Raw genomic sequence first — 88,008 nt, 5'->3', positions numbered from 1 at the left:
CTCCGGCTATGCCGGAGGATATTTATTTGCCTGTCTCTCTGTACGCCGCCATCCGGCAATAAACTCAGCGCTTGCACCGCAAAATTAAAGTGTCGGGAAACCCCGACATAGGTGGGAGTAGGCTGTCGCCAAAAAGAGACGTTTAACTATTTGATTTAAAATGGTTTTGTTTTTATGTGCTACAGGTGTTGCTGATTGGCGACAGGAAGTGCAAAAAAACGGCAGAACCATTTTTAACGTGAATAACGATATTTTTCATATCTATCATTGTGTTAACAAAGTGTTTTGAATATTGGCACAGATACTGCATAATATTAACCAGTGGCTCATTCACCTTCTTATGTCAGCCCCTTCGGGAAGCGCTACATAAACTTCGAATGACGCACAACAAGGTGCCTGCCGTCCAACATCTGATATTAGCATGGCTCATATCAACCTCCGGGCGAAACGTCGAGTTAGGCACCGCCTTATTTCACAACAAAGCCGGGTTAATCCCGGCTTTGTTGTATCTGGCGTTCCCCTCAGTTAGCATCAAGTTATTCCTGTCCAATGAGAGTAACGCCTTGAAGCGCTGGTCAGTTTTCCCCCGATCTTTACGTCAATTGGTTATGTTGGCATTCTTGCTGATTCTGCTGCCGTTGTTAGTTCTGGCCTGGCAGGCGTGGCAAAGCCTGAATGCTTTGAGCGCGCAGGCGGCGCTGACGAACCGCACCACGCTGATTGACGCCAGACGCAGTGAGGCGATGACCAACGCAGCGCTGGAGATGGAGCGTAGCTACCGGCAGTATTGTGTGCTTGATGATTCAACGTTGGCAAAGGTCTACCAGAGTCAGCGTAAACGCTATAGCGACATGCTGGATGCGCATGCGGGCGTGTTGCCGGATACCAAGCTTTATCAGGCATTACGTCAGGATCTCAACGACCTCGCGCAATTACAGTGCAATAACAGCGGTCCAGATAGCGTAGCGGCAGCCCGGCTGGAAGCGTTCGCCAATGCCAATACCGAGATGGTACAAGCAACGCGCACCGTGGTCTTTTCTCGTGGCCAGCAGCTACAGCAGGAAATTGCCGAACGTGGGCAGTTCTTTGGCTGGCAGGCGCTGGTGCTGTTTCTCGTCAGTCTGGCGATGGTACTGCTGTTCACTCGCATGATTATCGGCCCGGTGAAAGGCATAGAAAGGATGATCAATCGGCTGGGGGAAGGGCGTTCACTGGGCGACAGCGTATTATTTACCGGGCCGCGTGAGCTGAGGTCTGTCGGTCAGCGCATTATCTGGTTGAGCGAACGTCTTTCCTGGCTTGAGTCGCAACGGCATCAGTTTTTACGTCATCTTTCCCATGAGCTGAAAACGCCGCTGGCGAGTATGCGCGAAGGGACGGAGTTGCTGGCCGATCAGGTTGTGGGACCGCTAACGCCGGAGCAAAAAGAGGTGGTCGGTATTCTGGATGACAGCAGCCGTAACCTGCAAAAACTGATTGAGCAGCTTCTTGATTACAACCGTAAGCTGGCGGATGACGAGGTTGAGCTTGAGAGTGTGGAAATCGCGCCGCTGGTTGAAAGCGTTGTTTCTGCACATAGTCTGCCCGCTCGCGGCAAAATGATACATACTGAGGTAGCGCTTGAGGCGAACACCTGCCTGGCAGAACCGATGCTGTTGATGAGCGTGCTGGACAATCTTTATTCCAATGCGGTGCACTATGGCGCTGAATCCGGTAACATTTGGATCCGCAGCAGTTTGCATGGCTCAACGGTATACATCGATATAACGAATACCGGTACACCGATTCCAGAAGCAGAACAGACCATGATCTTCGAGCCTTTTTTCCAGGGTAGCCATCAGCGAAAAGGGGCGGTAAAAGGAAGCGGGTTGGGGCTGAGCATTGCCAGAGATTGCATCCGCCGTATGCGAGGCAAACTGTATCTGGTTGATGACTATGCGCAAAGCGTTTGCTTTCGCATAGAATTGCCGCTATCTGCTGCAAAAAATCACTAAAATAAACCTAAGTCTGGTGAGTATGCCACACGTTGTTGTCCGAATGCTTAAACGACATTTTTTCCGTCGAGTCATGCTTATGAGCCTGCCGTGTCTGGCGCTGGCCGGGTGCGTGCCGAATGCGGTGAATCATGTTACCGGCGATCCCTCGCAGGAGAAAATCCCGCCTTACCAACTGGCGGACTATCTTGCAACCGAGTGTACGGATATCTGGTCACTGGCGGGCCAGCCCACAGAGACTAATCCACTGTACTGGCTGCGGGCCATGGATTGCGCCAATCGCCTGATGCCGGTGCAGGCGCGCAGTGAAGCCAGTATGATGATGCCAGATACCTGGCAGGGGGCTTTCAGACGCGGGATTCTGCTGGATAACGCTAACATTACGCCACCTGAAAGGCGGGAAGCTGTTTCGCGCCTTGAGGCATTAAGTCCACAAATTCCGCCGCAAGTCAGACCCCTGTATCAGGTCTGGCTCAGCAGCCAAACGCTACAATTACAGCTTGCCGAAGAGCGTATGCGCTACAGCAAACTCCAGCAAACATCGGACAGCGATCTGGATACTCTGCGTCAACAGCAGCAGCATTTGCAGTCCCAGCTCGATCTCACAACCCGTAAGCTGGAAAATCTGACCGATATAGAACGTCAGCTTTCCACGCGCAAACCTGCCGGCAGCTACAATCCTGACGCGCCGCACGGAAATGATAAACTCACCACGCCTGATAACGAGGATGGCACTGCGCCATCTGCCGATGAGGTCACACCATGATAAGCCGTAAGCCCGCACATCTGCTGCTGGTGGATGACGATCCGGGCCTGTTGAAATTGCTCGGTATGCGACTGATCAGCGAAGGCTACAGCGTCGTAACCGCAGAAAGTGGGCAGGAAGGGTTACGGGTGCTGAACCGCGAAAAAGTGGATCTGGTTATCAGTGACCTGCGCATGGATGAAATGGACGGCATGCAGCTGTTTACTGAAATCCAGAAAGTGCAGCCTGGAATGCCGGTTATTATCCTCACTGCTCACGGTTCCATCCCTGACGCCGTTGCCGCGACGCAGCAAGGGGTGTTCAGTTTTCTCACCAAGCCAGTTGATAAAGACGCGTTATACCAGGCGATTGATGGCGCATTGGAACAGTCTGCGCCAGCCACGGATGACAGCTGGCGTGAGTCCATCGTCACCCGCAGTCCGCTGATGCTGCGTTTGTTAGAACAGGCGCGGATGGTCGCGCAATCAGATGTTAGCGTATTGATTAACGGTCAGAGCGGAACCGGGAAAGAGGTGTTTGCCCAGGCGATTCATAATGCCAGCCCGCGTAGTCACAAGCCTTTTATTGCCATTAACTGTGGCGCGTTACCGGAACAACTGCTGGAGTCCGAACTGTTTGGCCATGCGCGCGGTGCCTTTACCGGGGCGGTAAGCAATCGTGAGGGCCTGTTTCAGGCGGCGGAAGGCGGGACGCTGTTTCTTGATGAGATTGGCGATATGCCCGCGCCGTTACAGGTCAAATTGCTGCGCGTTTTACAGGAGCGCAAGGTCAGGCCGCTGGGCAGTAACCGCGATATCGACATTGATGTGCGCATTATATCCGCTACCCACCGCGACCTGCCGAAAGCGATGGCGCGGGGCGAGTTTCGCGAAGATTTGTATTATCGCCTCAACGTGGTAAGCCTGAAGATCCCGGCGCTGGCCGAGCGTACGGAAGATATTCCGTTGCTGGCAAACCATCTGCTGCGTCAGTCTGCAGAACGGCATAAGCCGTTTGTGCGCGCCTTTTCTACCGACGCCATGAAGCGCTTGATGACCGCCAGTTGGCCGGGCAACGTGCGTCAGTTGGTCAACGTGATCGAGCAGTGCGTGGCCTTGACCTCTTCGCCGGTGATCAGCGATGCGCTGGTGGAGCAGGCCCTGGAAGGGGAGAACACCGCGCTGCCGACGTTTGTTGAAGCGCGCAATCAGTTTGAACTCAACTACCTGCGCAAGCTGCTGCAAATCACAAAAGGCAATGTGACCCACGCGGCGCGAATGGCGGGGCGCAACCGCACCGAATTCTACAAGTTGCTCTCTCGCCATGAGCTGGATGCAAACGATTTCAAAGAATAAATCTGCGGATTATGTTAGTTTTATTCGATCAAAAGACAGGCGACCTTTTCAAGGAATAGCATGAAAAAGATTGATGCGATTATTAAACCTTTCAAGCTGGACGACGTCCGTGAAGCGCTGGCTGAAGTCGGCATTACCGGTATGACAGTGACAGAAGTGAAAGGGTTTGGCCGCCAGAAAGGCCATACCGAGTTGTACCGTGGTGCGGAATACATGGTGGATTTTCTGCCGAAGGTAAAAATTGAAATTGTGGTTCCCGACGACATCGTCGATACCTGCGTTGACACCATTATTCGTACCGCGCAGACCGGTAAAATCGGTGACGGTAAGATTTTTGTTTTCGACGTGGCGCGCGTTATTCGTATTCGTACCGGTGAAGAAGACGACGCGGCAATCTAAGCCGCGTCATGCTTGCCGGATGGGCGGTGTCACCTTATCCGACCTACAACATCCCGTAGGCCGGATAAGCGCAGCGCCATGCGGCATGACGTAATTACAATACTTTATGCGGGCCAAAGCATTCGTAATGAATGTTCTCGTTTTTCACGCCCAGACCGACCAGTTGCTTCGCGGCGAACTGCATAAAGCCGACCGGGCCGCACAGATAAAACTGCATTGCCGGATCGCTGATGGTCCCTTCCAGTTTGTTCAGATCCATCAGACCAATACTATCAAACGCACCTTTCGCGCGATCGGCTTCGGTTGGCTCACGATACCAGGTATGTGCGCTAAAGCGTGGTAGCGTTTCGCCAAGTGCTTTTACTTCATCGGCGAAAGCATGTACATCGCCATTTTCCGCCGCGTGGAACCAGTTTACCTGCGCCATATGATTGGCCTTCGCCAGCGTATCCAGCATCGCCAGCATCGGGGTCTGACCCACGCCTGCGGAAATCAGCGACACCGGCGTATCGGTCGCGACGTCCATAAAGAAATCGCCTGCAGGCGCGGCCAGGTGAACCACATCGCCGACATTGGCGTGGTTATGCAGCCAGGTTGAAACCTGACCACCATCCTCGCGCTTCACGGCAATACGGTAGCCTTTGCCATCGGGTTTACGGGTCAGTGAGTACTGACGAATTTCCTGATGCGGGAAACCTTCTGGTTTCAGCCAGACGCCCAGGTATTGACCCGGATGGTATTCAGCCACTGCGCCGCCGTCGACGGGTTCAAACTCAAAGCTGGTAATCGCGCGGCTTTGCGGCGTTTTCGCCACGATACGGAAAGGACGCGTACCTTCCCAACCGCCGGTTTTGCTGGCGTTTTCGCTGTAGATTTGCGCTTCACGGTTAATAAACACGCCCGCCAGCACGCCGTATGCTTTGCCCCACGCATCCAGCACTTCCTGGCCCGGGCTGAACATTTCGTCCAGCGTGGCCAGCAGGTGACTTCCTACGATGTTGTACTGCTCTGGTTTAATCTGGAAGCTGGTATGTTTCTGCGCGATTTTCTCAACGGCTGGCAACAGCGCTGCCAGGTTGTCGATGTTGCTGGCATACGCGGCAATGGCGTTAAACAGCGCTTCACGCTGATCGCCATTGCGCTGGTTACTCATGTTGAAAATTTCTTTCAGCTCTGGGTTATGCGTAAACATGCGATCGTAGAAATGGGCGGTCAGTTTCGGACCTGTTTCAACCAGCAGGGGAATGGTGGCTTTCACTGTAGCGATGGTTTGTGCGTCAAGCATACGGTCTTCCTTTATCTGAAACTTTAATGATGTATGTCAAATGCATCTTATAAAAAATACCCCTGCATTGTAAATGGTTCTTTGTAACTTTGCGTTGTAAAGGTTACATCGTGAAAAATCTGCATCACAAACCTGAAAAGAAATCCGTTGAAATTCAGCAGACCTTTGTTCTCCAAAGCCTTGTGTGCCGCGAAGGTAATCGTTTGCGTAAAATCCTTTGTCAAGACCTGTTATCGAAGAATGATTCGGTTATACTGTTGGCCGTCGTCCAACGGGACTGCCTTTTTAGGCCGAAATTCTATTGTTAGCTGAGTCAGGAGATGCGGATGTTAAAGCGTGAAATGAACATTGCCGATTATGATGCCGAACTGTGGCAGGCTATGGAGCAGGAAAAAGTACGTCAGGAAGAGCACATCGAACTGATCGCCTCCGAAAACTATACCAGCCCGCGTGTAATGCAGGCGCAGGGTTCTCAGCTGACCAACAAATACGCTGAAGGTTATCCGGGCAAGCGCTACTACGGCGGTTGCGAATACGTTGATATCGTTGAGCAACTGGCTATCGATCGCGCGAAAGAGCTGTTTGGCGCAGACTACGCTAACGTCCAGCCGCACTCTGGCTCTCAGGCTAACTTCGCTGTCTACACCGCGCTGCTGCAGCCGGGCGATACCGTGCTGGGTATGAACCTGGCGCAGGGCGGCCACCTGACTCACGGCTCCCCGGTTAACTTTTCCGGCAAACTGTACAACATCATTCCTTACGGCATTGATGAGTCCGGTAAAATTGACTACGAAGACATGGCGAAGCAGGCCAAAGAGCACAAGCCGAAAATGATCATCGGTGGCTTCTCTGCCTACTCCGGCGTGGTTGACTGGGCAAAAATGCGTGAAATCGCTGACAGCATCGGCGCATACCTGTTCGTCGACATGGCGCACGTTGCCGGTCTGATTGCCGCTGGCGTTTACCCGAACCCGGTTCCGCACGCTCACGTTGTGACCACCACCACCCACAAAACCCTGGCGGGTCCGCGCGGTGGCCTGATCCTGGCAAAAGGCGGTGACGAAGAGCTGTACAAAAAACTGAACTCCGCTGTGTTCCCAAGCGCGCAGGGCGGCCCGCTGATGCACGTGATCGCGGCGAAAGCCGTGGCGCTGAAAGAAGCGATGGAGCCAGAGTTCAAAGTTTACCAGCAGCAGGTTGCGAAAAACGCCAAAGCGATGGTGGAAGTGTTCCTGAACCGCGGCTACAAAGTAGTTTCTGGTGGGACTGAAAACCACCTGTTCCTGCTGGATCTGGTTGATAAAAACCTGACCGGTAAAGAAGCCGACGCCGCACTGGGTCGTGCTAACATCACCGTCAACAAAAACAGCGTACCGAACGATCCGAAGAGCCCGTTTGTGACTTCCGGTATCCGTATCGGTTCTCCGGCTGTTACTCGCCGTGGCTTTAAAGAAGCGGAAGTGAAAGAGCTGGCTGGCTGGATGTGTGATGTTCTGGACAATATCAATGATGAAGCGGTAATTGAGCGCATCAAAGGTAAAGTGCTGGATATCTGCGCACGCTTCCCGGTTTACGCGTAAATAACATTGATTGCCGGACCTTATCCGGCCTACAGGTAACTCACGTGTAGGCCGGATAAACGAAGAGACATCCGCCAGTTATAGTGACTTAAGCAAGATTGTTTCATCGACTAAAGCCGCCACTGGCGGCTTTTTCTTTGCCTGAATCCATTTCCGCAATAAGCGCATTTCCCGGCCCTGGTTCAACGTCACTGCGCCGACAATGACATCATTCTGCAGACTAAACCATATTGCTTTCTGCGCATCAGGATCGCCACGTACGAGCCAGCTTTCTCCCTGCATCTCCCCGACAAACTGTAGGTTATCGCTGTATTGATCGGTCCAGAACCAGCCCGGCGTTGCTGCTGGCTGCGGTTGATTGAGCATCGCGGCGGCGGCAACCTGTGCCTGAAAATTGGCGTTTTCCCAGCTTTCCACGCGTACTAACGAACCGTCAGCCTGGCGCGTTATCGCTACGTCACCGGCGGCGAAAATCGCGGGATCGGAGGTGGTGCAGGCGGCATCAACGATAATGCCGTTCGCCGTCTCCAGCCCCGCTTCGCGGGCCAGCATATCGTTCGCCACAATACCAATGCCATAGATCACCGCATCAGCGGTGAGAGTTTCGCCGTTTTGCAGCGTGAGCGAGATACACTCTCCCGCTTCGGCATGCTCAATAGCGCTGTTAAGCAGTACCCGCACGCCCGCAAGTTGGTGGCGGGCTAGCAGGTAGTCGCGCACCGGAGCAGGCGCGTTGCGGCCCATAACCGTTGGCGCCAGCTCCACCACCGTCACCTGACAGCCGCGTTGAGTCGCGCTGGCCGCCAGTTCCAGACCAATGGTGCCCGCACCGACAATGACAATCGACTTGCCCGGCAATAAATTGTCGCGCAGGCGCTCGGCATCTCCCGCGTGGCGCAGGGTGAAGCAACGATCGCCCAGCTTATCCAGTTGCGGAAGGGGGCGTGCCGCAGCGCCCGTCGCAATCAGTAGCCGATCCCATGGATAACTCTGCCCATTAGCCAGCACCAGCTGATGCGTTTGGCGGCCGAGCGTCTGCACAGTAACCCCCAGATGCAGCTGTACGTTGTGTTCCCGCCACCAGTCAGCGGGGAGTATCGGCTGAAGTTGCGGATTGTCGTCCAGTAGCATCGCTTTGGAGAGCGGTGGGCGTTCATAGGGCAGATGCTGCTCATCGGAAAACAGGTGTAATTCGCCGTCAAAACCTTGTTGGCGCAGTGCAGCGGTAGCCATAGCCGCCGCCTGACCGCCGCCGACGATAGCGATAATTTTTTGGATCATAACGCCTCCTCAGAGATCCAGTCCGGCGGCAACGTGACGAATACCGCGAATACCCAGACCGGCGTCGGCATTGATCATTACGCCACTTAATGTGCGGTTGTTGCGTTTTGACGCCAGCATCACATACGGGCCGGTAAAATCCGCAGGCTCAGGGAAAAACTGTAGCGGCAAAATAGCGGCGATTTTTTCCGGCGTCAGCGACTGCATAATCGATGTATCGTTTTGTCCCAGCGCCTGCGGGCCGCGTAGATCTGTCGCCATACCGCATGGACCGACACCGTTAACACGTACCTTTGGTGCCAGCTCGTAGGCCAGCTGGCGAATCAGCCCGGTAGCCGCATGTTTGCTGGCGGTATACAGAGGGCCACCGCCGCCGGGATACCATGACGCATTGGACAGGGTAAAGATGATGCTGCCTTCGCTGGCGATAAGCGCAGCGGCACAGGCTTTCGCCCCCAGCAGATAACCCAGTACGTTGACGTTAAATAGCTCATGAAAGCCGCTCTCCAGCGCATCCGCAGGCGTATTGACCAGCGAGGCATTGTGATCCCATATCCCCGCATTACCGATAAAACAGTCCAGCGTACCGTAATGCATCAGGATTTGATCCACCGCGCGCTGATAGTCGGCGTAGCAGGTGACGTTGCCTTCGATTGCCAGTACATGTTCGCCAAAGCGCTGACGCAGGCTGGCAACTTTAGCTGGCGACAGTTCCAGCGTGGCGACCCGCGCACCTTCTTCGATGAAACGCTCGACCAGCGCCAGGCCAAGGCCGGAGCCACCGCCGGTGATAAAGACCACGTTATCGCGTAAATCGCTCATCTTGCGTCCTCTGGAATATCAACAAACACATCGCTACCGTCCACATATACTGCGTAAGTGGTTAGCGGATCGGTGGCGGGCAGGCACAACGCCTTGCCGGTTTTCAGGCAGAAGCTGGCGGCATGCAGCGGGCATTCCACCGTAGCGTCGTCTTCCAGATAGCCTTCCGACATCGAGGCGTTACCGTGGCTACAGCGATCGTTAATGGCATAGAACTCGCCGCCAACGTTGAACAGCGCGATGACGGGCGAGGTATCAAGCCGGAGCGCTTCACCCTCCGGCAAATCCCCTACAGGGCAGGCATAAACACGACTCATCAGAACAGTACACTCAGGTTATGGGAGGTGATCACCGCTTGATCCAGCACGATCTCACGCTCCAGTAAGCGCCATTCGTCGCCCGGCAGACGACGGACTTTATCCATGCGCGTGCCGACGTAGAACGTCTCGTCACGCTCTTTTTGTGCGCGGTACAGCAGATAGTTCAGGCGCACGGCGAATACGTCCGGCTGGTCGGTTTCGCTCACCTGCAGGTTGCTGATCATGTGGCGGGTGCGAGAAGGCGGCTCCTCCGCCCACGCCATGCCGGTTTCCAGCCGCGCGATGCGGCGCTCAAGCTGGTCTTTGTTGTCGTTGAAAATCCAGGTGGTCGGCGGCTGTACGCCTTTACGGCGGTCGCGCGTCTGGGCATTCACCGTGGTCCGCATGGTGTAGCGAATGCCTTCATCCAGTTGCGCCAGCCAGTCGCGAAACTGCCAGTCGTCCAGCAGACGCGCTTCTTCATACAGGAACTGGCTGATGCGGTGATGCAGCTCAGGGGAGACTAACGCGCTCATTTCATCACCTCCTGCTGGTAAGCGGCGGTTTTCTCGTGCACTTCCTGCCAGCTTTCGCTGCTGAGTAAATCGGCCCAACGCTGATACATACCGCGCGCGGCGGTTTCCGAAAAGATGTAGTTGGTGATCCCCGGAATGCCGTCTTCACGACGTTTCTCCTGGCCAAGTCCCATTTCAAGACACAACCTGGTGTTGCGCGCGCGATGACCCTTCAGCAGTTTTTGAATCTCACACCAGTTTTCCGAGTCGTCCTGCTCAAGGAACCCCGCCGGGCCGAAGGCGCGGGTGGCGCTGTTTTCAAAAGCGGCTTTGACATCATCAGAGGCGGCTTTATCGGCGATGCAGAACGCCCATACTTCGACTTTGTCCGGTCCGCGCGGATGCCAGACGCGCAGCGTGGCGGTGCCGTTCAGCCAGGAGAGCGTGGGGAAAATGTTATTGTGACCGGCGAGACGCAGCGCGCGTACCTTGCCCAGACGCTGCTCGGCCTCTTCATAAGTATCGCGATAGTAGCTGGAGACTTCGCCATCGACCCAGACGTTGGCGTCCGGTTTCTCGGTAAAGAAGAAGCCGCTGCCGTGCCCGTCCTGGCCGAACTGCAGCGCGTCTTTGGCGGTTTCCCAGACCGGGCGAGCGGTTTGACCGTCTCCGAGGCGTTTGTCGCTGCCGTCATCCTTCGCGCCCAGTACCTGCACGGCGGAAGCGTGGCTGAACAGCGCGTGATACTGGTCGCTGGCGAACTGTTCAGCGGGGAATTTCCAGTTACAGTCGATGGTCCATTTCTGCACGCCGCCGACGATTTCGGTGCCGCCTTCACGGCGATCCAGCACGCCGTCGAGATACCAGGCGATGTCGCCGAGATAATCGCGCAGATTCGGCGCGGTGGTATCCCAGTTACCGAAAATCAGCCCTTTGTAGCTCTCGACGCACGGCACTTCGTTCAGCCCCCAGTGGGATTTGCACAACCCTTGTGGGTAGGCGCGCGGCTCCAGCGGCACGTCGATCAGTTCGCCGTTAATGCCGTACGACCAGCCGTGATACGGGCAGGTAAACGCGCGGGTGTTACCGCAGTCGGCGTAACTCACGCGCATCGCGCGGTGGCGGCACTGGTTGAGAAACGCTTTGATGCTGCCGTCCTTCTGGCGCACCACCACCACGGCGTCTTCGCCCATATAGGTGTTAAAGAAATCGCCCGGTTTGGGGATTTGGCTTTCGTGGGCCAGAAACAGCCAGCAGCGTCCGAAGATGCGTTCCAGCTCCAGTTGGTAAATGTCAGGGTCGGTGTAAATCCGTGGGGTTACGCGACCGTGTTGGGTATCAATCAGTTGGTAGATGTCTAAATTTGAGGGTGTGGTCATATTTTTTAATCCTGAAAGCTAAGATGTATTGACCTTCTTTTTTTGTGCCCTAAGGATGTTGCTGGTTAGTTATCAATCTGTGAAATAGTAAATTTCTACCAGCTGAGACGTTTTTTCGATAACAAGGAGAGGGACATGGAACTGAGGCACTTACGCTATTTTGTAGCGGTGGCGCAGGCGCTGAATTTCACCCGGGCGGCAGAAAAACTGCATACCTCTCAGCCCTCGTTAAGCAGTCAGATCCGCGATCTGGAGGCCTGCGTGGGGGTTCCCTTGCTGGTGCGGGACAAGCGCAAAGTTGCTTTAACGGCAGCAGGTGAATGTTTTTTACAGGATGCGTTGGTGATCCTCGAACAGGCGGAAAATGCCAAAGTTCGCGCCCGTAAAACGGGGCAGGAAGATAACCATTTCGCTATCGGCTTTGTCCCTTCCGCAGAGGTAAATCTGTTGCCCAAGGTGCTGCCTTTGTTTCGTTTAAAACAACCGGATACGCACATTGAACTGGTCAGTCTAATCACCACCGAGCAGGAGGAGAAGATCCTGCGCGGAGAGCTGGACGTTGGCTTAATGCGTCATCCGGTTTACAGCCCAGAGCTGGATTATCTGGAGCTGATTCATGAGCCGCTGGTGGTGGTGTTACCGGTGAATCATCCGCTGGCTAATGAGAAAGCGATATCGGCACAGCAACTGCACGGCGTCAATTTTGTCGGCACCGATCCCGCTTATTCCGGCGCGTTAGCAATGATTGTAAAAAACTGGTTTCAGCAGCAAAAAAGCCAGCCCAATATCGTGCAGGTGGCGACCAATATTCTGGTGACCATGAACCTGGTTGGCATGGGGTTGGGGGTGACTTTGATACCCGGTTATATGAATAATTTTAATACCGGACAGGTGGTTTTTCGCCCCATTATTGGTGATGTCCCAACCATCGCGTTGCTGATGGCGTGGAAAAAGGGGGCACTAAAACCGGCACTGACCGACTTTATCGCCACGGTGCATGAACGTTTAGCCGTGAGCGTTGTGGATTAACGACTACAGCTCGCTAAGTTGTGATTCTACATACAGATAGCCAATTCCCATGAGTTGCTGAGCGCGATTCAGTTTACCGAAACCGATCTGCGTTGCCCTGGCTCGCGGGTTATCGCCGTGATCGAACGGATTAAATCCGGTTTGTTGTACCAGTGTATTGAGCCAGCTCTCGCCAAATGCGCAGCTCCGCCCATATAACCATATTTGGTTAATATTCAGTATATTCAAAAAGTTATAAAGACTCAGGCCAATAGCGCTGGCGGCATGTTCAGCCCACGCCTGAATGCGGACGTCTCCGTGCCTCCAGGCATCAATAAGCTGGTCGGTGGTCAACGTTTCCGGATCATATAGGGAAGCCGGTTGCGATTTCATCCACACGCGAGCCTGCTTTTTCAGTGCACTTAATGACGCTACCGTTTCCAGACACCCATAACGACCGCAGTCACAGCCAACGCCGTCCGGATGAATTATTGTATGGCCAATCTGACCGCTGCCATACAAACTGCCCCGCCAGATGTTATCGTTAATGACAAACGATGAGCCAATGCCGTAATCAACGTTAATCACACAAAAATCACCTTTAGCCGCCGGATTTTGCCACTTTTCCGCCAGCGCCAGCATCACGCAGTCATTGTCCAGTCGGACCTGCACACCAAGCATCTCCTCGAGCAGATATTTTATTTCCACTGGTGTTTTCCACGGAGCCTGAGGCATGGTTTTTGATGCGCCGGTAATCGGATCAACCTGGCCGTGCACGCCTAGCGCCAGATTAATCGTAACCTCTGGAAATTGCCGATGGTATTCCCGCCAGTGTGCCGCCAATGCTGTCAGCAGCGCTTTTGGCGTATCAGGATTAATGACCTCATGGTGCCAGTCACCGACGGCCACCAGACGCGCGTCCGCCAGTTGGCTGGTGATGCTGGTGGGGGTGACGTTGATGCAGAGCGTCCAGGCGCCTGTTTCTGGCAAATGATAGCTGCCGCTACTCAAACCGCGCTGGCTTAAGGTTTCTCTCGAATGGCTGATTCTCCCTTCATCCATCAGCTCTTCAAGAATATTGCTGACCGCCGGGATTGACAGGCTGGTGAGCTGCGCCAACTGCGACTTGCTAAGCTGTTTTTCCCGCCATAGATGCGACAAAAAGATCTGTTTATTTGCCTGACGTACCCTGGCGTTATTGAATCCCGAACGCTGCATACACTTAACTCTCTTTACTATATTGCGTGAGCATTGTGCATTTTAACGCCACTTAACTGCTGCAGAATAGCCTCAGGTTAGATTTTTACTTTTGTTTATTGAGTGGAGAGCGGCATGTACGGTTCAGTTAAAGTCTGGCAGGAAACGATCACCCTCCCAACGTGGACGGTGGGTGAAGAAGACGCTAACCCGATGTTTCTGGAGAAAAGGGTGTATCAGGGATCCTCCGGTGCGGTTTATCCCTACGGCGTGATTGATACCCTGACCGGCAAGCGTGAAATGCGCGACTATCAGGCTGTGTGGATGGAGAATGACTTCATTCGCATCATGCTGCTGCCGGAATTAGGCGGACGCATCCATCGTGCGTATGACAAAGTGCAGCAGCGTGATTTCGTCTACTACAACGAAGTAGTGAAACCTGCGTTGGTTGGCCTGCTTGGGCCATGGATCTCTGGCGGCATTGAGTTCAACTGGCCGCAGCATCATCGTCCAACCACCTTTATGCCGGTTGATTTTACGCAGCAGCAGGGCGAGCAGGGCGAATATACCGTGTGGATGGGGGAGGTTGAACCCATGCGTGGTTTACAGGTGATGACCGGGTTCACACTGTACCCAGATCGCGCGCTGATCGAAATAACCGGGAAGGTGTTTAACGGTAACGCTACCCCGCGCCACTTCCTGTGGTGGGCGAATCCGGCGGTGAAAGGCGGCGACGATCATCAGAGCGTGTTTCCGCCGGATGTAACCGCGGTATTCGACCACGGCAAGCGCGATGTTTCAGCGTTTCCTATCGCTACTGGCACCTACTACAAAGTGGATTACTCGGCGGGTGTGGATATCTCTCGCTACAAAAACGTACCCGTTCCGACCTCTTATATGGCGGAAAAATCGGATTATGACTTTGTCGGTGCCTGGCACCACGGCGAACGCGGTGGATTACTGCACGTGGCGGACCACCATGTTTCGCCGGGGAAAAAACAGTGGACCTGGGGATACGGCGACTTTGGCGTTGCCTGGGATCGTAATCTCACCGATGACAACGGTCCGTATATCGAACTGATGACCGGCGTCTTTACCGATAACCAACCGGATTTTACCTGGCTTGCGCCGTACGAAGAGAAAGTTTTCGTGCAAAACTTCCTGCCCTACAGCGAACTTGGCATGGTGCAAAACGCCAGCACGCAACTGGCGCTTCGGCTGGTGCGTGAGGGAAGCCAACTTTCAGTGGGCGTTTATGCGATAGCGCCGCTACGCGATGTTCAGGTTACGCTTGCGGCACACGGGCAGCCGTTCTTTGAGAATACACTCTCCCTTGAGCCGGGGCAGAGCTGGTTAGCCGATGTATCTGACAATGGCCACGCCCGGGTAACGATGACCGTCACTCGCGCCGATGGCACTGTGCTGTTGCAGTACGAAGAGCACCTGGCGCAAGAGTTACCACTACCCTCGGCGGCCAGCGCGCCAGCTCAGCCAGAAGCGCTTGCTAATACCGATGAACTCTATTTTATTGGTCAGCATCTGGAGCAGTACAACCACGCCAGCCGCTATGCCGAAGACTATTACCGCCGCGCGCTGGAGGTCGACCCGCTGGATTATCGCAATAATGTGGCGCTGGGGACGCTGGCGCTAAACCGCGCGGACTGGGCATTAGCAGCCCATTGCGCGGGCAAGGCGCTGGAACGGGCGCACAAGCTCAATAAGAATCCACGTGATGGCGAGGCGAGTATGCTGCTGGCCGCCGCGCAGGAACGCCAGGGAGACGATGACAGCGCCTGGGATAATTATTATAAGGCGAGCTGGAGCGGCAACTGCCGGGACGCGGCTTTCTGGTCGTTAGCGCGCCTGGCGATGAAACGTCAGGACTATGCCGGCGCGTTGGAAAAGGTCGAGCAGAGCCTGCGCTTTAACGGCAGTAATAACCTGGCGATGGGACTGAAAGCGCTGGCGCTGGCTAAGCTTGATCGCAATGCGCAAGCGCTGGAATACATTCGCCAACAGCTGGTTGATTATCCGCTGAGTTACACCCTGCACTATGCGCGCTGGGCGATTTGCCAGGATGAAGCGACTGCACAGGCGCTTATCTCGATTACCGGGCGGCGCGGTACCAACGCGTGTGAACTGGCAGGCTGGCTGAACGCACTGGGGCAAAAAGATGCTGCCCGTGGCGTTCTGGAACTGCTCGACAGCCAGGAAACGCTACCGATGCTGTGGCGCGCTTCGTTAAGCGATAATCCGCAACCTTTCATCGAACGAGCGCGTAAGTGTCTGCAAAATCGCGTCCGTTTTCCCAATACGCTGGATGAAGTACAGATGCTGCAAACCCTCGAGCAGAGCGCTTTTGCCCGCTATTTGCTCGGCTGTTTCTGGTACAGCAAACGCTGCTATGACGAGGCGGTCTCCTGCTGGCAATTTACCCTTGCGCAGGAGCCGGATTTTGCCCCAGTGCATCGCTTATTGGGGATCTATGCCTGGAACAAACAGCACGATGCACAGCAGGCGATACAGTATCTGTCGCAGGCCGTTGCTCTGGAGCCGCAAAATGCCCGTTTCCTGTTCGAACTCGACTATCTCAAAAAGCTGATGGCGCAACCGGCTGAACAGCGATTGCAGCGACTGGAAGCCAGCAAAGATATTGCCTTCCATCGCGACGATCTGACGGTGGAACTGCTTAGTCTGTGGAATGGATTGGGGCGCTACGACGAGGCCGCGGCAATCTTACGTGAGCGTGTATTTCATCCGTGGGAGGGGGGAGAAGGCAAAGCCACCGGGCAATATCTGCTGAATCAGATGCATCGCGCACTGGAGGCTGTTCAGGCGGGCGACCCGCAAACCGCCATCACGCAACTGCAACAGGCGCTGCACTACCCGCAAAACCTTGGGGAGGGGCGTCTGCCTGGGCAAACGGATAATGACATCTGGTATTTGCTGGGTTATTGCGCCCAGCAGCAGGGGCATTTCGAGGAATCCCAGCGTTACTTCTCCCGTGCCACACGTGGCGGTAGCTCACTGGATGCCGGACGTTACTACAACGACCAGCCGGTGGACTATCTCTTCTGGCAGGGGATGGCGCAGAGAAAACTTGGCGATGATGCAGAGGCGGACGCTCTGTTCAACAGCTTCCTGCAATGGGTTGAGTCGCATCGCGACAACATCCCGGATGTCGATTTCTTTGCCGTATCGCTGCCCGATCTGGTGGTACTGGATACCTCAGCACAAGCAAAACACCAGCAACACTGCCTGTTTATCAATGCGCTTGGGCATCTGGGACTGGGAAATAGTTCTGCTTGCCAGCGCGATCTTGATGAGCTTCTGCAACTCAATCCGGCGCATGACAAGGCGTTACTGCTGCGTCACGCCATAAACGTAAGGCTGTTCCAGTAATACCCGAAACGGGTGGGGGCAACCTCACCCGAAACCTTCTGTCCCCTGCGTTTCCCTGAAAGAGGAATCATAATGAATAACGCGCAGACACATTTAAAGATTGGTTACGTCTGGACTATCTGCCTGGTTGCCGCCTGCGGTGGTTTACTTTTTGGCTATGACTGGGTGGTAATTGGCGGGGCAAAGCCCTTCTATGAAGCTTATTTCTCGATTACCGATCCGGCGCAATCTGGCTGGGCGATGAGCTCGGCGCTGGTTGGTTGTATCTTTGGTGCGCTGATTTCCGGCTGGTGCGCCGATAAATTTGGCCGAAAGATGCCGCTGATTCTCTCGGCGATCCTCTTTAGCGCTTCAGCCTGGGGGACCGCAGTTGCCAGCAATTTTGACATGTTTGTTGTCTATCGCATCGTTGGCGGCGTGGGGATTGGTCTGGCATCCGCGCTAAGCCCGCTGTATATCGCTGAGGTCAGCCCGGCGGAAAAGCGTGGTCGCTTTGTTGCCGTTAACCAGCTCACCATCGTGATTGGCGTCCTGGCGGCGCAGCTTATCAACCTGATGATTGCCGAACCTGTCGCCACAGGCGCTACGCAGCAGGCGATTGTGGAAAGCTGGAACGGTCAGACGGGCTGGCGCTGGATGTTTGGCGCTGAATTAGTGCCCGCGGTAATATTCCTGGTGCTGATGTTCTTTGTCCCTGAATCGCCGCGCTGGTTGGTGAAGGCAGGAAAAGCCGAACGTGCGCGCACCATGCTGCAGCGCATTGGTTCGGCAGAATATGCCGGGCAAACGCTGAAAGAGATTGAACATACGCTACAAAAAGATAACCACAAGGTCGCGTGGTCATCACTGTTACAACCGCAGATCAAACCGATAGTGATTATTGGCATGGTGCTGGCAGTGTTCCAGCAGTGGTGTGGGATCAACGTTATTTTCAACTATGCGCAGGAGATATTTGCTTCCGCCGGATTCGACATCAACGGCACGTTAAAATCGATCGTAGCGACCGGGATCATCAATCTGGTCTTTACCCTTGCCGCTCTGCCGCTGGTGGACAAAATTGGGCGTCGTAAACTGATGCTGTTTGGTGCATCAGGGCTGACGGTTATTTACGTACTCATTGCCGGGGCATACGGGTTGGGTATTCTGGGCTGGCCGGTTTTGGTTCTGGTGCTGGCGGCGATTGCCATTTACGCCCTGACGCTGGCCCCGGTAACCTGGGTGCTGCTGTCCGAAATTTTCCCCAACCGTGTTCGCGGGTTAGCGATGTCGCTCGGCACGCTGGCGTTGTGGATTGCCTGCTTCCTGCTGACCTATACCTTCCCACTGCTGAATGCGAGTCTGGGCGCATCGGGAAGTTTCCTGCTCTATGGTGTGATTTGTGCGATGGGCTTTATCTATGTTCTGCGTAATGTGCCGGAAACCAAAGGCGTGACGCTGGAAGCGCTGGAAGAACAGCTGGCGGCGCAGCATACGAAAGTTGGCGCATCAAGCCAACAACGAAGCGCCCGCTAATGAACTCTCTGCTGATGTTACAAAACGCACATCTACGGATGTGCGTAGATCCACAGGGCGGTTCGCTATTGAGTCTGGTTTCGTTACAACATCAACAGGCAATATTACGTGAAGGTCATGGTCAGCAGCCCGGTGATTGCGGCCTGTTCCCGATGTTACCGGTGGCAAATAGGGTGGCGGGCAATCGTTTTATGTTACGTGGGGAAGAGGTTGTGCTACCGCACCATGAGGCGGATGAACACTTCTTCCTGCACGGTGACGGCTGGCTGCAGCGTTGGCAGGTTATCACCGCTACGCAAAGTGGTTGTTTGCTACAGTTGCGCAGTTGGCATCCCTGTGGTTACGACTATACGGCGCAGCTTTGCTACCAACTGGAAGCGTCAAGCCTGCATGCTTCATTGACGCTCACCCATTGCGGTGAACAACCGATGATCTATGGCTGCGGGTTCCATCCGTTTTTCGCCTTTGATACGCACAGTACGGCCCAGTTCACCGCCAGCGGCTACTGGCCGGAGGGGGAACAGCATCTGCCACTGGACTGGCAAAGTAATATTCCACCCGCAGCAGATTTCATGCATGCGCAATATGGTGAAGATGCCTGGTTGAATGTGGGTTATTCTGGCTGGAGCGGGCGGGCCGTTATTCAGCGTGATGTGATGAAAGTCACGATTTTAGCGCAAACTCCGTGGTTGATGCTGTTCAGAATGTCGGGTGAACCATTCCTGTGCCTGGAGCCGCAGACGCATCCGGTGAATGCCCACCACATGCAGGGGCAGCCGGGATTGCAGGTTTTAGCGCAGGAAGAACGCTGTCATTTTGCGATGCAAATTTGCATCGAATAGGGCGAAAATCATGTTATCTGCCTGTTAATGGTCTCTTGCGCCAGCCAGAGTTTATCGCCAGACTACCGTCTCCAAACGGGAGGGATTCATGGCTTTGCATTCCACGCGCTGGCTGGCGCTCGGTTATTTCACCTATTTCTTTAGCTACGGTATTTTTCTGCCTTTCTGGAGCGTCTGGCTCGAAGGGCTGGGGCTGACGCCGGAAACCATTGGTTTACTGTTGGGCGCGGGGCTGATTGCCCGTTTTCTCGGTAGCTTGCTGATTGCGCCGCGCGTGAGCGATCCCTCTCGTCTGATTACCGCTTTACGTATTCTGGCTCTGTTGACGTTGGTGTTTGCGCTGGCTTTCTGGGCGGGGACCAACGTGGCGTGGCTGATGGTGGTGATGGTCGGATTTAACCTGTTTTTCTCACCGTTGGTGCCGCTGACCGACGCGCTGGCTAACACCTGGCAAAAACAGATAACCATGGATTATGGGCGGGTTCGACTGTGGGGATCCGTGGCCTTTGTAATTGGCTCTGCGCTGACCGGTAAGCTGGTGAGCCTGTTTGACTATCGGGTGATCCTTATTCTGCTGTCGCTTGGCGTCGCCTCGATGCTGCTGGGCATGATGATTCGCCCGAGCGTGCAGCCAGCAGGTGAAACCCGTCAGCAGGAGAGTGCGGGATGGCCCGCCTGGCGCGCGTTAATAACGCAAAGCTGGCGTTTTCTTGCCTGCGTGAGTCTGCTGCAGGGCGCACATGCCGCCTATTATGGTTTTAGCGCCATTTACTGGCAATCCGCCGGTTATTCCGCCTCGGCGGTGGGCTATTTATGGTCATTGGGCGTGGTGGCGGAAGTGATCATCTTCGCGCTGAGTCACAAGCTGTTCCGCCGCTTTAGCGCCCGCGATCTGCTGTTGCTTTCCGCCGTTTGCGGCGTGGCGCGTTGGGGGCTGATGGGCTGGAGCACCGAGCTGCCGTGGCTGATAGTGGTGCAGATCCTGCACTGCGGTACCTTCACCGTCTGTCACCTGGCGGCAATGCGCTATATCGCGGCGCGACAGGGCAGCGAAGTGATTCGTTTGCAGGCAGTCTATTCCGCGGTGGCGATGGGCGGCAGTATCGCCATCATGACCGTTTTCGCCGGCTACCTGTACCAGAACCTGGGCAGCGGCGTATTCTGGGTGATGGCGCTGGTGGCGCTCCCGGCTATCGTGCTGCGCCCGAAAGTGGTGGCGAAGCCTGCGACGTTATGATTCTAGGATTTTGCGGATCTGCTGCTGCTGGTGAGACGTCAGCGCCAGATCCGCATGAATCAACGGCGGTGAAAACAGAGGCAGCGGCGTAGTGTACGGTGTGACGATCAGCGTTACGCCGCGCGGCGCGCCCTCTTTTTGAAAGTCCTGCATTGGCATATGTTTTACGTTGAGCGGCAGTAGCGTCAGTTCGCGTAGCTGCTGTTCTATATGCGCTTCGAGTTGTTCATTACTGCCGGTCAGCAGGATAATCTGCTTTTCGTGCAAATCCTTCTCCTGCATCAGCCAGGCACCGAAAATCACCGCCACCAGTCCGATCTCTTCTTCTGAAAACTGCACATCGTATTCCGCTTCGAATCCGTGTATCGCCTCGCGGGTGGTGCGTACCAGCCGGGGATAAAGTCGGCTGAACTCTTCCGGTAGCGTGTTATCAATGCCAATAGCAAACACACTGCGGTTCAGCGCCTGGGCAAGGTGGATATACAACTGGTCGTTCAGCCCTTGTTCATCGCTGAAGCGAACGTTGCCATACTCGCGAAAACGCAGCACCAGCCGCGCGATAGCCAGACGAAGACGGCGATCCTGCTGGTGGTTATCGCGGATGGGGTCGGGGATGCGAATCATTGAGAACAGCAATGCCATAAACAGCGATTCGCCCGGCGGCGCACTTTGCATGACGTGACGTTGCCAGTGGCGGGCGATCTCCTCAGCCAGAGCGTACTCCGCGCAGGATTGCGCCCAGCGCTGCTGGAGTGGATTAAACTCCGGGGTGATCCCCGCGTGATGTTGCAGCAGGCAGTATTGTAAAAACAGCCGCAGGAACTGGATATCACGACACTCAAAGGGCTTTTGCAAGCGTCGGGAGCAGAGGTTAATCAGCGCATGCAGATTGGTGTCATCATACAACGTGCGCGCTATGCCCTGCTGTTTCAGCGCCATTTTCAATGCGGGTGTGAAATGTTGGGCGATAAAGGTCGGGCAGATCCGCAGGCCACGGCGCAGCCAATGCAACAGGCACAGACGCTGGTTCAGCGGGGCGCCTTCGATCGCATAGCCGCCATTCTGGGCGGAAATAATGGCGAGCCGATGATAACGCTGGATTTCAAGCCCCGCGCCAATGATATCCTCCTGAACGGTGGCATCATCGACGCCATTGAGACTGCTGAAGGTCTGCGCGGTAGCTATCTGCCCCGGCAGAAAAAGCGTCAGCAGCACCTGGCAACGGCGTTGGGGAGCGGAAAGTACAGATGGCGGGGCGAGCGTTGACATCATCTGTAGAATCTCCCGTGAGTATGTTTGATAAGAATAGTTAAAGTTTGCGCATAGATTTGAGGAATGGAAAGCTTTACGCCAGGAATGCTGGGGAGCGTCACAGAATTTTTAACGTGCGGAACAGATAGCGGTAGTGAAACGCAGCGCGTTAATCCGCTTTTTCACTGTTTTATCTTTAGTTGGGATATAAAAAATGCCAGAGGGGGGAATGCGGCGGAGGGAGGTATAAACATGCTATCGCAGAGAAAGGGTTCCGTTCACCTCATGTTCATCGTTTCTCTGTACACTGAACGCCAGTGAACGTGTTAAGGGTGCTATCGCGCACCCTTAACAATCCCGGCTCCCAGCGGGAAAATTGCCGCTCCGCGGTGCCCTCCGCTTATTCCACCAGGCTACCGGGCCGGGCACGATGTAACGTCCCTGTAAAGCGCGCCCTGAGCCAGCATCCATGCTGGCTCTCCCGGCCTTACGGAAACACGTCGACAATTTTCAGCCGGACCAGCCACGCCTCAGCACCTGTGTTTTTTTGAACATGTTTGAACAGCAAAACAAATTTAACTGAAAACCAGAGAGTTGAGCGGAATTACATGTTCTCCATCACGCCTGCCCACGGCTCAGCGTTAATCCCACATCGCCGCCGGGATGCACTGCCAGCAGTGTCTCCTTTGAGTAGCCGCTTTCACTCATCAGACAGGCGCAGGCGGCGTCAAAGATCGCCAGTACCAGCAGAATTGAGGTCGTCGCCAGCATGTTCAGCGGGTCGGCCTCACGCTGGACGCCGGTGGAAATCACCAGCCTCGACGCTTTAGCGATGGCCGAATCAGCGTTTTCCGTCACGCTCAGGATCGGCACATTTCTCGCCGCCAGCCCAGGCAGCAGCCGGGTAAGTTCATCCGAATTGCCCCCGCGTGACAGCATAATAACCAGGTCGTCGGCGCGTAAAAAACCCAGATCGCCGTGCGCCGCATCGGTGGCATTGAGATAAATCGCCGGGCGCTCCACGCAGGCGAGCATATGCGCGACTTTACGCGCCGCAATGCCGGAGGTGCCGACGCCGGTAACGACGATTTTTCCCTGACAACCGCGCAGTTCCGCCATCAGCGACTCCCAGAGCGGTTCAGTCAGGTGCTGTCCCAGACCCGCAAGGGCATCGCTGTAGATCTGGAATACGCCGGTGGCCTGAGACCAGGAGTCACTCATGCTTCCTCCTGCATCAGTTGGCGGTATTTCATATCGTCCTGATACATCTCGTGGAATACCCGATATTTGCGATCGTAGTACTGCTTAATACGGTTGGTTTGCGGGGTGACCGTTTTACCAATCCGGCTCATCGCCGACATCGCTTCCGGGAAGGTATCAAATACACCTGCGGCGATAGTTCCCATCATGGCACCGCCCAACAGCATGGCTTCACTCTCTTCCGGCAGCAGCATGGCGCAACCGGTGGCGTTGGCGTGTTCCTGAACGAAGATCGGGTTTTTCGTCCCGCCGCCGCTGGCCATAATCGTATCGATGGTGTAGCCACTTTGATTCATCGTTTCAATGATATGTCGCGTACCGAGGGCAATGGCCTGGATAGTCGCCAGATACTGTCGCGCCATATCTTCCGGCGTGCGCGACAGCTTAAGTCCGGTGATTGTCCCCGTAAGCGTAGGGTTGGCGCGCGGCGAGCGATTGCCGTGGAAATAGGGCAGGATATGCATATCGCGGGTCAGGAAGGCGATATCTTCCGGCTCACCGGCCATTTTACGCAGCAACGCATTCAGCACTTCATAAATGGTCTGTCCCTGCGACTTAGCCTGCGCCAGTAAGGTGTCGTAGCACGGATGCGACTGAATTACGTGGTCGATTAACGCCCCTGTTGCCGACTGTCCGCCTTCGTTAAGCCAGTATTCCGGCAGTACGGCAGAGTAGTAAGGCCCCCAGACACCGCCGATAAAACGCGGCTCTTTGGAAATCGCCATGTGTCCGGTGGAGGTGCCGCCAATCAGTGCGATACGACGGTCGAAATCCGGCACCTCGCCGGAAACGCCGCTGGCGCCGAGCGTGCCGAGGGTACCGGCGTGGGCATCAATAATCGATACACTGACCGCGGTGCCGGGGATCAGTCCCATTTCGCTGGCGGCGCGTGCTGACAGCCCATGGCCGAGCGGTTCGCCCATGGTTTTCACGTAGCGGCCAATTTTAGCGGCATCGTGTTCCAGCAAATCTTCCAGCCCAATCTGGCGGAAATAGCTGGCATCCCATTTATCTTCATGGCCCATATAGGTCCATTTACACACCGTCGAGCACAATGAGCGTGTGTCATCGCCCGTTGCGCGCCAGGTGAGGAAATCAGGCAGGTCAAAGTAGTAACCGGCGTTAGCCCAGGTATTGGGCATGTGCTGCTTCAGCCACAACAGTTTTGGCGTTTGCATCTCCGGGGAGATAATGCCGCCGACGTAGTCCAGTACCCGATGATGCAAGGCGTTAATGCGATCGGCCTGAGTAATGGCGCGATGGTCCATCCACACAATAATGTTCTGTTCACTGCGCCCGGAAGGGCTGATGGTCAGTGGGTTACCTTCTTTATCCAGCACCACCAGTGAACAGGTGGCGTCGAAGCCCAGACCTTTCACCTGGATAGGATTGATATCCGACTGGTTAATCGCATCGCGTACCGCGTTACACACAGCCTGCCAGATGTTATCGGAAGACTGCTCAACAAAATCGGCCTGCGGACGGTAAATCTCGATGGCCCGACTGGCCTGACCGACCATTCTGCCGTTGAGATCAAACACGCCAGCGCGGGCGCTTCCGGTTCCGACATCCACACCAATAAAGTAACTTGCCATAATTTTTTCTCCTGAAATCAGGCTTTACGATTCTGTAATGCGATAAAGAGGATCAGCACCGCGCCCCACAGCGCCATCGTCAGATAGCTGCTGACCCCCAGCAAGTTAAGGCCGCTTTCCAGCATTTGCAGCACAATCAGCGCCAGTACCAGGCCGATAATGCGTCCGAAGCCGCCATCCGGGTTAATGCCGCCGAGCACAGAGGCAAGGATGGTGACCAGCAGGTAGGATTCACCGTATCCGGCTTTGGCCGAGTTGAATTTTGCCATCATCAGAATGGCGGCGACCCAGCCGAGCAGGGCTGAAATAACGTACACCGAAATTTGTACCCGTACGGTATTCACGCCGCTGTAGCGGGTAGCCTGCTCATTGGAGCCGACGAGATACAGGCTGCGCCCAAGCGTGGTGTGCTCCAGCAGCACCCACAGCAGGATTGCCACGAGGAAAAAGAGCAGTAGCGCCACCGGAATACCGGCAATTGTGGCGTTGCCAAGATACTGGATGGCAGTCGGGAAACCTGAAATCACCGTCCCGTTGGAAAGCAAAATATTCAGCCCGGAGATCAGCGTCATCGTGCCGAGGGTGGCGAGAATAGGCGAGACGCCGACCCAGGCAATTAAAGCGCCGTTGAGCGTGCCGATAGCCACCGCCACCGCAGCGCCAGCAACCAATGCCAGCACCAGAAACAGCGGGTTATCCGGATGGGTGACGATAATCGCCGCCATCACCAGCGAGCAGGCGTTCGCACCGGCAATAATCGACAGGTTAATGCCGCCGGTCAGCATGGTCATGCCCATCCCGAGGGCCAGCATGCCGAGGATCGGCAGTTGCGAGCCAATCGACTGGAAGTTAGCGACGCTGAAAAAACGGCTGCCGAGCAGGGCCGAGAAGACCAGAGCGACGACCACAATAATGACGCATTGCAGACGAATGATGGCATCACCGGGTAAAAATCTGGCGATTGTTTTCATCTCAAAGCTCCCTTGCCAGTTTACGTTTTTCGTTCCAGGCCGTGGCGCTAATGCTGACCAGGATAATGGCGCCGCTGAACACGGTGTGCCAGTAAGAAGAGACGCTCAGCAGCGTCAGACCATTTTGCAAGAACGCCAGCAGCACAACACCCAGTAGCGTTCCGGTTAACGTACCGCGCCCGCCGCTCATGCTGGTGCCGCCGAGCACGACCGCCGCCAGCACCGTTAACTCAAATCCGAGTAGGGAATTGGGGGCAACAGACTGGGTGATTTGCGCCTGAACCACGGCGGCAACGCCTGCCAGAATGCCCATATAGCCATAGACGTAGAAATGCAGCTTCAGCAGATTCAGCCCCAGGCGCGAGGCCGCGTCGCGGTTGCCGCCCATGGCGTAAACCTGACGGCCAAGACGGGTATAGTTCATCAGTACGGCGGTAAAGATAATCACCGCAGCCAGGCACAGCAGGGGCAGGGTTAAACCGTAGTCGTAGCCGTCTGTCGCGGTGAACGACAACCAGTTGATACCGTTCATAAACCAGTCCGGGAAGCCGTACAGCCAGGTACCCTTGGTGGCATAAACCAGCAGGCCGTAGTAGACGTTCAGCGTGGCGATGGTAATGATGATCGCCGGAACGCGCAGCCAGTAGACCAGGAAGCCATTAATCAGCCCAAGCAGCAGACCTACCGCCATTGCAATGGTTAAAGCCAGTACGAAGTTGCCGCCGTGAGCGATCACCCAACTGGCCATCGCATACTGGGCAATCGCGGTCATCGCCGGAAATGAGATGTCGATCCCGCCGGAAATCAGCACCACAAACAGCCCACAGGCGAGAATGCCGAGAATCGCGTAGCTGGTGGCGACATCTGTGAGATTGCCCAGCGACAGGAACTCATCGGTACTGACGCTCAGTCCGACGGCGAGCGCCACAACCAGCAGGCCCAGCCAGAATTCATGTTGCCCGATTAAACGGGAGAGACGCAGACTATTCATTGATTACCTCGACCACTTCAGCAATCTCCTCTTCACGGCAGTGATGAGGATTACATTCCGCCACCAGTTTGCCGCGGCGCATCACCAGCACACGATGACTGTTGTAATACGCTTCCGGGATTTCATCGCAAATCATCAGCACCGCCATTCCCTGTTCCGCCAGATCGCGGGCTATCTGGTAAATCCCCTCTTTGTTGGCGATATCCACGCCGACGGTAGGGGAGTCGAGGATCAAGATGCGCGGATGGGTTGCCACCCATTTGGCAATGGCAATGCGTTGGGCATTACCGCCGGAGAGCGTTTTGACCGGCAGATGCGGATCGGAGACTTTAATGTTCAACTCGCGGATCAAATCGGCGACCAACTTTTGCGCTTTACGATGATCGAGCAGACCGCTGCTGGTATGCAGTTGGTCAAACACCGTGACGATGGTGTTGTCATAGATCGACTGCTCCATGATCAGCCCCTGCGTCAGTCGATCTTCTGAGACATAGCCGATCCCGTGTTTGATGGCGTCATGGTTGTTGCGCAGAGTAACCGGCTGGCCGTTAATGCGCATTTCGCCGCTTTCCGGCTGGGTCATGCCGAACAAACTGAGGCAAAGCTCGGTGCGACCGGCACCCAGCAGACCGACAATGGAGACAATCTCGCCGCTATGTAGCGATAAATTGATGTTCTGGTATTTCCCCCGGCGGCTGAGGTTGCGCAGCTCGAGCAGCGGCTCTTGCTCAATAGCAGGTCTTTCCGGCAACGGGCTGTAGTGGAAGCGTTGTCCGGTCATCAGGAAGGCCAGTTCGTGACTGTCGAGTTCGCTGGCAGGGTATGTTCCCACCAGTTTGCCGTCGCGCATCACGCTGATACGGTCCGCCACTTCCATCACTTCATCCAGACGGTGGCTGACAAACACCACGCAAATCCCGGCCGCTTTCAGTTCGTTGACGACCCGTAGCAGGCCATTGACCTCCTGGCGGGTTAACGAAGCGGTGGGTTCATCCATAATCACCAGACGCGCATCGGCGGCAATAGCCCGGCAAATGGCGACCAGTTGCCGGTCGGCAATCGACAGTTTTTCGACTTTTTTATCGGGATCGATGTTCACGCCGATGCGTTTCATGGCGGCCAGCGCCTGCTGTTTCATCGCGCCACGGCGTACCCAGATATCGCCACCGGGCAGATAGCGGTTGACCGCGATATTTTCAGCGACGCTAAAGTTAGGGAATAACGACAGGTCCTGATAAATAACCTGAATACCATAATGGGAAGAAAGCTGCGGCGTCAGGTGATGGAATAATTTGCCATCGAGTAATATCTGCGCGCTTTTTTCCGGATGATACACCCCAGAGATCACTTTAATAATGGTGCTTTTACCACAGCCGTTTTGACCCGCCAGACAGTGAACTTCGCCTTTTCTCAGCGTCAGATTCACGTTATCCAGCGCCAGCACGCCCGGGAATTGTTTGCTGATATTCTCAAGAGTGATAAATGCGGTGGTGTCTGTCATGGACAATACCCCTGCGCACGTCCGCATGGACGCTAAGTGTTAGTTTGGTTGATAGCGCCGACCAGACGGTCGGCGTTAAGGTTCCCTGGTGTCGGCTAAAGCCTTAGAAACCGAGTGATTGTGCGTTGTCTTTGGTGACTTCGAGGATCTTGTTAAAGCGGATCACTTTCTTCTCCGTGTCGATATCGGCTTTCCCTAAACCATCGATACTCAGATCAGCGTTCACTTCTTTACCCTGCAACAGCTGATCGGCAACCGTTACCAGCGCATAGCCCGCGTCTTTTGGATCCCACAGCAGCGCTTTCTTAATATCACCGCGCATCAGGTAAGGTGCAGCCTGTGCTGGCATGGCGATCCCGACGACGGCGATTTTATCTTTGGCGCGTTTTTTCTGTACCGCCTGACCCGCACCGATTGGACCCAGCGAGCCAAAGCCGATAATGCCCTTCATCTGCGGATAGGTTTTCATCAGGTCCAGCGTGGTGGCGTAGGATTTATCGATGCTTTCCGCGACCGGCAGACGTGAAGTGACCTCGAACATTTCGGGATATTTTTCTTTTTGGTACTTAATCGCAAAATCGGCCCACGCGTTATGCAACGGTACCGTCAGCGAACCGACATAGATGGCATAACCCCCTTTACCGCCCATACTTTTCGCTAATTCATCGACGTTAGCCTGCGCATATTTTTCACTGTCGATGGTTTCAATATCCCATTGACCAATCTGCTCGTCCGGGGATTCGTGCGTCAGCACCACGATGCCTTTATCGCGCGCTTTTTTCAGCACCGGCTCAAGGACCTTGGCATCATTCGGCACCACGATGATCGCGTTAACGTTTTTGGCGATCAGATCCTCAATGACTTTCACCTGCTGAGCCGGATCCGGCGTGGAAGGCCCGGTCTGGTAAGCATTCACATCCAGTTTTTTTGCTGCTTCATTAACGCCGGTTTCCATCCGGTTAAACCACGGAATCCCGGTGACTTTGGCAACCACAGCAATTTCATATTTTTCCGCCGCAAAGGACGTGCCGGACAACATGCATGCAGAAACCAGGGTTGCACTGAGTAATGCGAGTTTGAATTTCATAGTTGTACCTTTCGTAGGGGGCAGGACATGTCACGGGGTGAAGTTAACTACGAATGGAAGAGGGAATGAACCATAAGTTTTATGAATGTGATCTACGCCCGATATTGTGAATTTATAGAAAAATAATGGTTAAAAATTGGTTAAATCAAAGAGGTTTTATATCCATGACAGCAAAATTATTGTTAATGAATTATTAAAATGAAACTATAAATTAACAATTAATTATCATTTTGCGTAAATTGTGGTGGCGAGAAGGGATTTAGACGGGTGTTGCTGGAAAAAGAAATCTCGAAATTGAGAACTGAATCGATACCGGAAAAGGGTGCTCAACATTTTTTCGTTCAATGATATCCTCAGCACTCTTTCGCCAAACACACCATTATTTCTGGCGGCCTGGATTTATATCGTGGAGAAGCCATGCAGCGCGTTAAACGCATCATTGTCACGTTGTTTCTTGCTGTCCTGTCTTTTGACGCAGGCGCTCATCCCCATAGCTTTATCCATTTGAAAACCGAGATAGTGAGCGAGAATAATCAGTTCGTGGCGCTGAAAATGCGCTGGACGATGGATGAAATCACCTCGGCAGATCTGCTTTACGATGCGGGGAATGCTAAACCTGGCTCGGAGATCTGGAAAAAACTGGCGGCGGAAGTGATGGCGAATGTGCTTGGGCAGCATTATTTCACTGAAGTGTGGCATGAAGGGCAAAAGGTAAAGTTTAAAAACAGGCCGACGGAATACGGCATGGAACGTGAGGAACATCAGGCGGTGCTGACGTTCGTTCTACCCTTAGCTGAACCACAGCCGCTGAGTGGTCAAAAATATACCATTTCAACCTTCGATCCGACCTACTACGTGGACATGAGCTATGACCAGGATAGCGACGCTATGCTGGGGCAGGCCATTAGCCAGCAATGCCGACTCACTGTCCATACACCGACGCCGAATGAACAAACGCTGAGCTTTGCCCAGTCGCTGGATAAAGAAGACGCCCCGCCGGAGGATATGGAGTTGGGTAAACAGTTCGCACAAACGGTAACGCTGCAATGTCAGTAGTTTATCAGCCACGCCCCGCCGGACGCCGCTGGCTTACGCTGTGGCCGCTGGCGCTATTTTTGCTGCTGGCGGCAGGCGGCATACTGTGGCTATGGCAGGCGTGGCCGCAGGTGATGATGAAAAGTATCGTCTGGCAGCGCGAAGTAAACCAACAGATGAGCGGGTTGCTGAAAGCGGTTGCTGCCAGTCCGACCCAGGCAGGGGGATCGCTGCTGCTGTTTAGTTTTCTCTACGGCGTCCTGCATGCACTGGGGCCGGGTCATGGAAAAGTGGTGATTACTACCTGGCTTGCGACGCACCCGTCAAAACTCAAATCAAGTATCGGCCTGACGCTGGCGTCGTCTTTATTACAAGGACTGGTCGCGATTGGTCTGGTCGTTATCGTGCTCACCGTCTTGCAGTTGCCTGCGCGACAGCTGCATATGAGCAGCTTCTGGCTGGAAAGAGGGAGCTATGTGCTGGTGGGCGTGTTGGGTCTGCTGCTGTGCTGGCGTGCGCTGAAAAAACTGCGCTCATTGCTAAAACGGCCAACGTTTACCGCTTTCACACCGCACCATGTGCATCACGACGGCTGTGGCTGCGGGCATCAGCATTTACCGCAGCCGGAACAGTTGCAAAGCGGTGATGACTGGCGCGCCCGGCTGATGATTATTCTGTCTATGGGGATGCGCCCATGCTCCGGGGCCATCATGGTGCTGCTGTTCAGCAAAGTGATTGGAGTCTTTAGCTGGGGCATGGCCTCGGCGCTGGCGATGGCGGCGGGAACCTCTTTAACGATTACGTCACTGGCTTTATTGGTACACAGTTTCCGCTCGCTGGCGGTAAGACTTAGCGGGCATAAAGCGCCGGTGCTGTGGCGACAGATTGGCTGGACAACGCTGGCATTAGCCGGTGGGGCGGTATTGGTTACGGCGGCGGTGGTGATGTGGATGAGCGCGGTGCCGGTAGGCAGGGGGTTAAGGCCGTTTTAGATTAGTGAGCGGCAGGAATTGTAGGCCGGATAAGACGCGAAAGCGTCGCATCCGGCACCACAGCAGATTAACGCTTCAGCGCGTCGCTCAGTTCGTCACGCATGTTAGCCAGCATGGCTTTCACTACGCGCGGGTTACCTGCAACGATGTTGCCGGTTGTCATGTAGTTATGACCTCCGGTGAAGTCGCATACCAGGGCGCCAGCTTCACGAGCAATCAGCTCACCTGCGGCGAAATCCCACGGGCGCAGACCAATTTCGAAATAACCGTCAACGCGGGCTGCGGCAACGTAGGCCAGATCCAGCGCGGCAGAGCCGGTGCGGCGGAAGTCAGCGCATTCGGTAAACATGTTGCCAAGGATTTTCATGTAAGAAGCAGCGTGCTGTTTCGCTTTGAACGGGAAGCCGGTGGCAATGATGGTGCCGTCCAGATCGCGAGCCGTGCTGCCACGCAGACGGTAACCGTTAAGCTGAGCGCCTTGGCCGCGGGTTGCGGTGAACAGTTCATTACGCATTGGATCGTAAACAACGGCAACTTCAGTACGGCCTTTAATGCGTACTGCGATAGATACCGCGAAGTGCGGCAGACGTTTTACGAAGTTGGTAGTGCCATCCAGTGGATCGATAACCCATTGAACATCCAAATCTTCACCAACATGTTCACCGCTTTCTTCGGTGATGATGGTGTGCTGTGGGTAAGATTTGCGAATCGTTTCGATAATAATCGCTTCGGCGGCTTTATCGACGTTAGTCACGAAATCATTGCTGCCTTTCTGGCTGGTTTCTACAGAGTCTGGGGTTTCGTAGTGTTTGGCAATTACATTACCCGCCTTGCGCGCTGCGCGCACGGCGATGGTCAGCATCGGATGCATCGGTCTCTCTCACTGGATGTTAAAGAACGGGAAAACGGCGCAGAGTATAGCAGCGAGTTCGGAATATGTCTTCGTTTTATGATAATATGCCCGAATAATCTTTAGCCGAAGAAATACAATGCTGCAAAATATTCGAATTGTGCTGGTGGAAACCTCTCACACTGGCAACATGGGCTCTGTGGCCCGCGCAATGAAAACCATGGGTTTAACCAATCTGTGGCTGGTTAATCCACTGGTCAAACCGGACTCGCAGGCCATCGCCCTGGCGGCAGGCGCCAGCGATGTGATTGGCAGCGCGCAGATCGTCGATACCCTCGATGAAGCGCTGGCGGGTTGTAGTCTGGTAGTAGGCACCAGCGCGCGTTCCCGTACGTTGCCGTGGCCGATGCTGGACCCGCGCGAATGCGGCTTAAAAAGCGTCTCTGAAGCGGCGAATACGCCGGTGGCGCTGGTATTTGGCCGTGAACGCGTTGGCCTGACCAACGAAGAACTGCAAAAATGCCATTACCACGTCGCCATTGCCGCGAACCCGGAATACAGTTCGCTCAACCTGGCGATGGCGGTGCAGGTTATCTCTTATGAAGTCCGCATGGCCTGGCTGGCGACGCAGGAAGGTGATAAGACCGTCGAATACGAAGAAGCTGAGTATCCGCTGGTGGATGATTTAGAGCGTTTTTACGGTCATCTGGAACAAACGCTGCTGTCGACCGGATTTATTCGCGAAGGCCATCCGGGACAAGTGATGAACAAGCTGCGTCGTCTGTTTACGCGTGCGCGTCCTGAGAGTCAGGAGCTGAACATTTTGCGCGGAATTTTGGCGTCGATTGAACAGCAGAATAAAGGCAAGTAAGCGAAACGCCTCCTGCAAGTGAAAACGGCACTGAAGGTTAAATACCTGACTAAATTAGTCAAGTAAATAGTTGACTGATTTAGTCGGGAATGTCAGACTTGCCCCTGCTATGCAATACCCCCCATTTTACAATAAAAAACCCCGGGCAGGGGCGAGTTTGAGGCTAAGTAAGACATGAGACTGACATCAAAAGGGCGTTACGCCGTGACCGCAATGTTGGACGTTGCGCTCAACTCCGAAACGGGCCCGGTACCGTTGGCTGATATTTCTGAACGTCAGGGAATTTCCCTGTCATATCTGGAGCAGCTGTTTTCCCGTTTGCGTAAAAACGGTCTGGTTTCAAGCGTACGTGGACCAGGCGGCGGGTATCTGCTGGGTAAAGATGCCGGGAGCATCGCAGTAGGTGAAGTCATTAGCGCTGTCGACGAGTCTGTAGATGCGACCCGTTGCCAGGGCAAAGGCGGTTGTCAGGGCGGCGATAAATGCCTGACCCACGCGCTGTGGCGCGATCTGAGCGATCGTCTGACCGGATTCCTCAACAACATTACGTTGGGCGAACTGGTGAATAATCAGGAAGTCCTGGATGTGTCTGGTCGCCAGCACACGCATGACGCTCCACGCACTAATCGTGCTCAAGACGCGATCGACGTTAAGTTACGCGCATAATAAAAGTATTTCAGAATCAGGCCGGGGTGTTCGACGCCCCGTTAACTCGGTCGTACATCCAGCCGGTTGCCTGGTTCCTTGCATTGAAGCGATGTACGGAGTTTATAGAGCAATGAAATTACCGATCTATCTCGATTACTCCGCAACCACGCCGGTGGACCCGCGTGTTGCCGAGAAAATGATGCAGTGTCTGACCCTGGACGGAAACTTTGGTAACCCAGCGTCTCGTTCACACCGTTTCGGCTGGCAGGCTGAAGAGGCGGTAGATATCGCCCGTAACCAGATTGCCGACCTCGTGGGCGCTGACCCGCGTGAAATCGTATTTACTTCCGGTGCGACTGAATCCGATAACCTGGCGATTAAAGGTGCAGCCAACTTTTATCAGAAAAAAGGCAAGCACATCATCACCAGCAAAACCGAACACAAAGCCGTGCTGGATACCTGCCGTCAGCTGGAGCGCGAAGGGTTTGAAGTTACCTACCTCGCCCCGCAGCGTAACGGCATCATCGATCTTAAAGAACTTGAAGCGGCAATGCGTGACGACACCATCCTCGTGTCCATCATGCACGTGAACAACGAAATCGGCGTGGTGCAGGATATCGCGACTATCGGCGAAATGTGCCGTGCGCGCGGCATCATCTATCACGTTGACGCCACTCAGAGCGTGGGCAAACTGCCTATCGACCTGAGCCAACTGAAAGTTGACCTGATGTCCTTCTCCGGCCACAAAATCTATGGCCCGAAAGGTATTGGCGCGCTGTACGTGCGTCGTAAACCGCGTATTCGTATTGAAGCGCAGATGCACGGCGGTGGTCACGAGCGCGGCATGCGTTCCGGTACTTTGCCTGTTCACCAGATCGTGGGCATGGGTGAAGCGTACCGTATCGCTAAAGAAGAGATGGAAACCGAGATGGCGCGTCTGCGCAGCCTGCGTAACCGTCTGTGGAACGGCGTGAAGGACATGGAAGAAGTGTACCTGAACGGCGATCTCGAACAGGGCGCACCGAACATTCTCAACGTCAGCTTCAACTTTGTTGAAGGCGAGTCGCTGATTATGGCGCTGAAAGACCTGGCGGTATCCTCCGGTTCTGCATGTACTTCAGCAAGCCTGGAGCCATCCTACGTGCTGCGCGCGCTGGGTATGACCGACGAGCTGGCACACAGCTCAATTCGTTTCTCTTTAGGTCGTTTCACTACCGAAGAAGAGATTGACTATGCCATCAATCTGGTTCGCAACTCCATTGGCCGTCTGCGCGACCTTTCTCCACTGTGGGAAATGTTCAAACAGGGCGTGGATTTGAACAGTATTGAATGGTCACATCACTAATTCGGCACCGATAAGGAGAATTCAACATGGCTTACAGCGAAAAAGTTATCGATCATTACGAGAATCCACGTAACGTGGGCTCTTTTGACAACAGCGATGAGAACGTGGGTAGCGGCATGGTCGGTGCACCAGCCTGTGGCGACGTGATGAAGTTGCAGATCAAAGTCAACAATGAGGGTATCATTGAAGACGCGCGTTTCAAGACTTACGGCTGCGGTTCCGCTATTGCTTCCAGTTCTCTGGTTACCGAATGGGTAAAAGGGAAATCTCTGGACGAAGCACAGGCGATTAAAAACACCGATATCGCCGACGAGCTTGAACTGCCACCGGTGAAGATTCACTGCTCTATCCTGGCTGAAGACGCGATTAAAGCCGCGATTGCGGATTACAAAAGCAAACGTGAAGCAAAATAATTAAGAGTTGAGGTTTTATTATGTCGATTACCTTAAGCGACAGTGCAGCAGCGCGTGTAAATACCTTCCTGGCAAACCGCGGTAAAGGGTTTGGTCTGCGTCTGGGCGTGAGAACCTCCGGCTGCTCAGGTATGGCCTATGTACTGGAATTTGTTGACGAGCCGGCGGCTGAAGATACCGTGTTTGAAGACAAAGGCGTTAAAGTTGTGGTCGACGGTAAGAGCCTGCAATTTCTCGACGGTACGCAGTTAGACTTCGTCAAAGAAGGTCTGAACGAAGGGTTTAAGTTCACTAACCCGAACGTGAAAGACGAATGTGGATGCGGCGAAAGCTTCCACGTATAACGCGCTCACCGATAACCCCACACGCATGATTTTACGTGTGGGGTTTGTTCTAACAGGCTACCCCTGAGATAGTTATGGATTACTTCACTCTCTTCGGATTACCCGCTCAATATCCTATTGATCTCCAGGCTCTGACGATCCGTTTTCAGGATCTCCAACGTCAGTATCATCCTGATAAATTCGCCAGCGGTTCTCAGGCGGAGCAACTTGCTGCGGTTTCGCAGTCCGCCACCATTAACCAGGCCTGGCAAACGCTGCGTCATCCCTTGATGCGCGCCGAATACTTATTGTCTTTACACGGCTTTGATATTCGCAATGAGCAGCACACGGTGCGTGATACCGCGTTCCTGATGGAGCAACTGGAGCTGCGGGAAGAGCTTGACGAGATTGAGCAGGCGAAAGACGAATCGCGACTGGAAAGCTTTATCCAGCGCGTGAAAAAAATGTTTGAAAGTCGCCATCAACTGATGGTTGAACAGCTGGATAACGAGATGTGGGACGCGGCGGCGGATACCGTGCGTAAGCTGCGTTTTCTCGATAAACTGCGAAGCAGTGCAGAACAACTCGAAGAAAAACTGCTCGATTTTTAATTTCCGGAAGCGAAAATGGCCTTATTACAAATTAGTGAGCCTGGTCTGAGCGCCGCGCCGCATCAGCGTCGTCTGGCGGTAGGCATCGATTTAGGCACCACCAACTCCCTGGTTGCGACCGTACGCAGCGGCCAGGCCGAAACGCTGGCAGACCACGAAGGTCGCCACCTGTTGCCGTCAGTGGTTCACTATCAGCCGCAGGGCTACTCTGTCGGTTACGATGCCCGCGCCAATGCCGCGCTTGACCCGGCTAATACCGTTAGTTCGGTAAAACGCATGATGGGCCGCTCTCTGGCGGATATCCAGGCGCGCTACCCGCATCTGCCTTATACATTTCAGGCCAGTGAAAACGGCCTGCCGATGATTGAAACCGCTGCCGGTTTACTTAATCCGGTGCGCGTATCCGCTGACATTCTGAAAGCGCTGGCCGCGCGGGCAACCGAATCGCTGTCCGGTGAACTGGACGGCGTCGTGATCACCGTTCCGGCATATTTTGACGATGCGCAGCGTCAGGGGACCAAAGACGCCGCGCGTCTGGCTGGCCTGCACGTATTACGTCTGCTGAATGAGCCGACCGCTGCGGCGATTGCTTATGGCCTGGACTCCGGTCAGGAAGGCGTGATCGCGGTCTATGATCTTGGCGGCGGTACCTTTGATATTTCTATTCTGCGCCTGAGCCGCGGCGTGTTCGAAGTGCTGGCGACCGGCGGTGATTCCGCACTCGGCGGTGATGATTTTGACCATCTGCTCGCCGATTACATTCGCGAGCAGGCGGGAGTTACCGATCGTAGCGACAACCGCGTACAGCGTGAACTGTTGGATGCCGCCATTGCGGCGAAAATTGCGCTCAGCGACGCCGATTCTGTGGCGGTTAACGTGGCGGGATGGCAGGGTGAAATCACCCGTGAAACCTTCAATGAACTTATTTCCGCACTGGTTAAGCGTACGCTGCTGGCCTGTCGTCGCGCGCTGAAAGATGCGGGTGTTGAGCCGCAGGATGTGTTGGAAGTGGTGATGGTCGGTGGTTCAACGCGCGTACCGCTGGTACGTGAACGCGTGGGTGAGTTTTTTGGCCGTACGCCGCTGACCTCTATTGACCCGGACAAAGTGGTCGCTATCGGTGCGGCAATCCAGGCGGATATTCTGGTCGGAAATAAACCGGACAGCGAAATGCTGCTGCTGGACGTCATCCCGCTGTCCCTGGGACTGGAAACCATGGGCGGCCTGGTGGAGAAAGTGATCCCGCGTAATACCACTATCCCGGTGGCGCGTGCGCAGGACTTTACCACCTTTAAAGACGGCCAGACCGCAATGTCCATCCACGTGATGCAAGGCGAGCGTGAGCTGGTGCAGGACTGCCGTTCACTGGCGCGTTTTGCGCTGCGCGGTATTCCGGCGCTGCCAGCAGGCGGCGCGCATATCCGCGTGACCTTCCAGGTGGATGCCGATGGGCTGCTGAGCGTCACCGCCATGGAGAAATCCACAGGCGTTGAGTCCTCAATCCAGGTTAAACCGTCCTACGGTCTGACTGACGGCGAAATCGCCTCCATGATTCAGGATTCGATGAGTTTTGCCGAGCAGGACGTCAAAGCCCGTATGCTGGCAGAACAGAAAGTCGAAGCGGCACGTGTACTGGAAAGTTTATCCGGTGCGCTGAACGCTGATGCCGCGCTGTTAAGCGCCGCAGAACGTCAGGCTATCGACACCGCCGCCGCGCACTTGAGCGAGGTTGCGCAGGGTGACGATGTTGACGCGATAGAACAAGCCATTAAAAACGTAGACAAACAAACCCAGGAATTCGCCGCTCGCCGCATGGACAAATCCGTCCGTAGCGCGCTGAAAGGCCATTCCGTGGACGAGGTTTAATATGCCAAAGATTGTTATTCTGCCTCATCAGGATCTCTGTCCCGATGGCGCAGTTCTGGAAGCTGAGACCGGCGAAACCATTCTCGACGTTGCCCTGCGTAACGGTATCGAAATTGAACACGCCTGTGAAAAATCCTGTGCCTGTACGACCTGTCACTGCATCGTACGTGAAGGTTTTGATTCTTTGCCGGAAAGCACGGAAGAAGAAGACGACATGCTGGATAAAGCCTGGGGTCTGGAGCCGGAAAGCCGTTTAAGCTGCCAGGCGCGGGTAACCGAGGACGATTTAGTGGTCGAAATCCCACGTTACACAATCAATCATGCACGTGAGCATTAACAGAGGGTAGTATGGGACTGAAGTGGACCGATAGCCGTGAAATCGGTGAAGCGCTGTACGACGCCTTCCCCGATCTTGATCCCAAGACCGTTCGTTTCACCGATCTGCACCAATGGATCTGTGACCTGGAAGAGTTCGATGATGATCCACAGGCATCGAACGAAAAAATCCTTGAGGCCATTTTGCTGGTCTGGCTGGACGAAGCCGAATAAGTCAACGGGCTGCCCACGGGTGGCCCGTTTTCCTGTATGCGCGAAAATAAGGATAAATAAAATGACAGAAGCCATGAAAATTACGCTTTCCACGCAACCTGCCGATGCCCGCTGGGGTGAAAAGGCTACATACAGCATTAATAATGAAGGCATTACCCTGCACCTGAACGGAAAAGATGACCTTGGCCTTATCCAGCGCGCCGCGCGTAAAATCGACGGCCTGGGTATTAAACACGTTCAACTGGACGGTGAAGGCTGGGATACCGAACGCAGCTGGGCTTTCTGGCAGGGCTATAAAGGACCAAAAGGCACCCGCAAAGTTGAGTGGGCTACCCTGGACGAAGCACAGCGCAAAGAGCTGGATAACCGTCTGAAGATTATTGACTGGGTGCGCGATACCATTAACGCCCCGGCGGAAGAACTGGGTCCGGAACAACTGGCGCAGCGCGCGGTCGACCTGCTGTGCGGGGTGGCCTGCGATAACGTCTCTTACCGCATCACCAAAGGTGAAGATCTGCGCGAGCAGAACTACATGGGACTGCATACCGTGGGGCGCGGTTCTGAGCGTCCTCCGGTGCTGCTGGCGCTGGACTACAATCCTACCGGTGATAAAGAAGCCCCGGTTTATGCTTGCCTGGTTGGTAAGGGAATTACCTTTGACTCCGGCGGTTACAGCATCAAGCAAAGCGCATTTATGGACTCAATGAAGTCCGATATGGGCGGTGCGGCAACGGTCACTGGCGCGCTGGCGTTTGCCATTACCCGTGGTCTGAATAAGCGTGTGAAACTGTACCTGTGCTGCGCGGATAACCTTATCAGCGGCAACGCCTTTAAACTGGGCGATATTATTCACTATCCCAACGGCAAAAAAGTTGAAGTGATGAATACCGATGCGGAAGGACGCCTGGTGCTGGCGGATGGTTTGATCGACGCCAGCGCGCAGAAACCGGAGCTGATTATTGATGCAGCTACGCTGACCGGTGCCGCGAAAACCGCCCTGGGTAACGATTATCACGCGTTGTTCAGCTTTGACGACAAGCTGGCTGCCCGTCTGCTGGCAAGCGCGGCACAAGAAAACGAGCCGTTCTGGCGTCTACCGTTGGCTGAGTTCCACCGTAGTCAGCTGCCATCTAACTTTGCTGAACTAAACAACACCGGTAGCGCGGCCTACCCGGCGGGTGCGAGCACGGCGGCGGGCTTCCTGTCCCATTTTGTGGAAAACTACCAGCAAGGCTGGCTGCACATCGACTGCTCTGCAACCTATCGCAAAGCGCCGGTTGAGCAGTGGTCTGCGGGCGCAACCGGTCTGGGTGTGCGCACCATCGCGAATCTGCTGACCGCATAATTCATGACTGTATTGCCGGATGGCGCGACGCTTATCCGGCCTACATGTATTCATCCAATTTGTGATCCTTATGACCGAAACAAAAAATGAATTAGAAACGTTGCTGGAACAAGCGGCGACAGAGCCTGCACATCGACCGGCATTTTTCCGTACTTTACTTGAATCCACCGTTTGGGTGCCGGGTACTGCTGCAGAAGGCGAGGCGGTGGTTGAAGACAGCGCTCTCGATCTGCAGCACTGGGAAAAAGAAGACGGCACAACCGTGATCCCGTTCTTTACTTCCCTTGAGGCTTTGCAGCAGGCGGTTGAAGATGAGCAAGCATTTGTCGTTATGCCGGTGCGTACGTTGTTTGAAATGACGCTTGGCGAAATGCTGTTTCTCAACGCGAAACTGCCGACCGGCAAAGAGTTTATGCCGCGTGAAATCAGTCTGCTGATCGGTGAAGAGGGGAGTCCGCTAAGCACCCAGGAGGTACTGGAAGGGGGGGAATCGCTGATCCTCTCTGAAGTCGCTGAACCGCCAGCGCAGATGATTGACTCGCTGACCACGCTGTTTAAAACCATCAAGCCGGTAAAACGTGCGTTTCTTTGCTCAATCAAAGAAAGTGCGGAAGCTCAGCCAAACCTGTTGATCGGGATTGAAGCTGACGGTGATATTGAAGAGATCATCCATGCTGCGGGCAGCGTCGCGACCGACACATTACCGGGCGATGAACCGATTGATATTTGCCAGGTGAAGAAAGGCGAGAAGGGTGTCAGCCACTTTATCACCGAGCATATCGCACCGTTCTACGAACGCCGCTGGGGCGGCTTCCTGCGCGATTTTAAACAGAACCGGATTATCTGAGTAAAGGAAAGCCGCCCCGAAGGGCGGCTACCAGGCTTACTTGCCCTGGGTGCTGAGCGTCACGCGTGTAGAATTACCTGAGTAACTCTGGTCCCCGTGAATACACAACGCGCCAGAAACAACAAGCACGATACAGAAGCATCGTATCTTCATTGCGCGGTCCATGCGAAGACCGCATCACGACAGCACCACTGGCGATAATGCCGTGATAGCAAGCACTACGATGTGCCTGCGCTTACGGCCATGAAAAGTCCTTTCCCGAGACCAGTGCCCGCTTGCGAGGCGGCGAAAAGGGCCACGGAGAATAATATCTCACGTTGTGAATAATTTCTCGGCTAACTAACTTGACTTTTACTCCCTTAAAAGGGAGTATTAAATTACTACGATGTGCCTGCGTTGCTATGGCAACACAGCCTGCCAGAAAGGCCGCGAACCGGACTGGCACAAAAAAACCGCTCAACTGAGCGGTTTTTTTGTCGGCGAAAAAGAAGGGTAAATCAGATTTTATTTAGCCTCAGTCGGTTCTACCGGTAAATCGTTGCGCGCTCCCCATTCGCTCCACGCCCCGTCATACAATGAGACGTTCGAAACATCCAGAGTGGCAAGCGCCAGTACCACCACGGCAGCCGTTACGCCGGAGCCGCAGCTGGCGATAATGGGGCGGTCAAAGCTCACGCCGTGGCTGAAGAAAATAGCATCCAGTTCGTCGGTAGTTTTCAGTTCGCCATCACGAACCAGCTCTGTCCACGGTACGTTAAGCGCACCAGGCACATGACCACGCTTCAGACCAGGACGCGGCTCGTCAACTTCGGCATTAAAACGTGCAGCCGGGCGGGCATCGACGATCTGCGCCGTTTTTTCATGACTGGCCAGCAGCACATCAGTGACGCGCACCACGGCTTCAGGCGTAAATGCGGCGTTAAATTCGCCTTCGGGTAACTCCTCGTTTCCTTCCTGCAGCATTAGCTCATCGCGCTGCCAGCCAGCAAGACCGCCCGCCAGAATGGAGACATTCTCAACGCCAAAAGTCCGCAGCATCCACCATGCGCGGGGGGCGGAAAAAAGGTTGCCGTCATCGTAGATAACCAGATGTTTATCCTGATGAACACCCAATTCGCGCATCGCGACAGCGAAGGCTTCCGGGCGCGGCATCATGTGCGGCAACGGCGAGGTATGGTCAGAAAGCGCTTCAATATCAAAAAAAACGGCGCCAGGAATATGACCCGCACGATACTCCTCGCCAACATCGCGATCTTCCTGACCTGGAGGTGCCATCCGGGCATCAAGGATTTGTATTTCCGGGTCGTCAATGTGTTCGGCAAGCCAGTCGGCAGCGACAAAGAAGGCGGTGGTCATAGGCATCTCCATTTTTACCAGGTTTTGGCAAATTGTCGGACGTTTAGTGCAAAGCGACAAGTAAAAGAGGCTGATTTGGCAGGCGAATCCACATTAATCACGAAAATTAGGACAACGTTGTTCATTTACTGGCTTCCACAGCCTGAAAACTAACGCATAATAGTTGTTCTACGTAGCTAACGGGCCACTACGGCCAGGGATGAACAATGAAACATTTACGCGTAGCGGCCTGCATGCTGATGCTGGCACTTGTCGGGTGCGATAATAATAACGAAAAATCGACGACGGCTGCGAAGCCGGATGCACCTGCGCCGCAGACCGCGCCCGCAAAAGACAAGGCTCAGTTAGAAAAGCTGATGCAACAAAGTCAGGGCAAGTCGCTGACGCTGTTGGATGTCTCAGAGGTCCAACTCGACGGCGCAGCAACGCTCGTATTGACCTTCTCCATTCCCCTCGATCCGGAACAAGATTTTTCCCGTGTAGTGCACGTTGTCGATAAAAAAAGCGGCAAAGTCGATGGGGCGTGGGAACTGGCGCCAAACCTGAAAGAGCTACGCTTACGCCACCTCGAACCTAACCGGGAACTGGTGGTTACCATTGAGCGTGATTTACTGGCGCTGAATAAAGCGACGTTTGGCATCGATTATGAAAAAAACATCACCACACGTGACGTCCAGCCGAGCGTAGGCTTCGCCAGTCGCGGTTCGCTACTGCCGGGAAAAGTGATTGAAGGGCTGCCGGTGATGGCGCTCAACGTTAACAGTGTGGATGTGAATTTTTATCGCGTGAAGCCAGAGTCGCTTGGCGCGTTCGTCAGCCAGTGGGAATACCGCAATTCGTTGTCGAACTGGGAATCCGATAATCTGCTGAAAATGGCGGAACTGGTCTATACCGGACGCTTTGATCTCAACCCTGCGCGTAACACGCGCGAAAAGCTGTTGCTGCCGCTGAGCGAAATCAAACCGTTGCAGCAGGCCGGCGTTTACATCGCGGTGATGAATCAGGCCGGAAAATACAACTACAGTAATGCCGCGACGCTGTTTACGCTCAGCGATATTGGTGTGTCGGCGCATCGTTACCACAATCAACTGGATGTCTTTACGCAGAGTCTGGAAAACGGCGCAGCGCAGCAGGGCATTGAAGTCACATTACTCAACGAAAAAGGGCAGACGCTGGCGCAAGCCACCAGCGACGCACAGGGTCATGTACAGCTTAAGACTGATAAAGAAGCTGCCTTATTGCTGGCCCGCAAAGACGGGCAGACCACGCTGCTTGACCTGAAACTTCCGGCGTTGGATCTGGCTGAGTTTGATATTGCCGGCGCGCCGGGATACAGCAAACAGTTCTTTATGTTTGGTCCGCGCGATCTCTATCGCCCCGGTGAAACGGTGATCCTCAATGGATTACTACGTGACAGCGACGGTAAAACGTTACCCGACCAGCCGGTGAAGCTGGAAGTCGTTAAGCCCGACGGACAGGTTTTACGCTCGGTTGTCAGCCAGCCGGAGAACGGTCTGTACCGCTTTAGCTGGCCGCTGGACAGCAGCGCGCCGACCGGGATGTGGCATATTCGCGCCAATACTGGCGACAACCAGACGCGGATGTGGGATTTCCACGTTGAAGATTTTATGCCAGAGCGGATGGCGCTCAATCTCACCGCCAGCAAAATGCCGGTAGCGCCAACTGATGAAGTGAAATTCTCGGTGGTGGGTTACTACCTGTACGGCGCGCCCGCCAACGGCAACGCGCTGCAAGGGCAGCTTTTCTTGCGACCATTGCGCGAGGCGGTGCAGGCGTTGCCAGGGTTCCAGTTTGGTAATATTGCCGAAGAAAACCTTTCCCGCAGTCTTGATGAAGTTCAGCTCACGCTGGACGATCACGGTCGTGGCGAAGTGACCACCGCCAGCCAGTGGCAGGAGACGCACTCCCCGTTACAGGTGGTGTTGCAAGCCAGCCTGCTGGAGTCGGGTGGCCGCCCGGTGACGCGTCGGGTTGAACAAGCCATCTGGCCTGCGGATACGCTGCCGGGGATTCGACCACAGTTTGCGGCGAAAGCCGTTTATGATTATCGCACTGACACCACGGTGAATCAGCCTATCGTCGATGAAGACAGCAATGCCGCTTTCGATATCGTTTATGCCGATGCGCAAGGCGATAAAAAAGCGGTGTCCGGCTTGCAGGTGCGTTTGATCCGGGAACGTCGTGATTATTACTGGAACTGGACTGAAGGCGAGGGCTGGCAATCACAGTTTGATCAAAAAGATCTGATCGAAGGTGAGCAGACGCTGGATCTTAAGGCCGATGAAACCGGTAAAGTGAGCTTCCCGGTTGAGTGGGGCGCCTATCGTCTGGAAGTAAAAGCGCCGAATGATGCGGTGAGCAGCGTGCGCTTCTGGGCCGGTTATAGCTGGCAGGATAATAGCGACGGCAGTGGCTCTGTTCGTCCCGATCGTGTAACCCTGAAACTGGATAAACCCGGCTATCGTCCTGGCGATACCATGAAGCTGCATATTGCCGCCCCCGCGGCTGGCAAAGGTTATGCGATGGTGGAGTCCAGCGAAGGACCGCTGTGGTGGCAAGAAATAGACGTGCCTGCGAATGGCCTGGATCTCACTATTCCGGTCGATAAAACCTGGAATCGCCACGATTTGTATCTCAGTGCGCTGGTGGTTCGTCCTGGCGACAAATCCCGTTCGGCGACGCCAAAACGGGCGGTTGGATTGCTGCATTTACCGCTGGGCGATGAAAATCGTCGTCTGGGACTGGCGCTGGAAAGTCCGGCGAAAATACGTCCAAATCAGCCGTTAACCGTCAAGATTAAAGCCAGCGTTAAAAATGGCGACGTGCCAAAGCAGGTTAACGTACTGGTCTCTGCCGTTGATAGCGGGGTGTTGAACATCACTGATTACGTCACGCCCGACCCATGGCAGGCGTTTTTCGGGCAAAAACGCTATGGCGCGGATATTTATGATATTTACGGTCAGGTCATCGAAGGGCAAGGTCGTCTGGCGGCGCTGCGCTTTGGTGGCGATGGCGATGAGTTAAAGCGTGGCGGTAAGCCTCCGGTCAATCACGTCAATATCGTGGCGCAACAGGCGTTGCCGGTCACGCTTAACGAGCAGGGCGAAGGTACGGTGACGTTACCGATTGGTGATTTCAACGGCGAGCTGCGGGTCATGGCTCAGGCCTGGACGGCGGATGACTTTGGCAGCAGCGAAAGCAAAGTGATTGTCGCCGCGCCGGTGATTGCTGAACTGAACATGCCGCGCTTTTTGGCCGGGGGAGATACTTCGCGCCTGACGCTGGACGTGACCAACCTGACCGATAAACCGCAGACGCTGAATATTAAGCTCGCGGCCAGTGGTTTACTGGAACTGATAGGGCAAGATCCTACCCCTGTGAATCTGGCGCCAGGCGTACGGACTACGCTGTTTATTCCGGTGCGCGCGCGGGAAGGCTTTGGCGAGGGCGACATTCAGGCGCAGATTAGCGGTCTGTCCCTGCCAGGGGAAACGCTGCCTGTGCAGCAAAAACAGTGGAAGATTGGCGTGCGCCCGGCGTTCCCTGCGCAAACCGTCAATAATGGCGTTGCGCTCCAGCCGGGGGCAACCTGGCAGCTGCCAGGCGAAGAGTTGGCTAATTTCTCTCCTGTGACGATGCAGGGGCAATTGCTGTTCAGCGGTAAGCCGCCGCTGAATCTGGCGCGCTACATCCGTGAACTGAAAGCCTACCCTTACGGTTGTCTTGAGCAAACGGCGAGCGGGTTGTTCCCTTCTTTATACACTAATGCCGCGCAACTAAAGGCGTTAGGTATCGCGGGCGACAGTGATGAAAAACGCCGTGCGGCAGTAGAGATTGGCATCTCCCGTTTACTGCAAATGCAGCGCGATAACGGCGGTTTTGCGCTGTGGGATAAGAACGGATCAGAAGAGTACTGGCTGACCGCGTATGTAATGGATTTCCTCGTCCGTGCGAACGAACAAGGCTACAGCGTCCCGGTTGAGGTGATTAACCGGGGTAATGAGCGGCTGCTGCGTTATTTGCAGGATCCGGGGATGATGTCGATTCGTTATACTGATGACTCGTCTGCAAGCCGGTTTGCTGTACAGGCCTACGCCGCGCTGGTGCTGGCTCGTCAGCAAAAAGCCCCGCTTGGCGCACTGCGTGAAATCTGGGAGCACCGTGCTCAGGCGGCTTCTGGTTTACCGCTGTTGCAACTGGGGATCGCGCTGAAAAACATGGGCGATGCTAATCGTAGTGAACAGGCGCTTACGTTGGCGCTGAATACTCCGCGTCGCGATGCACAGCAGTGGATGGCGGATTACGGCAGTCAGCTACGCGACAACGCGCTGATGCTGGCCTTGCTGGAAGAGAACAAGCTCAAACCTGAAGAGCAGAATACGTTGCTGAATACCTTGTCAGAACAGGCCTTTGGTCAGCGCTGGCTTTCTACTCAGGAAAATAATGCGTTGTTCCTTGCCGCACGTACGCTACAGGATTTACCTGGCACGTGGCAGGCGCAAACATCACTCTCTGAACAGCCGTTATCAGGTGAGAAATCGCAAACCCGGAATCTGGATGCCGACGAGCTGTCCACGCTGAGCGTCACGAATACCGGTAATCTGCCGCTGTGGCTGCGTCTGGATGTCAGTGGTTATCCGCAAACCGCACCGACGCCTGCCAGCAACGTCCTGCATATTGAACGTCAGATCCTGGGACTTGACGGGAGCAGCAAATCACTGGATTCTCTGCGCAGCGGCGAACTGGTGCTGGTCTGGCTGGAGGTGAAAGCCAGCCAGAACGTGCCGGATGCGCTGGTCGTCGACTTACTGCCTGCCGGACTGGAGCTGGAAAACCAAAATCTGGCCAACGGCAGCGCCAGTCTGCAGGATAGCGCTAGCGAAGTGGCGAACCTGCTCAATCAGATGCAGCAGGCGGATATCCAGCATATTGAGTTCCGTGACGATCGCTTTGTCGCTGCGGTGGCGGTGAATGAAGGACAGCCGGTTACGCTGGTGTACCTGGCGCGGGCAGTAACACCGGGAACGTATCAGGTTCCCGTCCCACAGGTGGAATCAATGTATGTTCCGCAGTGGCGGGCAACCGGTGCGGCAGAGGGGCTTTTGATTGTCAGACCGTAAATGATGCGCGGGTTGGGTAAACGCGGCTGCTGGCTCTGGCTGGCAGTCGTTGCGCTAGTGTTGGTGACGGCAATTTGGGCGGCAGATAAAATCTGGCCACTGCCGCTTCACGAGGTGGATCCCGCACGTGTCGTGGTGGCGCACGATGGTACGCCTCTCTGGCGCTTCGCCGACGCGGACGGTATCTGGCGTTATCCGGTGACGATTGATGAGGTATCCCCCCGCTACCTTCAGGCCTTAATCAAATACGAAGACCGCTGGTTCTGGAAACACCCCGGGGTCAATCCATTTTCAGTGCTGCGCGCCGCATGGCAGGACCTCTCATCCGGGCGTGTCGTTTCGGGCGGCAGTACGCTCACCATGCAGGTGGCACGTTTACTCGACCCCCACCCACGCACTTTTGGCGGCAAGTTTCGCCAGCTCTGGCGCGCTTTGCAGCTGGAATGGCATCTGTCCAAGCGCGACATTCTGACGCTGTATCTTAACCGTGCGCCGTTTGGCGGCACGTTGCAAGGTGTGGGCGCAGCAAGCTGGGCCTATCTTGGCAAATCGCCTGCACAACTGAGCTACTCCGACGCCGCATTGCTGGCTGTGCTGCCACAGGCGCCGAGTCGTCTGCGTCCGGACCGTTGGCCGGACCGCGCTGAGGCGGCGCGTAATAAAGTGCTCGAACGTATGGCAATTCAGGGCATTTGGTCCGCAAAACAGGTGCAGGAGTCACGCGGAGAGCCGGTCTGGCTGGCTCCCAGGCAGATGCCGCAGTTAGCGCCGTTATTTTCGCGCATGATGCTGGGAAAAAGCCGCAGCGACAAAATCGTGACAACCCTTGACGCCGGGTTGCAGCGGCAACTTGAAGAACTGGCGCAAAACTGGAAAGGGCGGTTGCCTGCGCGTAGTTCGCTGGCGATGATTGTGGTCGATCATACCGATATGAGCGTGCGTGGCTGGGTGGGGTCAGTTGATATGAATGATGACTCCCGCTTTGGTCATGTGGATATGGTGAATGCGATCCGCTCACCGGGATCGGTGCTGAAGCCGTTTATCTATGGTCTGGCGCTGGATGACGGATTAATTCATCCCGCTTCGTTGTTGCAGGATGTACCACGGCGAACAGGTGATTATCGACCGGGGAATTTTGACAGTGGTTTTCACGGACCGGTAAGCATGAGTGAGGCGCTGGTACGTTCACTGAATTTACCCGCGGTCCAGGTACTGGAAGCCTATGGTCCGAAGCGTTTTGCCGCATCGTTACGTAACGTCGGTTTACCGTTATATCTGCCTGCAGGAGCTGCGCCGAATTTGTCGCTGATTTTGGGCGGGGCGGGGGCAAGGCTTGATGATATGGCTGCGGCGTATAGCGCCTTTGCCCGCCACGGGAAGGCGGGTAAATTGCGCCTGCAGCCAGCAGACCCGCTACTGGAGCGCCCGCTGATGTCGGCTGGTGCGGCGTGGATTATTCGCCGGATTATGGCTGACGAAGCACAACCGCTACCGGATAACGCACTGAGCAGAGTGGTTCCGCTGGCGTGGAAAACGGGCACCAGCTATGGCTATCGCGATGCGTGGGCGATTGGGATTAACGCCCGTTATGTGATTGGCATCTGGACCGGCAGGCCCGACGGTACGCCGGTGGTGGGGCAATTTGGCTTTGCCAGCGCCGTACCGCTGCTCAATCAGGTCAACAATCTTCTGCTCTCTCGCGGGACGAATCAGCCGGAAGATCCTCGTCCTGAATCCGTTAGCCGCGGCGTGGTATGTTGGCCGGGCGGGCAATCTCTTGCGGTTGGAGACAGCAACTGTCGCCGCCGTCTGGCAACCTGGTTATTGGAAGGCAGTCAGCCGCCAACGCTGTTATTACCCGAGCAGGAAGGCGTTAACGGCATTCGTTTCCCTGTCTGGCTGGACGGCGAGGGCAAACGCGTGGCGGCGGATTGCCCACAGGCGCGCGAACAGACGCTTATCGTCTGGCCGTTGCCGCTGGAGCCATGGCTGCCGGAATCAGAGCGCCGTGGGGCAAGATTACCGCCTGTTTCTGCCATATGTCCGCCGTTGGGACAGGATCCCGCGTTACCGTTGCAGTTGACAGGTCTGCGCGATGGCGCGATTGTGAAGCGTTTACCCGGTTCACCAGAGGCTTCATTGCCGGTGCAAACCAGCGGTGGAACAGGCGATCGCTGGTGGTTTCTTAACGGACAACGTCTGGACGAGCGCGGGCGTCACCTGACGCTACGTCTGACGGCCAAAGGGGATTACCAACTGCTGGTGATGGATGACGCCGGACAGGTGGCGACGGTGAGATTTTCGTTGCAATAGACCAGTTGCTGACAATTTGTTGCTAAAACTCATCTTATTTTAAAGAAATGTTACCTTCATCAATAGTCAATTGCCGGGATGCTCTTTATAATCCGCGCCAGGTCGTACATCTATATAGACAACAACAGAACATATTACAGAGGTTATCAATGGCTATTGAACGTACTTTTTCCATCATTAAACCAAACGCGGTGGCAAAAAACGTTATTGGGAGCATCTTTGCGCGCTTTGAAGCTGCAGGGTTCAAGATTGTCGGGGCTAAAATGCTGCACCTGACCGTTGAGCAGGCGCGTGGCTTCTATGCTGAGCACGACGGCAAGCCGTTCTTTGACGGTTTGGTTGAATTCATGACCTCCGGTCCGATCGTTGTTTCTGTTCTGGAAAGCGAAAACGCCGTACAGCGTCATCGCGATCTGCTGGGTGCTACCAACCCGGCGAACGCGCTGGCCGGTACCCTGCGTGCCGACTACGCTGACAGCTTCACTGAGAACGGGACTCACGGTTCTGATTCCGTTGAATCTGCCGCTCGCGAAATCGCCTATTTCTTTGGTGAGGGCGAGGTTTGCCCGCGTACGCGCTAATCTCCTGCGTCTATAACGCCGTTGAGATGAATTAGCGATTTACATATTATTTTCGCTAATGCTTCGTGCAAACGTGGCATCCCTGCGCCAGACTTTGTACAATGCAACGCCCCGGAAGAGCAGACCGCTTGCCGGGGCGTTTCTTTTTAACCCTCCACGGGCCACAACGTGTAACAACGAGGCCGGAAAAAATTATGTCTGAATTAGTTAACACCTCTGAAGTCGTCATTCCTGCGGTTCCAAATAAAAATGGAAAAATTAACCTGCTGGATCTGAACCGTCAGCAAATGCGCGAATTCTTCAAAGAGATGGGCGAAAAGCCGTTTCGTGCCGATCAGGTCATGAAGTGGATGTACCACTATTGCAGCGACAACTTTGATGACATGACTGACATCAATAAGGTGCTGCGCAACAAGCTGAAAGAAGTCGCTGAAATTCGCGCCCCGGAAGTGGTGGAAGAGCAGCGTTCCTCTGACGGCACGATCAAATGGGCTATCGCGGTTGGCGATCAGCGCGTTGAAACTGTTTATATTCCTGAAGACGATCGCGCGACCCTGTGTGTTTCTTCACAGGTTGGTTGTGCATTAGAGTGTAAATTCTGCTCTACGGCGCAACAGGGATTTAACCGTAACCTGCGAGTGTCGGAAATCATTGGCCAGGTTTGGCGTGCGGCGAAAATCGTCGGCGCGGTCAAAGCAACGGGCGTACGTCCTATCACCAACGTGGTGATGATGGGGATGGGCGAGCCGCTGCTCAACCTGACTAATGTGGTGCCAGCGATGGAAATCATGCTGGATGACTTCGGTTTCGGGCTGTCCAAGCGTCGCGTTACGCTTTCCACCTCAGGGGTTGTACCTGCGTTGGATAAGCTGGGCGATATGATTGACGTCGCGCTGGCGATCTCTCTGCATGCGCCAAACGATGAAATTCGTGACGAAATTGTGCCTATCAACAAAAAGTACAATATCGAAACGTTCCTCGGGGCAGTACGTCGTTACCTGGAGAAATCCAACGCCAACCAGGGTCGTGTGACCATTGAGTATGTCATGTTGGATCACATCAATGACGGTACCGAACACGCGCATCAACTGGCTGAACTGCTGAAAGATACACCGTGTAAGATCAACCTGATCCCATGGAACCCGTTCCCTGGCGCACCGTATGGTCGTAGCTCTAACAGCCGTATCGATCGTTTCTCCAAAGTGTTGATGAGCTATGGTTTCACCACCATCGTGCGTAAAACACGTGGCGATGACATCGATGCAGCCTGCGGTCAATTGGCCGGCGATGTTATCGACCGTACCAAGCGTACTCTGCGCAAGCGTATGCAGGGTGATGCTATCGACATCAAAACCGTTTGATGTCGAGTGCACTACGGTATAATTCATGTACCGTAGTGCAATGTAAGCCAGATGAGGTTCTTTGGTTGTTGTCGTCAGGTCAATAATAACGGTGCGTTTTTGTCGACTTTAAGGCAGTATGTAACGGCGCAACAAGAGTTTAGCCCTCAGGTTTACGCTTTTTTGTCATTGGTAGTCTGACCGTTTTATACTGTCTGACGAAGGTTAACTGACCAGATGTTTCGCGGTGTGGGTGAGCATTGTGACTCGCCGGCGCCAGAACCCAAATTTACGCAGCTGTAGCGAATGAATACTGAAGCCACGCACGACAAAAATGAAGCACTCTCCACCGGCGTTCGTCTGCGCAATGCCCGTGAACAACTCGGATTCAGCCAGCAGGCAGTCGCGGAGCGACTGTGCCTGAAGGTCTCCACGGTACGTGATATTGAAGAAGATAAGGCACCAGCCGATCTTGCTTCAACATTCCTGCGTGGGTACATCCGTTCTTATGCGCGTCTGGTGCATATTCCTGAAGAAGAACTGTTGCCAGGGCTGGAAAAACAGGCGCCAATTCGTCCTGCTAAAGTCGCGCCGATGCAGAGCTTCTCGCTCGGTAAGCGTCGTAAAAAGCGCGATGGCTGGTTAATGACCTTCACCTGGCTGGTGCTGTTTGTCGTTGTCGGACTGACAGGGGCCTGGTGGTGGCAGAACCATAAAGCGCAGCAGGAAGAGATCAGCACCATGGCCGATCAATCTTCCGCTGAACTGAATGCCGGTAAAGACACTGCGCAGAATGTACCGTTAGATACCAGCGCCGCAGCAGGTCAGGAGACAACTCCGGCTGCGGGCGATGGCGTGGTGGCGGACGCAGCGCCAGCGACTGATGCCCCGACAGCCCCGGCACCAGCCACGGATGCGCAACAGAATGCCGTAGTGGCGCCTTCTCAGGCCAACGTCGATACCGCAACCGCCGCGCCAACAGCGCCAGCGAATGCGGCACCGCTGCCGACTGACCAGGCGGGTGTCACTACCCCGGCAACCGATCCTAACGCGCTGGTAATGAATTTTACCGCTGATTGCTGGCTGGAAGTGACCGATGCGACCGGTAAAAAACTGTTCAGCGGTATGCAGCGTAAAGACGGCAATCTCAATCTGACCGGTCAGGCGCCGTACAAACTGAAAATTGGCGCTCCGGCGGCAGTGCAGATTCAGTTCCAGGGGAAACCTGTCGATCTGAGTCGTTTTATCAGAACTAACCAGGTTGCACGTCTGACCGTTAATGCCGAACAATCACCGGCTCAGTAACAGACGGCAATGCGGGAGATTTTTTAATGCATAACCAGGCTCCAATTCAACGTAGAAAATCGACACGCATTTACGTTGGGAATGTGCCGATCGGCGATGGCGCGCCCATCGCCGTACAGTCTATGACCAATACGCGTACCACTGACGTGGAAGCGACGGTTAATCAGATTAAAGCGCTGGAACGCGTAGGCGCAGACATTGTTCGCGTCTCTGTACCGACAATGGATGCCGCAGAAGCGTTCAAGCTGATCAAACAGCAGGTTAATGTGCCGCTGGTTGCCGATATTCACTTCGATTACCGCATTGCGCTGAAAGTCGCGGAATACGGTGTCGATTGCCTGCGTATTAACCCAGGCAATATCGGTAATGAAGAGCGTATCCGCATGGTGGTTGACTGCGCGCGCGATAAAAATATCCCTATCCGCATCGGCGTAAACGCCGGCTCGCTGGAAAAAGATCTGCAAGAAAAATACGGTGAACCGACGCCGCAGGCGCTGCTGGAATCCGCTATGCGTCATGTGGATCATCTGGATCGTCTGAACTTCGAACAATTCAAAGTCAGCGTTAAAGCCTCTGACGTTTTCCTCGCCGTAGAATCCTATCGCCTGCTGGCGAAACAGATCGATCAACCGCTGCACCTGGGGATCACCGAAGCCGGTGGCGCACGTAGCGGGGCGGTGAAATCCGCGATCGGTTTAGGATTGCTGCTATCCGAAGGGATCGGCGATACGCTGCGTGTTTCTCTGGCCGCCGATCCGGTGGAAGAGATCAAAGTGGGCTTCGATATTCTGAAATCGCTGCGCATTCGCGCGCGCGGGATCAACTTTATCGCTTGTCCAACCTGCTCACGTCAGGAATTCGACGTTATCGGTACGGTTAACGCGCTGGAGCAACGTCTGGAAGATATCATTACGCCAATGGATGTTTCGATCATCGGCTGCGTGGTAAACGGTCCTGGCGAAGCGCTGGTTTCTACGCTGGGCGTGACGGGCGGTAACAAGAAAAGCGGCCTGTACGAAGACGGTGTGCGTAAGGACAGACTCGACAACGACGATATGATCACGCAGCTTGAAGCCCGTATTCGCGCCAAAGCGAGTATCCTGGACGAAGCGCGTCGTATCGACGTGCAGCAGCTTGAAAAATAACAACGTGATGGGAAGCGGCGTGCTTCCCGTGTATGATTGAACCCGCATGGCGCCCGCATTGTTCGGGTTAGCGCTGAGGGTTCATTTTTATATTCATAAAGAGAATAAACGTGGCAAAAAACATTCAAGCCATTCGCGGCATGAACGATTATCTGCCTGGCGAAACCGCCATCTGGCAGCGCATTGAAGGCACTCTCAAAAACGTGCTCGGTAGCTACGGTTACAGTGAAATCCGCTTGCCGATTGTAGAGCAGACCCCGTTATTCAAACGCGCGATCGGTGAAGTCACCGACGTGGTTGAAAAAGAGATGTATACCTTTGAGGACAGAAATGGCGACAGCCTGACTCTGCGTCCTGAAGGGACAGCGGGCTGCGTACGCGCCGGCATCGAACATGGTCTCCTGTACAATCAGGAACAGCGTCTGTGGTATATCGGGCCGATGTTCCGCCACGAACGTCCGCAGAAAGGACGCTATCGTCAGTTCCATCAGTTGGGTGTCGAAGTGTTTGGCCTGCAGGGTCCGGACATCGATGCTGAACTGATTATGTTGACCGCTCGCTGGTGGCGCGCGCTGGGTATATCTCAGCATGTCAGCCTGGAGCTGAACTCAATTGGTTCGCTTGAAGCCCGCGCTAACTACCGTGATGCGCTGGTCGCCTACCTGGAACAGCATAAAGAGAAGCTGGACGAAGACTGCAAGCGTCGCATGTACACTAACCCGCTGCGTGTGCTTGACTCCAAAAACCCAGAAGTGCAGGCGCTGCTCAACGATGCACCTGCGCTGGGTGATTATCTTGATGACGACTCTCGCGAGCATTTCGCGGGTCTGTGCAAACTGCTGGAATCCGCAGGGATTGCCTACACCGTCAATCAGCGTCTGGTTCGTGGCCTTGATTACTACAACCGCACCGTATTTGAGTGGGTTACCAGCAGTCTGGGCTCGCAGGGTACCGTGTGTGCCGGTGGTCGTTACGACGGTCTGGTAGAGCAACTTGGCGGTCGCGCAACGCCTGCTGTGGGCTTCGCCATGGGCCTGGAACGACTTGTTTTATTAGTTCAGGCAGTTAATCCGGAATTTATTGCCTCCCCTGTTGTCGATATATACCTGGTTGCTTCAGGCGCAGACACACAGTCGGCGGCAATGCGGCTTGCAGAACGTCTGCGTGATGAAGTTCCTGGCGTGAAACTGATGACCAACCACGGCGGCGGCAACTTTAAGAAACAGTTTGCCCGTGCCGATAAGTGGGGCGCCCGCGTTGCACTGGTACTGGGTGAGTCCGAAGTGGCTGACGGTACCGTTGTAGTGAAGGATTTGCGCTCTGGTGAGCAAACGGCAGTAGCGCAGGATGGCGTTGCCGCGCATTTGCGCACTCTACTGGGCTAAGGAGAAGGACAGCGTGGAAATTTACGAGAACGAACACGACCAGGTTGATGCGGTAAAACGCTTCTTTGCCGAAAACGGCAAAGCGCTGGCGGTTGGGATAATTTTAGGGGTTGGCGCGCTGGTTGGCTGGCGTTACTGGACCAGCCATCAGACGGAGTCCGCACGCTCTGCTTCTCTGGCATACCAAAATACGGTGACCGCGGTTAGTGCGGGTAAAGCGGATAGCATTCCTGCGGCTGAGAAATTTGCCGCAGAGAATAAAAATACCTACGGCGCATTAGCTTCACTGGAACTTGCGCAGCAGTTTGTTGATCAAAATGAACTTGAGAAAGCCGCCAGCCAGCTGCAACAAGGCCTGGCTGCAACCAGCGATGATAATCTCAAAGCGGTGATTAACCTGCGTCTGGCTCGTGTTCAGGTTCAGCTTAAACAGGCTGATACCGCGCTGAAAACACTCGACACCATTAAAGGTGAAGGGTGGACGGCCATTGTTGCCGATCTGCGCGGTGAAGCGTTGCTGAGCAAGGGCGACAAACAAGGTGCGCGTAGCGCATGGGAAGCGGGTGTGAAAAGCGATGCCTCTCCTGCTCTGAGCGAAATGATGCAGATGAAAATCAATAATTTGTCCATCTGAGAGGGACCCGATGCAATTGCGTAAATTACTTCTGCCAGGGCTGCTTTCCGTTACCCTATTGAGCGGCTGTTCACTGTTTAGTGGCGAAGAAGATGTCGTTAAGATGTCCCCATTACCGGTGGTTGAAAACCAGTTTACTCCGTCTACGGACTGGAGCACTTCCGTGGGCAATGGTATTGGTGATTTCTATTCCAATCTTCATCCTGCGCTGGCGGATAACGTTGTCTATGCAGCCGATCGCGCAGGTGTCGTGAAAGCGTTGAACGCAGACGACGGCAAAGAAGTGTGGTCTGTTAATCTGGGTGAGAAAGACGGTTGGTTCTCCCGTGCATCTGCACAGCTTTCTGGCGGCGTAACCGTGTCCGGTGGTCATGTTTACATTGGCAGTGAAAAAGCGCAGGTTTATGCGTTGAATACCAGCGATGGTACCACCGCATGGCAGACGAAAGTTGCCGGTGAAGCGCTGTCTCGTCCGGTTGTGAGCGATGGCGTGGTATTAATCCACACCAGTAACGGTCAATTGCAGGCGTTGAACGAAGCTGACGGCGCCATCAAGTGGACCGTTAACCTCGATATGCCATCCCTGTCTCTGCGTGGCGAATCTGCCCCTGCGACGGCCTTTGGCGCAGCTATTGTTGGCGGTGATAACGGTCGCGTAAGCGCCGTGCTGATGCAGCAGGGTCAGATGATTTGGCAGCAACGTATTTCTCAGGCGACAGGCCCAACGGAAATCGATCGTCTGAGTGACGTTGATACCACGCCGGTTATCGTCAATGGCGTTGTTTACGCGCTGGCTTATAATGGTAACCTGACCGCGCTGGATCTGCGCAGTGGCCAGATTATGTGGAAACGTGAACTGGGCTCGGTGAATGATTTCATCGTCGACGGAAACCGTATCTACCTGGTCGATCAAAACGACCGCATCCTGGCGCTGACTACCGACGGCGGCGTGACGCTGTGGACGCAAAGCGATCTGCTGCACCGTCTGCTGACGTCTCCAGTATTGTATAACGGCAATTTAGTTGTGGGCGATAGCGAAGGCTACCTGCACTGGATTAACGTTGAAGATGGTCGCTTTGTTGCCCAGCAGAAAGTCGACAGCTCCGGTTTCCTGACTGAGCCAGTCTCTGCTGATGGTAAACTGCTGATCCAGGCGAAAGACGGTACGCTGTACTCCATTACGCGTTAATCGTCCTGGCCGCTCGCTTTGAAAAACGGCTCCTGGTGCAGGGGCCGTTTTACTGTTTTTAACAACGGCGCAAAAATGTGCGCGTTGTCTGATGATTTTTTAAATGAGGCTTTAAACATGGTACCTGTGGTCGCGCTTGTCGGGCGCCCTAACGTTGGCAAATCCACGTTATTTAACCGTCTAACTCGCACCCGAGATGCGCTGGTTGCGGATTTCCCGGGTCTGACTCGTGACCGTAAGTACGGTCGTGCGGAAATTGAAGGCCGCGAGTTTATCTGCATTGATACCGGCGGTATTGATGGCACCGAAGACGGTGTTGAAACCCGCATGGCTGAACAGTCTCTGTTGGCTATCGAAGAAGCGGACGTTGTGCTGTTTATGGTGGATGCGCGTGCTGGCCTGATGCCAGCGGATGAAGCCATTGCTAAACATCTGCGTTCACGCCAGAAACCGACGTTCCTGGTGGCCAACAAAACTGACGGACTGGATCCCGATCAGGCGGTTGTTGATTTCTACTCGCTGGGTCTGGGTGAAATTTATCCGATTGCTGCCTCCCATGGTCGTGGCGTTCTCAGCCTGCTGGAGCATGTTCTGCTGCCGTGGATGGATGACGTTGCACCGCAGGAAGAAGTCGATGAAGATGCGGAATATTGGGCGCAGCTGGAAGCCAAAGAAAACGGTGAAGAAGAGCCTGAAGACGACTTCAACCCGCAGGATCTGCCGATCAAACTGGCGATTGTCGGTCGTCCGAACGTAGGTAAGTCCACACTGACTAACCGTATTCTGGGCGAAGACCGCGTGGTGGTTTACGACATGCCTGGGACCACGCGTGACAGCATTTATATTCCAATGCAACGCGACGAACGTGAATATGTGCTGATCGACACCGCGGGCGTGCGTAAGCGCGGGAAAATTACCGAAGCGGTAGAAAAATTCTCAGTTATCAAAACGCTGCAGGCGATTGAAGATGCCAACGTGGTCATGCTGGTGATTGATGCGCGGGAAGGTATTTCCGATCAGGACCTGTCGCTGTTGGGCTTTATCCTCAATAGTGGGCGCTCACTTGTTATTGTCGTCAACAAATGGGACGGCCTGACGCAGGAAGTGAAAGAGCAGGTCAAGGAAACGCTGGACTTCCGTCTGGGCTTTATTGATTTTGCGCGCGTACACTTTATCTCTGCACTGCACGGTAGCGGTGTCGGTAATCTGTTTGAATCGGTCCGCGAAGCGTACGACAGCTCCACCCGTCGCGTTAGTACCGCGATGTTGACGCGTATCATGACCATGGCGGTAGAAGATCATCAGCCGCCGCTGGTACGTGGTCGTCGCGTGAAGCTGAAATATGCCCATGCCGGCGGTTATAACCCGCCGATTGTGGTGATTCATGGTAATCAGGTGAAAGATCTGCCGGATTCATATAAGCGCTATCTGATGAACTACTTCCGCAAAACTCTGGACGTGATGGGGACACCGATCCGCATTCAGTTCAAAGAAGGGGAAAACCCGTTTGCGAATAAGCGCAATACGCTGACGCCGACCCAGATGCGTAAACGTAAGCGTTTGATTAAGCACATTAAAAAAAGCAAATAATCGTTGCTGATGTTGATAAAAACCCGCGCTTGTCGCGGGTTTTTTTTCGGTATTCCATCGCCAGCTTCAGCCCGTGCGATGTCAATCACTATTCGTTTTTTACCAAGTTTAAATCTAAGAAAGTAGACATTTGTCGAGTTTTCATCTTAAAGTCCGGGGGCTGGTACTAGACAAAACTAGCCTTAAGTTATCAAATGGTTAAATAACTTTTCTCCGCATGTAAAAAATCGGTCAGATACGTAACTGGCTGGCGTACATCGCGGTGTTTACACGCACGACGACATAACTTTCGGGAGAATTATGCAATCCTCTGTTAATCAAAAAGAAAGCCGAACTTTCTTCGGTCATCCTTATCCGCTCGGCTCGCTGTTCTTCACAGAGATGTGGGAGCGTTTCTCGTTTTATGGCATTCGCCCATTACTGATCCTGTTTATGGCGGCTACCGTCTATGACGGCGGCATGGGGCTGGCCCGTGAAAACGCCTCGGCGATTGTGGGTATCTTTGCCGGTACGATGTATCTCGCTGCGCTGCCGGGTGGTTGGCTGGCGGATAACTGGCTCGGCCAACAGAAAGCGGTATGGTACGGCTCCATCCTGATTGCGCTTGGTCATCTGTCGATTGCGCTTTCGGCCATTATGGGTAACAACCTGTTCTTTATCGGCCTGATGTTTATCGTGCTCGGTTCCGGTCTGTTTAAGACCTGTATTTCGGTCATGGTTGGCACATTGTATAAAAAAGGCGATGCGCGTCGTGACGGCGGTTTCTCGCTGTTTTACATGGGCATCAATATGGGATCATTCATCGCCCCCTTGATCTCCGGTTGGTTGATTAAAACCCATGGCTGGCATTGGGGCTTTGGTATCGGTGGTATCGGCATGCTGGTGGCGTTAATCATCTTCCGTGTGTTTGCCGTTCCGTCGATGAAACGCTACGACAGCGAAGTGGGACTGGACTCGACCTGGAACAGCCCGGTAGTGAAGCGTAACGGTGTGGGCGCATGGCTACTCGCGCTGGCTGTCGGTGTGGCGGTTATCGTTACGCTGATTGCGCAGGGCGTGATTGTGATTAATCCGGTCGCGGTTGCCAGCATACTGGTGTACGTGATTGCCGCCTCTGTTGCGCTCTACTTTATCTATCTGTTCATCTTTGCCGGCCTGAATCGTAAAGAGCGTGCCAGACTGCTGGTTTGCTTTATCCTGCTGGTTTCCGCCGCATTCTTCTGGTCGGCGTTTGAGCAAAAGCCAACCTCGTTCAACCTGTTCGCCAACGACTACACTAACCGTATGATCGGTGATTTTGAAATTCCGGCAGTCTGGTTCCAGTCGATAAACGCCCTGTTTATCATCCTGCTGGCGCCGGTATTCAGCTGGGCGTGGCCGAAGCTGGCGAGCATGAACATTCGCCCGAGCAGTATCACCAAGTTCGTTATCGGCATTTTGTGTGCGGCGGCAGGCTTTGGCTTGATGATGCTGGCGGCGCAAAACGTTCTCAGCAACGGTGGGGCGGGCGTTTCTCCATTCTGGCTGGTGGGCAGTATCCTGATGCTGACGCTCGGCGAGTTGTGTCTGAGCCCGATCGGTCTGGCGACCATGACGCTGCTGGCACCGGAAAGAATGCGTGGGCAGATGATGGGTCTGTGGTTCTGCGCCAGTGCGCTGGGTAACCTGGCCGCAGGTCTGATTGGTGGTCATGTGAAGGCTGACCAACTGGATATGCTGCCGGATCTCTTCGCTCGCTGCTCGATTGCGCTGCTGATCTGCGCCGCGGTCCTGATCGTCCTCATTGTGCCGATTCGTCGCATGCTGGAGAATACGCAAACTAAACCGGCAACCAGCGCCTGATAACACCTCGATTGTGCCGGGGCAGAGGCTATGCCCCGGTCATTCAATTGATGAGGTATGACGTTTTGTTGGGCCTGGGCGACATTCAGCGTAGCGTGTTAAACTCAACACAAGAATGGAGCCCTGTACTGGAGTTGTTATGTCTATCATTTGCCCGGATTGCCACGCTGAACTGGAACCACAAAACGGTGCGGCGCACTGTGAGAGTTGTCAAAAAGATCTTCAACTGGAAGCACGTTGCCCAGAGTGCCATCAACCACTCGAAGTACTAAAGGCCTGTGGCGCGATAGATTATTTCTGTCAGCATGGCCATGGGCTTATTTCGAAAAAACGCGTGGAGTATGTGCCGGTTTAAACCGGCTTTTTCTTCCGCGTTTTTTTCGCCGCCGTTACGCCCCTAACTTCGCTTTCCACCCAGCCATCTGCTAGTCGGGTGGTGATGACATCGCCTGCGCTGACCTGTTTGATCTGTTTCAGTACGCCGCCGCCAGTGGTGGTAGAAACGCTATAGCCGCGCGCCAGGGTCGCCAGCGGACTGACCGCTTCGAGATGAGTAACCGCATTACCAAAACGTTCGCGCTGTTCGCTGAGGCGCGCGCGAATGGTTTCGGCCAGGCGATATTCCAGTTGCTGGATACGGGTTTGTGCGCGATAAATGCGTGGCTGCGGGTTTTGCTGATTGAGACGTTGCAGCATGCGTTGCTGACGCTGATTTGCCTGTTTAATCTTATTTTCAAGCGCAAATCCCATCCGCTGGCGCAACCGCTCCAGCGACGTTTGCTGACGGGCCAGACGCAGCTGCGGATGCTGCTGCTGCAGGCGATGGAACATCTGAGTAAAACGACGGCTACGGTTGGCGAGGTAGTAGTCCATCGCCATGCCCAAACGCTGCTGGGCGGACTGAATCTGGCGCAACAACTCCTGCTGGTTGCGGCTGACAATTTCTGCCGCTGCCGAAGGCGTCGGCGCACGCAGGTCGCCGACAAAATCAGCGATAGTGACGTCGGTTTCGTGGCCGACGGCGCTAACCACCGGAATGCGGCTGGCAAAGATTGCCCGCGCCACGCGTTCGTCGTTAAAACTCCATAAATCTTCCAGCGAGCCGCCGCCGCGCCCGACAATTAACACGTCGCACTCTCCGCGGGCGTTGGCCAGTTCAATCGCGCGCACGATCTGCCCAGGCGCGTCGTCGCCCTGTACCGCGGTAGGGTAGATAACTACCGGCAGCGACGGATCGCGGCGTTTTAGAACGTGGAGAATATCGTGCAGTGCCGCACCGGTTTTCGAGGTAATCACCCCGACACAGTGGGCCGGGGAGGGCAGAGGCTGCTTATATTGCTGATCGAACAATCCTTCCGCCTGCAGTTTGGCTTTCAACTGCTCATATTTTTGCTGCAATAGCCCTTCGCCCGCAGGCTGCATACTCTCGACGATAATCTGGTAGTCGCCGCGTGGCTCATACAGCGTGATGTTGGCGTGCACCAGCACCTGTTGCCCGTGCTGCGGGCGGAATGTTACCCGACGGTTGCTGTTGCGAAACATCGCGCAGCGTACCTGGGCGGTGTCATCTTTGAGCGTGAAATACCAGTGACCGGAGGACGGCTGAGTGAAATTCGAGATTTCACCGCTGATCCACACTTGTCCCATCTCCTGCTCAAGCAGCAAACGAACCGTCTGGTTCAGGCGGCTTACGGTAAAAATTGAGGTGGTCTGAGAGGATAACATGTGAGCGGGATCAAATTCTAAATCAGCAGGTTATTCAGTCGAAAGTAACATGCTCACAGAGGAGCGCAAGGTTTTTTTGCAAAAAAGTGTGGATGCAATCGGTTACGCTCTGTATAATGCCGCGGCAATATTTAATAACCTCCCAGGTGAGATATTGCCCATGCTACGTATCGCAAAAGAAGCCCTGACGTTTGACGACGTCCTCCTCGTTCCCGCTCATTCTACCGTTCTGCCGAATACTGCTGACCTCAGCACCCAGTTGACGAAAACCATTCGCCTGAACATTCCTATGCTCTCCGCAGCAATGGATACCGTGACGGAAGCGCGCCTGGCAATTGCCCTGGCACAGGAAGGCGGCATCGGTTTTATCCACAAGAACATGTCTATCGAGCGCCAGGCTGAAGAAGTTCGCCGCGTGAAAAAACACGAATCTGGCGTGGTAACTGACCCACAGACCGTACTGCCAACCACTACCCTGCGTGAAGTGAAAGAACTGACTGAACGTAACGGTTTTGCGGGCTACCCGGTAGTGACTGAAGACAACGAACTGGTTGGCATCGTCACTGGCCGTGACGTGCGCTTTGTGACTGACCTGAACCAGCCGGTTAGCGTATACATGACGCCAAAAGAGCGTCTGGTGACCGTGCGTGAAGGTGAAGCACGTGATGTCGTGCTGGCCAAAATGCACGAAAAGCGTGTAGAGAAAGCGCTGGTTGTTGATGACAGCTTCCATCTGCTCGGCATGATCACCGTTAAAGATTTCCAGAAAGCGGAACGTAAACCGAACTCATGTAAAGACGAGCATGGTCGTCTGCGCGTCGGTGCAGCTGTAGGCGCTGGTGCTGGTAACGAAGAACGTGTTGACGCGCTGGTTGCTGCGGGCGTTGACGTGCTGTTGATCGACTCCTCTCACGGTCACTCTGAAGGCGTGCTGCAACGTATCCGTGAAACCCGTGCTAAATATCCTGACCTGCAAATCATCGGCGGTAACGTCGCCACTGGCGCTGGCGCTCGCGCACTGGCGGAAGCCGGTTGCAGCGCGGTGAAAGTCGGTATCGGCCCTGGCTCCATCTGTACGACTCGTATCGTTACTGGCGTGGGCGTTCCGCAGATCACTGCCGTTTCTGACGCGGTTGAAGCGCTGGAAGGTACCGGTATTCCGGTTATCGCTGACGGCGGTATCCGTTTCTCCGGCGACATCGCCAAAGCGATTGCCGCTGGCGCCGCTGCCGTCATGGTTGGCTCGATGCTGGCCGGTACCGAAGAATCCCCGGGCGAAATCGAACTGTACCAGGGCCGCTCTTACAAATCTTACCGCGGTATGGGCTCTCTGGGTGCGATGTCCAAAGGTTCTTCCGACCGTTACTTCCAGAGCGACAACGCCGCTGACAAACTGGTGCCGGAAGGTATCGAAGGTCGCGTAGCGTATAAAGGCCGCCTGAAAGAGATCATTCACCAGCAGATGGGCGGCCTGCGCTCCTGTATGGGTCTGACCGGTTGTGGTACCATCGACCTGCTGCGTACGAAGGCTGAATTCGTGCGTATCAGCGGTGCGGGTATCCAGGAAAGCCACGTTCACGACGTGACCATTACCAAAGAGTCCCCGAACTACCGCTTGGGCTCCTGATAAGTTTCCGCGCCCGGTTTTAAACCGGGCGTTTTGTTATTGTTTCACTTGCCTCGGAATTATCGTCAAATGACAGACAATATTCATAAACATCGCATTCTCATCCTCGATTTCGGATCGCAGTACACCCAACTGGTTGCACGTCGCGTACGTGAACTGGGCGTCTACTGTGAACTGTGGGCATGGGATGTTACTGAAGCACAAATCCGTGAGTTCAACCCGAGCGGCATCATCCTCTCCGGTGGCCCGGAAAGCACCACCGAAGCAAACAGCCCGCGCGCGCCTGAGTACGTCTTCAACGCCGGTGTGCCGGTCTTCGGCGTCTGCTACGGTATGCAGACCATGGCAATGCAGCTGGGTGGCCACGTTGAAGGTTCTAACGAGCGTGAATTCGGCTACGCCCAGGTTGAAGTGCAGACCGACAGCGCACTGATTCGCGGTATCGAAGATTCTCTGACCGCCGACGGCAAACCGCTGCTGGACGTATGGATGAGCCACGGCGACAAAGTGACCGCGATCCCGGAAGGCTTCGTTACCGTTGCCAGCACCGAGACCTGCCCGTTCGCCATTATGGCGCACGAAGAAAAACGCTTCTACGGCGTGCAGTTCCACCCGGAAGTGACCCACACCCGTCAGGGCATGCGCATGCTGGAGCGCTTCGTACGCGATATTTGCCAGTGTGAAGCCCTGTGGACTCCGGCGAAAATCATCGACGATGCCGTTGTCCGTATTCGCGAGCAGGTTGGCGACGACAAAGTGATCCTCGGCCTTTCCGGCGGCGTGGATTCTTCCGTCACCGCGATGCTGCTGCACCGCGCAATCGGTAAAAACCTGACCTGCGTGTTCGTGGACAACGGTCTGCTGCGTTTGAACGAAGCCCAGCAGGTGATGGACATGTTCGGCGACCACTTTGGTCTGAACATTGTTCACGTGGAAGGCGAATCGCGCTTCCTGGAAGCGCTGAAAGGCGAGAACGATCCGGAAGCCAAACGTAAGATCATCGGCCGTGTGTTCGTTGAAGTGTTCGACGAAGAAGCGCTGAAGCTGGAAGATGTGAAGTGGCTGGCGCAGGGGACTATCTATCCTGACGTAATCGAATCTGCCGCTTCCGCGACCGGTAAAGCACATGTCATCAAATCTCACCACAACGTGGGCGGCCTGCCGAAAGAGATGAAGATGGGGCTGGTTGAGCCGCTGCGTGAGCTGTTCAAAGACGAAGTGCGCAAAATCGGTCTGGAATTGGGCCTGCCGTACGACATGCTCTACCGTCACCCGTTCCCGGGCCCGGGTCTCGGTGTTCGTGTGCTGGGTGAAGTGAAGAAAGAGTACTGCGACCTGCTGCGTCGTGCGGACGCTATCTTCATTGAAGAGCTGCACAAAGCTGACCTGTACAACAAAGTGAGCCAGGCGTTTACCGTGTTCCTGCCGGTACGTTCCGTTGGCGTGATGGGCGATGGCCGTAAATATGACTGGGTTGTCTCTCTGCGCGCGGTCGAAACCATCGACTTTATGACCGCACACTGGGCGCATCTGCCGTATGACTTCTTAGGCCGCGTCTCTAACCGTATCATCAACGAAGTGAACGGCATTTCCCGCGTGGTGTATGACATCAGCGGTAAGCCACCGGCTACCATTGAGTGGGAATAATATCCCTCTCTGTAAGCGGTTTCTGAATTCGTAATATCAAAAAACCCTCTGTTTATAGAGGGTTTTTTATTGCTCTCATTTCAGAAGGAAATTCTGATGGATGATGTTCTAATCAACCAGTTGAAGCTGAGGTTGAGAGTGGGATGCCACGTTCTCCACGCGAATATCCATCTGCGGATACGGCAGGTCAATATGATTAGCATCCAGGGCCTCTTTAATGTTTTCCAGCAAATCGTAATAGGTGTTCCAGTACTCAATATTAGGCACCCACACGCGGACGTAAAAATTGAGCGCAGAGGCACCTAACTCACCCAGACGAACGGTTACCCCTCGTTGCTTATCGATGCGACTGTCCTGCTCGATGATATGGTTAATCACGCGCTTAACATCTGCGATCCGACTCTGATAACCCACGCCAATCACAAGATCGATACGACGAAAAGGGTGGCGGGAATAGTTAATAATATTATCTGCAATGATCTTGCCGTTTGGGATCACCACTTCTTTGCTGTCAGCGGTGAGTAGGGTGGTAGAGAAAATGTGCACCTTTTCAACTGTCCCGGTGACTGCGCCAATCTGCACGATTTCTCCGGCGCGGAAAGGTCGCAGGGAAACCAACAGTACACCAGCGGCGAAGTTGGAGAGCGATCCTTGTAGCGCGAGACCAATAGCCAGTCCGGCGGCGCCAATGACGGCAATAATGGAGGATGTTTCAATACCGACTCTCCCCAACGCAGCGACCACGAAAAAGGCGATCGTGATGTAACGTACCAGGGCGGTGAAGAACTGAATGATGGTCCGGTCAACTTTACGTTTTAACAGCAACTTTTCCAGTCCACGGGAGAGTAGTCGAGAGATAAGTTTACCGATAAAAAGTAAAATCACGGCAGCAACGATATTCCAGCCGAATTGCATAACGGCATCGCTGTGCCCGGCGATCCACTCAATTCCGTTTCTTATTTTCGGGAATAATGAAAAACCATTCATAGTATTGCTCTGTAGTATTTAAAAATGTTAACAGTTCAAATAAGGTCTTAATTTCATACGAAATATTAATGTTATCGCCAGTGATATTTCCTGGTGATATTAATTAAAGACTATTTGAACTGACTTTATCTTTTTTATGTCCAGTAAACGGGAGCGTAAGAAATTAGCGCGAATGGTGCGGTGAAGCCGGATTAAAAGATTGTGTATTTGTGCGAAAAGCAGGGGATGATTATCTGTATTTTCAATGTGTGTCGAGGGCAAGATGATGAGTAGTGCCGTCACTCAAATCCCTTACCGGATGGTTAATTGTCAGGCGATTAGCCATCCGGTAAGGAATCTTAATGCTGGGGGATTACAGGCAAGCGCGATCAACGTACGTCGGTTTGCGTTGGCGATGTCTGTTGCGGCTGGGTTAACTGCTGAGATTCTTTTTTGTCCTGGTGGTGATGCCACGCACCAATGGCGGAGTAGACGAAGCGTCCGAAGAAGAAGAGAAAGCTGATAAGCAGTACGATCCGGATCATGCGACTGTTAAATCGGTGTCGTTTGCGTAGGCTGGTAACCTGGCTCACAAAAGGTTCCTTGTTGTGTACCCGACGAGGGGCGATACTTACATTAAGGCATACTGTGAGGGAATGGTCAATTCTTCGTTATGTAAAATTGCTTCAGTTGTTTTATCCTCTTATGTTATGAAAATTAATATTATTATTTACATGAATAATGAATTAACGATAAAAAACAATGAAAAGAGTAATAATTGATTAATGAGGGGTGTTTTTTTTGATATGTATCAAACGCCACCCTTTGCTAATAACTAAAATTGATGAGCCCTTATGATGTATTTTACTTTATCGTTTTAAAGTCAGGTGGGATGCCTGTCTGAATACCCCCTACAGGATGTGTGGGATTCTACTGAGCATCTATGAAACTCAATAAAAAATATATTGGTATTAGAGATAGATGGTGGGCGTTACCTCTCATCTTACCTTCTTTACTGTTGCCTATATTGAGCACCGCCAACACCTATGCCCATATTAGTACAGGGACCGTAGTACTTTTCTATCTGCCATTGGCGCTGATGATTAGTCTGATGCTTTTTTTTGGCTGGGCGGCATTGCCAGGAATTATCATTTCCATTATCTGGTATAAATATCCGCAGGTTGGCCTATTTGAAACACTCTCAATAATTTCGCACTTTATAGTTACGCTAGTGCTTAGCTGGGGCGGGTATAAGGTATTTACTCCCCGACGCAATAATGTTTCGCACGGCGATTCTCACTTGATGTTTCAGCGAATGTTCTGGCAGGTGTTCTGCCCGGCAACGCTGTTTCTGATTCTTTTTCAGTTTGCCGCCTTTGTGGGCGTCTATGAGAGCAAATCAGGCATGTTGGGCGTAATGCCCTTCAATACTGGTACGTTGATCAATTATCAGGCCATGCTGGTGGGGAATCTTGTTGGGGTTCCACTGTGCTATCTTATTATTCGAGCGATACGTAATCCTTTGCACCTTAGAGGCTATTTTTCTCAGTTAAAGCAGCAGTTTGACAGCAAAGTCACCAAGACAGAGCTTGCAGTCTGGTCGATTATATTAATGGCACTGATGTCTATGTTATGCATGCCGTTAAATGAACAAAGCTCAATATTTAGCACGAATTACACCTTGTCGCTGTTACTGCCCGTTATGCTTTGGGGCGCAATGCGTTACGGGTACAGGTTTATTTCGTTGGTATGGTCAGTCGTACTTATTACTGCAATTCATTACTATCAGCGCTATATGCCCTGGTATTCGGGCTATGACACCCAGCTTGCCATTACCTCATCGAGCTATCTGGTTTTCTCCTTTATAGTGAATTTTATTGCCGTACTGGCAACGCGACAGCGGTTCGTTACCCGACGGAACCATCGTCTGGCATACTTTGATCCGATGGTACATATTCCTAACTTGCGCGCGTTGAATCGGGATTTGAAAAAAGCGCCCTGGTCAGTGCTTTGTTTTTTGCGGGTTCCCGGCATGGAACTGCTGGTGAAAAATTACGGCATTATGCTGCGTATCCAGTACAAGCAAAAACTCGCTCAGTGGATAACACCTCTGTTAGAACTGGATGAGCATGTCTATCAATTATCGGGCAATGATCTCGTTTTACGTTTTAACACAGAGGCTCATCAGGAACGTATTGAAGCACTGGACAGGCATATTAAGCAATTCCGCTTTATCTGGGATGGCATGCCTTTACAGCCGCAGGTAGGTATCAGCTTTTGCTATGTTCGTGCTCCGGTTAACCACATTTATTTGTTGCTCGGTGAGTTAAGCACCATTGCTGAGATCTCCCTGGCGACCAATTCTCCAGAAAATATGCAGCGTCGCGGCGTGATGCACTTACAACGTGACCTGAAAGATAAGGTTGCGATGATGAACCGTCTGCAGCAGGCACTGGAGCACAATCGTTTTTTCCTGATGGCGCAGCCGATCGCTGGTGTACGTGGTGATGTCTATCACGAAATTCTGCTGCGACTTCATGGGGATGACGGTGAAATTATCGCTCCGGATAATTTCTTGCCAGTAGCGCACGAGTTTGGCTTGTCATCCAGCATCGACATGTGGGTGATTGAAAATACGCTGAAATTTATGGCGCAGAATCGGGAACAAATGCCTGCCCGACGGTTTGCTATTAACTTATCACCTACATCGGTATGCCGCGCCCGGCTTCCGCATGACATCAATCAGTTACTGATGAAATACAAAGTTGAAGCCTGGCAACTCATCTTTGAGGTGACGGAAAGCAATGCCTTAACCAATGCGGACCAGGCGCAGGCGACGTTACTACAGCTGCAAGCTTTGGGTTGTCAGATTGCGATTGATGATTTTGGGACAGGATATGCCAGCTATGCGCGACTGAAAAATGTGAATGCCGATATCCTGAAAATTGACGGCAGTTTTATTCGTAATATCGTTTCGAACAGCCTCGATTACCAAATCGTGGCCTCCATTTGTCATCTGGCGCGGATGAAAAGAATGCTGGTGGTTGCGGAGTACGTCGAAAGCGAAGAAATACGCAGTGCAGTGGTTTCGCTGGGGATTGATTACTTGCAGGGGTATTTGATTGGCAAACCGCAGGCGCTTCATGAAACTCTGGAGGTGCAGGTGCCAGACGAGCCGGCACCTGTTGAGAGCTTATGCGGCGAGATCGGGTGAGCTTTCTTCTTCAATTTTGAGACGCCAGCCGGTTACTGCGTCCCAGTATTGCTGCTCTTTTTCCAGATCGAGCAGGACCAGCGCATTTTGGCTGAACCAGTCATGCGGGAAGCGTAAGGTCCAGTGGTTGTCTTCGGTTAACAGGGTCAGAGTCGGCGGCGTAGTTGTCGCCTGACGCTGATTATTCAGCAATACCCCCAGACGCAACAGCTGGATTAACGGCAGAAACTGTTTTTTCTTAAACAGCGTAAAGCGGGGTAAATCATCAAGTTTCACCGCTTTACGATGGTAACGAACTAGTGTTGCCATCATCAGCTGTTGTTCCTGATTAAATCCAGGTAAATCGCTATTTTGTAGAATGTAAGCAGAATGGCGATGCAGACCGCTGTGGTTGATGTTCAGCCCAACCTCATGCAGCATCGCAGCCCAGCGCAGTAATGCTTCCAACTGCGGATTGGCCAGTTTTGGTTGCTGGTTATGCCACTGGTCATACATCTGCATGGTGGTTTCCAGCACACGGCGGGCTTGCTCACTGTCGATGTTGTACTGATTCGCCAGGCTGCTGGCGGTGCGGCTGCGTACATCCTGATGGCGAAAACGGCCTTCCATCTCATACAGCACGCCTTCACGTAGCGCGCCATCGGACAGTCGAAGTTCGCGAATAGCCAGCGCATCAAAAACGCCACACAAAATAGCTAGCCCAGGTACAAACACCGCTTTTCGTTCTTCTGACAGTCCCGGCAAACTGAGCGCATCGAATGACGTGTGCTTCAGCACTTCAGCGGTCAGTTTTTCCAGACGTTCGGGGGTGATAAAACCATCTTTTTCACCCATCTCCAGCAGCACCTCGTGTGCCGCTTTAATGGTCCCCGACGCGCCCAGCGCAACGTTCCAGCCCTGAATGCGAAACTGCCAGGTTAGCGTTTCAAGTTTCTGCGCTGCCGCCATGCGGGCGCGCTGGAAGTTTTCCCGACTAATGGCACCACCCGGGAAATACATCTGAGCAAAACTAACGCAGCCCATACGGCGGCTTTCAACCAGTTTGGGTTCGAAATCTTCGCCGATCACCAGTTCCGTTGAGCCGCCGCCGATATCGATAACCAGCTTGCGGCCTTTTTCCGGCTGGGTGTGTTCAACGCCCATAAAAATCAGTCGGGCTTCTTCGTTACCGGAAATAATCTCAATCGGGTAGGGGATGACTTTTTCTGCGCGCTTGAGAAAATCGGTCGCATTCAGCGCCTGACGTAGAGTATGGGTTCCCACGATACATACGCTCGATGGGGGAAAGCCTTGCAGTCGTTCGGCGAAAAGTGACAAACAGCTTAATCCGCGCTCCATTGCTTCTTCGCTCAGCTTGTTGTCTGCGCCGAGCCCATCCGCCAGATGTACGCGTTGTTTCAGTCGTCCGATAATTTGCATTGCACCATCAACCACGCGGGCAATGACCATATGAAAACTGTTTGAACCCAGGTCGACCGCAGCAAATTCCTGCGGTCGCGGTGACTTGTCGTGTATTGGCATATCGTTAGTCAGGTTGCTCGAGTGATTTGATGTAGTCGTAAATCGCCAATTGTGACTGAACCTTACGGCGGTTTCCACGTGGCACGTAGCGATTACTCAGTTCTTTATCGATGAAGCGAGCCTTCACCGTATCGCTAAACAGGATATCAATGATATCCAGCACGCGTTGCTTGAGGCGCGGGTCAAGTAGCGGGGTAGCGACTTCGATACGATAGTCGATATTTCTTGTCATCCAGTCAGCCGAGGAGAGATACACCTGCTTATCGCCGCCGTTCTCAAAAATATAGACCCGGTCATGTTCGAGGTAGCGGTCAACAATGCTGATAACGCGAATATTGTCGCTGATGCCTTCCAGGTTCGGGATCAGAGAACACATACCGCGAATCAATAAATTGACCGGCACGCCCGAGCCTGAGGCCGCATAGAGACGATCCACCAGACCTTTATCGACCAGGTTATTCAGTTTTAACGTAATACCTGAAGGTAACCCTTGCTGTGCGTTGGCGATCTCTTTGTCGATCATGGCGTACAGCAGGCGACGTGAGTTCTGCGGAGAAACCAGCAGATAATCAAACGTGACCGGACGATATGGGTTTTCAATGAAGTTGAATACCCGACGAACTTCGTTGGTAATGCGCGAATCGGCAGTAAGCAATGAGTAGTCGGTATACAGTCGCGCCGTTTTTTCGTTGAAGTTCCCGGTCCCGATATGCGCATAGCGCACGACTTCATCGCCTTCTTTACGTGAGATAAGGAACAGCTTGGCGTGAATTTTCAGACCGGGAGCGGAGAAGATGACGTGCACGCCCGCTTCGGTAAGACGTTTGGCCCAATGAATGTTGGCTTCTTCATCGAAGCGTGCCTGCAGTTCCACGACGACAGTGACTTTCTTACTGTTATGCGCGGCATGGATCATCGCGTCGATGATGCGCGAGTCTTTTGCCACACGGTAGATGTTGATTTTTATCGCCAGCACGCTTGGGTCGAAAGAGGCCTGACGCAGCAGTTCCAGCACATGCTCAAAGGTATGATACGGATAATAAAGCAGTACATCACGCTCGCGGATTGCATCAAATCCGTTACGGAATTTCTCGTTATCGAACCAGATATGACGCAGACGGGGCAGCGGTTTATTCACCAGGTTAGCTTTGCCAACGTTGGGGAAGTTAATAAAGTCTTTGAAGTTATGGTAACGCCCGCCAGGAACGATGGAGTCGTAGCGAGAAATGGTCAGTTTTTCACGCAGCACCTCGACCAGCGCATTAGGCATATCTCGCTGATAAACAAAGCGCACAGGTTCGGCGGTCAGACGCTGTTTCAGGCTGGATGACATCAGCTCCATCAGGCTGGATTCCATCTCGTGCACTAAATCGTATTCGGCGTCGCGGGTCATTTTCATCGAATAGGCGTTCAGCGCATCGTAATCAAAGAACCCTTTGAAAATATCGTCAAGGCAATAACGTAAAATGTTGTCCAACAGGATCATCGGTTTACGACGGCGCGGGGTCTCCGGCGGCAAATTCACAAAACGGGGAACCTTGTCAGAAGGGATTTCCAGTAGCGCGTAGCGGATCGTATCACCACGGATAATCTCCACCGCCAGATAGGTATAGTCATCTTTCAGAAACTGGACTAAATCCGTCTCGCGGTTAATCAGGATCGGCGTAATGTGCTGGCGAAGATACTGCTTGAAGTAATGGCGTAACCAGCTCTGCTGATTCACCGACAATTGGCGTTCGTTGATTAAGAAAATCTGGTTGCGCGCCATCTCCAGCAGTAATTCGTTGTACAGGCCATCAAATTCCTGATCGGCTTTTAATACGCGGGCCTGGATTTTGCCGAGTAAATGGCGGGAGTGAGAGTTTGAACCCTGTTCTTCGCTAATGATGATTCGGCGCTTCAGTTCGGCAAAACGAACCTTGTAAAACTCGTCGAGGTTATTGGAATAGATGCCTAAAAAACGCATCCGTTCGATCAACGGGTTTGATTTATCAGCAGCTTCCTGGAGTACACGTTCGTTGAACGCTAACCAGCTGAGTTCTTTCTCGATATATAGCTTTTCCTGACCCATTACCACTTTTACTCCGTTTCATTCACGGGACACTACCGATTTATTATGGCGAGCATTGCTCTCAGATGTCCAACTGTGCCAGAAAAATATGACAATAAACTGTCTGATAGCAAAGAGAAAGAGGGGAAGAAGAGTAGGCCCGATAAGCGAAGCGCTCTCAGGCCTACCGGAGGATGTGATTATTCGTCGGCGGCATAACCTTGTGGTGGCAGGCGATTACCGTCCAGCCACGCGGCGTTATCGCGCATTTTCAGTCGGCCGTCTGTAAACCAGCTAATCACCAGCGGGTAAATATCATGTTCCTGCGCCTGAACCCGGGCAGTGACATCATCTTCGCTGTCGCCTTCAAATACCGGTACTGTCGCCTGGAGAATAACCGGTCCGCCGTCCAGTTCATCCGTTACGAAATGGACTGAGGTTCCATGCTGTTCATCGCCGTTTTCCAGTACCTGACGGTGCGTATGCAGGCCGGGATACTTTGGCAACAACGAAGGGTGGATATTCAACAATCGTTCAGAATAGTGAGCGACAAACGCTGGGCTGAGGATGCGCATATAACCGGCCAACACCACGACATCGGGGCCGTAGGCGTCAATCTCTTGTATCAGTTGGCGGTCAAATGCTTCGCGGCTGGCAAACTGAGCGGCTTCCAGCGAATGTGCCGGAATATTCGCTTCTCGTGCACGTTCAAGGCCGAACGCATCGGCCTTGTTACTGAATACTGCACGTATGGTGCCATTGATTTTTTTCTGTTCGCAGGCGTTGATGATCGCCTGCAAATTGCTTCCGTTACCGGAAATGAGCACCACAATGTTTTTCATTCAATGACCACACGCTGTTCGGAATCAGAGGCTTTGATAATACCGATTTTCCATGCGTTTTCACCTTTCTCATTGAGCAAAGCGAGGGCGTTGTCCACTTCCGAAGCTGGCAGGGCGATGACCATGCCAACGCCGCAGTTAAAGGTGCGATACATCTCGTGCTGGCTGACGTTACCCGCCGTTTGCAGCCAGTTAAAGACGGCTGGCCACTGCCATGAGGATTCGTCGATCACTGCCTGCGTGTTGTCTGGCAGGACGCGCGGAATATTTTCCCAGAAGCCGCCGCCGGTCAGGTGAGCAATGGCATGCACATCCACCTTCTCGATCAGTTCCAGAATGGATTTAACGTAAATGCGTGTCGGGGCCAGCAAGTGATCGGCCAGCGGTTTACCGTCAAGCTCAGTGGTTTCCGGATTGCAACCGCTGACTTCAACGATTTTACGCACCAGGGAATAGCCGTTGGAGTGTGGACCACTGGAGCCGAGCGCAATCAGCACGTCGCCGTCAGCCACTTTTGAACCGTCGATAATCTCGGATTTTTCGACGACGCCAACACAGAAGCCAGCCACGTCGTAATCTTCACCGTGGTACATTCCCGGCATTTCAGCCGTTTCACCGCCCACCAGCGCACAGCCTGACTGCAGACAGCCTTCGGCAATACCATTAATGACGCTGGCTGCGGTATCCACATCCAGTTTGCCTGTCGCATAGTAGTCGAGGAAAAACAGCGGCTCAGCGCCCTGAACCACGAGGTCGTTGACGCACATTGCGACCAGATCGATACCAATAGTGTCGTGACGTTTCAGGTCCATCGCCAGACGCAGTTTTGTGCCAACGCCATCCGTGCCGGAAACCAGCACCGGTTCACGATATTTTTGCGGCAATGCGCACAGCGCACCGAAGCCACCCAGACCACCCATCACTTCCGGGCGACGCGTTTTCTTTACTACGCCTTTGATTCGATCAACCAGAGCATTACCTGCATCAATATCAACACCGGCATCTTTGTAGCTAAGAGAGGTTTTATCGGTCACTGCCTGCTTCCCCACATGTTTACTTGCAGTAAAAGTTAAATTCGGCGCAATTCTAACAGGGAAAGCAAACGTTTGCGAGCGTGCTCTGCATCAAGTTTTATCTGCTGATTTTTTCAGCATTTTACAGTCATTTATCTATTTGTTTGAATCACGCCACGAAAATGAAACCGGTTTCTTTTTTCTGTTACGGACCTCACGGAGAGTGTTTTGCACAGAGCAAGCTGCGGGCTTATCTTCATCGATAAAAATAATGACGGTAGTGGGACATTAGCACGCTCGCCTAAGAAATCTTTTTCATGGTATCAAAACATCATCCGGAGTAATGATGAATATCTTTAAAATTCATGGTATTGAATGCAGATCCCGCCATTAGCGCGGGCCTTGTTTTATACTCATCATCCAGACGCAAACGACTTTGGTTGATCCATATCAAGCGGATGCAGTGTTGCGCCAGAGACGAAAAGCGGTATAATCCGGCGATTTTTTTTGTGGTTGCCACTCGTCTGAGGAAAGGAGAAGAGTATGAAGATCGTGGAAGTCAAACACCCACTCGTCAAACACAAGCTGGGACTGATGCGTGAAAACGATATCAGCACTAAACGCTTTCGTGAACTCGCCTCGGAAGTTGGCAGCCTGCTGACTTATGAAGCAACCGCAGGCCTGGAAACCGAAAAGGTGACCATTGAAGGCTGGAACGGTCCGGTTGAAGTAGACCAAATCAAAGGTAAAAAAATCACCGTTGTGCCAATCCTGCGTGCCGGTCTGGGTATGATGGAAGGTGTACTGGAAAACGTTCCGAGCGCGCGTATCAGCGTTGTCGGTATGTACCGTAACGAAGAAACGCTGGAGCCGGTTCCGTATTTCCAGAAGCTGGTTTCTAACATCGATGAGCGTATGGCGCTGATCGTTGACCCGATGCTGGCCACCGGCGGTTCCGTTATCGCCACTATTGACCTGCTGAAAAATGCAGGCTGCACCAGCATCAAAGTGTTGGTGCTGGTTGCGGCGCCGGAAGGTATCGCGGCGCTGGAAAAAGCGCACCCGGATGTTGAGCTGTACACGGCCTCCATCGATCAGGGACTGAACGAGCACGGATACATTATTCCGGGGCTTGGCGATGCCGGCGATAAGATTTTTGGTACCAAGTAAACGAATAAGTGAAAAGAAGCCGACTTTAAGAGTCGGCTTTTTTTTGAATACAACAACCTAATCGCTAATAACAAACAATACTCAGAGGAAAACACTATGACGCGCCGTGCTATCGGGGTAAGTGAAAGACCGCCGCTTTTACAGACAATCCCGCTTAGTTTACAGCACCTGTTCGCTATGTTTGGCGCAACGGTACTGGTGCCAGTCCTGTTCCACATCAACCCGGCTACCGTTCTGCTGTTTAACGGCATTGGTACGTTGCTGTATCTCTTTATCTGTAAGGGTAAAATCCCCGCGTACCTCGGTTCCAGCTTTGCGTTTATTTCTCCGGTACTGCTGCTGCTGCCGTTAGGTTATGAAGTGGCGCTGGGCGGTTTCATTATGTGCGGCGTCCTGTTCTGCCTGGTTTCTTTTATCGTTAAGAAAGCCGGCACCGGCTGGCTGGATGTGATGTTCCCTCCAGCGGCGATGGGCGCAATCGTTGCCGTCATCGGCCTGGAACTGGCGGGCGTCGCTGCAGGCATGGCGGGGTTACTGCCTGCCGAAGGGCAATTACCGGATTCGAAAACCATCATCATCTCGATGGTGACGCTGGCGGTGACGGTCTTTGGCTCCGTACTGTTCCGCGGTTTTATGGCAATTATCCCGATCCTGATTGGGGTGCTGGCCGGTTATGCACTTTCTTTTGTGATGGGCGTCGTGGACACTACGCCGATTGCCCAGGCACACTGGTTTGCGCTGCCGACTTTCTACACGCCGCGTTTTGAATGGGTTGCCATTCTGACCATCCTGCCTGCTGCGCTGGTGGTGATTGCTGAACACGTCGGACACCTGGTGGTGACGGCAAATATCGTGAAAAAAGATTTGATCCGCGATCCTGGTCTGCATCGTTCCATGTTCGCCAACGGTCTGTCTACGGTGATCTCCGGTTTCTTCGGCTCTACGCCGAACACCACGTATGGCGAAAACATCGGCGTCATGGCGATTACCCGCGTATACAGTACCTGGGTTATTGGCGGCGCCGCGATTTTTGCCATCCTGCTCTCCTGTGTGGGCAAACTGGCGGCGGCGATCCAGATCATCCCACTGCCGGTCATGGGCGGCGTATCGCTGTTACTGTACGGCGTGATTGGCGCTTCCGGTATTCGCGTACTGATCGAATCAAAAGTTGACTACAACAAAGCTCAGAACCTGATCCTGACCTCGGTCATTTTGATCATTGGTGTGAGTGGGGCGAAAGTTCATATCGGTGCCGCAGAGCTGAAAGGTATGGCGCTGGCGACCATTGTCGGCGTCTGCCTGAGCCTGATTTTCAAAGTCATCAGCCTGCTGCGTCCGGAAGAAGTGGTGCTCGACGCAGAAGATGCAGACAGCCCGCAACAGTAAGTCTCTGACCGGGCAGCGTCGCTGCCCGGTTCTATCGCGACGTATTTCTGTGTTAAACTCAACGCGATTTTATGAAATCCTGGGTTGAGGTATCTCTGAACACACCGGCACAGCTCTCTCTGCCACTTTATCTTCCTGACGACGAAACGTTTGCAAGTTTCTGGCCGGGGGATAACTCCTCTTTACTGGCTGCACTGCAAAACGTGCTGCGTCAGGAACATAGCGGGTATATTTATCTCTGGTCGCGTGAAGGCGCTGGCCGTAGTCATTTGCTGCATGCAGCCTGTGCGGAACTGTCTGCGCGCGGCGACGCGGTAGGCTATGTGCCGCTCGATAAGCGCACCTGGTTTGTTCCCGAGGTGCTCGACGGTATGGAGCATTTATCGCTGGTATGCATCGATAACATTGAATGTGTGGCCGGTGATTCGCTGTGGGAAATGGCGATCTTTGATCTCTACAACCGTATTCTGGAGTCGGGAAAAACGCGATTGCTGATCACCGGCGATCGCCCACCCAGGCAGCTCAATCTGGGGTTACCGGATCTCGCTTCGCGCCTGGACTGGGGACAAATCTACAAGCTGCAGCCGCTTTCTGATGAAGATAAGCTGCAGGCGTTACAATTACGCGCCAGACTTCGTGGGTTTGAACTGCCGGAAGATGTGGGACGTTTCCTGCTTAAACGTTTGGATCGGGAAATGCGTACGCTGTTTATGACGTTGGATCAGCTTGATCACGCATCGATCACCGCCCAGCGTAAGCTGACCATTCCGTTCGTAAAAGAGATTTTGAAACTGTAAACGCCGCAGCCGAAAAGACTGCGGCTGGCTTCAGCTTAACCGACGATTTCCAGTACCTGCTCCGGCGGACGTCCAATCCGCGCCTGGCCTTTGGCCACCACAATTGGGCGCTCCATCAGTTTCGGGTTGTCTACCATGGCCTGAATCAGCGCATCTTCACTCAAATTTTTGTCCGCCAGGTTAAGCGACTTGTAGAGATCTTCTTTCTGGCGCATCAGTTCACGCGCGCTGGACATCCCCAACATCTGCAGCAGTTCGCGCAGGGTTGCGGCGTCAGCCGGAGTGTCCAGATACAGTACCACTTCCGGGTCCACGCCGTTGGACTTCAGTAATTCCAGCGTTTCGCGGCTCTTGGAACAACGTGGGTTATGGTAGATTTTAATCGCGTCTGACATGACTTCTCCTTGCATAACAATACTGCCGGATGGCGGCCAAAAGGCCTTATCCGGCCTACATATCGCGTCTGACGTAGGCCGGATAAGACGCTACAGCGTCGCCATCCGGCAAGGGTTCGATAATTACATTTTCGTATACGGTTTAAAGCGTTCTTGCAGTTGGCGCAACTGGTCGATACGGGCGTCGTATATGGCCTGCTGCTGGCTTCCCAGTTTAACCTGCGAACTTGCGCTGCTGAGCATCGAAATCGCCTGGTCAAGACGTCCTGCAAGGGCATACCCTTCCGCGCGAGCCGCCAGTTCCTGATCGCGGTTACCGAGACCGGCCTCCGTTTGCGCTAACAAATCCCAGCCGTTAGGGTCATCCTTGTGGTTAAACGTATAACGATTCAGGATATTGGCTGCTTCTTTGGCTTGTCCGCCCTGTAAATACGCATTTGCCAGATTGAGCTGCAGTACCGGGTTGACTCGCAGGTCTCGAGCATTTTTAAGGCGATTAATCGCGTCGCCGGTTTTCTTCTGTCCGAGATCGATATCCGTTGCCAGGTCGAGATACCAGGCATTGTTAGGGTCAGCCGTCAGCAATGGTTGCAGCGCTTTACGCGCCTCGTCGTATTTACTGGCTTCCATCGCCTGGAGTGCGCGGCCATACTGCGCCGCACGTTGCTCGCGTATGTTGCCTTTCGACCAGTTACTCAGTAAGTCATCGGTCAACTGATTGCGGCCAGAGTTATACATGCCTAAGGTACGCGCCTTGGCCAGATAAAAATCTTCTGAAGACTGGACGACGACCGGGCGCATCTGGTTGGCGCGGTTACGCGCATCTGCCAGACGGCTTTCTGGCAGGGGGTGGGTCAGCAAAATTTCCGGTGGACGCGAAGAGTAACGGGCCTGATCGAGCAGTTTTTCCAGGAACGTCGGCATGGCCTGGGGATCGAAACCCGAGCGTTGCAGTACCTGAATACCGATGCGATCCGCTTCCTGTTCGTTTTGCTGCGTAAAGCTGATCATTCCCTGGCGCGTACCCGCCAGCGTACCGGTCAGCGCCGCCATACCCGCCTGGGGGCTGGCCATCGCTAATAAAATGGAGCCTAACGCACCGACCCACGTTAGCGGGGCGCTGCGTTTCTGATCTTCCATCGCACGCGCCAGGTGACGCTGCGTGACGTGGGAAATTTCGTGCGCCATAACCGATGCCAGCTGGCTTTCGTTATCGGAATAGCGGAACAGGGCGGAGTGCAAAACAACGTTGCCGCCAAAGAAAGCAAAGGCGTTGATTTCATCGTTGTTGATTAAAAAGAAGGTGAAAGGCGTTTTTACCGAGTCGGCGTGTGCAACTAAACGCATCCCCAGACTATTAATATATTGGGTCAGCAGCGGATCGTTAATTAACGGCGCGCTGCCTCGCAGCTGGCGTACGTAAAAATCGCCCATCTGCATTTCCTGTCCTATGGAAAGGGTACTCCCTGCCGAGGTTCCCATATCAGGCAGGGTGTCCGCGGGGTCAGCAAATGCGGGCGCAACCTGACCGATGGTCAGTGCGGCAATGAGGGTAGCAACCAGGTTTTTTTTCAACTGCCTGAACATAACCTCTGTCCTGTATTCTTTTTTGAGATAGCCATTTGACCAATGCCGTGAAGTATCGTTCACACTCCGCAAGCTTAGGAAGTTTAACTGTGAAACCTGACGATGAACACCCAGGAAAAATGTCTTTTCACTTTGCGTAATCAGCCATAAAAAGCGAAGTCTTTTTTGTGACATTTCGATACAATTCGGGATCGCAGTCCCGCTATTGGGTTCATGGAAGGGTTTTATGCTCGAAATGTTGATGCAATGGTATCGCCGCCGCTTTAGCGACCCCGAGGCCATCGCCCTGCTAATTATTCTGGTTGCCGGTTTTGGCATCCTGTTCTTCTTTAGCGGTCTTTTGGCGCCGCTGCTGGTCGCCATTGTGCTGGCGTACCTGCTTGAATGGCCGACGGTACGGCTGGAACATATCGGCTGTTCACGGCGTTGGGCGACATCAATCGTGCTGGTGGTTTTTGTCGGCATTTTGCTGCTGATGGCGTTTGTCGTGATGCCCGTCGCGTGGCAGCAGGGGATTTACCTGATCCGCGATATGCCCGGTATGCTCAATAAATTATCTGATTTTGCCGCCACTTTACCACGACGTTATCCGGCGCTGATGGATGCGGGCATTATTGATGCGATGGCGGAGAATATGCGCTCGCGAATGCTCACCATGGGGGATTCGGTGGTGAAATATTCGTTAGCCTCCCTGGTCGGATTACTCACGCTGGCGGTTTATCTGGTGCTTGTCCCGTTGATGGTGTTCTTCCTGATCAAAGATAAAGGCCAGATGCTGAACGCCGTGCGCCGGGTGCTACCGCGTAATCGCGGGCTGGCGGGACAGGTATGGAAAGAGATGAACCAGCAAATCACCAACTATATCCGCGGTAAAGTGTTGGAAATGGTGGTGGTTGGCGTGGCGACCTGGCTCGGCTTCCTGCTGTTTGGCCTTAACTATTCTCTGCTATTGGCGGTGCTGGTGGGGTTCTCGGTTTTGATCCCATATATCGGCGCTTTTGTGGTGACGATCCCGGTCGTCGGGGTGGCGTTGTTCCAGTTCGGGCTTGGCACCGAATTCTGGAGCTGCTTTGCCGTGTACCTGATAATCCAGGCGCTGGACGGTAATCTGCTGGTCCCCGTCCTGTTCTCCGAGGCCGTTAACCTGCACCCGCTGGTGATTATTCTGTCGGTCGTGATTTTTGGCGGGCTATGGGGGTTCTGGGGCGTATTCTTTGCGATTCCTCTGGCGACGCTCATCAAAGCCGTCATGCATGCCTGGCCTGACGGTCAGGCTGTTGACGAACCCTAATCTGCAAACTCCGGCGATGCAATGTCGCCGGAACTGAACTTGTCTGACCTCTATCCACACATTCTGAATAATCTCCTCTGGTGTCGTTTTTCTCCGCATTTGTCTTTAACTTGACCAACGTGATGTCTTTTCGTCACGCAAGGATAAGGCCAACAGGAGAACAAAATGGGTCACAACACACACACGCAGCAAAAGGTGGGATGGGGCGGTTATCTCGCTTTTTTAATTACAATAATTCTTTTTTCCGGCATGTTTGCGAAAAGTACCGAATGGTGGCGGGTTTTTGACTTCACCGTCCTCAACGGTGCGTTTGGGAAAGTTAATGCGGCAGGCGATACGGCGATCTCTTTTCGCGGTACGGGTGGTATGGGCGCTAAAGATGGCTTTTTATTCGCACTGGAGCTGGCACCTTCCGTCATTCTTTCTCTGGGGATTATTTCCGTCACCGAAGGGTTAGGTGGATTGCGCGCCGCACAACAGTTGATGACGCCTGTCCTGCGCCCGTTACTCGGCATTCCAGGTGTTTGTTCGCTGGCGCTGATCGCGAATTTGCAAAATACCGATGCCGCGGCCGGGATGACGAAAGAGATGGCTGAAGAGGGCATTATCACTGAACAGGAACGGGCCATTTTTGCCTGCTGGCAAACCAGTGGCAGCGCCTGTATTACCAACTATTTTTCCTCGGGAGCCGCGCTGTTTACGATGGTTACCGTTCCGGTGATTACGCCGCTGGCGGTGATCCTCGTGTTCAAATTTGTGGGGGCTAACCTGCTGCGCTTATGGATTACGCAGTTGGAAAATCGCCGTACGCAGCAGGAGGCATGAGATGACAACTCAGGTACGTAAAAACGTCATGGATATGTTTATCGATGGCGCACGGCGCGGGTTTACCATAGCAACAACCAGCCTGTTGCCGAACGTGGTGATGGCGTTTGTGATTATTCAGGCGCTGAAAGTGACGGGGCTGCTCGAGATTGTCGGGCGGGTATGTGAGCCGGTTATGGCGCTATGGGGGCTGCCGGGCGAATCTGCCACCGTTCTGCTGGCGGCGGTAATGAGTATGGGAGGCGGCGTCGGTGTTTGCGCCAGCCTGGTTGTTGCCGGTACGCTTTCGGGACATGATGCTACGGTATTGTTACCCGCTATCTACCTGATGGGTAACCCGGTGCAAAATGTGGGACGTTGTCTGGGGACAGCGGGGGTCCATCCTCGTTACTATCCGCTTATTATTGCGGTGTGCGTCATTAATGCACTGCTCTCTATTTGGGTCATGCAGGTTATTGCCTGACAAGGAAGGTTATGAACTGTTCAATTCTTGATTTGACGTTGTTCCAGCAGGGACATGTGTACGCGCCGGAAGATTTAGGCCGACAGGATATACTGGTATCCGGCAGCAAGATTGTTGCCATCGCGCCGTCGATCTCCCCGGAAGACTTTCCTGGCTGCGAGTGTGTCAATCTTGACGGCGCGATTGTCTGCCCTGGGTTTATCGATCAGCACGTCCATTTGATTGGCGGCGGCGGAGAAGCGGGGCCGCACACCCGCACGCCGGAAGTGCGTTTGTCACGGCTGGTTGAAGCAGGGGTCACTTCGGTGGTGGGATTACTGGGCACAGATGGTATTACCCGTCATCCGGAGTCGCTGCTGGCGAAAACTCGCGCGCTGGAGTTTGAAGGTATCAGCGCCTGGATGCTGACCGGGGCGTACTCTCTGCCTTCCCCGACTATCACCGGCAGCATCGATCGCGACGTGGCGCTGATCGATAAAGTGATTGGCGTGAAGTGTGCGATTTCGGACCATCGTTCTTCAGCACCAGATACTCAGGCACTAGCGAACATGGCGGCGCAGTCGCGTGTCGGTGGATTACTGGGGCGTAAACCGGGAATCAGCGTTTTCCATATGGGCGACAGCCCGCGCATGCTGGAACCGTTGTATCAGATCCTTGAAAACTGCGACGTGCCGATAACTAAACTGTTACCGACACACGTTAATCGTGCGGAACCCTTGTTCCAGGCGGCACTAGAGTATGCCCGCCAGGGCGGTTATATCGACATTACCAGCAGCATTGATGAGCCTGTTGATCCGGCCACGGCTATTGCCACGGCGCTGCGCCAAAATGTGCCGCTGTCGCGCATTACCTTAAGCTCGGACGGCAACGGTAGCCAGCCGGAATTTGATGAGTCAGGTAATCTCACCGGGATTGGCGTCGCGGGGTTTGAATCCCTGGCGGAAACGGTGCGTCAGTTGGTGAAGGTGCATGCTGTGCCGTTGGAACAGGCGCTGTGTCCGCTGACGCGTACGGTGGCAGAGTTTTTAGGACTGGAGCATAAAGGGCGTCTGGCGGTGGGATGCGATGCGGACATTCTGGTACTCAACGACGCGCTGGAGGTGAATCACCTGTGGGCGAAGGGAAAAACCGTAGTCAGAGCGAAAAAAGCCTGCGTCAAAGGGACGTTTGAATAACCGAGGTTGATGCCGGATGGCGGCGTAAACGCCTTATCCGGCCTACGGGTTTGTGCGGATCGAAGCCTGATAACACGCGTAGCGTCGCCATCAGGCTTTTTTCTGCAAAACGTGAATCAGGCGTTCTCTTTCAGCCAGTTCATTACCACGTCGTGGTGATTGCTGGTTTTGAAGTTATCAAACACATGCTCGATTTTCCCTTCAGCATCAATCAGGAAGCTGATGCGGTGGATGCCATCGTAGGTTTTGCCCATAAATGACTTCTCACCCCAGACGCCGAACTGCTCGCAAACCTGATGATCTTCGTCGGACAAGAGCGTGAAGTTAAGAACTTCTTTCTCAGCGAATCGGGAAAGTTTTTCCGGTTTATCGGTGCTGATTCCCAGCACTTCAACACCTGCTTTTTTTAACTCATCCATGTTATCGCGCAGGCCGCAGGCCTGTACGGTACAGCCGGGTGTCATGGCTTTCGGGTAAAAATAAACCAGAACACGCTGTCCCTGGAAGTCGGTTAAATTAACTTGTTCTCCGTCTTGATCCGGCAAGCTAAATTTCGGTGCGATATCACCGGCTTTCAGTGGGTTCATTACTTAACTCCATCCTGTTCATCATGCTGTGAGTAATTGACGACGTTAATACTGCCTTGCGCATTGAGTTCTGTACAGAGTGCTTTAAACGCATCTTCAATATTTGCCGCGTCATGTGACGCAGGACTATGTGCGGTAATTTGAATAAACAGCTGTGCCGTCTTTCCATTCTCAGCCGGTTGCGTGCGTGAAACCAGTTCCGCAATATTCATTTGGTGGCTGTCAAACAGGGCGGTAAAGCGTTCAATCAAATGTGGAGAATCGGGGACATCGACCTGTACCCATACCGTGGCGGGCATCGCTGGGCGGGGACGCGCAGTCGTGCGCTTCATGACAATCAATAAATCCAGCTCAGCGCCTTTCAACGGCAAGGTTGATTCAATCAGGGTGATGGCATTCCAGGTGCCTGACAGCAGCATGATAAATGTGAATTCATCGCCCAGCATCGCCAGTCGGCTGTCTTCGATATTACAGCCGCAACTGCTGACATGACGCGTGATGGTGTTCACAATTCCTGGGCGGTCGGCACCCAGCGCAGTAATGACCAGATAGTGTTGCGATGACGATGTCAAACCTGTTCTTCCTTTGAGCGGTGAGGTAATCATAAGGAAAGCATAAAAAAAACATGCATACAACAATCAGAACGGCTCTGGTCGCTTGCTTTTATTGTCGTACCAAACGTACCATTGAGACACTTGTTTGCACAGAGGATGGCCCATGTTCACGGGAAGTATTGTCGCGCTTGTTACGCCGATGGATGAGAAAGGTAAAGTCTGCCGGTCGAGCCTGAAAAAACTGATTGATTATCATGTCGCCAGCGGCACCTCGGCGATCGTTTCGGTTGGCACCACCGGTGAGTCTGCCACCCTGAGTCATGATGAACATGGCGATGTGGTGATGATGACGCTGGAGCTGGCCGACGGGCGTATTCCGGTTATTGCCGGAACCGGCGCCAATGCGACCGCAGAAGCCATTAGTCTGACGCAGCGTTTCAACGATAGCGGTGTTGTCGGCTGCCTGACGGTGACGCCGTACTACAACCGCCCAACCCAGGAAGGTTTGTTCCAGCATTTCAAAGCCATCGCTGAACATACTGACCTGCCGCAAATTCTGTATAATGTGCCGTCCCGTACTGGCTGCGATATGCTGCCAGAAACCGTTGGCCGCCTGGCGAAAGTAAAAAATATTATCGCTATTAAAGAGGCCACGGGGAACTTAAGTCGCGTTCACCAGATCAAAGAGCTGGTTTCAGACGACTTCATTCTGCTCAGCGGTGATGACGCGACCGGACTGGATTTTATGCAGCTCGGTGGTCATGGCGTGATTTCCGTAACGTCTAACGTTGCGGCGCGTGACATGGCTGAAATGTGCAAACTGGCGGCAGCGGGGAATTTTGCCGAGGCGCGGGTGATTAACCAGCGTCTGATGCCGTTACACAACAAACTATTTGTCGAACCCAATCCTATCCCAGTGAAATGGGCATGTAAGGAGTTGGGACTTGTGGCGACCGATACGCTGCGTCTGCCGATGACGCCAATCACGGACAATGCTCGTGAAATCGTCAAGGCGGCGCTTAAGCATGCCGGTTTGCTGTAAAGTTTAGGGAGATTTGATGGCTTACTCAGTACAAAAGTCGCGCCTGGCCAAGGTTGCGGGTGTTTCGCTTGTTATGTTGCTCGCGGCCTGTAGTTCTGACTCGCGCTATAAGCGCCAGGTGAGCGGTGATGAATCCTATCTGGAGGCCGCACCGCTTGCTGAGCTTCATGCGCCAGCTGGGATGATTCTGCCGGTTATGTCGGGTGACTATAATATCCCGGTAACCAACGGTAGTGGTGCCGTGGGTAAAGCGCTGGACATTCGCCCACCGGCTCAGCCGTTAGCGTTAGTCACTGGCGCTCGTACCCAGATCGCGGGTGATACGTCGACATTGCTGGTGGAAAATGGTCGTGGCAACACGCTGTGGCCACAGGTCGTTAGCGTCATTCAGTCTAAAAACTACACGATCGCTAAGTGTGATGATGCCAGCCAGACGTTGACCACCGACTGGGTTGACTGGAACCGTCTGGATGAAGACGAGCAGTACCGTGGACGTTATCAAATCTCGGTTAAACCGCAGGGCTATCAGCAAGCGGTAACGGTGAAACTGACGAACCTTGAGCAGGCGGGTAAACCCGTAGCCGATGCGGCATCAATGCAGCGTTACAGCGCTGAGATGATGAACGTTATCTCTGCCGGTCTGGATAAGAACGCCACCGATGCGGCGAATGCCGCGCAGAACCGCTCTGCAGCCACCATGGACGTTCAGAGCGCCGCCGATGACACCGGTTTACCAATGCTGGTGGTGCGTGGACCGTTCAACGTGGTTTGGCAACGTCTGCCGGCAGCGCTTGAGAAAGTGGGCATGAAAGTGACCGACAGTACCCGTTCTCAGGGCAGCATCGCTGTGACCTACAAACCGCTGTCTGATAGCAGCTGGCAGGAACTGGGCGCAAGCGATCCAGGTTTAGTGTCAGGCGACTATAAACTGCAGGTCGGTGATTTAGATAACCGCAGTAGTATGCAGTTTATCGATCCGAAGGGACATACCCTGACGCAAAGCCAGAACGACGCGCTGGTCGCCGTCTTCCAGGCAGCGTTCAGTAAGTAAAAATGAAGGGCTGGATAACTCCAGCCCTTTTTTTGTGCACAGAAAACCCCCAGCTA

Annotated in this window: 75 protein-coding genes; 47 read left to right on the top strand and 28 right to left on the bottom strand. The window is 53.8% G+C overall.

Features of this window, described 5'->3' with window-relative positions; genetic code table 11:
• Window positions 1–563: 563 nt before the first annotated feature.
• Genes qseE through glnB form a run of 4 tightly spaced genes read left to right on the top strand, consistent with a single transcriptional unit; the run spans window position 564 to window position 4,493 of the window.
• Complete coding sequence (qseE, locus tag FDX04_RS20415) at window positions 564–1,994, top strand: two component system sensor histidine kinase QseE/GlrK (protein WP_137349370.1); 1,431 nt, start codon at window positions 564–566, stop codon at window positions 1,992–1,994.
• A gap of 22 nt (window positions 1,995–2,016) precedes the next feature.
• Window positions 2,017–2,760, top strand: coding sequence for a two-component system QseEF-associated lipoprotein QseG (gene qseG / locus FDX04_RS20410; RefSeq protein ID WP_137360555.1), 744 nt, complete (start codon window positions 2,017–2,019; stop codon window positions 2,758–2,760).
• Entirely contained in the window at window positions 2,760–4,094 is a 1,335-nt protein-coding gene (gene glrR / locus FDX04_RS20405; RefSeq protein ID WP_305764113.1) for a two-component system response regulator GlrR, read from the top strand. The genes qseG and glrR overlap by 1 nt, the downstream gene beginning before the upstream one ends.
• A 60-nt stretch (window positions 4,095–4,154) precedes the next feature.
• A complete protein-coding gene (gene glnB, locus FDX04_RS20400; protein WP_000717694.1) occupies window positions 4,155–4,493 on the top strand; it encodes a nitrogen regulatory protein P-II in 339 nt (112 codons plus the stop codon).
• 94 nt (window positions 4,494–4,587) lie between these two features.
• On the opposite strand, the gene hmpA is transcribed toward glnB, so the two are convergent.
• On the bottom strand, window positions 4,588–5,778 hold the full coding sequence (hmpA, locus tag FDX04_RS20395; protein ID WP_137360557.1) for an NO-inducible flavohemoprotein: 1,191 nt from the start codon (window positions 5,776–5,778) through the stop codon (window positions 4,588–4,590).
• A 326-nt stretch (window positions 5,779–6,104) separates the two neighbouring features.
• On the opposite strand from hmpA, the gene glyA reads away from it, so the two are divergent.
• Entirely contained in the window at window positions 6,105–7,358 is a 1,254-nt protein-coding gene (gene glyA, locus FDX04_RS20390) for a serine hydroxymethyltransferase (protein ID WP_032939458.1), read from the top strand.
• 78 nt (window positions 7,359–7,436) lie between these two features.
• Here the strand turns inward: glyA and hcaD are convergent, their stop codons facing one another.
• From hcaD to hcaE, 5 genes are read right to left on the bottom strand one after another with little or no spacing between them, the layout of a single operon-like run.
• Window positions 7,437–8,639, bottom strand: a complete 1,203-nt coding sequence (gene hcaD, locus FDX04_RS20385; protein WP_137371401.1) for a phenylpropionate dioxygenase ferredoxin reductase subunit — start codon at window positions 8,637–8,639, stop codon at window positions 7,437–7,439.
• Window positions 8,640–8,648: 9 nt separating this feature from the next.
• Window positions 8,649–9,461 (bottom strand): 3-phenylpropionate-dihydrodiol/cinnamic acid-dihydrodiol dehydrogenase, encoded by an 813-nt coding sequence (gene hcaB / locus FDX04_RS20380; RefSeq protein ID WP_079939485.1) that lies wholly within the window; start codon window positions 9,459–9,461, stop codon window positions 8,649–8,651.
• On the bottom strand, window positions 9,458–9,778 hold the full coding sequence (hcaC, locus tag FDX04_RS20375) for a 3-phenylpropionate/cinnamic acid dioxygenase ferredoxin subunit (RefSeq protein WP_003037633.1): 321 nt from the start codon (window positions 9,776–9,778) through the stop codon (window positions 9,458–9,460). The genes hcaB and hcaC overlap by 4 nt, the downstream gene beginning before the upstream one ends.
• A complete protein-coding gene (gene hcaF, locus FDX04_RS20370; protein WP_137371400.1) occupies window positions 9,778–10,296 on the bottom strand; it encodes a 3-phenylpropionate/cinnamic acid dioxygenase subunit beta in 519 nt (172 codons plus the stop codon). The genes hcaC and hcaF overlap by 1 nt, the downstream gene beginning before the upstream one ends.
• A complete protein-coding gene (gene hcaE / locus FDX04_RS20365; RefSeq protein ID WP_137371399.1) occupies window positions 10,293–11,654 on the bottom strand; it encodes a 3-phenylpropionate/cinnamic acid dioxygenase subunit alpha in 1,362 nt (453 codons plus the stop codon). The genes hcaF and hcaE overlap by 4 nt, the downstream gene beginning before the upstream one ends.
• A 135-nt stretch (window positions 11,655–11,789) precedes the next feature.
• Between hcaE and hcaR the strand changes: the two genes are divergently transcribed.
• Window positions 11,790–12,683 (top strand): DNA-binding transcriptional regulator HcaR, encoded by an 894-nt coding sequence (gene hcaR / locus FDX04_RS20360; RefSeq protein ID WP_042306706.1) that lies wholly within the window; start codon window positions 11,790–11,792, stop codon window positions 12,681–12,683.
• 3 nt (window positions 12,684–12,686) lie between these two features.
• On the opposite strand, the gene FDX04_RS20355 is transcribed toward hcaR, so the two are convergent.
• On the bottom strand, window positions 12,687–13,880 hold the full coding sequence (locus FDX04_RS20355; RefSeq protein ID WP_137371398.1) for an ROK family transcriptional regulator: 1,194 nt from the start codon (window positions 13,878–13,880) through the stop codon (window positions 12,687–12,689).
• Window positions 13,881–13,994: 114 nt separating this feature from the next.
• Between FDX04_RS20355 and FDX04_RS20350 the strand changes: the two genes are divergently transcribed.
• The 4 genes from FDX04_RS20350 to FDX04_RS20335 all read left to right on the top strand — a co-directional run bounded on the left by FDX04_RS20350 (window position 13,995) and on the right by FDX04_RS20335 (window position 20,852).
• Window positions 13,995–17,261, top strand: coding sequence for a DUF5107 domain-containing protein (locus FDX04_RS20350; protein ID WP_137371397.1), 3,267 nt, complete (start codon window positions 13,995–13,997; stop codon window positions 17,259–17,261).
• A gap of 72 nt (window positions 17,262–17,333) precedes the next feature.
• Window positions 17,334–18,773, top strand: coding sequence for a sugar porter family MFS transporter (locus FDX04_RS20345; RefSeq protein WP_137371396.1), 1,440 nt, complete (start codon window positions 17,334–17,336; stop codon window positions 18,771–18,773).
• Window positions 18,773–19,615 carry an aldose 1-epimerase gene (locus FDX04_RS20340; RefSeq protein WP_137360566.1) on the top strand — a complete coding sequence of 281 codons (843 nt, stop codon included), beginning with the start codon at window positions 18,773–18,775 and terminating at the stop codon, window positions 19,613–19,615. The genes FDX04_RS20345 and FDX04_RS20340 overlap by 1 nt, the downstream gene beginning before the upstream one ends.
• A gap of 88 nt (window positions 19,616–19,703) precedes the next feature.
• The gene (locus tag FDX04_RS20335) at window positions 19,704–20,852 is read left to right on the top strand and encodes a 3-phenylpropionate MFS transporter (RefSeq protein WP_079223127.1); all 1,149 of its coding nucleotides are present in this window, start codon (window positions 19,704–19,706) and stop codon (window positions 20,850–20,852) included.
• Here the strand turns inward: FDX04_RS20335 and csiE are convergent.
• From csiE to FDX04_RS20300, 7 genes are all read right to left on the bottom strand, one after another.
• Window positions 20,847–22,124 carry a stationary phase inducible protein CsiE gene (csiE, locus tag FDX04_RS20330; RefSeq protein WP_042306717.1) on the bottom strand — a complete coding sequence of 426 codons (1,278 nt, stop codon included), beginning with the start codon at window positions 22,122–22,124 and terminating at the stop codon, window positions 20,847–20,849. The two genes, FDX04_RS20335 and csiE, sit on opposite strands and share 6 nt — an antisense overlap.
• Window positions 22,125–22,721: 597 nt before the next feature.
• Window positions 22,722–23,324, bottom strand: a complete 603-nt coding sequence (locus FDX04_RS20325; RefSeq protein WP_079223140.1) for an SIS domain-containing protein — start codon at window positions 23,322–23,324, stop codon at window positions 22,722–22,724.
• Entirely contained in the window at window positions 23,321–24,958 is a 1,638-nt protein-coding gene (locus FDX04_RS20320; protein WP_042306721.1) for an FGGY-family carbohydrate kinase, read from the bottom strand. Before FDX04_RS20320 ends, FDX04_RS20325 begins: the two co-directional genes overlap by 4 nt.
• Before the next feature lie 17 nt (window positions 24,959–24,975).
• The gene (locus FDX04_RS20315; protein WP_137360568.1) at window positions 24,976–25,929 is read right to left on the bottom strand and encodes an ABC transporter permease; all 954 of its coding nucleotides are present in this window, start codon (window positions 25,927–25,929) and stop codon (window positions 24,976–24,978) included.
• Between the two features lies 1 nt (window position 25,930).
• Window positions 25,931–26,920, bottom strand: coding sequence for an ABC transporter permease (locus tag FDX04_RS20310; RefSeq protein ID WP_042306725.1), 990 nt, complete (start codon window positions 26,918–26,920; stop codon window positions 25,931–25,933).
• Window positions 26,913–28,421 carry a sugar ABC transporter ATP-binding protein gene (locus FDX04_RS20305; protein ID WP_137371395.1) on the bottom strand — a complete coding sequence of 503 codons (1,509 nt, stop codon included), beginning with the start codon at window positions 28,419–28,421 and terminating at the stop codon, window positions 26,913–26,915. The genes FDX04_RS20310 and FDX04_RS20305 overlap by 8 nt, the downstream gene beginning before the upstream one ends.
• Window positions 28,422–28,524: 103 nt before the next feature.
• A complete protein-coding gene (locus tag FDX04_RS20300; protein ID WP_038642638.1) occupies window positions 28,525–29,508 on the bottom strand; it encodes an autoinducer 2 ABC transporter substrate-binding protein in 984 nt (327 codons plus the stop codon).
• 417 nt (window positions 29,509–29,925) lie between these two features.
• On the opposite strand from FDX04_RS20300, the gene FDX04_RS20295 reads away from it, so the two are divergent.
• Both FDX04_RS20295 and FDX04_RS20290 read left to right on the top strand, forming a co-directional pair.
• The gene (locus tag FDX04_RS20295; protein ID WP_137360570.1) at window positions 29,926–30,564 is read left to right on the top strand and encodes a DUF1007 family protein; all 639 of its coding nucleotides are present in this window, start codon (window positions 29,926–29,928) and stop codon (window positions 30,562–30,564) included.
• Window positions 30,555–31,535 carry a nickel/cobalt transporter gene (locus FDX04_RS20290; protein WP_137371394.1) on the top strand — a complete coding sequence of 327 codons (981 nt, stop codon included), beginning with the start codon at window positions 30,555–30,557 and terminating at the stop codon, window positions 31,533–31,535. Before FDX04_RS20295 ends, FDX04_RS20290 begins: the two co-directional genes overlap by 10 nt.
• Before the next feature lie 67 nt (window positions 31,536–31,602).
• Here the strand turns inward: FDX04_RS20290 and suhB are convergent, their stop codons facing one another.
• Window positions 31,603–32,406 (bottom strand): inositol-1-monophosphatase, encoded by an 804-nt coding sequence (gene suhB, locus FDX04_RS20285; RefSeq protein ID WP_137349349.1) that lies wholly within the window; start codon window positions 32,404–32,406, stop codon window positions 31,603–31,605.
• A 118-nt stretch (window positions 32,407–32,524) separates the two neighbouring features.
• On the opposite strand from suhB, the gene trmJ reads away from it, so the two are divergent.
• The 11 genes from trmJ (at window position 32,525) to sseB (ending at window position 41,203) form a co-directional block, all read left to right on the top strand.
• Window positions 32,525–33,256 carry a tRNA (cytosine(32)/uridine(32)-2'-O)-methyltransferase TrmJ gene (trmJ, locus tag FDX04_RS20280; RefSeq protein WP_042306733.1) on the top strand — a complete coding sequence of 244 codons (732 nt, stop codon included), beginning with the start codon at window positions 32,525–32,527 and terminating at the stop codon, window positions 33,254–33,256.
• Between the two features lie 174 nt (window positions 33,257–33,430).
• A complete protein-coding gene (gene iscR, locus FDX04_RS20275) occupies window positions 33,431–33,922 on the top strand; it encodes a Fe-S cluster assembly transcriptional regulator IscR (RefSeq protein WP_003037674.1) in 492 nt (163 codons plus the stop codon).
• A gap of 112 nt (window positions 33,923–34,034) precedes the next feature.
• Window positions 34,035–35,249 (top strand): cysteine desulfurase, encoded by a 1,215-nt coding sequence (gene iscS, locus FDX04_RS20270; RefSeq protein ID WP_003835233.1) that lies wholly within the window; start codon window positions 34,035–34,037, stop codon window positions 35,247–35,249.
• 26 nt (window positions 35,250–35,275) lie between these two features.
• Window positions 35,276–35,662 (top strand): Fe-S cluster assembly scaffold IscU, encoded by a 387-nt coding sequence (gene iscU / locus FDX04_RS20265; RefSeq protein ID WP_002913991.1) that lies wholly within the window; start codon window positions 35,276–35,278, stop codon window positions 35,660–35,662.
• A 20-nt stretch (window positions 35,663–35,682) separates the two neighbouring features.
• Window positions 35,683–36,006, top strand: coding sequence for an iron-sulfur cluster assembly protein IscA (gene iscA / locus FDX04_RS20260; RefSeq protein ID WP_003037681.1), 324 nt, complete (start codon window positions 35,683–35,685; stop codon window positions 36,004–36,006).
• A gap of 74 nt (window positions 36,007–36,080) precedes the next feature.
• Window positions 36,081–36,596: a co-chaperone HscB gene (gene hscB, locus FDX04_RS20255; protein WP_042306735.1), complete on the top strand. Its 516-nt coding sequence runs from the start codon at window positions 36,081–36,083 to the stop codon at window positions 36,594–36,596.
• Window positions 36,597–36,611: 15 nt separating this feature from the next.
• Window positions 36,612–38,462 (top strand): Fe-S protein assembly chaperone HscA, encoded by a 1,851-nt coding sequence (gene hscA, locus FDX04_RS20250; protein ID WP_079223155.1) that lies wholly within the window; start codon window positions 36,612–36,614, stop codon window positions 38,460–38,462.
• A 1-nt stretch (window position 38,463) separates the two neighbouring features.
• A complete protein-coding gene (gene fdx / locus FDX04_RS20245; protein ID WP_003037690.1) occupies window positions 38,464–38,799 on the top strand; it encodes an ISC system 2Fe-2S type ferredoxin in 336 nt (111 codons plus the stop codon).
• Between the two features lie 11 nt (window positions 38,800–38,810).
• Complete coding sequence (iscX, locus tag FDX04_RS20240) at window positions 38,811–39,011, top strand: Fe-S cluster assembly protein IscX (protein ID WP_003037694.1); 201 nt, start codon at window positions 38,811–38,813, stop codon at window positions 39,009–39,011.
• Between the two features lie 61 nt (window positions 39,012–39,072).
• A complete protein-coding gene (gene pepB, locus FDX04_RS20235) occupies window positions 39,073–40,356 on the top strand; it encodes an aminopeptidase PepB (protein WP_137371393.1) in 1,284 nt (427 codons plus the stop codon).
• 70 nt (window positions 40,357–40,426) lie between these two features.
• A complete protein-coding gene (sseB, locus tag FDX04_RS20230; protein WP_137371392.1) occupies window positions 40,427–41,203 on the top strand; it encodes an enhanced serine sensitivity protein SseB in 777 nt (258 codons plus the stop codon).
• A gap of 36 nt (window positions 41,204–41,239) precedes the next feature.
• On the opposite strand, the gene timP is transcribed toward sseB, so the two are convergent.
• Window positions 41,240–41,356: a small toxic inner membrane protein TimP gene (timP, locus tag FDX04_RS24565; RefSeq protein ID WP_249935551.1), complete on the bottom strand. Its 117-nt coding sequence runs from the start codon at window positions 41,354–41,356 to the stop codon at window positions 41,240–41,242.
• Window positions 41,357–41,707: 351 nt separating this feature from the next.
• Window positions 41,708–42,559, bottom strand: coding sequence for a 3-mercaptopyruvate sulfurtransferase (gene sseA / locus FDX04_RS20225; RefSeq protein ID WP_137371391.1), 852 nt, complete (start codon window positions 42,557–42,559; stop codon window positions 41,708–41,710).
• A gap of 206 nt (window positions 42,560–42,765) precedes the next feature.
• On the opposite strand from sseA, the gene FDX04_RS20220 reads away from it, so the two are divergent.
• From FDX04_RS20220 to FDX04_RS20165, 12 genes are all read left to right on the top strand, one after another.
• Window positions 42,766–47,700 (top strand): alpha-2-macroglobulin, encoded by a 4,935-nt coding sequence (locus FDX04_RS20220; RefSeq protein ID WP_137371390.1) that lies wholly within the window; start codon window positions 42,766–42,768, stop codon window positions 47,698–47,700.
• Window positions 47,701–50,013 carry a peptidoglycan glycosyltransferase PbpC gene (gene pbpC, locus FDX04_RS20215; RefSeq protein ID WP_137371389.1) on the top strand — a complete coding sequence of 771 codons (2,313 nt, stop codon included), beginning with the start codon at window positions 47,701–47,703 and terminating at the stop codon, window positions 50,011–50,013.
• 149 nt (window positions 50,014–50,162) lie between these two features.
• A complete protein-coding gene (ndk, locus tag FDX04_RS20210; protein ID WP_137371388.1) occupies window positions 50,163–50,594 on the top strand; it encodes a nucleoside-diphosphate kinase in 432 nt (143 codons plus the stop codon).
• A 194-nt stretch (window positions 50,595–50,788) separates the two neighbouring features.
• Complete coding sequence (locus tag FDX04_RS20205) at window positions 50,789–51,955, top strand: bifunctional tRNA (adenosine(37)-C2)-methyltransferase TrmG/ribosomal RNA large subunit methyltransferase RlmN (protein ID WP_003037713.1); 1,167 nt, start codon at window positions 50,789–50,791, stop codon at window positions 51,953–51,955.
• A 285-nt stretch (window positions 51,956–52,240) separates the two neighbouring features.
• Window positions 52,241–53,239: a cytoskeleton protein RodZ gene (gene rodZ, locus FDX04_RS20200; RefSeq protein WP_137360577.1), complete on the top strand. Its 999-nt coding sequence runs from the start codon at window positions 52,241–52,243 to the stop codon at window positions 53,237–53,239.
• Window positions 53,240–53,265: 26 nt separating this feature from the next.
• Window positions 53,266–54,384, top strand: coding sequence for a flavodoxin-dependent (E)-4-hydroxy-3-methylbut-2-enyl-diphosphate synthase (gene ispG / locus FDX04_RS20195; RefSeq protein WP_137360578.1), 1,119 nt, complete (start codon window positions 53,266–53,268; stop codon window positions 54,382–54,384).
• Window positions 54,385–54,494: 110 nt separating this feature from the next.
• Window positions 54,495–55,769, top strand: a complete 1,275-nt coding sequence (gene hisS / locus FDX04_RS20190; protein WP_042306750.1) for a histidine--tRNA ligase — start codon at window positions 54,495–54,497, stop codon at window positions 55,767–55,769.
• A 13-nt stretch (window positions 55,770–55,782) separates the two neighbouring features.
• Window positions 55,783–56,403, top strand: coding sequence for a YfgM family protein (locus FDX04_RS20185; RefSeq protein WP_042306752.1), 621 nt, complete (start codon window positions 55,783–55,785; stop codon window positions 56,401–56,403).
• Window positions 56,404–56,413: 10 nt separating this feature from the next.
• Window positions 56,414–57,592 carry an outer membrane protein assembly factor BamB gene (gene bamB / locus FDX04_RS20180; RefSeq protein ID WP_042306755.1) on the top strand — a complete coding sequence of 393 codons (1,179 nt, stop codon included), beginning with the start codon at window positions 56,414–56,416 and terminating at the stop codon, window positions 57,590–57,592.
• Window positions 57,593–57,709: 117 nt separating this feature from the next.
• Entirely contained in the window at window positions 57,710–59,182 is a 1,473-nt protein-coding gene (gene der / locus FDX04_RS20175; protein WP_038642605.1) for a ribosome biogenesis GTPase Der, read from the top strand.
• A gap of 300 nt (window positions 59,183–59,482) precedes the next feature.
• The gene (locus FDX04_RS20170; protein WP_042306756.1) at window positions 59,483–61,024 is read left to right on the top strand and encodes a peptide MFS transporter; all 1,542 of its coding nucleotides are present in this window, start codon (window positions 59,483–59,485) and stop codon (window positions 61,022–61,024) included.
• Window positions 61,025–61,163: 139 nt separating this feature from the next.
• Entirely contained in the window at window positions 61,164–61,379 is a 216-nt protein-coding gene (locus FDX04_RS20165) for a zinc ribbon domain-containing protein (protein ID WP_072014717.1), read from the top strand.
• On the opposite strand, the gene xseA is transcribed toward FDX04_RS20165, so the two are convergent.
• Complete coding sequence (gene xseA / locus FDX04_RS20160; RefSeq protein ID WP_137371387.1) at window positions 61,376–62,749, bottom strand: exodeoxyribonuclease VII large subunit; 1,374 nt, start codon at window positions 62,747–62,749, stop codon at window positions 61,376–61,378. The genes FDX04_RS20165 and xseA overlap by 4 nt on opposite strands.
• A gap of 160 nt (window positions 62,750–62,909) precedes the next feature.
• Between xseA and guaB the strand changes: the two genes are divergently transcribed.
• Together guaB and guaA are read left to right on the top strand one after the other, a co-directional pair.
• Window positions 62,910–64,376, top strand: a complete 1,467-nt coding sequence (gene guaB / locus FDX04_RS20155; RefSeq protein WP_061382184.1) for an IMP dehydrogenase — start codon at window positions 62,910–62,912, stop codon at window positions 64,374–64,376.
• A gap of 69 nt (window positions 64,377–64,445) precedes the next feature.
• Window positions 64,446–66,023, top strand: a complete 1,578-nt coding sequence (guaA, locus tag FDX04_RS20150; protein WP_038642595.1) for a glutamine-hydrolyzing GMP synthase — start codon at window positions 64,446–64,448, stop codon at window positions 66,021–66,023.
• 108 nt (window positions 66,024–66,131) lie between these two features.
• On the opposite strand, the gene mscS is transcribed toward guaA, so the two are convergent.
• Both mscS and FDX04_RS20140 read right to left on the bottom strand, forming a co-directional pair.
• The gene (gene mscS / locus FDX04_RS20145; protein WP_061382183.1) at window positions 66,132–67,010 is read right to left on the bottom strand and encodes a small-conductance mechanosensitive channel MscS; all 879 of its coding nucleotides are present in this window, start codon (window positions 67,008–67,010) and stop codon (window positions 66,132–66,134) included.
• A 368-nt stretch (window positions 67,011–67,378) separates the two neighbouring features.
• Window positions 67,379–67,582 carry a YfgG family protein gene (locus FDX04_RS20140; RefSeq protein WP_032939486.1) on the bottom strand — a complete coding sequence of 68 codons (204 nt, stop codon included), beginning with the start codon at window positions 67,580–67,582 and terminating at the stop codon, window positions 67,379–67,381.
• Window positions 67,583–67,932: 350 nt separating this feature from the next.
• Between FDX04_RS20140 and FDX04_RS20135 the strand changes: the two genes are divergently transcribed.
• Window positions 67,933–70,203 (top strand): sensor domain-containing phosphodiesterase, encoded by a 2,271-nt coding sequence (locus FDX04_RS20135; protein WP_137371386.1) that lies wholly within the window; start codon window positions 67,933–67,935, stop codon window positions 70,201–70,203.
• Here FDX04_RS20135 and ppx read toward each other — a convergent pair.
• The 4 genes from ppx to purM form a co-directional block, all read right to left on the bottom strand.
• Window positions 70,183–71,724 carry an exopolyphosphatase gene (gene ppx / locus FDX04_RS20130; protein ID WP_137360582.1) on the bottom strand — a complete coding sequence of 514 codons (1,542 nt, stop codon included), beginning with the start codon at window positions 71,722–71,724 and terminating at the stop codon, window positions 70,183–70,185. The two genes, FDX04_RS20135 and ppx, sit on opposite strands and share 21 nt — an antisense overlap.
• Before the next feature lie 4 nt (window positions 71,725–71,728).
• Complete coding sequence (ppk1, locus tag FDX04_RS20125; RefSeq protein WP_042306859.1) at window positions 71,729–73,795, bottom strand: polyphosphate kinase 1; 2,067 nt, start codon at window positions 73,793–73,795, stop codon at window positions 71,729–71,731.
• Window positions 73,796–73,974: 179 nt separating this feature from the next.
• Window positions 73,975–74,616 carry a phosphoribosylglycinamide formyltransferase gene (purN, locus tag FDX04_RS20120; protein ID WP_137360583.1) on the bottom strand — a complete coding sequence of 214 codons (642 nt, stop codon included), beginning with the start codon at window positions 74,614–74,616 and terminating at the stop codon, window positions 73,975–73,977.
• Complete coding sequence (purM, locus tag FDX04_RS20115) at window positions 74,613–75,650, bottom strand: phosphoribosylformylglycinamidine cyclo-ligase (protein ID WP_061382236.1); 1,038 nt, start codon at window positions 75,648–75,650, stop codon at window positions 74,613–74,615. The genes purN and purM overlap by 4 nt, the downstream gene beginning before the upstream one ends.
• A 522-nt stretch (window positions 75,651–76,172) precedes the next feature.
• Between purM and upp the strand changes: the two genes are divergently transcribed.
• The 3 genes from upp to FDX04_RS20095 all read left to right on the top strand — a co-directional run bounded on the left by upp (window position 76,173) and on the right by FDX04_RS20095 (window position 78,982).
• Window positions 76,173–76,799, top strand: a complete 627-nt coding sequence (gene upp / locus FDX04_RS20105) for a uracil phosphoribosyltransferase (protein WP_003835110.1) — start codon at window positions 76,173–76,175, stop codon at window positions 76,797–76,799.
• 96 nt (window positions 76,800–76,895) lie between these two features.
• Window positions 76,896–78,185: a uracil permease gene (gene uraA / locus FDX04_RS20100; RefSeq protein WP_016157119.1), complete on the top strand. Its 1,290-nt coding sequence runs from the start codon at window positions 76,896–76,898 to the stop codon at window positions 78,183–78,185.
• Window positions 78,186–78,280: 95 nt separating this feature from the next.
• Entirely contained in the window at window positions 78,281–78,982 is a 702-nt protein-coding gene (locus tag FDX04_RS20095) for a DnaA inactivator Hda (RefSeq protein ID WP_211924219.1), read from the top strand.
• A gap of 35 nt (window positions 78,983–79,017) precedes the next feature.
• Here the strand turns inward: FDX04_RS20095 and arsC are convergent, their stop codons facing one another.
• Together arsC and bepA are read right to left on the bottom strand one after the other, a co-directional pair.
• Window positions 79,018–79,377 carry an arsenate reductase (glutaredoxin) gene (gene arsC / locus FDX04_RS20090; protein WP_042306866.1) on the bottom strand — a complete coding sequence of 120 codons (360 nt, stop codon included), beginning with the start codon at window positions 79,375–79,377 and terminating at the stop codon, window positions 79,018–79,020.
• A gap of 123 nt (window positions 79,378–79,500) precedes the next feature.
• Window positions 79,501–80,964 carry a beta-barrel assembly-enhancing protease gene (gene bepA, locus FDX04_RS20085; RefSeq protein ID WP_137371385.1) on the bottom strand — a complete coding sequence of 488 codons (1,464 nt, stop codon included), beginning with the start codon at window positions 80,962–80,964 and terminating at the stop codon, window positions 79,501–79,503.
• Between the two features lie 226 nt (window positions 80,965–81,190).
• On the opposite strand from bepA, the gene FDX04_RS20080 reads away from it, so the two are divergent.
• From FDX04_RS20080 to iadA, 4 genes are all read left to right on the top strand, one after another.
• On the top strand, window positions 81,191–82,255 hold the full coding sequence (locus FDX04_RS20080; RefSeq protein ID WP_006683504.1) for an AI-2E family transporter: 1,065 nt from the start codon (window positions 81,191–81,193) through the stop codon (window positions 82,253–82,255).
• 165 nt (window positions 82,256–82,420) lie between these two features.
• Window positions 82,421–83,080: a nucleoside recognition domain-containing protein gene (locus tag FDX04_RS20075; RefSeq protein WP_061382181.1), complete on the top strand. Its 660-nt coding sequence runs from the start codon at window positions 82,421–82,423 to the stop codon at window positions 83,078–83,080.
• 1 nt (window position 83,081) lies between these two features.
• A complete protein-coding gene (locus tag FDX04_RS20070) occupies window positions 83,082–83,543 on the top strand; it encodes a YjiG family protein (protein WP_003037948.1) in 462 nt (153 codons plus the stop codon).
• Window positions 83,544–83,554: 11 nt separating this feature from the next.
• A complete protein-coding gene (iadA, locus tag FDX04_RS20065; protein ID WP_137371384.1) occupies window positions 83,555–84,718 on the top strand; it encodes a beta-aspartyl-peptidase in 1,164 nt (387 codons plus the stop codon).
• A 116-nt stretch (window positions 84,719–84,834) separates the two neighbouring features.
• On the opposite strand, the gene bcp is transcribed toward iadA, so the two are convergent.
• Together bcp and FDX04_RS20055 are read right to left on the bottom strand one after the other, a co-directional pair.
• Window positions 84,835–85,305 (bottom strand): thioredoxin-dependent thiol peroxidase, encoded by a 471-nt coding sequence (gene bcp / locus FDX04_RS20060; protein WP_038642568.1) that lies wholly within the window; start codon window positions 85,303–85,305, stop codon window positions 84,835–84,837.
• A complete protein-coding gene (locus FDX04_RS20055) occupies window positions 85,305–85,877 on the bottom strand; it encodes a glycine cleavage system transcriptional repressor (RefSeq protein WP_038642566.1) in 573 nt (190 codons plus the stop codon). Before FDX04_RS20055 ends, bcp begins: the two co-directional genes overlap by 1 nt.
• Before the next feature lie 145 nt (window positions 85,878–86,022).
• On the opposite strand from FDX04_RS20055, the gene dapA reads away from it, so the two are divergent.
• Both dapA and bamC read left to right on the top strand, forming a co-directional pair.
• Window positions 86,023–86,901: a 4-hydroxy-tetrahydrodipicolinate synthase gene (dapA, locus tag FDX04_RS20050; RefSeq protein WP_016153972.1), complete on the top strand. Its 879-nt coding sequence runs from the start codon at window positions 86,023–86,025 to the stop codon at window positions 86,899–86,901.
• A gap of 16 nt (window positions 86,902–86,917) precedes the next feature.
• The gene (bamC, locus tag FDX04_RS20045; protein ID WP_137371383.1) at window positions 86,918–87,952 is read left to right on the top strand and encodes an outer membrane protein assembly factor BamC; all 1,035 of its coding nucleotides are present in this window, start codon (window positions 86,918–86,920) and stop codon (window positions 87,950–87,952) included.
• The last annotated feature ends 56 nt before the right edge of the window (window positions 87,953–88,008 follow it).

Origin of the sequence: Citrobacter sp. wls615 (assembly GCF_005281355.1) — a bacterium.
Lineage (GTDB): Bacteria > Pseudomonadota > Gammaproteobacteria > Enterobacterales > Enterobacteriaceae > Citrobacter > Citrobacter werkmanii.
This window is presented reverse-complemented; position numbering and strand designations above follow the sequence as displayed.

Bases quoted from the DNA above. Each gene is read 5' to 3' on its own strand.
- FDX04_RS20320 (WP_042306721.1), bottom strand. From the start codon at position 24,958: ATGGCAAGTTACTTTATTGGTGTGGATGTCGGAACCGGAAGCGCCCGC.
- uraA (WP_016157119.1), top strand. From the start codon at position 76,896: ATGACGCGCCGTGCTATCGGGGTAAGTGAAAGACCGCCGCTTTTACAG.
- glnB (WP_000717694.1), top strand. From the start codon at position 4,155: ATGAAAAAGATTGATGCGATTATTAAACCTTTCAAGCTGGACGACGTC.
- mscS (WP_061382183.1), bottom strand. From the start codon at position 67,010: ATGAATGGTTTTTCATTATTCCCGAAAATAAGAAACGGAATTGAGTGG.
- hcaC (WP_003037633.1), bottom strand. From the start codon at position 9,778: ATGAGTCGTGTTTATGCCTGCCCTGTAGGGGATTTGCCGGAGGGTGAA.
- FDX04_RS20290 (WP_137371394.1), top strand. From the start codon at position 30,555: ATGTCAGTAGTTTATCAGCCACGCCCCGCCGGACGCCGCTGGCTTACG.
- FDX04_RS20310 (WP_042306725.1), bottom strand. From the start codon at position 26,920: ATGAATAGTCTGCGTCTCTCCCGTTTAATCGGGCAACATGAATTCTGG.
- dapA (WP_016153972.1), top strand. From the start codon at position 86,023: ATGTTCACGGGAAGTATTGTCGCGCTTGTTACGCCGATGGATGAGAAA.
- FDX04_RS20335 (WP_079223127.1), top strand. From the start codon at position 19,704: ATGGCTTTGCATTCCACGCGCTGGCTGGCGCTCGGTTATTTCACCTAT.
- iscU (WP_002913991.1), top strand. From the start codon at position 35,276: ATGGCTTACAGCGAAAAAGTTATCGATCATTACGAGAATCCACGTAAC.
- suhB (WP_137349349.1), bottom strand. From the start codon at position 32,406: ATGCATCCGATGCTGACCATCGCCGTGCGCGCAGCGCGCAAGGCGGGT.
- csiE (WP_042306717.1), bottom strand. From the start codon at position 22,124: ATGATGTCAACGCTCGCCCCGCCATCTGTACTTTCCGCTCCCCAACGC.
- sseA (WP_137371391.1), bottom strand. From the start codon at position 42,559: ATGACCACCGCCTTCTTTGTCGCTGCCGACTGGCTTGCCGAACACATT.
- ppx (WP_137360582.1), bottom strand. From the start codon at position 71,724: ATGCCAATACACGACAAGTCACCGCGACCGCAGGAATTTGCTGCGGTC.
- pepB (WP_137371393.1), top strand. From the start codon at position 39,073: ATGACAGAAGCCATGAAAATTACGCTTTCCACGCAACCTGCCGATGCC.
- purN (WP_137360583.1), bottom strand. From the start codon at position 74,616: ATGAAAAACATTGTGGTGCTCATTTCCGGTAACGGAAGCAATTTGCAG.
- glyA (WP_032939458.1), top strand. From the start codon at position 6,105: ATGTTAAAGCGTGAAATGAACATTGCCGATTATGATGCCGAACTGTGG.
- ppk1 (WP_042306859.1), bottom strand. From the start codon at position 73,795: ATGGGTCAGGAAAAGCTATATATCGAGAAAGAACTCAGCTGGTTAGCG.
- iscS (WP_003835233.1), top strand. From the start codon at position 34,035: ATGAAATTACCGATCTATCTCGATTACTCCGCAACCACGCCGGTGGAC.
- hcaF (WP_137371400.1), bottom strand. From the start codon at position 10,296: ATGAGCGCGTTAGTCTCCCCTGAGCTGCATCACCGCATCAGCCAGTTC.
- FDX04_RS20315 (WP_137360568.1), bottom strand. From the start codon at position 25,929: ATGAAAACAATCGCCAGATTTTTACCCGGTGATGCCATCATTCGTCTG.
- FDX04_RS20345 (WP_137371396.1), top strand. From the start codon at position 17,334: ATGAATAACGCGCAGACACATTTAAAGATTGGTTACGTCTGGACTATC.
- hcaR (WP_042306706.1), top strand. From the start codon at position 11,790: ATGGAACTGAGGCACTTACGCTATTTTGTAGCGGTGGCGCAGGCGCTG.
- ispG (WP_137360578.1), top strand. From the start codon at position 53,266: ATGCATAACCAGGCTCCAATTCAACGTAGAAAATCGACACGCATTTAC.
- timP (WP_249935551.1), bottom strand. From the start codon at position 41,356: ATGAAGATACGATGCTTCTGTATCGTGCTTGTTGTTTCTGGCGCGTTG.
- bamB (WP_042306755.1), top strand. From the start codon at position 56,414: ATGCAATTGCGTAAATTACTTCTGCCAGGGCTGCTTTCCGTTACCCTA.
- FDX04_RS20350 (WP_137371397.1), top strand. From the start codon at position 13,995: ATGTACGGTTCAGTTAAAGTCTGGCAGGAAACGATCACCCTCCCAACG.
- iscX (WP_003037694.1), top strand. From the start codon at position 38,811: ATGGGACTGAAGTGGACCGATAGCCGTGAAATCGGTGAAGCGCTGTAC.
- guaB (WP_061382184.1), top strand. From the start codon at position 62,910: ATGCTACGTATCGCAAAAGAAGCCCTGACGTTTGACGACGTCCTCCTC.
- FDX04_RS20075 (WP_061382181.1), top strand. From the start codon at position 82,421: ATGGGTCACAACACACACACGCAGCAAAAGGTGGGATGGGGCGGTTAT.
- FDX04_RS20135 (WP_137371386.1), top strand. From the start codon at position 67,933: ATGAAACTCAATAAAAAATATATTGGTATTAGAGATAGATGGTGGGCG.
- FDX04_RS20300 (WP_038642638.1), bottom strand. From the start codon at position 29,508: ATGAAATTCAAACTCGCATTACTCAGTGCAACCCTGGTTTCTGCATGC.
- hcaE (WP_137371399.1), bottom strand. From the start codon at position 11,654: ATGACCACACCCTCAAATTTAGACATCTACCAACTGATTGATACCCAA.
- iscA (WP_003037681.1), top strand. From the start codon at position 35,683: ATGTCGATTACCTTAAGCGACAGTGCAGCAGCGCGTGTAAATACCTTC.
- hcaD (WP_137371401.1), bottom strand. From the start codon at position 8,639: ATGATCCAAAAAATTATCGCTATCGTCGGCGGCGGTCAGGCGGCGGCT.
- hcaB (WP_079939485.1), bottom strand. From the start codon at position 9,461: ATGAGCGATTTACGCGATAACGTGGTCTTTATCACCGGCGGTGGCTCC.
- FDX04_RS20170 (WP_042306756.1), top strand. From the start codon at position 59,483: ATGCAATCCTCTGTTAATCAAAAAGAAAGCCGAACTTTCTTCGGTCAT.
- iadA (WP_137371384.1), top strand. From the start codon at position 83,555: ATGAACTGTTCAATTCTTGATTTGACGTTGTTCCAGCAGGGACATGTG.
- ndk (WP_137371388.1), top strand. From the start codon at position 50,163: ATGGCTATTGAACGTACTTTTTCCATCATTAAACCAAACGCGGTGGCA.
- FDX04_RS20305 (WP_137371395.1), bottom strand. From the start codon at position 28,421: ATGACAGACACCACCGCATTTATCACTCTTGAGAATATCAGCAAACAA.
- trmJ (WP_042306733.1), top strand. From the start codon at position 32,525: ATGCTGCAAAATATTCGAATTGTGCTGGTGGAAACCTCTCACACTGGC.
- upp (WP_003835110.1), top strand. From the start codon at position 76,173: ATGAAGATCGTGGAAGTCAAACACCCACTCGTCAAACACAAGCTGGGA.
- FDX04_RS20220 (WP_137371390.1), top strand. From the start codon at position 42,766: ATGAAACATTTACGCGTAGCGGCCTGCATGCTGATGCTGGCACTTGTC.
- hmpA (WP_137360557.1), bottom strand. From the start codon at position 5,778: ATGCTTGACGCACAAACCATCGCTACAGTGAAAGCCACCATTCCCCTG.
- hscA (WP_079223155.1), top strand. From the start codon at position 36,612: ATGGCCTTATTACAAATTAGTGAGCCTGGTCTGAGCGCCGCGCCGCAT.
- FDX04_RS20340 (WP_137360566.1), top strand. From the start codon at position 18,773: ATGAACTCTCTGCTGATGTTACAAAACGCACATCTACGGATGTGCGTA.
- FDX04_RS20355 (WP_137371398.1), bottom strand. From the start codon at position 13,880: ATGCAGCGTTCGGGATTCAATAACGCCAGGGTACGTCAGGCAAATAAA.
- arsC (WP_042306866.1), bottom strand. From the start codon at position 79,377: ATGTCAGACGCGATTAAAATCTACCATAACCCACGTTGTTCCAAGAGC.
- FDX04_RS20070 (WP_003037948.1), top strand. From the start codon at position 83,082: ATGACAACTCAGGTACGTAAAAACGTCATGGATATGTTTATCGATGGC.
- guaA (WP_038642595.1), top strand. From the start codon at position 64,446: ATGACAGACAATATTCATAAACATCGCATTCTCATCCTCGATTTCGGA.
- bamC (WP_137371383.1), top strand. From the start codon at position 86,918: ATGGCTTACTCAGTACAAAAGTCGCGCCTGGCCAAGGTTGCGGGTGTT.
- bepA (WP_137371385.1), bottom strand. From the start codon at position 80,964: ATGTTCAGGCAGTTGAAAAAAAACCTGGTTGCTACCCTCATTGCCGCA.
- FDX04_RS20080 (WP_006683504.1), top strand. From the start codon at position 81,191: ATGCTCGAAATGTTGATGCAATGGTATCGCCGCCGCTTTAGCGACCCC.
- FDX04_RS20325 (WP_079223140.1), bottom strand. From the start codon at position 23,324: ATGAGTGACTCCTGGTCTCAGGCCACCGGCGTATTCCAGATCTACAGC.
- sseB (WP_137371392.1), top strand. From the start codon at position 40,427: ATGACCGAAACAAAAAATGAATTAGAAACGTTGCTGGAACAAGCGGCG.
- xseA (WP_137371387.1), bottom strand. From the start codon at position 62,749: ATGTTATCCTCTCAGACCACCTCAATTTTTACCGTAAGCCGCCTGAAC.
- fdx (WP_003037690.1), top strand. From the start codon at position 38,464: ATGCCAAAGATTGTTATTCTGCCTCATCAGGATCTCTGTCCCGATGGC.
- FDX04_RS20295 (WP_137360570.1), top strand. From the start codon at position 29,926: ATGCAGCGCGTTAAACGCATCATTGTCACGTTGTTTCTTGCTGTCCTG.
- iscR (WP_003037674.1), top strand. From the start codon at position 33,431: ATGAGACTGACATCAAAAGGGCGTTACGCCGTGACCGCAATGTTGGAC.
- FDX04_RS20165 (WP_072014717.1), top strand. From the start codon at position 61,164: ATGTCTATCATTTGCCCGGATTGCCACGCTGAACTGGAACCACAAAAC.
- pbpC (WP_137371389.1), top strand. From the start codon at position 47,701: ATGATGCGCGGGTTGGGTAAACGCGGCTGCTGGCTCTGGCTGGCAGTC.
- rodZ (WP_137360577.1), top strand. From the start codon at position 52,241: ATGAATACTGAAGCCACGCACGACAAAAATGAAGCACTCTCCACCGGC.
- bcp (WP_038642568.1), bottom strand. From the start codon at position 85,305: ATGAACCCACTGAAAGCCGGTGATATCGCACCGAAATTTAGCTTGCCG.
- der (WP_038642605.1), top strand. From the start codon at position 57,710: ATGGTACCTGTGGTCGCGCTTGTCGGGCGCCCTAACGTTGGCAAATCC.
- hscB (WP_042306735.1), top strand. From the start codon at position 36,081: ATGGATTACTTCACTCTCTTCGGATTACCCGCTCAATATCCTATTGAT.
- FDX04_RS20205 (WP_003037713.1), top strand. From the start codon at position 50,789: ATGTCTGAATTAGTTAACACCTCTGAAGTCGTCATTCCTGCGGTTCCA.
- qseG (WP_137360555.1), top strand. From the start codon at position 2,017: ATGCCACACGTTGTTGTCCGAATGCTTAAACGACATTTTTTCCGTCGA.